Annotated in this window: 105 protein-coding genes and 2 pseudogenes (2 of these 107 cut by a window edge); 53 read left to right on the forward strand and 54 right to left on the reverse strand. The window is 62.5% G+C overall.

From position 1 onward, the window contains the following. Together B0G73_RS02060 and B0G73_RS02065 are read right to left on the reverse strand one after the other, a co-directional pair. Positions 1-774, reverse strand: partial view of an LLM class oxidoreductase gene (locus tag B0G73_RS02060; protein WP_106277405.1) — the 5' portion only. It extends 207 nt beyond the left edge of the window; 774 of the gene's 981 nt are visible here — the first part of the coding sequence; its start codon is at positions 772-774; its stop codon lies beyond the left edge, outside the window. Positions 775-822: 48 nt separating this feature from the next. Then, on the reverse strand, positions 823-3198 hold the full coding sequence (locus B0G73_RS02065) for a DNA polymerase II (RefSeq protein WP_106277407.1): 2376 nt from the start codon (positions 3196-3198) through the stop codon (positions 823-825). Between the two features lie 230 nt (positions 3199-3428). Here B0G73_RS02065 and B0G73_RS02070 point away from each other — a divergent pair, with 230 nt between their 5' ends. Beyond that, positions 3429-3854 carry a PRC-barrel domain-containing protein gene (locus B0G73_RS02070; protein ID WP_012426540.1) on the forward strand — a complete coding sequence of 142 codons (426 nt, stop codon included), beginning with the start codon at positions 3429-3431 and terminating at the stop codon, positions 3852-3854. A gap of 197 nt (positions 3855-4051) precedes the next feature. Here the strand turns inward: B0G73_RS02070 and B0G73_RS02075 are convergent, their stop codons facing one another. The 12 genes from B0G73_RS02075 to B0G73_RS41045 form a co-directional block, all read right to left on the reverse strand. Then, the gene (locus tag B0G73_RS02075) at positions 4052-5062 is read right to left on the reverse strand and encodes a DUF2891 domain-containing protein (protein ID WP_106277408.1); all 1011 of its coding nucleotides are present in this window, start codon (positions 5060-5062) and stop codon (positions 4052-4054) included. Positions 5063-5264: 202 nt separating this feature from the next. Beyond that, entirely contained in the window at positions 5265-6605 is a 1341-nt protein-coding gene (locus B0G73_RS02080) for an FAD-binding oxidoreductase (RefSeq protein WP_106277409.1), read from the reverse strand. After that, a complete protein-coding gene (locus tag B0G73_RS02085; RefSeq protein WP_106277411.1) occupies positions 6605-7897 on the reverse strand; it encodes an FAD-binding oxidoreductase in 1293 nt (430 codons plus the stop codon). The genes B0G73_RS02080 and B0G73_RS02085 overlap by 1 nt, the downstream gene beginning before the upstream one ends. 71 nt (positions 7898-7968) lie before the next feature. Then, entirely contained in the window at positions 7969-9546 is a 1578-nt protein-coding gene (locus B0G73_RS02090; protein ID WP_106277413.1) for a DUF3138 family protein, read from the reverse strand. A 38-nt stretch (positions 9547-9584) separates the two neighbouring features. Further along, positions 9585-10496, reverse strand: coding sequence for an ABC transporter permease subunit (locus B0G73_RS02095; protein WP_106277415.1), 912 nt, complete (start codon positions 10494-10496; stop codon positions 9585-9587). Next, positions 10493-11467: an ABC transporter permease subunit gene (locus tag B0G73_RS02100; protein ID WP_106277417.1), complete on the reverse strand. Its 975-nt coding sequence runs from the start codon at positions 11465-11467 to the stop codon at positions 10493-10495. The genes B0G73_RS02095 and B0G73_RS02100 overlap by 4 nt, the downstream gene beginning before the upstream one ends. Beyond that, positions 11464-12627, reverse strand: a complete 1164-nt coding sequence (locus B0G73_RS02105) for an ABC transporter ATP-binding protein (RefSeq protein WP_106277419.1) — start codon at positions 12625-12627, stop codon at positions 11464-11466. The genes B0G73_RS02100 and B0G73_RS02105 overlap by 4 nt, the downstream gene beginning before the upstream one ends. 212 nt (positions 12628-12839) lie before the next feature. Further along, positions 12840-13961, reverse strand: a complete 1122-nt coding sequence (locus B0G73_RS02110) for a polyamine ABC transporter substrate-binding protein (protein ID WP_106277421.1) — start codon at positions 13959-13961, stop codon at positions 12840-12842. Between the two features lie 73 nt (positions 13962-14034). Then, on the reverse strand, positions 14035-15480 hold the full coding sequence (locus tag B0G73_RS02115) for an aspartate aminotransferase family protein (protein ID WP_106277423.1): 1446 nt from the start codon (positions 15478-15480) through the stop codon (positions 14035-14037). A 26-nt stretch (positions 15481-15506) separates the two neighbouring features. Beyond that, positions 15507-16841: a glutamine synthetase family protein gene (locus tag B0G73_RS02120; protein ID WP_106277425.1), complete on the reverse strand. Its 1335-nt coding sequence runs from the start codon at positions 16839-16841 to the stop codon at positions 15507-15509. A 32-nt stretch (positions 16842-16873) separates the two neighbouring features. Next, positions 16874-17668 carry a gamma-glutamyl-gamma-aminobutyrate hydrolase family protein gene (locus tag B0G73_RS02125; protein ID WP_106277427.1) on the reverse strand — a complete coding sequence of 265 codons (795 nt, stop codon included), beginning with the start codon at positions 17666-17668 and terminating at the stop codon, positions 16874-16876. Positions 17669-17970: 302 nt separating this feature from the next. Beyond that, positions 17971-18192, reverse strand: a complete 222-nt coding sequence (locus tag B0G73_RS41045; protein ID WP_370577238.1) for a hypothetical protein — start codon at positions 18190-18192, stop codon at positions 17971-17973. Between the two features lie 457 nt (positions 18193-18649). On the opposite strand from B0G73_RS41045, the gene B0G73_RS02135 reads away from it, so the two are divergent. The 3 genes and pseudogenes from B0G73_RS02135 to B0G73_RS02145 all read left to right on the forward strand — a co-directional run. Beyond that, positions 18650-19201, forward strand: coding sequence for a cupin domain-containing protein (locus B0G73_RS02135; protein WP_106277429.1), 552 nt, complete (start codon positions 18650-18652; stop codon positions 19199-19201). 102 nt (positions 19202-19303) lie between these two features. After that, entirely contained in the window at positions 19304-20797 is a 1494-nt protein-coding gene (locus tag B0G73_RS02140) for an aldehyde dehydrogenase (protein WP_106277431.1), read from the forward strand. Positions 20798-20807: 10 nt separating this feature from the next. Beyond that, a pseudogene (locus tag B0G73_RS02145) lies at positions 20808-21152 on the forward strand (arginase family protein); the annotation flags it as partial. A gap of 25 nt (positions 21153-21177) precedes the next feature. Here the strand turns inward: B0G73_RS02145 and B0G73_RS02150 are convergent. The 4 genes from B0G73_RS02150 to B0G73_RS02165 form a co-directional block, all read right to left on the reverse strand. After that, complete coding sequence (locus B0G73_RS02150; protein WP_106277433.1) at positions 21178-22374, reverse strand: MFS transporter; 1197 nt, start codon at positions 22372-22374, stop codon at positions 21178-21180. Beyond that, positions 22371-22904, reverse strand: a complete 534-nt coding sequence (locus B0G73_RS02155) for a MarR family winged helix-turn-helix transcriptional regulator (RefSeq protein WP_106277435.1) — start codon at positions 22902-22904, stop codon at positions 22371-22373. The genes B0G73_RS02150 and B0G73_RS02155 overlap by 4 nt, the downstream gene beginning before the upstream one ends. Positions 22905-23017: 113 nt before the next feature. Further along, positions 23018-24037 carry a VTT domain-containing protein gene (locus tag B0G73_RS02160; protein WP_106277437.1) on the reverse strand — a complete coding sequence of 340 codons (1020 nt, stop codon included), beginning with the start codon at positions 24035-24037 and terminating at the stop codon, positions 23018-23020. Between the two features lie 336 nt (positions 24038-24373). After that, on the reverse strand, positions 24374-24790 hold the full coding sequence (locus tag B0G73_RS02165; protein WP_106277439.1) for a cupin domain-containing protein: 417 nt from the start codon (positions 24788-24790) through the stop codon (positions 24374-24376). Positions 24791-24966: 176 nt separating this feature from the next. On the opposite strand from B0G73_RS02165, the gene B0G73_RS02170 reads away from it, so the two are divergent. Then, the gene (locus B0G73_RS02170) at positions 24967-25572 is read left to right on the forward strand and encodes a peroxidase-related enzyme (RefSeq protein WP_106277441.1); all 606 of its coding nucleotides are present in this window, start codon (positions 24967-24969) and stop codon (positions 25570-25572) included. A gap of 157 nt (positions 25573-25729) precedes the next feature. On the opposite strand, the gene B0G73_RS02175 is transcribed toward B0G73_RS02170, so the two are convergent. After that, the gene (locus B0G73_RS02175; protein ID WP_106277442.1) at positions 25730-26980 is read right to left on the reverse strand and encodes an MFS transporter; all 1251 of its coding nucleotides are present in this window, start codon (positions 26978-26980) and stop codon (positions 25730-25732) included. A gap of 108 nt (positions 26981-27088) precedes the next feature. Beyond that, a complete protein-coding gene (locus tag B0G73_RS02180; RefSeq protein ID WP_106277444.1) occupies positions 27089-28027 on the reverse strand; it encodes a LysR substrate-binding domain-containing protein in 939 nt (312 codons plus the stop codon). 235 nt (positions 28028-28262) lie between these two features. Here B0G73_RS02180 and B0G73_RS02185 point away from each other — a divergent pair, with 235 nt between their 5' ends. After that, the gene (locus B0G73_RS02185; protein WP_106277713.1) at positions 28263-28994 is read left to right on the forward strand and encodes a DUF899 family protein; all 732 of its coding nucleotides are present in this window, start codon (positions 28263-28265) and stop codon (positions 28992-28994) included. 117 nt (positions 28995-29111) lie between these two features. Here the strand turns inward: B0G73_RS02185 and B0G73_RS02190 are convergent, their stop codons facing one another. After that, positions 29112-31085, reverse strand: a complete 1974-nt coding sequence (locus B0G73_RS02190) for a bifunctional diguanylate cyclase/phosphodiesterase (RefSeq protein WP_106277446.1) — start codon at positions 31083-31085, stop codon at positions 29112-29114. 187 nt (positions 31086-31272) lie between these two features. After that, the gene (locus B0G73_RS02195) at positions 31273-31656 is read right to left on the reverse strand and encodes a hypothetical protein (protein WP_106277448.1); all 384 of its coding nucleotides are present in this window, start codon (positions 31654-31656) and stop codon (positions 31273-31275) included. A 350-nt stretch (positions 31657-32006) separates the two neighbouring features. Between B0G73_RS02195 and B0G73_RS02200 the strand changes: the two genes are divergently transcribed. After that, the gene (locus tag B0G73_RS02200; RefSeq protein WP_006049832.1) at positions 32007-32285 is read left to right on the forward strand and encodes an HU family DNA-binding protein; all 279 of its coding nucleotides are present in this window, start codon (positions 32007-32009) and stop codon (positions 32283-32285) included. A 203-nt stretch (positions 32286-32488) separates the two neighbouring features. Here the strand turns inward: B0G73_RS02200 and B0G73_RS02205 are convergent, their stop codons facing one another. From B0G73_RS02205 to B0G73_RS02215, 3 genes are all read right to left on the reverse strand, one after another. Then, the gene (locus B0G73_RS02205) at positions 32489-33607 is read right to left on the reverse strand and encodes a 3-deoxy-7-phosphoheptulonate synthase (protein WP_106277450.1); all 1119 of its coding nucleotides are present in this window, start codon (positions 33605-33607) and stop codon (positions 32489-32491) included. 127 nt (positions 33608-33734) lie between these two features. Further along, a complete protein-coding gene (locus tag B0G73_RS02210) occupies positions 33735-34574 on the reverse strand; it encodes a DUF72 domain-containing protein (protein WP_106277452.1) in 840 nt (279 codons plus the stop codon). Between the two features lie 92 nt (positions 34575-34666). After that, on the reverse strand, positions 34667-35416 hold the full coding sequence (locus tag B0G73_RS02215) for a TetR/AcrR family transcriptional regulator (protein ID WP_106277715.1): 750 nt from the start codon (positions 35414-35416) through the stop codon (positions 34667-34669). 298 nt (positions 35417-35714) lie between these two features. Between B0G73_RS02215 and B0G73_RS02220 the strand changes: the two genes are divergently transcribed. The 4 genes from B0G73_RS02220 (at position 35715) to B0G73_RS02235 (ending at position 41516) form a co-directional block, all read left to right on the forward strand. Further along, positions 35715-36896, forward strand: a complete 1182-nt coding sequence (locus B0G73_RS02220; RefSeq protein ID WP_012426567.1) for an isovaleryl-CoA dehydrogenase — start codon at positions 35715-35717, stop codon at positions 36894-36896. Between the two features lie 49 nt (positions 36897-36945). Next, on the forward strand, positions 36946-38553 hold the full coding sequence (locus B0G73_RS02225; RefSeq protein ID WP_106277453.1) for a carboxyl transferase domain-containing protein: 1608 nt from the start codon (positions 36946-36948) through the stop codon (positions 38551-38553). Between the two features lie 41 nt (positions 38554-38594). Next, positions 38595-39380, forward strand: coding sequence for an enoyl-CoA hydratase/isomerase family protein (locus B0G73_RS02230; RefSeq protein ID WP_106277717.1), 786 nt, complete (start codon positions 38595-38597; stop codon positions 39378-39380). An 81-nt stretch (positions 39381-39461) separates the two neighbouring features. Then, positions 39462-41516 carry an acetyl/propionyl/methylcrotonyl-CoA carboxylase subunit alpha gene (locus B0G73_RS02235; RefSeq protein ID WP_106277455.1) on the forward strand — a complete coding sequence of 685 codons (2055 nt, stop codon included), beginning with the start codon at positions 39462-39464 and terminating at the stop codon, positions 41514-41516. Between the two features lie 25 nt (positions 41517-41541). Here the strand turns inward: B0G73_RS02235 and B0G73_RS02240 are convergent, their stop codons facing one another. The 4 genes from B0G73_RS02240 to B0G73_RS02255 all read right to left on the reverse strand — a co-directional run bounded on the left by B0G73_RS02240 (position 41542) and on the right by B0G73_RS02255 (position 44060). Beyond that, positions 41542-42333: a phosphate/phosphite/phosphonate ABC transporter substrate-binding protein gene (locus tag B0G73_RS02240; RefSeq protein ID WP_106277456.1), complete on the reverse strand. Its 792-nt coding sequence runs from the start codon at positions 42331-42333 to the stop codon at positions 41542-41544. Positions 42334-42360: 27 nt separating this feature from the next. After that, entirely contained in the window at positions 42361-42639 is a 279-nt protein-coding gene (locus B0G73_RS02245; protein WP_012426572.1) for a DUF1488 family protein, read from the reverse strand. Positions 42640-42860: 221 nt separating this feature from the next. Then, positions 42861-43472, reverse strand: a complete 612-nt coding sequence (locus B0G73_RS02250; protein WP_106277457.1) for a uracil-DNA glycosylase family protein — start codon at positions 43470-43472, stop codon at positions 42861-42863. A gap of 45 nt (positions 43473-43517) precedes the next feature. Continuing rightward, positions 43518-44060 (reverse strand): DUF488 family protein, encoded by a 543-nt coding sequence (locus B0G73_RS02255; protein ID WP_106277719.1) that lies wholly within the window; start codon positions 44058-44060, stop codon positions 43518-43520. A 145-nt stretch (positions 44061-44205) separates the two neighbouring features. On the opposite strand from B0G73_RS02255, the gene B0G73_RS02260 reads away from it, so the two are divergent. After that, positions 44206-45009, forward strand: a complete 804-nt coding sequence (locus B0G73_RS02260) for a hypothetical protein (RefSeq protein ID WP_106277459.1) — start codon at positions 44206-44208, stop codon at positions 45007-45009. Positions 45010-45047: 38 nt separating this feature from the next. On the opposite strand, the gene B0G73_RS02265 is transcribed toward B0G73_RS02260, so the two are convergent. After that, complete coding sequence (locus B0G73_RS02265) at positions 45048-45626, reverse strand: TetR/AcrR family transcriptional regulator (RefSeq protein ID WP_106277460.1); 579 nt, start codon at positions 45624-45626, stop codon at positions 45048-45050. 121 nt (positions 45627-45747) lie between these two features. On the opposite strand from B0G73_RS02265, the gene B0G73_RS02270 reads away from it, so the two are divergent. Together B0G73_RS02270 and B0G73_RS02275 are read left to right on the forward strand one after the other, a co-directional pair. Beyond that, positions 45748-46725 (forward strand): SDR family NAD(P)-dependent oxidoreductase, encoded by a 978-nt coding sequence (locus B0G73_RS02270; RefSeq protein ID WP_106277462.1) that lies wholly within the window; start codon positions 45748-45750, stop codon positions 46723-46725. A 266-nt stretch (positions 46726-46991) separates the two neighbouring features. After that, positions 46992-47393, forward strand: coding sequence for a hypothetical protein (locus tag B0G73_RS02275; RefSeq protein ID WP_106277721.1), 402 nt, complete (start codon positions 46992-46994; stop codon positions 47391-47393). 184 nt (positions 47394-47577) lie between these two features. On the opposite strand, the gene B0G73_RS02280 is transcribed toward B0G73_RS02275, so the two are convergent. Continuing rightward, positions 47578-48033, reverse strand: coding sequence for a ribonuclease (locus tag B0G73_RS02280; protein WP_106277463.1), 456 nt, complete (start codon positions 48031-48033; stop codon positions 47578-47580). A 424-nt stretch (positions 48034-48457) separates the two neighbouring features. Here B0G73_RS02280 and B0G73_RS02285 point away from each other — a divergent pair, with 424 nt between their 5' ends. The 9 genes from B0G73_RS02285 (at position 48458) to B0G73_RS02325 (ending at position 60046) form a co-directional block, all read left to right on the forward strand. After that, complete coding sequence (locus B0G73_RS02285; protein WP_106277465.1) at positions 48458-50701, forward strand: polysaccharide biosynthesis tyrosine autokinase; 2244 nt, start codon at positions 48458-48460, stop codon at positions 50699-50701. Positions 50702-50793: 92 nt separating this feature from the next. Beyond that, positions 50794-52071 carry a Vi polysaccharide biosynthesis UDP-N-acetylglucosamine C-6 dehydrogenase TviB gene (tviB, locus tag B0G73_RS02290; RefSeq protein ID WP_106277467.1) on the forward strand — a complete coding sequence of 426 codons (1278 nt, stop codon included), beginning with the start codon at positions 50794-50796 and terminating at the stop codon, positions 52069-52071. A 77-nt stretch (positions 52072-52148) separates the two neighbouring features. After that, positions 52149-53180: an SDR family oxidoreductase gene (locus B0G73_RS02295; RefSeq protein ID WP_106277469.1), complete on the forward strand. Its 1032-nt coding sequence runs from the start codon at positions 52149-52151 to the stop codon at positions 53178-53180. A gap of 85 nt (positions 53181-53265) precedes the next feature. After that, positions 53266-54633 (forward strand): murein biosynthesis integral membrane protein MurJ, encoded by a 1368-nt coding sequence (gene murJ / locus B0G73_RS02300; RefSeq protein WP_106277471.1) that lies wholly within the window; start codon positions 53266-53268, stop codon positions 54631-54633. After that, positions 54630-55790, forward strand: coding sequence for a glycosyltransferase family 4 protein (locus B0G73_RS02305; protein ID WP_106277473.1), 1161 nt, complete (start codon positions 54630-54632; stop codon positions 55788-55790). Before murJ ends, B0G73_RS02305 begins: the two co-directional genes overlap by 4 nt. 52 nt (positions 55791-55842) lie before the next feature. Continuing rightward, positions 55843-56967 (forward strand): glycosyltransferase family 4 protein, encoded by a 1125-nt coding sequence (locus B0G73_RS02310; RefSeq protein ID WP_106277475.1) that lies wholly within the window; start codon positions 55843-55845, stop codon positions 56965-56967. Between the two features lie 70 nt (positions 56968-57037). Continuing rightward, positions 57038-58228 (forward strand): glycosyltransferase family 4 protein, encoded by a 1191-nt coding sequence (locus tag B0G73_RS02315; protein ID WP_106277477.1) that lies wholly within the window; start codon positions 57038-57040, stop codon positions 58226-58228. A gap of 38 nt (positions 58229-58266) precedes the next feature. Beyond that, positions 58267-59004, forward strand: a complete 738-nt coding sequence (locus B0G73_RS02320) for a DUF2334 domain-containing protein (protein WP_106277479.1) — start codon at positions 58267-58269, stop codon at positions 59002-59004. Between the two features lie 109 nt (positions 59005-59113). Continuing rightward, positions 59114-60046, forward strand: a complete 933-nt coding sequence (locus tag B0G73_RS02325; RefSeq protein WP_241974777.1) for a hypothetical protein — start codon at positions 59114-59116, stop codon at positions 60044-60046. Positions 60047-60068: 22 nt separating this feature from the next. Here B0G73_RS02325 and B0G73_RS02330 read toward each other — a convergent pair whose 3' ends face one another. Continuing rightward, the gene (locus B0G73_RS02330) at positions 60069-61244 is read right to left on the reverse strand and encodes a glycosyltransferase (RefSeq protein ID WP_106277723.1); all 1176 of its coding nucleotides are present in this window, start codon (positions 61242-61244) and stop codon (positions 60069-60071) included. Positions 61245-61712: 468 nt separating this feature from the next. Between B0G73_RS02330 and B0G73_RS02335 the strand changes: the two genes are divergently transcribed. The 6 genes from B0G73_RS02335 (at position 61713) to B0G73_RS40355 (ending at position 69804) form a co-directional block, all read left to right on the forward strand. Continuing rightward, the gene (locus B0G73_RS02335) at positions 61713-62774 is read left to right on the forward strand and encodes an EpsG family protein (RefSeq protein ID WP_146144146.1); all 1062 of its coding nucleotides are present in this window, start codon (positions 61713-61715) and stop codon (positions 62772-62774) included. A 314-nt stretch (positions 62775-63088) separates the two neighbouring features. Continuing rightward, positions 63089-64225, forward strand: coding sequence for a glycosyltransferase (locus B0G73_RS02340; RefSeq protein ID WP_106277485.1), 1137 nt, complete (start codon positions 63089-63091; stop codon positions 64223-64225). A gap of 181 nt (positions 64226-64406) precedes the next feature. After that, positions 64407-65105 carry a FadR/GntR family transcriptional regulator gene (locus B0G73_RS02345; protein WP_106277487.1) on the forward strand — a complete coding sequence of 233 codons (699 nt, stop codon included), beginning with the start codon at positions 64407-64409 and terminating at the stop codon, positions 65103-65105. A gap of 177 nt (positions 65106-65282) precedes the next feature. Continuing rightward, a complete protein-coding gene (gene glmS / locus B0G73_RS02350) occupies positions 65283-67100 on the forward strand; it encodes a glutamine--fructose-6-phosphate transaminase (isomerizing) (RefSeq protein ID WP_106277489.1) in 1818 nt (605 codons plus the stop codon). A 43-nt stretch (positions 67101-67143) separates the two neighbouring features. Beyond that, a complete protein-coding gene (locus tag B0G73_RS02355) occupies positions 67144-68793 on the forward strand; it encodes a hypothetical protein (RefSeq protein WP_106277491.1) in 1650 nt (549 codons plus the stop codon). Between the two features lie 843 nt (positions 68794-69636). Further along, complete coding sequence (locus tag B0G73_RS40355) at positions 69637-69804, forward strand: hypothetical protein (RefSeq protein ID WP_181196477.1); 168 nt, start codon at positions 69637-69639, stop codon at positions 69802-69804. 40 nt (positions 69805-69844) lie between these two features. On the opposite strand, the gene B0G73_RS02360 is transcribed toward B0G73_RS40355, so the two are convergent. After that, complete coding sequence (locus B0G73_RS02360) at positions 69845-71068, reverse strand: GDSL-type esterase/lipase family protein (protein ID WP_106277493.1); 1224 nt, start codon at positions 71066-71068, stop codon at positions 69845-69847. A 416-nt stretch (positions 71069-71484) separates the two neighbouring features. Between B0G73_RS02360 and B0G73_RS02365 the strand changes: the two genes are divergently transcribed. Beyond that, complete coding sequence (locus B0G73_RS02365; RefSeq protein WP_106277495.1) at positions 71485-74550, forward strand: acetoacetate--CoA ligase; 3066 nt, start codon at positions 71485-71487, stop codon at positions 74548-74550. Between the two features lie 318 nt (positions 74551-74868). Here the strand turns inward: B0G73_RS02365 and B0G73_RS02370 are convergent, their stop codons facing one another. The 7 genes from B0G73_RS02370 to B0G73_RS02400 all read right to left on the reverse strand — a co-directional run bounded on the left by B0G73_RS02370 (position 74869) and on the right by B0G73_RS02400 (position 81299). Further along, positions 74869-75423, reverse strand: a complete 555-nt coding sequence (locus B0G73_RS02370) for a universal stress protein (protein WP_106277498.1) — start codon at positions 75421-75423, stop codon at positions 74869-74871. Between the two features lie 165 nt (positions 75424-75588). Then, positions 75589-76590, reverse strand: a complete 1002-nt coding sequence (locus B0G73_RS02375; protein ID WP_106277500.1) for a fatty acid desaturase — start codon at positions 76588-76590, stop codon at positions 75589-75591. Positions 76591-76741: 151 nt separating this feature from the next. Next, entirely contained in the window at positions 76742-77518 is a 777-nt protein-coding gene (locus B0G73_RS02380) for a CDP-diacylglycerol diphosphatase (RefSeq protein WP_258193149.1), read from the reverse strand. 60 nt (positions 77519-77578) lie between these two features. Continuing rightward, positions 77579-79033: an indoleacetamide hydrolase gene (iaaH, locus tag B0G73_RS02385; protein ID WP_106277504.1), complete on the reverse strand. Its 1455-nt coding sequence runs from the start codon at positions 79031-79033 to the stop codon at positions 77579-77581. Next, positions 79014-79967 carry an aminomethyltransferase gene (locus B0G73_RS02390; protein WP_106277506.1) on the reverse strand — a complete coding sequence of 318 codons (954 nt, stop codon included), beginning with the start codon at positions 79965-79967 and terminating at the stop codon, positions 79014-79016. The genes iaaH and B0G73_RS02390 overlap by 20 nt, the downstream gene beginning before the upstream one ends. Positions 79968-80098: 131 nt before the next feature. After that, positions 80099-80314 (reverse strand): transcriptional regulator, encoded by a 216-nt coding sequence (locus tag B0G73_RS02395; protein ID WP_106277508.1) that lies wholly within the window; start codon positions 80312-80314, stop codon positions 80099-80101. Between the two features lie 322 nt (positions 80315-80636). After that, positions 80637-81299, reverse strand: coding sequence for an NADPH-dependent FMN reductase (locus B0G73_RS02400; RefSeq protein WP_106277510.1), 663 nt, complete (start codon positions 81297-81299; stop codon positions 80637-80639). A 461-nt stretch (positions 81300-81760) separates the two neighbouring features. Between B0G73_RS02400 and B0G73_RS02405 the strand changes: the two genes are divergently transcribed. After that, positions 81761-82438, forward strand: a complete 678-nt coding sequence (locus tag B0G73_RS02405) for a J domain-containing protein (RefSeq protein ID WP_106277512.1) — start codon at positions 81761-81763, stop codon at positions 82436-82438. A gap of 4 nt (positions 82439-82442) precedes the next feature. Here the strand turns inward: B0G73_RS02405 and B0G73_RS40360 are convergent, their stop codons facing one another. Next, positions 82443-82646, reverse strand: a complete 204-nt coding sequence (locus tag B0G73_RS40360) for a hypothetical protein (protein ID WP_181196478.1) — start codon at positions 82644-82646, stop codon at positions 82443-82445. 121 nt (positions 82647-82767) lie between these two features. Between B0G73_RS40360 and B0G73_RS02415 the strand changes: the two genes are divergently transcribed. Together B0G73_RS02415 and B0G73_RS02420 are read left to right on the forward strand one after the other, a co-directional pair. Then, positions 82768-82968 carry a hypothetical protein gene (locus B0G73_RS02415; protein ID WP_106277514.1) on the forward strand — a complete coding sequence of 67 codons (201 nt, stop codon included), beginning with the start codon at positions 82768-82770 and terminating at the stop codon, positions 82966-82968. Positions 82969-83192: 224 nt separating this feature from the next. Continuing rightward, positions 83193-83714 carry a low molecular weight phosphatase family protein gene (locus B0G73_RS02420; RefSeq protein WP_106277516.1) on the forward strand — a complete coding sequence of 174 codons (522 nt, stop codon included), beginning with the start codon at positions 83193-83195 and terminating at the stop codon, positions 83712-83714. Positions 83715-83926: 212 nt separating this feature from the next. Here the strand turns inward: B0G73_RS02420 and B0G73_RS02425 are convergent, their stop codons facing one another. Next, complete coding sequence (locus tag B0G73_RS02425) at positions 83927-84253, reverse strand: H-NS family nucleoid-associated regulatory protein (protein ID WP_106277518.1); 327 nt, start codon at positions 84251-84253, stop codon at positions 83927-83929. A 151-nt stretch (positions 84254-84404) separates the two neighbouring features. Continuing rightward, complete coding sequence (locus tag B0G73_RS39970) at positions 84405-84590, reverse strand: hypothetical protein (protein WP_146144147.1); 186 nt, start codon at positions 84588-84590, stop codon at positions 84405-84407. A 436-nt stretch (positions 84591-85026) separates the two neighbouring features. Between B0G73_RS39970 and B0G73_RS02430 the strand changes: the two genes are divergently transcribed. Beyond that, entirely contained in the window at positions 85027-85344 is a 318-nt protein-coding gene (locus B0G73_RS02430) for a hypothetical protein (protein WP_106277520.1), read from the forward strand. Between the two features lie 60 nt (positions 85345-85404). Here the strand turns inward: B0G73_RS02430 and B0G73_RS02435 are convergent, their stop codons facing one another. Continuing rightward, positions 85405-85677, reverse strand: coding sequence for a hypothetical protein (locus B0G73_RS02435; RefSeq protein WP_106277521.1), 273 nt, complete (start codon positions 85675-85677; stop codon positions 85405-85407). A gap of 381 nt (positions 85678-86058) precedes the next feature. Between B0G73_RS02435 and B0G73_RS02440 the strand changes: the two genes are divergently transcribed. The 5 genes from B0G73_RS02440 (at position 86059) to lhpH (ending at position 90939) form a co-directional block, all read left to right on the forward strand. Continuing rightward, positions 86059-87306, forward strand: a complete 1248-nt coding sequence (locus tag B0G73_RS02440; protein WP_106277523.1) for an MFS transporter — start codon at positions 86059-86061, stop codon at positions 87304-87306. A gap of 123 nt (positions 87307-87429) precedes the next feature. Beyond that, entirely contained in the window at positions 87430-87744 is a 315-nt protein-coding gene (locus tag B0G73_RS02445; protein ID WP_258193150.1) for a lysozyme inhibitor LprI family protein, read from the forward strand. A gap of 191 nt (positions 87745-87935) precedes the next feature. Next, entirely contained in the window at positions 87936-88646 is a 711-nt protein-coding gene (locus tag B0G73_RS02450; protein ID WP_106277527.1) for a 1-acyl-sn-glycerol-3-phosphate acyltransferase, read from the forward strand. Positions 88647-88771: 125 nt separating this feature from the next. After that, on the forward strand, positions 88772-89893 hold the full coding sequence (locus B0G73_RS02455) for a branched-chain amino acid ABC transporter substrate-binding protein (protein WP_106277528.1): 1122 nt from the start codon (positions 88772-88774) through the stop codon (positions 89891-89893). Between the two features lie 38 nt (positions 89894-89931). Next, the gene (lhpH, locus tag B0G73_RS02460) at positions 89932-90939 is read left to right on the forward strand and encodes a trans-3-hydroxy-L-proline dehydratase (protein WP_106277530.1); all 1008 of its coding nucleotides are present in this window, start codon (positions 89932-89934) and stop codon (positions 90937-90939) included. Positions 90940-90958: 19 nt separating this feature from the next. Here the strand turns inward: lhpH and B0G73_RS02465 are convergent, their stop codons facing one another. Both B0G73_RS02465 and B0G73_RS02470 read right to left on the reverse strand, forming a co-directional pair. After that, positions 90959-91657 carry an SDR family NAD(P)-dependent oxidoreductase gene (locus tag B0G73_RS02465; protein WP_106277532.1) on the reverse strand — a complete coding sequence of 233 codons (699 nt, stop codon included), beginning with the start codon at positions 91655-91657 and terminating at the stop codon, positions 90959-90961. A 116-nt stretch (positions 91658-91773) separates the two neighbouring features. Beyond that, complete coding sequence (locus tag B0G73_RS02470; RefSeq protein WP_106277534.1) at positions 91774-91983, reverse strand: hypothetical protein; 210 nt, start codon at positions 91981-91983, stop codon at positions 91774-91776. A gap of 407 nt (positions 91984-92390) precedes the next feature. On the opposite strand from B0G73_RS02470, the gene B0G73_RS02475 reads away from it, so the two are divergent. The 4 genes from B0G73_RS02475 to B0G73_RS02490 all read left to right on the forward strand — a co-directional run bounded on the left by B0G73_RS02475 (position 92391) and on the right by B0G73_RS02490 (position 96612). Continuing rightward, a complete protein-coding gene (locus B0G73_RS02475) occupies positions 92391-93143 on the forward strand; it encodes an SDR family NAD(P)-dependent oxidoreductase (protein ID WP_106277536.1) in 753 nt (250 codons plus the stop codon). A gap of 96 nt (positions 93144-93239) precedes the next feature. After that, a complete protein-coding gene (locus B0G73_RS02480; protein ID WP_106277538.1) occupies positions 93240-94568 on the forward strand; it encodes an MFS transporter in 1329 nt (442 codons plus the stop codon). A gap of 36 nt (positions 94569-94604) precedes the next feature. Beyond that, entirely contained in the window at positions 94605-95783 is a 1179-nt protein-coding gene (gene rhmD, locus B0G73_RS02485; RefSeq protein WP_012427543.1) for an L-rhamnonate dehydratase, read from the forward strand. Between the two features lie 46 nt (positions 95784-95829). After that, complete coding sequence (locus B0G73_RS02490) at positions 95830-96612, forward strand: SDR family NAD(P)-dependent oxidoreductase (protein WP_106277540.1); 783 nt, start codon at positions 95830-95832, stop codon at positions 96610-96612. 16 nt (positions 96613-96628) lie between these two features. Here the strand turns inward: B0G73_RS02490 and B0G73_RS02495 are convergent, their stop codons facing one another. Continuing rightward, a complete protein-coding gene (locus B0G73_RS02495) occupies positions 96629-97630 on the reverse strand; it encodes a LysR family transcriptional regulator (RefSeq protein WP_106277542.1) in 1002 nt (333 codons plus the stop codon). Between the two features lie 138 nt (positions 97631-97768). Between B0G73_RS02495 and rhaM the strand changes: the two genes are divergently transcribed. The 6 genes from rhaM to rhaS all read left to right on the forward strand — a co-directional run bounded on the left by rhaM (position 97769) and on the right by rhaS (position 103750). Beyond that, the gene (gene rhaM / locus B0G73_RS02500; RefSeq protein WP_106277544.1) at positions 97769-98092 is read left to right on the forward strand and encodes an L-rhamnose mutarotase; all 324 of its coding nucleotides are present in this window, start codon (positions 97769-97771) and stop codon (positions 98090-98092) included. A gap of 58 nt (positions 98093-98150) precedes the next feature. Next, positions 98151-99044 (forward strand): amidohydrolase, encoded by an 894-nt coding sequence (locus B0G73_RS02505; protein WP_106277546.1) that lies wholly within the window; start codon positions 98151-98153, stop codon positions 99042-99044. A 15-nt stretch (positions 99045-99059) separates the two neighbouring features. Continuing rightward, the gene (locus tag B0G73_RS02510; protein ID WP_106277548.1) at positions 99060-100589 is read left to right on the forward strand and encodes a sugar ABC transporter ATP-binding protein; all 1530 of its coding nucleotides are present in this window, start codon (positions 99060-99062) and stop codon (positions 100587-100589) included. Beyond that, complete coding sequence (locus tag B0G73_RS02515) at positions 100586-101644, forward strand: ABC transporter permease (protein WP_106277550.1); 1059 nt, start codon at positions 100586-100588, stop codon at positions 101642-101644. The genes B0G73_RS02510 and B0G73_RS02515 overlap by 4 nt, the downstream gene beginning before the upstream one ends. Beyond that, complete coding sequence (locus B0G73_RS02520) at positions 101637-102653, forward strand: ABC transporter permease (protein ID WP_106277552.1); 1017 nt, start codon at positions 101637-101639, stop codon at positions 102651-102653. Before B0G73_RS02515 ends, B0G73_RS02520 begins: the two co-directional genes overlap by 8 nt. 89 nt (positions 102654-102742) lie before the next feature. Continuing rightward, on the forward strand, positions 102743-103750 hold the full coding sequence (gene rhaS / locus B0G73_RS02525) for a rhamnose ABC transporter substrate-binding protein (RefSeq protein ID WP_106277554.1): 1008 nt from the start codon (positions 102743-102745) through the stop codon (positions 103748-103750). A gap of 107 nt (positions 103751-103857) precedes the next feature. Here rhaS and B0G73_RS02530 read toward each other — a convergent pair whose 3' ends face one another. The 4 genes from B0G73_RS02530 to B0G73_RS02545 form a co-directional block, all read right to left on the reverse strand. Further along, a complete protein-coding gene (locus B0G73_RS02530) occupies positions 103858-104937 on the reverse strand; it encodes a porin (RefSeq protein ID WP_106277556.1) in 1080 nt (359 codons plus the stop codon). A 52-nt stretch (positions 104938-104989) separates the two neighbouring features. Beyond that, entirely contained in the window at positions 104990-106057 is a 1068-nt protein-coding gene (locus B0G73_RS02535) for an ABC transporter ATP-binding protein (protein ID WP_106277558.1), read from the reverse strand. Continuing rightward, the gene (locus B0G73_RS02540; protein WP_106277560.1) at positions 106050-107819 is read right to left on the reverse strand and encodes an iron ABC transporter permease; all 1770 of its coding nucleotides are present in this window, start codon (positions 107817-107819) and stop codon (positions 106050-106052) included. Before B0G73_RS02540 ends, B0G73_RS02535 begins: the two co-directional genes overlap by 8 nt. 99 nt (positions 107820-107918) lie before the next feature. Next, positions 107919-109007, reverse strand: coding sequence for an ABC transporter substrate-binding protein (locus B0G73_RS02545; RefSeq protein ID WP_106277725.1), 1089 nt, complete (start codon positions 109005-109007; stop codon positions 107919-107921). Positions 109008-109113: 106 nt separating this feature from the next. Between B0G73_RS02545 and B0G73_RS41050 the strand changes: the two are divergent. Both B0G73_RS41050 and B0G73_RS40365 read left to right on the forward strand, forming a co-directional pair. Further along, a pseudogene (locus tag B0G73_RS41050) lies at positions 109114-109261 on the forward strand (DNA-binding response regulator); the annotation flags it as partial. 153 nt (positions 109262-109414) lie between these two features. After that, entirely contained in the window at positions 109415-109564 is a 150-nt protein-coding gene (locus tag B0G73_RS40365; protein WP_158608182.1) for a hypothetical protein, read from the forward strand. A gap of 67 nt (positions 109565-109631) precedes the next feature. On the opposite strand, the gene B0G73_RS02550 is transcribed toward B0G73_RS40365, so the two are convergent. From B0G73_RS02550 to B0G73_RS02560, 3 genes are all read right to left on the reverse strand, one after another. Beyond that, positions 109632-110783: a CmpA/NrtA family ABC transporter substrate-binding protein gene (locus B0G73_RS02550; protein ID WP_106277562.1), complete on the reverse strand. Its 1152-nt coding sequence runs from the start codon at positions 110781-110783 to the stop codon at positions 109632-109634. A 10-nt stretch (positions 110784-110793) separates the two neighbouring features. Continuing rightward, positions 110794-111369, reverse strand: coding sequence for an ANTAR domain-containing response regulator (locus B0G73_RS02555; RefSeq protein ID WP_106277564.1), 576 nt, complete (start codon positions 111367-111369; stop codon positions 110794-110796). A gap of 177 nt (positions 111370-111546) precedes the next feature. Continuing rightward, on the reverse strand, positions 111547-112791 hold the full coding sequence (locus B0G73_RS02560; protein WP_308706108.1) for a cyanate transporter: 1245 nt from the start codon (positions 112789-112791) through the stop codon (positions 111547-111549). A 391-nt stretch (positions 112792-113182) separates the two neighbouring features. Between B0G73_RS02560 and B0G73_RS02570 the strand changes: the two genes are divergently transcribed. Together B0G73_RS02570 and B0G73_RS02575 are read left to right on the forward strand one after the other, a co-directional pair. Further along, on the forward strand, positions 113183-113545 hold the full coding sequence (locus B0G73_RS02570) for a translation initiation factor Sui1 (protein WP_106277567.1): 363 nt from the start codon (positions 113183-113185) through the stop codon (positions 113543-113545). Positions 113546-113663: 118 nt separating this feature from the next. Further along, a protein-coding gene (locus B0G73_RS02575; RefSeq protein WP_106277727.1) for a GntR family transcriptional regulator crosses the window boundary here: on the forward strand, positions 113664-114377 show its 5' portion. Its footprint extends 30 nt past the window's final position; only the first 714 of its 744 coding nucleotides appear in the window; the start codon lies at positions 113664-113666; its stop codon lies beyond the right edge, outside the window.

The following is a 114377-nucleotide window of genomic DNA, read 5'->3' on the forward strand; positions in this document are numbered from 1 at the left end:
GAGCCGCATCGCGACGCCGAACGCGCGAAACGCTTTGGGCGCCGCGCGTTCGACGGCGGCGCGCCACATGCTGTGGCGGGCGTGCTGCGCGTCCGGCTCGCGATGGTAGGTCATCCATCCCAGCGAATGGCGCGCGATCCAGTCGACGCTCTGACCGCCCGAACCCACGGCAAGCAGCGGCACCGCGCGCGAATGCTCGGGCAAAAGTTGAAAGGTAGGCGCACCTTCGGGCGTGCGATCGGGAATCACGCGCGACGGTGCGTCGAGGGCGGCGGCAACCGTCTCCCAGTGACTGCGATACAGTTCGCGCCGCTCGTCGGCCTCGCGCCCGAATGCGGCATATTCCGGTGGACGGTCGCCTGAACCCAGACCCAGAATAAAGCGTCCGTGACTGAGCGTATCGACGGACAGCGCCGCCTTGGCAATATGCAGCGGATGACGCAGCGTGAGCACGATGGCGCCGCTCACAAGCGCGATACGCCGCGTGTTCGCAGCGAGCGCACCAAGGAATACCCACGGATCGAGATGGCCGACAGGGTCCGGGTAGTCCGCGCTGTTCAGCGGGACGTCGCGTATCCAGAGCGCGCGAAAGCCGCGTTCGTCGGCGAGGCGCGCGAGCGCCAGTTGCTCATCGAAATCGGCCACGATCGTGCCGGCGCGCAGCATCGGCAGCGTGAGTCCGAGACTGAGCGCACCGTCGGAAAACACGCGGTTCGCGGTGGTTTGCGGTTCGGATTTCAGCGTGTCTGCCGCGATCAGGTGCGACTCGTTCATGCGTGGCCTTTGCTGTGCGTCGTCGATACGCCCGATGCTAACACTGCGTCAGAACAACTGCTTCTGCCCTGACATCAAGGTCGTGAAATCGTCGCGCAGGAGCGGCAGGATAGCGTCGGCGACGGGCTGCAATTGACGCGTCAGATAATGTTCGTAATCGATTGCCGAGCGCAGCGTTTCCAGCGGCTCGGGTCCGGCAACCGTCATCACATAGCTGATCCACCCGCCGTTCTGGTATTGCAGCGGGCGCCCTTGCCGCCGGTTGAACTCGTCCGCCACACGCGCCGCGCGCACATGCGGTGGCACGTTGCGCTCGTATTCTTCGAGCGGCCGGCGCAGCCGTTTGCGATACACGAGCTGATCGTCGAGCTTGCCGTCGAGCGTGTCGCGCACATAGTCGCGCACGTAGTCCTGATACGGTTGCCGCGTGAAGATGCGCCGATACAGTTCCTGCTGAAACTGCTGCGCGAGCGGCGTCCAGTCGGTGCGTACCGTTTCGAGTCCCTTATAGACGATGTCTTCGCTGCCGTCCGGCAACACTGTGAGGCCGGCGTAGCGTTTCTTGCTGCCTTCTTCGGCGCCGCGAATCGTCGGCATGAAGAAGCGCCGATAGTGCCGTTCGAATTGCAGTTCGAGCGCGCTGTCGAGCCCGAATCTCTCTTGCAGATTCTGCCGCCACCACGCGTTGATATGTTCGACCAGCGCGCGGCCGATGCGGCTCGCGTCCGCTTCGCTGTGCGCGTGTTTCAGCCACACGAAGGTCGAATCCGTATCGCCGTAGATGACTTCGTAGCCTTCGGCTTGAATCAGTTCGCGCGTGGCATGCATGATTTCGTGGCCGCGCATGGTGATCGACGAGGCGAGACACGGATCGAAGAAGCGGCAACCGGTCGATCCCAATACGCCGTAAAAGGCGTTCATGATGATCTTCAATGCCTGCGAAAGCGGCTTGTTGTTCTCGCGTTTGGCCGTTTCGCGGCCTTGCCACACTTGCCCGACGATCGACGGCAAACAATGGTGCGTGCGTGAAAAGCGCGCGCCGAGAAAGCCCGGAACCGATTGATCGTCGGCGGGATTCAGCATGCCTTCGACAAGACCGACAGGGTCGATCAGAAACGTGCGAATAATCGACGGATACAGACTCTTGTAATCGAGCACCAGCACGGAGTCGTAGAGACCGGGGCGCGAATCCATCACGAAGCCGCCGGGGCTCGCGGCGCCGGCCACGTCGCCGAGATTGGGCGCGACATAGCCTTGCCGATGCATGCGCGGCATATACAGATGCGTGAACGCCGCCACTGATCCGCCGCTGCGATCCGCCGGCAAACCGGTCACGCTCGCGCGTTCCAGCAGGAACGGCAGCAACTCTGTTTTAGCGAAGATGCGCGTGACCAGCTCGCAATCTTTGAGGTTGTAGCGCGCGAGCGCGGGCTTGTCCTCGTCGAAGCGGCGCTTGATTTCGTCCATGCGCTGATACGGATTGTCGATCGCCTTGCCTTCGCCCAGCACGGTGCGCGAGACATGTTCGAGACTGAACGAAGGGAAACTCCAGGTCGCCGAGCGCAGCGCCTCGATGCCGTCGATAATCAACCGTCCCGCGGCGCCGGCGAAGAAGTGGTTCTGCTTGAGCCCGTGCTCGCGCCATTCCATCACCGCACCGCCACGGCCGAGTCGCAGCGGTACGCGATATTGTTCGGCATGCTGCTGCAGCACGCGCAGATCGAACTGCACCAGATTCCAGCCGATGATCGCATCGGGATCGTGCCGTTCGAGCCACGCGTTGAGTTTCTCCAGCAACTGTGCGCGGGTTTCGCAGTATTCGAGCGCGAAGTCGAGCGTGCCCGCGTCGCCGTTCGGCGGCCCCAGCATATACACCTGACGCTGGCCGCATCCTTCCAGCGCGATCGAATACAACTCGGCGTGAGCGCTGGTTTCGATATCGAGCGACACCAGCTTCAAGGGCGGACGATAGCCGGCGGCCGGCTTGAGTTCGCTGTTCACGAGCGGGCTGCTCTTTTCGGCGCTCTGCGCGTCGCCGCTGAACCACACGGGCGCCGTGATGAAGCGCTCCATCATGTAGCGCTCGGGCGGAAAGATATCGGCTTCGTAGACGTCGACGCCGCCTTGCTTCAGACGTTTCTCGAAGCCCGTCAATTGCCGGTACTGCGGGCAGTAAAGCCCCATGACCGGCCGATGCTGAAAGTCGCACAGATCGAGCACTCGCAGATCGAGCGGCGCTTCGCGGCGCAGGATCGTTTCCGCGCGCTCGCGATGTTCGGCGGGAATGAACGCCACCGAAGGCTGAGGGCGTAAGCGCACGTGCCGGGGCCCGCCGTCCGTGGCCAGCCAGAAATCGACTTCGGTGCCGGCGGGCGTGTCCCGCCAATGCCGGGTCAAGATAAAACCCTGTTCAAGCTCAGTCAAACTGCCACCTCAAAAACCGGCGTGATCGCCTTGCGCGATTTTACCGCCATGCGCTTCGGGCCGTGACGTCATCCCCGAGCGTGGCGGCGTCGGCGCGTCGAGGTGTGCGCGTGCGACCTTGCGGCACGCTGGATGCAACCGCGCCGCGCAGTCTGTATGATCGTGGTGCAGCGATTCCATACGGCGCGGGCCATGCGCCGGTCAAGTCTACTAAGAAGGGAGTAAGCGATATGACGTTGGGCAAACTTGTTGTTGTCGTCGCGGTAGCTGCAACCAGCCTTGGTGCACAGGCGCAAGTCGCCGGCACGCAACCGCTGAGCGTCACAGTCGAGCAGTCGAATGCGCTGCTGAGCGGCTGGAGTGTGAAGAAGAGCATTCTCGGCAAGTCGGTCTACAACGACCAGAACGCGAAAATCGGCACGGTCCGCGATCTGGTGATCGCGCCGGACGGCTCGCTGTCCGCAGCCATCGTCTCCGCGGGCGGTTTCCTGGGCGTGGCATCGCACGACGTGGCGGTGCCTATCGCAGCGCTGGATATTCGCGAGGGGAATTTCTATCTGGCGGGCGCCACCAAAGATGCCTTGAAGGCAACGCCCGAGTTCCAGTACAACAAGGTTCAGGCGCCGCCGAAGCCTAAAAAGCTGACGGGCCAGTAAATGCAGCAGGCCGGCGCGTCGTCGCCGGCTGAGCCGCAAGAAGCGGCTCTGCATTGACGCAGCATGCAAAAGCGGCGCTCGCAGCGCGAATCGGTTGGTGTGAGAAACCGTTTTGCGCGTGCGGCGCCGCTTTCGTATTTTTCAGTTGACCATGCCGCCGGTCGAGTTCGATTCGAAGTCTCGAATCAGGCCGTAATTCAAGCTTCCAATGCGAGCGTGGCAAATGTGCCTAGCCAATGCTCGCCCATATAGTCGCCGGCCACGTGCGGCAGTGCGGTTTGCAGATGCCGTTCGGCTGCGTCGAACAGAACGGTTCGGCGAATATCGCCTGAGGGCAATGCGCGGGCGAGCGAACGTTGGCACCACGCGCGGCTGAGATTCAGACCATCCAGGTGCGCGATCTTGCCGTCGGTGCGATCCGTCACGGTGACGGGCTCGAACAGCGTAGCGGGCTTTTTCAAGCCGAGATCCGGCAGAAAGCGGCCGAACCAGTCGACGAATTGCGCGGGCGGCAGTATGCGCCGCATGAGCTCGGCTTCCATGAGCGAAGGCGAGAGGAATTCGTCGCCGGCAGGCTCCCATGCCTGACACGCGACGTCATTCAGAAACCAGCGTTCCGCCGTATTCACGACCAGTGCTTCCAGCGATTCACACGACGTTTGCCGCGCGAAATCCAGCGTCAGCGCCAACGCGAAGGCCATGTTGAAGTGCGTGCCCACCCGCAGCGGGTAGGTGGCTTTCGGCAGAAAGTCCTCGAAGCGCTCGACAAACAGTTTGGTAAGCGGCGCAAAGGTTTTCGACCAGCGCACGGCTTCCGAGAGTTTCAGCGAACTGAGTTGTGCGCTCAACGCGAGCAGCCAGGCCCAGCCATACGGACGCTCGAAACCACGGTTGTGCGGCAGTTCGAGATACGCCACTTCACCGGCCACGTTAGCCGCGGTGAAATGCTCGTCGACCACCGCGACGATGCGCGCCGCTTCAGGCAGATCGGGAAAACGATCGAGTAGATGCAAAATCAACCAGTAGCCGTGCACGCACGAATGCCAGTCGTAGCTGCCGTAAAAAATCGGATGCAGCGCACGCGGGCCTTGCACGTCTTGCGGCCCGGCGAGCGAATGCGTCAGCTTGTTCGGGTATTCGCGCGTGAGATGGGCCAGCGCCAAGTTGGCGAATTTTGACGCGAATTCGCGAGTGAGTTGAGTGGTCATCGGCGCCTCCTCGAAAGCGGCATACGAATAAGTATGACAGTATGCTGTCGAGGGTCACCAATAGTAAAGTAGCCGGCAAGGGCGACCGGATTGCGCCGCGCCTCGTTCCGGTGTCATAGCAGCGCTGCCGACGTGATATGGAGGACGAGTGTCGTCGCGGTTGTCGGCGCAACGTAAGCGCTGCGCCGCGTGCCGGCCGTGCCTAGAACAACTCCAGAATCCGGTGATACATCATCCCCAGTTCCAGCGCCGGGCCGCGCAACGCAGGGCCGCCCGGAAAGCGCGCATGCCGCAATTGCGCAAACAGATCGAAAGCTTTCGTCTCACCGGCCATTGCCTGGGCCACCACGCGCCCGGCAATACCGGTCAACGCGACGCCGTGCCCGGAAAAGCCCTGCACGTAAAAGTAATTTGGATCGATCGATCCAAAATCGGGCGCGCGATTGCGCGTCACGTCGACAAAACCGCCCCACGCATAATCGATTTTCACGTCGCCGAGTTGCGGGAACACACCGATCATGCGCTGGCGAATCTCTTCGCCGAGCTGCGCCGGTGAAGCACCGGTCGAGCTCGCCCGCCCGCCGAACAGCACGCGATGGTCCGCCGACAACCGGAAATAGTCGAGAAAGAAGTTGTTGTCGCAAATCGCCTCGCGCCCTTTGATCAAAGCATCGGCTCGTTCCTTGCCTAGCGGTTCAGTAGCAACGATATACGACGCGATCGGCGCGATACGCGCGGCCACCGGCGCGGGCAGCACGTCGCCGATCGTGGCATTGCCGCACGCCGCGACGAACCGGCAGCGCACTTCGCCACGAGCGGTACGCACGACAGGCCGCGCGCCTCGCACGACCTCGATCACGGGCGAATGCGCGAACAGCTGCGCGCCTTCGCGGCGTGCCGCATCGGCGAGACCGAGACAGTACTTGAGCGGATGCAGATGGCCGGAAAACGGATCGTAGACGCCGGCCAGATAGCGCTTCGAAGCGACGCGCGAACGGACCGCGTCGGTATCTAGCCACGAGAGTTTCGAATAGCCCCAGCGTTGCGAAGCCGACTCCATCCACGAACGCAAATCGGGCACGCGTTTTGGTTTGGTGGCGACGGTCAGATAGCCGGACGTGAAATCGCAGTCGATGCCGTAATGTTCGATACGCTCGCGCACCAGCGCCACGCCTTCCACCGACATCGCCCATGCGGCCCGCGCGCCGTCGAGACCGAGTTGGCGTTCCATGACCTCGTCTTTCGCGAAACCCACCAGCGTCTGCCCACCGTTGCGGCCCGACGCGCCCCAACCCGGACGATGCGCATCGAGCACGACCACCGACAAGCCGCGCGCCCGGCACTCCAGCGCTACCGACAAACCGGAGAAGCCCGCGCCGATCACGCACACGTCGGCTTCGAGCGTGCCGTCGAGCGCGGGGTCGTCGGCGAGCGGACGCGTCGCGCTCGCTTCATAGTAGGAGTTGGCGATCAGCGCATCGGCGCGGCGGTCGAGCGTATTCAGCGTGTGAGGTGTGTTGAAGCCGGGAGTCGGAGCATTCATCAAAGCAGGTCCTTCATTCGATACCAGACCATCGCGAGTACGAGGGCAGGGGTGCGCAGTGTAGCGCCGCCGGGAAAGTCGCGGTGACGAATCTTGCCGAACAGATCGAAGCGCGACGCCTGGCCGTCGATCGCTTCGGCGATCAGTTTGCCCGCGAGACCAGTGGTATTTACACCATGCCCGGAGAAGCCTTGTGCGAAATACACGGTCGGCGAGAGCCGGCCGAAATGCGGCGCCCGGTTCATGGTGATGTCGACGAAACCGCCCCATGCATAGTCGATTTTGACATCGTCGAGTTGCGGGAAGGTCTTCAGCATATCGCGGCGCATCGCTTCGCCGAGGTTGCGCGGCGCGAGCTTCGAGTAACTTACTTTGCCGCCCCACAGCAGGCGGTGATCGGGCGCCGGACGGAAGTAATCCAGTACGAAGCGGCTGTCGCACACGGCGGCTTTCGCGGGCATCAACGCTTCGGCGCGATCGGGGTCGAGCGGTTCGGTGGCAATCACGTAGGTGCCGACCGGCATGATCTTGTTGGCCACGTCCGGGGCGAGCTGACCCAGATAAGTATTGCAGGCGAGTACGACGAAGCGTGCCTGCACTCGTCCGCGTGCCGTTTCAGCCACATGCCGGCCGTTTTCTTCACGCAAGGCCGTGACGCAACTGTCCTCGAAAATTTGCACGCCGGCTTCGCGCGCCGCGCGCGCCAGCCCCAACGTGTAATTCAACGGATGCAGATGGCCGCTGTCCGCGTCGAACAAGCCGCCCAGATAGCGCTGCGATTGAACATAGTTGCCGACGCCGTCGGCATCGACGTAACTGAAGCGGTCGTAGCCGAAGCGCCGCTGCGCTTCGTCACGCCATTTTTGCAGCGCGTCGGTATCGCGCGGCTTATTCGCCGCGGTCAGGTAGCCCATGGTCAGATCGCAATCGATCTGATGCTTCGCAACGCGTTCCTTGACGATATCGAGGGTTTCGATCCCCATGTCCCAAACACGCTTCACGTCGTCGGCGGGCAGATACTTCGCGAACGTATCGATATCGCACGCGAAGCCGCCGATCAACTGGCCGCCGTTGCGGCCACTCGCCGCCCAGCCGACTTTCGATGCTTCGAGCACCGCGACCGAATGGCCGCGTTCGGCAAGATTGAGCGCCGTGGAAATGCCGGTCAGTCCCGCGCCGATCACGCAAACGTCGACGCTGATCGTTTCGTCGAGCGCGGGATGGCGGGTGCTGTCGTTGGCAGTGGCGGCGTAGTACGAGGCGACGTGAGGCTGGTTCGAGAATCGGAGCATAGGCAGAGCATGCGCAAAGAGCCTGTGCGCGTGGCCTTTTCGACCACAAGGCCACGCGCCGGCAGAACAGATTAGAACGAGTAGATGAACTGGGTTGCGAGCAGGTCGTTGGACTTGCCATACGAACCGTCGTTCTTCAGGAACACCTGCTTGTTGGCCCAGTCGTGGCGGTATTCCACCTTGACCGTGATCTGCTGGGTCGGATAGAACAGCAGATCGAGCGAAACATCCTGGCGGGTCGCGCCCTTGCATTCGAAACCAAGGCCGCCGTTCGCCTGCGAATTGGCGAGACAGTCCGCGCCGATACCGAAGCCGTTCGCCGTGTCCATGCCGTTGCCGTTCAGCGCGATGCCACCGCCGCCGCCGCCGTTCTTGCTGTCGACCAGCAGGTCATAACGCACTGTCGCGCCCATGCGGCCCACCACCGGCAGATTGAACTTGCGGTGCGCGAGCAGCGACAGGCCGTACCATTGAGCCTGGCCGCCGTTGTACGCGGCGTTTTGCTGCTGGCCGTAGTCGAGCTCGGCGTTGTACTGCACGTCGGCGAGCGTGTAGGTCAGGTCCGCTTCGGTGAAGAAGAATGTGCCGCCCGAGCTCGGCGCCTGGCCGCCCACGCCGTAGCTGACCGTGCCGTTTGCGTCGACCGAGCTAGGCAGGGTCTGACGGCCGATGTTGATCGACGCGCCGAGATCCAGTGCGCTCGACCACGTGTAGTCGGTGCGGGCCGTGAACGTCGGAATCTTGTTGCTGGTCGTGATCGGATCGCCCAGCGCGTTCGTGCCCGTCTGCGTGACTGCGCCGAACGTGCGGTACTGCTCGTTGCCGAGGAAGAACTTCCACGCCCAGTTGCCGGCCGTGTAGTTCGCGCCGATCCCGATGTAGCTGCCCGGATCCGAGAAGTCGTACAGCAGGTTGTGCGTCAGCGTGAGCATCTGATTCGACTGCTGCACTTCATAGCCGCCGAAGCTCGGAATCAAACCGGCCACGAGTGTCGTGGTCGCCGTCAACGGCACATTCACCACGGCCGTGTTCAGGATGTTGTTGCCGATATCGCCGTGCGAGTTTTGCAGCAGCGTAATGCCGTTGCCGCGGTTCGGCATCAACGTGATTTCCGCCGACGGCGCCATCGGGCCGACACCGAAGGTCTTCGTGATGTCGAGGTACAGATCGCCGAACGTGCTGTTGAAGTAGTTGTAGCTGCTTTCGTGGTTCGCGAACAGGAACGACGAACTGCTCTGTGCACGGTTATACAGGTACGTCGGGTCGATATAACCCGTCACCGACAAACCGGCGATCGGCCCGGTCTGCGCGGCGTCTTCGAGCGAATCGACCTTCAACTGCTGATTGGCGATCTGCTGCTTCATCGCCGTCACGTCGTCGTTGGTCAGCGTCGCCTGAGCCTTGCCGTAAGCAGGCGACGAGACATCCACCGGCGCGGCCACTATCGCCGGGGCGGGGGCCGCTGTCGCGGCCGTCGCCGCGGTGGCTGCCTTCGGCTTGGTGGCGACTTCAGCCCGCAACTGCTTGACCTCTTTTTGCAGTGCATTGAGCTGGGCCTGGAGCGCCTTGATCTGGTCGCTGGTGGCATCCGCCATGGCCACGCCAGGCAGACTCCCCGCCACCAACAGACAGATGAGCTTCTTTCTCATTCAAATTCTCCTTATTGGTCGTATTGCGAATGGACTTCTTATGCGCGCGCCGTATCGAGCGACTTTCGTACGGCGGCTTGTTGTGGTGCGGCGGGCAAGGGGTCGGCGGCTTCAGCGAGGGCGAAAGCCATCTGCATGTCGCGATTGCGCTTGCGTTCGCGCAATTGCATCCAGCGGTTCACGGCAATCACGCCGATCGTCACCGTGGTGATGAAGATCGTGGCGAGCGCGTTCATTTCCGGATTCAGGCCGAGACGTACCCGCGAGAACACCACGAGCGGCAGCGTGGTCGAACCGGGACCGGACAGGAATGCGGAGAGCACGAGGTCGTCGAAAGACAGCGTGAACGACAGCAGCCAGCCCGACATCAGCGCCTGCGAGATCAGCGGCAGGGTGATCAGGAAAAACACCTTGAACGGCGTGGCGCCGAGGTCGAGCGCGGCTTCTTCGAGCGACTTGTTGAGCTCTTTGACACGCGATTGCACGATGATCGCCACGTACGACACGCACAGCATCACGTGGCCGATCCAGATCGTGAAGAGACCGCGGCCCTTCGGCCAGCCGAGCATCTGTTCAAGCGCGACGAACAACAGCAGCAGCGAGATGCCCTGAATCACTTCGGGGATCACGAGCGGCGCGTTGATCATGCCGGCGAACAGCGTGAAGCCGCGAAAGCGCCCAAAGCGCGCGAGCACGAAGCCGGCCCACGTGCCGATCACGACCGAGGCGCACGCGGTCAGCAGACCGATCTTCAGCGAGAGCCACGCCGCGTTCAGCAACTCGCCGTCTTGCAACAGCGCGCCATACCATTTGAGCGAGAATCCGGACCACACCGTGACGAGCTTCGACTCGTTGAACGAATACACAATCAGGCTGATGATCGGAATGTAGAGAAACAGAAATCCGAACGTCAGCACGCTGTTGGAAAGCGTCTTATTAGGCTTGATCATTTCGCGCCCTCCAGTTCCTTGACCTGGTAGTACTGGAACACGGCCATTGGCACGAGCAGCAGTAGCACCATTGCGACGGTGACGGCGGATGCCATCGGCCAGTCCATATCGTTGAAGAATTCATCCCACATCACGCGGCCGATCATCAGCGTGTCGGCGCCGCCGAGCAGTTCCGGAATCACGTATTCGCCGACCGCCGGAATGAACACGAGCAGACTGCCGGCGATGATGCCGTTCTTAGACAGCGGCAACGTAATGCGCGTGAAAGCGGTCCACGGTTTGCAGCCGAGGTCGTAGGCCGCTTCGAGCAGCGTCAGATCCATCTTCACGAGGTGCGCATACAACGGCATCACCATGAAGGGCAGGTACGAATAGACCATGCCGATATAGACGCCAATATCCGTGTGGTAGAGGCGCAACGGCGAATGAATCATGCCGATCGCCATCAGCGTGTGATTGAGCAGACCGTCGTCTTTCAGAATGCCAATCCATGCGTAGACGCGGATCAGGAATGACGTCCAGAACGGCAGCATCACGCCCATCATCAACAGGTTGCGTTTCGTCGGTTCCGAGCGGGCGATGTAGTACGCAATCGGATAGCCGATCAGCAGGCAGAAGAAGGTCGAGACCGCGGCCATCTTCAGCGAGCTGATATATGTGGCGACGTACAGATCGTCCTGCAGCAGAAACGCATAGTGGCTGAGCTGCATGGCGAAATGCACCATGCCGTCCTTGACTGTGACGAGATCCGTGTACGGCGGAATGCCCAGACGCAGATCGGCGAAACTGATCTTCAGCACCAGCACGAACGGCAACGCGAAGAACACCGTGAGCCAGAGAAACGGCACGCCGATCACGGTCGAGCGGCCCGACGGCACGAACATCGACAGGCGTTTTTTCAGCGAGCCGAACAGGCGGCTGCCGGACGGCGCGCCGAGCGCCGCGGGGGAGGAGATAGTGGGATTGCTCATTGCGTCAGCACCACGCCGCTAGCCGGCGACCAGTAGACGAACACGTCGTCGTTATAGGAAGGCGCACCTTCGGCCATCAGATGCGAGCTGGAGAGATTCGACACGACGGTCTTGCCGCTCGGCAGACGCACGTGATAGAGCGAATAGCTGCCCATGTAGGCCACATCGGAGACCACGCCGCGCGCCCAGTTGTGCGGCGTGCCCGGTTTATCGAGGGAGACCTTGATGCGCTCAGGACGCACCGAGATGCCTACCGGCATACCAAGCGGTCCGGTAATACCGTGGCTCACGTAAATGCGTGATTCGAGTTCTTCGCTTTCCACAAAGATATGGTCCGGTTCATCCGCGACCACCGTGCCTTCGAACAGATTGGTCGAGCCGATGAACTCGGCGGAGAAGCGGCTATTCGGAAACTCGTACACCTGGCTCGGCGAACCGATCTGCACGATGCGGCCTTCGCTCATCACGGCGAGGCGTCCGGCCATCGTCATTGCTTCTTCCTGATCGTGTGTAACCATCACGCAGGTCACGTCGACTTTCTCGATGATGTTCACCAGTTCGAGCTGGGTCTTCTGGCGGATCTTTTTATCGAGCGCCGACATCGGCTCGTCGAGCAGCAGCAGCTTGGGGCGCTTCACGAGCGAGCGGGCGAGCGCGACACGCTGCTGCTGGCCGCCCGATAGTTGATGCGGCTTGCGCTGCGCGTATTTGCTCATCTGCACGAGATGGAGCGCATCGGCGACGCGTTCCTTGATCTCGTTCTTCGGCGTGCCTTCCTGCTTCAGGCCGAAAGCGATGTTCGCCTCCACGCTCATGTGCGGAAACAACGCATACGACTGGAACATCATGTTGACCGGCCGCTTGTACGGCGGCATCGCGGCGAGGTCTTCGCCGTCGACGAAAATACGCCCGGAGGTCACCGTCTCGAGCCCCGCGAGCATGCGCAGGAGCGTGGACTTGCCGCAGCCTGAGCTGCCGAGCAGCGCGAACAACTCGTTCTTGGCGATGCTCAGGTTGACGTTGTCGACAGCGGTGCTGTCGCCGAATTTCTTCACGACATTTTCAATGCGAACGAATTCGTCCGATTTCGATTTTGTCGTCACTGCGGGGCGGGCCATCTGGGTGGCGCCGGCTGCGCTTTTTGAGGTCGTCGAGTTCATGATGTAACCATTCCTTGCGGATCGCGGGCGCAAGTGTCTCCATACGAGGCGCGGGAAGCGTCTCGCAACGTGCGCTGCGATCGGAAAACATGGGACTGCGCGCGGGTGGGACTGTTAAAACAAACGCGCAGGCTGACTACCGTTACGGCTATTCATGCGCTCAGGGTTCGAGCGATCCCTGAGCGCGGGATCGATTAATTAATGTGGCCAGGTTAATGACCGGTTTTAAGCTGCGCCCAAAGACGGTTTTCAAGGCGCAGAATGTCGGTCGGCATCGGCTTCATGAGCGTCATTTTGCTCAACACTTCATCGCCCGGATAAACGGTCTTGTCCTGTGCGACCGCCGGCGTCACGAACTGGCGCGCGGCCTTGTTCGCGGTCGGGTAGAACACTTCGTTGGTGATCGCGGCGTTGACCTTCGGGTCCGAGATGTAGTTGATCCATTTCAACGCGGCTTCCGGATGCGGCGCGTCTTTCGGGATCACCATCACGTCGAACCACAAGAGGCCGCCTTCCTTGACGTTCGAGAACTTGATCTGATACGAGCGCTTGGCTTCTTCGGTGCGGCGGCTGGCAATGCCGACGTCGCCCGACCAGCCCAGGACCACGCACACGTCGTTATTGGCGAGGTCGTTGATATAGCCGGACGAATTGAATTGGGTGATATACGGGCGGATCTTTTTCAGCACTTCGAATGCGGCCTGATAGTCGGCGGGGTTCGTGCTGTTCGGGTCCTTGTGCATGTATTGCAGCGTGGCGGCGAAGACGTCGACGGCTTGATCGAGGATGGACACGCCGCAGCTTTTCAGCTTGGAGAGATTGGCCGGATCGAAAATCAGTGCCCAGCTATCCACCGGTGCATTGGCGCCGAGCGCTTTCTGTACGGCCTGCACGTTGTAGCCGATGCCATCCGTGCCGTATGCCCAAGGCACACCGTACTGGTTGCCCGGGTCGGCGTCGGCAATCATCTTCATCAATACGGGGTCGAGATTCGCGAGGTTCGGCAGCTTCGATTTGTCGAGCTTCTGGTATACGCCGGCCTGAATCTGCTTGGCCATGTAGTTCGAAGTCGGCACCACGATGTCGTAACCCGAACTGCCGGCGAGCAGTTTGGCCTGCAAGGTGTCGTCGCTATCGTAGTTGTCGTATTTGACCTTGATGCCGTCCTGCTTCTCGAAGTTCGGAATCGTGTCCTTCGCGATGTAGTCCGACCAGTTATACACATTCAGTTCCGTGTCGGCCGCAAGGGCCGGCGTAACCGACAGCGCCGCAAAACCGGTGAAGGCGAGAAGCGCGGCCCCCGCGACCGCATGACGAAGATGACTAACGCTCATGGTTTTTTCCCTTGATGTGAAGAACCGGCATGAGCGTAAGTTGTGGGTGTGCTCATGCCGGAGCGGACTGCCGTTACGAAATGCCGAGTTGTTGTGCTGTCGCATCGATGGCTTTTTTCGCCTTCGAAACGATTTCGTCGATTTCCAGCTTATTGATCACGAGCGGCGGCGACAGCAGCATGCGGTCACCGGTGGCGCGCATGATGAGGTTGCTGTTGAAGCAGAAGTCGCGGCAGATCGTGCCCACGTCGCCGCCATTGGCGAAACGCTTGCGTGCTTTCGGCTCTTGCGCGAGTTGCAGGCCGGCCACCAGACCCGCACCGGAGATTTCGCCGACGATCGGATGATTGGCGAAGGTCTCGCGCAATTGTTTCTGGAAATACGGACCGGTGTCGTTCTTCACGCGATCGACGATCTTCTCGTCGCGCAGTAACTTGAGGTTGGCGACGGCAACGGCGGCGGCAACCGGGTGGCCCGAATACGTGAGACCGTGATTGAAATCGCCGTTTTCGATGATCGCCTTCGCCACGCGGCTGTGCAGACCGACCGCGCCCATCGGCACGTAGCCGCTCGTCAGACCTTTGGCCAGCGTGATCAGATCTGGCTCGAAACCGAAGTGCTGATGCGCGAACCATTCGCCGGTGCGGCCGAAACCGCCGATCACTTCGTCCGCGACGAGCAAAATGTCGTACTTGCGGCAAATGCGCTGAATTTCCGGCCAATACGTCGAAGCCGGGAAGATCACGCCGCCCGCTCCCTGGAAAGGCTCACCGATGAACGCGGCAACGTTGTCCGCGCCGATTTCGAGAATCTTCGCTTCCAGTTGCTGCGCACGGGCCAGCGCGAATTCTTCCGGCGTCAGGTTGCCTTCCGCTTCGCCGAAGAAATACGGTTGGTCGATATGCACGATGTTCTCGACTTTCGAGGGCATCTGTTCATGCATGTAACCCATGCCGCCGAGCGTGCCGCCCGCGATCGTCGAACCGTGATAGCCGTTCTTGCGCGAGATCACGAACTTCTTCGCATGCTTGCCTTGCGTCGCCCAATATTGATGGACGATACGCAGCACCGTGTCATTGCCTTCCGAACCGCTGTTGCAATAGAAAAAGTGATTGAACGGTTCCGGCGCCAGCTCCGCGAGCAGAGCCGACAGTTCGATCACCGGCGGGTGCGTCGTCTTGAAGAAAGTATTGTAGTAGGGCAGTTCCTGCATCTGCCTGTACGCGGCATCGGCCAGTTCCTTGCGGCCATAACCGACGTTCACGCACCACAGGCCGGCCATGCCGTCGATTACCTTGTTGCCTTCCGAATCCCACAGATACACGCCTTGCGCCTTCACGATCACGCGGCTGCCGCTGCGGTTGAGCGAGCCCATATCCGAAAACGGATGGATGTGGTGAGCGGCGTCCAGTGCGCGATATTCGGCCGTGCTGCGTTGTTGCGCAGCTTGTGCTGCCTGCGCGCTTGCGGCCGGCTGAGCCGGTTGCACGTAAGCGACTTCTTCTGTTCTGTAGCTCATACTGCCTCCAATTTTTTGCGTTTGCCTTACACGTGCAGCAGCAAATGCCGGCGTTCCCACGAACTGATCACGCGGAAGAACGCTTCGTATTCGGTCTCTTTCAAGGCGAGGTAGGCTTTGACGAATTTCTCGCCGAGTACTTCGGCGATCGGCTCGCATGCGCCCATCAACGTCAAACCCTCTTCGAGATTGCGCGGCAACTGGTACGGCAATTCGTAACCGTCGCTGAGCAGCGGCTCGGTGGCTTCGAGCTTCTGCGTCATGCCTAGATAGCCGGCGGCGAGTGTCGCGGCAATCGCGAGATACGGATTGCAGTCCACGCCCGGAATACGGTTTTCGATGCGGCGTGCAGCCGGCCCCGAATGCGGAATCCGGAAGCCCACCGTGCGATTGTCGTAACCCCACGCCACATTGATCGGCGCGGCCATGAAACGCGACAGGCGACGATACGAGTTGATATACGGCGCGAAGATCGGCATTAATGCGGGCGTGTACTTCTGCAAACCGGCGATATAACCCGTAAACAAAGAAGTGGGTTTGCCGTCCGGGCCGGTGAACAGGTTGTGACCGGTTTCTTCGTCCACGAGGCTTTGATGCATGTGCATGGCCGAGCCCGGTTCGCCTTCCATCGGCTTGGCCATGAAGGTCGCGTACATCTTGTGGCGCAGCGCGGCTTCGCGCACCGTGCGCTTGAAGAGAAAGACGCTGTCGGCGAGCTTGAGCGGATCGCCGTGCATGAAGTTGATTTCCATCTGCGCGGCGCCGACTTCGTGAATCAGCGTGTCGACTTCGAGTTCCTGCACCTCGCAGTACTCGTAGATATCTTCGAAGAGCGGATCGAATTCGTTGACCGCTTCGATCGAGTAAGCCTGACGGCCGGTTTCCGGACGGCCCGTACGGCCGATGGGCGGTTGCAGCGGAAGGTCCGGATCCTTGTTCATATCGACCAGATAGAACTCGAGTTCGGGCGCGATAACCGGTTTCCAGCCTTTGGCCTTATAGAGTTCGAGCACGCGGCGCAGCACACGGCGCGGCGAGATCGCGACGGGCGTGCCGTCGAAGTGAACGCAATCGTGGATCACCTGAGCGGTCGGATCGACGGCCCACGGAATCATGCGGATGGTGCTGGCGTCGGGCACGCACACCATGTCCGGATCGGTCACGCCGGTGAGCGTGCCGTCTTCCGGATAGTCTCCTGTGACGGTCTGGATCATCACCGCCTGCGGCAAGCGCATGGACTCGCCGGATTCGAACTTGCTGCGCGGAATGATCTTGCCGCGCGCGATCCCGGCCATATCCGGAATGATCGCTTCGATTTCGGTGACACGGTTCTTCTTCAGAAAATCGTCGATGTCATGCATGTCTATTCTCTCTGTTTTGGTGCGCGACCGGCTCAGGCATGCGTGGCAGCGGCGGATGCCGCGCCATAGCCGGCCTTGGTGCGCATTCGATCGCGGCAGGCGTCGCCGAATGCCCGAAAGATCGCGGTGGACAGTGCGTCGCTGGCATGCTTCCACTCCGGGTGCCACTGCACACCCAGCGCGAAGGCGCGCGCATCGTTCACGCTCACCGCTTCGATCAGACCATCCGGCGCGGTGGCTTCGGCCGTGAGGCCCACGCCCAGCCGCTCGACGCCCTGGCCGTGCAATGAATTCACACGCGCTTCATTCGTGCCGCCCGCGAGGCGCTGCAACAAGCCGCCCTGCGTCAGCGTGATCGAATGCGACGGTGCGTATTGCACGTCGAGGTCGTCTTCCTTGTTCTCGCGATGGTCGTTCAGACCGTCCACCGCGTGAACGCTTTGATGCAACGTCCCACCGAAAACCACGTTCATTTCCTGGAAGCCCCGGCAGACCGCCAGCACCGGCACACCGGCGGCGATTGCCGCGCGCATCAGCGGCAGCGTCGTCGCATCGCGTGCGGCGTCGTGCAGCGTGCCCGGCGTGCTGGGCTGGCCGCCGTAGCGGTGCGGCTCCACGTTCGAGTAGCTGCCTGTAAACAGCAGGCCGTCGACTGTCGCCAGCACGTCTTCAACGGACTGACGCTCGCCGAGCGCGGGCAGCAGCATGGCCAGCGCCTGTGAACCGTCCACGATCGCGGCGATGTATTTCTCGCCGACCACGTGCGACGGGTGGACTCCCATCATCGTTCTGTCAGCGCTGATGCCGACCAGGGGTTTCTTTCGCATAACGAATAGACGTGTGTGTTCCCCGCGGGACGCGGCATGAACAACGTTAAACACAGCGCGGCACAATTCCGCAGCCGTGCGCAAGGCGCAAGGCCACCGGGTAGTGCGGGCGGTCGTCGCCAGGAAAACGCGCCGCGCGTGACAGTCAGATGGGCCGTTCGATTCGATCCGCTGCGGTGCGCAACTGATCCGGCAGGTGTGAAATGCACAGACGGCAGACGGCACCGCACATGCACAAACGCACGGCTCGAAAGAGCGCGCTCACGCAAACGGATGAATCGAACGGCGAAAAGGGGGAGGCGCTATGGCAGCAGCGAGGCGACTTCGTCCGTACGCACGGCAATGAAGGCGCGCGCGGAGATAGAGTTGTGACGTCGAACTGAACGGCGGGACAGGATCGTGAAGACGGACAGAAAGCGGCGGAACGCAAGGCTGCCGCTGCTGCCGTCGGCGATGGCGCCGTCAGCGCGAGGACAACTCGCCTGACTACGATTCCATCTCACCAAAGGGCCTCGGACTCTCACGATTACACTCGACTGGCGACGTTGAAAGTATTGAACGGCCTGCTCGAAACCCGCACGGGGCGTTTAAAGAAACAGGACGCTGGGATGATCGCCTTGCACCGATGCGAACCGAATTCGCTGCGCCGCGAAACACCGTTCGGTGTCTCATGACGTCGGTATGACGATCGCCTGGGAACCAGCATATACGAGCCAATAAAGCCGTCAAACCCTTTTTGAGAAAACATTTATCAGGGCTTTCCCGAGGGTGCGGCTAGAATCGCGGCCGATGGGAACGTTCATTGCGCCATTCATTTGCGCTATTCATATTTCGGAATCCTTTCAGGGTTTTCCCCAAAGGCGCAACGATCAAAGTGATTAGAATATTCAACACTCGCGAGCAGCGCGTTGCCCGAGTCTTGTGTTTCATTCATCTGGTCACTTGGCGCCCCGATTGTCTTCAATGTCAGAGAACCTAACGATGTCCATAGAAGTAGCGACCCGTCTGCAATACATCCGCAAGAAGAACGGCTTGTCCCAGCGTGAACTGGCGAAACGGGCGGGAGTGACGAACGGCACGATCTCGCTGATCGAACAGAATCGCGTGAGCCCCTCGGTCGGCTCGCTGAAGAAGCTGCTCGAATGCATACCCATGAGCCTCGCCGAATTCTTCACCTTCGAAGTGGAAGTAGAACGTTCGGTGGTGTCGCGCCGTGCCGACATGCCAAACCTCGGCAATGAGTCGATCGAGTTCTATCTCGCGGGTTCGAGCGTGAAAGATCGCAACATGGGCATTCTGCGCGAGGTCTATCAGCCGTTGTCGGACACGGGGCCGGAAATGCTGGAGCACGAAGGGCACGAGGGCGGGGTGGTGGTCAGCGGTCAGATCGAACTCACGGTGGACGGCACCACGTGGCTGCTCGACCCCGGTGACAGCTACTACTTCGAAAGCCGTCTTCCGCACCGTTTTCGCAATCCCAGCGCGGAGCATCTCTGCGAGATCGTGTCGGCCAATTCGCCGCCCACTTTCTGAAGACTCCGCGCCAACGCGCCTCGACTCACCTCACTGCCGCAGTTCGGTGCCGCATGAGGTCGGTGCAGGTTTGCGTCGAGCGCATAACATTGAGGCATCCTGATGGACAAGAAATCTCTCGCTTTCTGGCAAGACAAGGCCGCTACGCTATCGATCGAAGGCCGCGCGTTTATCGACGGCGAATACCGTGATGCTGAAGGCGGCCGCACGTTCGACTGCCTGAGCCCGATCGACGGCAAGCTGCTCGCCAAGGTCGCCGACAGCGGCGCGGCCGACGTCGATGCCGCCGTTGCGGCCGCGCGCCGCGCCTTCGACTCCGGCGTATGGTCGGGCCTCAATCCGCGTCGACGCAAGGCGGTGCTGCTGCACTGGGCCGCGTCGATTCGCGAGCACATGGACGAACTCGCGCTGCTCGAAACGCTCGACGCCGGCAAGCCGATCGCCGACACCACCAGCGTCGACGTGCCGGGCGCGGCGTATTGCGTCGAATGGTTCGCTGAAGCCATCGACAAAATCGGCGGCGAAGTCGCGCCGGCCGATCATCATCTGGTCGGCCTCGTTACGCGCGAGCCGATCGGCGTGGTGGCCGCCGTGGTGCCGTGGAATTTCCCGATCCTGATGGCGTCGTGGAAATTCGGCCCGGCGTTGGCGGCGGGCAATAGCGTGGTGCTCAAACCCTCGGAGAAGTCGCCGCTCACCGCGATCCGCCTCGCGCAACTCGCACTCGACGCCGGCATTCCCGCCGGTGTGTTCAACGTCGTGCCGGGCGCGGGCGAGCCGGGCAAGCTGCTGGCGCTGCATCACGACGTGGACTGCCTCGCCTTCACCGGCTCGACCAACGTCGGCAAGCTGATCATGCAGTACGCCGGGCAATCGAACCTGAAACGCGTGTGGCTCGAACTCGGCGGCAAGTCGCCGAACATCGTGATGCCGGATTGCCCGGATATGGACCGCGCGGCGAACGCGGCAGCGGGTGCGATCTTCTACAACATGGGTGAAATGTGTACCGCAGGTTCGCGCCTGCTCGTGCATCGCGACATCAAGGATACATTCCTCGACAAACTGATCGCCGCGGCGCGCAGCTATACGCCAGGCAATCCGCTCGACCCGAACACGTCGATGGGCGCGATTGTCGACAAGGTTCAACTCGAACGCGTGCTTGGCTATATCGAGGCAGGCCGCGCTGAGGCGAAGCTGCTGCTCGGCGGCGCGCGCGTGAGAGAGGACACCGGCGGCTTCTATATCGAGCCGACCATCTTCGAGATTCCGGCTTCCGGCGCGAAAGTCGCGCGGGAGGAAATCTTCGGGCCGGTGTTGTCGGTGATCACGTTCGACACGCTGGATGAGGCGATCAGGATCGCTAACGACAGCGAGTATGGTCTCGCCGCCGCGGTCTGGACCTCGAACCTGACCACCGCGCACGAGGTGTCGCGTCAACTTAGGGCCGGCACGGTATGGGTCAATTGCTACGATGAAGGCGGCGACATGAACTTCCCGTTCGGCGGCTACAAGCAATCGGGCAATGGCCGCGACAAGTCGCTGCATGCTTTGGAAAAATACACCGAGCTAAAGTCCACGCTCGTGCGGCTGCGCTAAAGGATTCGCGAATATTCTCGACGCCGCCTGGGTGCACGAGCATGGCACGCGAGCGGCGGTGGAGCGGATTACGTCGATTGTGGGTGCATGTCCCGCGTATTTGACGTTCGATATCGACTGTCTCGATCCGGCTTTCGCTCCGGGTACTGGGACGCCGGTGGCGGGCGGTTTGTCGTCGGCGCAGGGGCTCGCGATCGTACGCTCGCTCGGTGCGTTGAATCTGGTGGGCGCGGACGTCGTGGAAGTCGCACCGGCTTACGACCAAAGCGAGATCACTGCGATCGCTGCGGCGCATATCGCGTGTGACCTGCTCTGTCTGTGGCGGCAGCGCAAGGTTGCGGGACGCGAGGCTTAGGCGCGCTCGATCGAGGTGAACCGGCTCAGCCCATCGACGACGACTGTTCGGGCTGGCGCCGGCCTTCACGCAGACCCACCGTGTAGATCACCAGCGCGCCGCTCATCAGCGCGAGTTGCCACATCAGCATATCGCTGCCACGTGCATTCATTGCAAAACCCGCGATGAGCGGCCCCACGATCGAACTCGCGGTGAAGGTGAGCGACAACAGCCGCATGTTGCGCGCGAGCGCGGCCTTGTCGCTGCAAGCCGCCGCGTACATGCCGAGTGTAATGAACGAACTGTTCATGCCGCCGAGCAGCAGCGCGCTCGCCGCCGCGAGCCACGACGCGGGGGCGGCCAGCGCGAAGCCGCAGATGGCCAGTGTGCTGAGCGCGGCGCACACGATCACCGTGGCCGCGAGCCCCGCGCGATCGGCCAGCCAGCCAACCGGAAATTGCAATGCCATGCCGCCGACCCCGAACAGCGTCAGCAGCGTGGCGGTTTGCGTGGCGTTGAGGCCGTGCGCGTCGGCGAATAGCGGGAAGAGGCCGTAAAGCGCGCCGTCGCCGATGCCGCCTGCCGCGATGACCACCATGCCGAGGCTCACCAGCGGACCGAGGACCAGGCGTCGTTGAACGCTCTTTCTTCGCGCAAGCGGCGCTGCTTGCAAAGCTGGCGCGTTCTCGTCGGATGCGGTCAGCCAAAGCGGCAGCGCCGCTGCCAACGTGAAGGCCGCGCCGGCCGCGAACGTGATGCGTCCATCGACATCGCACCACACCGCGATTGCAGGCCCGATGACGCCGGCCGTGGCGATCAACGCTTCGTGTACGCCCACCACGCGTCCGCTCGACTCAGCGGGGACCAGACTGTAGAGCCATGTTTCATTGGCGATCCATCGCAAGCCGATGCCGAACCCCGTCAGCAGACCGGGTACGAGCCACAGCGGCCACGACAACGTACCCATGATGACGAAGGCCACCAGCGTGGCCAACAGACCTAGCGACACCGTGCGTTTCGCGCCGATGCGGGCCATCAGCCACGGCGCGATCAGCAAGCCGGCTAGCATGCCGGTCCATTGCGCGGCGGAAAAGAGGCCGGCGCGTGGCGCATCCAGGCCGCGATGGGCGAGCCACACCGGCAGCACCATAAAGCCGATGCCGAACTGGCCGACCTGCGAGAGCGCCGACACCGCGGTCAACGCCGCGATTGCCCGCCAGCGCACCGGTGCGGCGCATTTCATGGGCTGCTCCGCGCGGGCATGGGCAGCCCCTGCTCGCGGCATTCGACCGGACAGCCGGCTTTCAGGCACGGACCGTCGTCACACAGGCGGCACAGTTGCATGGCGTGCGCGGGGTCGCGAGTCTCGTTCCACAAGATCTTGATCAGCAGGCTCTCCAGCACCTCGCGCTCGCTGTCTTCGAGCCGACCGACTATGCGTTGCAGCATCCTGTCGCGCGCCATTTGCAGACGCCTGGCCTCACGTTTCCCGGCTGTGGTCAATGCAAGTGCGACAGCCCGTTTATCGGCGCCCGATTTTTTCTCGACGAGCCCCGCCTCGACCAATCCCGCCACGGCGCGCACGGCGGCCGGATGCGACAGATCGACCGCCTCGCGCAGCACTTCAATGGATGAATCGGGGTATTGGCCGACCGCATTGAGCATGGCGCGGGCGGTGGGGCCGGCGAGCGCGTCCACGGTGGGTTGCGCGTTCATTTCGTCCGTGACCAGCAGGGCGAGCACGCCGAGCAGATTTTCTGTGCGCTGCGTCATGGGGATGCCTCAATGTGTGCAACGTGCATATATGCATGTTGCACACATTGAAGGTGAAGCGCAAGCGGAATTTGGACGGCAATGCGGGCGATAGGTGAGGCGCGCGTGGAGCGTTATTTCGCCAGCCGCGCCCGTACCGTGTATTCGCCTTCTTCGCCCTCGTCCTCGATCATGTGGGCCTTCGCGGTGTGGAAATCGGCCGGCAACGGTTCGACCGGATAACCGCGTTTCTGCCACGCATCGAGGCCGCCCTTGAGCGCGCGGATATGGTGGATATTCTTGCGATGCAACTGTTCGACGATTCGCTTCGCCGTCGCTTCGTTCGGACACACGCAATAGACGACAATTGGCCGCTTCAGCAGCTCGGGGTCGATCGGCTCGGGCGAATCGAGATCCAGCGGCCGTGCGCCGGCAATCCGGTGCGATTCCTTTGCGCGCACGCTGCGTGGCCGCGCGTCGAAGATCAGCGGCGGCTCGTTCGACTTCATCATCTCGTCGAGCTGATCAGGTGAAATACGCGTATGCGCGAGCCAGCGGCGAAACTGCCAGCGGCGCACGCAGCGATACAGCAGCACGGCCGCGAAGATCGCGGCGAACGCGTCGAAAATCGTGCCGCCGTTGTGGCGCACGAGCAGCATCAGTTGCACGATCTGGCCATGCAGCGCGGCGCCGCCGATCACCCATACGCTTGCCCACAGCGTCGTGCCGACAAAATCCCACAGCAGAAACACGCCGAAATTGATGGCTGTCGTGCCAAGCAGCGGCGCGGAGATCAGGCCGAGGCCGGGCAGGAACTTCGCTACGGTGAGAATCGGCGCGCCGTACCGTTCGTACGCATTGCGCGCGATTCGCGTCGTGGTGTCGAGCGAGAGAGAGAAGCGTACGAGATAGTTCAGCAGACGTCGGCCATAGGCCCGTCCGGTGAAAAACCATAGCGAGTCGGCGATCAGCGTGGCGGCGACCGCGGCGCACACGACGCTCGCATACGAGGTTTGCCCCATGGCGGCCATGGTTCCACCGAGAATCAGCATCGGCGCGGCCGGAATCGGCACGCCGAGTTGCGTGATGAGCACGCTCATGAACACGGCCCATACGCCCAGCGAGGGTGGAATAGCAACCGGAAAATGCCACACAACCGCGCTCCTGAGAATGCACTGAAAAGATTTGCAACGTGCGCGCCAGGGCGGCGCATGGCGAACAGGCTGCGCATGTTCCGTTCCCGCACGACCGCGAGCCACGCCGCGTCGGCACGCGGCCGCCCCGTAAAAAAGACATGAAAGGCGGATTTAAGCACAGGTGGCAAAACGGCGCTGCGGAGAAGGCTGAACGCGGGCTTGATTGAAGCAGGATGGCGAGGAGGAGAATGCGCGCGGCAAAGATCAGCGGCGAGCCTGATGCAGTCGGCCGTTATTAAGTGGTCGGCCGGCCGCGCCGCCCCTCACTTACTGGATTTCGTGCCCAAAGCCGATTCACGCTTCAGTGGCGGGATCGTACGGCACGACACGTTCGTCCTCATTCGCATGATTGCGCGCCACGATGGCGCGCGCCGCGTGATTGGCGTCCAGGTTGAACGGCTGATGCGGCACGCCAGGCGGAATAAACAGGAAATCGCCCGGTTCGGTGATGACGGACTCGCGCAAGCCGGGCCCATAGCGCGTCTCGATCTTGCCCTCGAGCTGGTAGATCGCGGTTTCGTAGTCGGCGTGGAAATGCGGCTCGGCATGGCCGCCCGGCGGTACCACGACCATGTACATCGACAAACCCGTGCTGCCCGCCGTGCCGGTGGAGATGCCGACAAAGTAAGGCAACCGCTGGGTCGTCGCCATTTCCCGGTCGGGTCGAACCTTGACGACGGGCGCTCGCGCGTCGTGCGAAACGTCTGACATGGTCTGCTCCTGCAGAAATCCGGCCGGCGCCGGTCGTCGCGGTGCGGCTCATGCTCCCTTGAGTGCAAAGTCTAGACGATATGCGCGCCGATATCGGACCTTGTCGAGCGCATGCTGCGGCCGTGCGGCTTGCTAGAATCGTCGTCATACCCAAACAGATACGACGGAGACACAGCATGGCCAAGCCTCAACCGATCAGCCGCTACCCCGTGCCCAAGCCGGATGCATGGCCGGACGACATTCGCGCGCGGATTCTCGAAGTGCAGGAAAAAGCCGGCTTCGTGCCGAACGTGTTTCTGACGCTGGCGCACCGTCCCGACGAGTTCCGCGCGTTCTTCGCCTATCACGACGCGTTGATGCTGAAAGAGGGCGGCCTCAGCAAAGGCGAGCGCGAGATGATCGTGGTCGCCACCAGCGCGATCAACCAGTGCCTGTATTGCGTGATCGCGCACGGCGCGATTCTGCGCATCTACGAAAAGGCGCCGTTGGTGGCCGATCAGGTCGCAGTCAATCATCGCAAGGCGGATATCACGCCGCGTCAGAAGGCGATGCTCGACTTCGCGGTCAAGGTTTGCAGCGCGTCCGGCACGGTCGGCGACGCCGACTTTCAAACGCTGCGCGAGCACGGCTTTTCCGACGAAGACATCTGGGATATCGCGGCGATCACCGCGTTTTTCGGTTTGTCGAACCGCATGGCCAACGTCATTTCCATGCGTCCGAACGACGAGTTCTATCTGATGGGACGCGTGCCGAAAGCCACGGCGGACACGCCGAAAAAGTAGCCGCGCACAGGGCGTTTCCCGCTGTTTTTTGACTGCGTGCAGGTGGCTGCGTCCGCAGCGGCTACCTGCACGCAGGCTCACGCAGGCTCACGCAGGCTCACGCAGGCTCACGCAGGCTCACGCAGGCTCACGCAGGCTCACGCAGGCTCACGCACGCTCACGCAGCCGCCGGTTCGGCTCGAAACGCGGGCGTGCTCACGGTGGTGTCGTCGATCGGGAAATGCAGCAGCGCGGCCACGAGGCCGGCGACCACCGTCGCTTCCCACAACAGCGAATACGAGCCGGTCAGATCGAATACCAGACCGCCGAGCCACGCGCCGAGAAACGAGCCGATCTGATGGCTCAGAAAGCAGACCCCGAACAGGCTGCCGAGGTGGCGCGTGCCGAACACTTTCGCGACGAGTCCGCTCGTGAGCGGCACGGTGCCGAGCCAGGTCAGGCCCATCACGGCCGCGAAGATCACTACCGACGCCGGGCTTTTCGGCAGTAGAAAGAAAGCGCCGATCGTCACGCTGCGGATCACGTAAAGCCAGCCGAGCACATAGTGCTGCCGGAAGCGGCCGCCCAGCCAGCCGCACGCCCAACTGCCCGCCATGTTGAACAGGCCGATCAGCGCGAGCGCGGTGGCGCCGAGCCCGACCGGCATATGGCACAGCGACAGATATTCGGGCAGATGCGTGGCGATGAAGGCAAGCTGGAAACCGCAGGTGAAGAAACCGAGCGACAGCAGCCGGTAGCCGCGATGCCCGGCCGCTTGACCCAGCACCTTGCGAAGCGGCGCGGCCGGCGCTTCCTGAACGGGCGTGCCGACCCGCGCGCGGCGGTCGAGCACCATGCCGAGCGGGGCGATCAGCAACATCAGGAAAGCGAGTACGAAGAGCGACGTCGCGATGCCGGAACTGAGCCGGATGCCCTGTACGAGCGGGACCATCAGCACCTGGCCCGCGGAGCCGCCCGCGCTGACGAGGCCCATCGCCATGCTGCGTTTTTCCGGCGAAGCGATGCGGCCGACCGCCGGCAGCACCACGCCGAAGGTCGTGCAACTCACGCCAATGCCGACCAGCAGTCCCATGCCGACGATCAACATGGCGCCGCTGGGCGCCACGGCCGCGAGGCCGAGTCCCGCCGCGAACGTCGTCGCCCCGAACGCCACCACCGGCGCCGAGCCGTAGCGATCCGCGGCCGCGCCGGCGAACGGCTGGGCGAATCCCCACACGAGATTGTGCAGCGCGATCGCGAAGGCGATCAGTGTGACCGGCAAGCCGCGGTCGAACGAGAACGGTCCGATGAAGAGGCCAAAGGTCTGCCGGATCCCCATCGCGGCGCTCAGAATGAGTGCGCCGGCGAGGATCACGAGCGTCGTCTGATTGAAGGCGGGGGCGAAGCGTCTGCTGTTGGCGGTGGACATGGTTTCTGATCTCCTTTGACACATGGTCGCAGCGAGCGGCAGAAGCGGCAAAAGATAAGTTTTCGACGACAGGTGAGCGCGGCTCACCTGTGCGAACGGACATGCGGTTTAGTTGGCGGTGCTTTGCAGGGCTTGGTCGGCAGCGTTGGTGCGTGCGTCGACGTGCTCGGCCTCGCTCACCAGCCAGCGCTTGAAATCGACAAGCTCCGGCCGGCGATCCGCGTTTTCCGCGCTCACCAGCCAGTAGGCCGTGGTGGATTCGATCGTCGCCGGGTGAACCTGCACCAGCACGCCGCTGTCGATATCCCGATCCACCAGCGGCCGTCTGCCGAGCGCGACGCCAAGGCCCATCGCGGCGGCTTCGAACGCAAGCTGGATCGTGTCGACGCGCAGGCCCGCCGTGGTGTCGATGCCTTCGGTGCCGGTCGCATCGAGCCATGCCTGCCAGTCCTCGCTGGCGGCGTTCACATGAATGAGCGTCGCGCGACGCAGGTCCGCGTTGCCCTGCTCGTCGCGCAGATTCGCCAGATACGCGGCGCTGCATACGGGCACGAAGCGCTCGCCGAACAGCCGCGTCCACGCGGTGCCGGCAACCGGCGCACGGCTCATGCGGACCGCGAAGTCGAACCCGTCGACGGGAAACCCGACTTGCCGATGCGAGGTGTCGACGCTCACGTTTACGTTCGGCCAGCGCGCGCGAAAGCCGGCAAGGCGCGGCAGCAGCCAGCGCGACGCGAAGGTCGGCGCGCAACTCAGTGCGATCGGGCGATCCGCGCGATGGTTCGGCAGACGCTGCGTGCCGATGGCGATCAGCGAAAACGCTTCGGAGACGTACGACAGATAGTCCGCGCCGCTCGCCGTGAGCGAGATGCCGCGCGGCTCGCGCACGAACAATTCGACGCCGAGCGCCTGTTCCAGGCCGACAATGCCGTGGCTGATCGCGCTCGGCGTGACGTTCAGTTCCGCGGCGGCAAGTTTGAAACTCTGATGCCTGCCGGCCGCTTCGAAGAAACGAAGCGCCGGCAGCGGTGGCAGACGAAGCGGCATGTTACATCCCCATGGACGGCGCGCCCGGCGCGCGTGCTGTTGCGCTCAAGGATACCTTGCCAGGCGCTTTGGGTTGCCGGTGCGGCGGGCGCAGGCAGTGCGGCAAAAAATTTCGCCGATGCTGTCGATTTGCCGCCGCACGGTTCGTCGTGGCTATATGGAGGACGAGAACGCGCCCGCGGTCGCGGCGCGCGGCTTGCGCCCTTTATCCGTGTTCAGTGACAGGAGATGGCTGATGACTGACGTACACGCATCCGCACCAACGCTCAAGCCGGCCCGGCAACTGGCGGCCGGCACACCGAGCCGCTTTCCCGGTGAAAGCGCCGACTATCGCCGCGCGCGCAACGAATTGCTCGCCGAGGAGATCGAGTTGCGCCGCCATATCGAACGGGTCGCCGAACAGCGCCGCGCGCTGCCGCCCGGCGGCGTGGTGCCTGAAGATTACCTGTTCATGGGCGAAGCAGGCCCGGTGACGCTATCGGAAATGTTCGGCGACCATGACACGCTCGTCACCTACAACTGGATGTTCGGCCCGCAGCGCGCCCGGCCGTGTCCGATGTGCACCTCGCTGCTGAGCGCATACGACGGCGAGATGCCCGACATCCTGCAGCGTGTCGCGTTCGCGGTGATCGCGCGCTCGCCGATCGAGAAGCTGGTGGCGTTCAAGCAGGAGCGCGGCTGGCGGCATCTGCGGCTGTATTCGTCGGGCGGCAACACCTTCAATCGCGATTACGCGGCGGAAGATCCGGCGGGCGACGACAATCCCGCGTTCAACGTGTTCACGCGCTCGGGCGGCACGGTGCGGCATTTCTGGGCAGAGGAGATGGGGCCGGCGACTGCGGACCCCGGGCAGGATCCACGCGGCGCGCCCGACGTGATGCCCATCTGGACCGTGCTCGACATGACGCCGGGCGGACGCGGCACGGATTGGTATCCGAAGCTCGAATACGGGAACGCGGCGCGTTAGCGACCACGGTGAAGGCGGCCAGGCGTCGCCTCGCCCGTTCACCGCGGAAGAAAAAAATTCGGCGGCGCGGGCAGCGCGGGGCGAGAGAGAGCAGGGCGACAGGACGCGGGCAGTCGACTACGGCAGCACTTGCACAGCGTAGTCGTGCCCTTGCGCCGTCTGCAGATACGCGGCGATTGCGCTCGCCCGCATCGGGCGGCTGAACAGATAACCCTGCGCCGCGCGTGCGCCAAGCATCTTGACGACCTCGACTTGCGATGCCGTTTCGAGTCCCTCAACCACGCATTCGAGTCCAAGGTTGCGGCACAGGTCGAGTACCGACTTGACGATCTTCTTCGACGCGCTGTTGGTATCCACGTCCGTCATGAAGCTGCGGTCGATCTTGATCGTATCGAAGGGCAGGCGATGCACGTAGCTGAGGCTCGAATAACCGGTGCCGAAGTCGTCGAGCGATACGCGGCAGCCGGCTTTCTTGATCATGGTGAGCGAACTGCGGGCCTGTTCGAAATCGCGCGTCACGGCAGTCTCGGTGATTTCGAACGACACGCGATGCGGCGGCACTCCGCTAGCCAGCACGATATCGATCAACCGGCGCGCGCGCGCGGAAGTGCAGATATCGATCGCCGACAGATTGAACGACAGATAAAGCTCGCACGGCCAGCGCGCGGCTTCGTCAAGTGCTTTGTGCAGCAGGACTTCCGTGATGCGCAAAATCAGTTCGGTACGCTCGGCAATCCGAATGAATTCTTCCGGCCTGACCGCGCCGAGCCGCGCGTTATGCCAGCGCCCAAGCGCTTCCATGCCGAGGGTGCGTTGCGTGACCACGTCGTAAATCGGCTGAAATTCCAGAAACAGTTCCGACTCGAGGTCTGCATGACGGAGCTCCTGGGTCACGAGACTCGAACGGCGGATGCGCGTTTCATGTTCAGTCGAGAAGATGACCGGCGTGCCGCGCCGGCTTTCCTTGCCGACGTACAGCGCCGCGTCGGCGCGTTCGAATACCTGCGCCACCGTCGTGCCGGCCTCGGGAAACGCGGCCCAGCCGATCGTGCCCGACAACTCGGCGACATTGCCGGCGACCCGATACGGCTGACCGAGCGCCTCGCAGATGCGCTCGCCCAGCTCGACGAGCGTCTGGTCCGTCAGTTTGTGCTGCGCCAGCACGCCGAACTCGTCGCCGCCGAGGCGTGCGAAGAAAATGCCGGGCTCGGCAAGCGCGAGCAAACGCGAGCCGACTTCCTGAAGCACGAGGTCGCCGCTGGCGTGGCCGTAGATATCGTTGACCTGTTTGAAACCGTCGAGATCGATCAGTCCGACATTAAAGCCGCCACCGGTGACGATCGCCTGTTCGGACAGCGCGCGCAGCGAGGCGAAAAAACTGCGCCGGTTGGGCAGGTCCGTCAGACTGTCGATGCTCGCGAGCCGGAAGTTGTCGTCGCTCAGGCGCTGCGTCTTTTGCTGGCTCGCCTGCAATTCGCGCTGCGCGTGCACCACGTCGGCGAAGGTCCGGCAATATAGTTGAATGATGAAGGCGAGCGCGACGCCGACGAGGGTCATGTCGACAGCCATCGCGATGAAGACCGGATAGCCGGTGAACACCAGAAAGGTCGAAAAGCTTAGGATGACGATCGACAGCAGCAGCATCGCAGCCGCGCGCAGGTGCATCAGGCAGAACACGCAGCCGACCAGCGTGGTCGCCATGTAGAACGCGACCTGCGTCTGTTCGTACGCGGTGCCGTAGGGGAAAAGGAACAGCGACCAGGCGCTGAATGCGACGGCGAAGAGGCCGGCAAGCCAGGTCAGCTTGCGCAGTTCGGGCTCCGCTTTGTCGAGAGTCAGGACGCGGTGCCGAAGATGCCACCAGCGTATGCACCGGATAATGCACAGCGTGCACAGCGCCGCGGGAAAGTAGATCGACAGCCAGGCCGGCGCGCAGCTCAGGTGCGTGACGGCGACGGCCGCCGTATTGACGAGCAGGATGAAATACAGAAGGGGGACCTGGTGGCTGAATGCTTCGAGCTGCGAACGTATGAGCTCGGGGTCGCGTTTCGCGACCGACAGCGCGTCCCTCAATTTGGCTAGCAGAATCATCCCCCGTCCTCTTTAAACGTTTGCGCAGCACACGCAGCTTTGTATATCGGCAGGACGGGTGGGACCTTGAGGGCGTGTCAGACAGAAATCGATCGCTGTGCGAATAAACGGTAAGTGCGACCGGAAAGCATGCCTCCATGTGTCATTTGTGCCGCGTCGAGACGGGCGGAATGGCGGGTTCGCCGTGTTAAAGCGCTGGACAGGAGAGCACGCGTTGCGGTGCGAGTGTCGTGCCGGGTTGGCCGTTTTGCATCCGCGTGCCTTGCGGCGGCGTCGAAACGAGCCGCACGCTATCCACACCGGCATTCGCGAGCGCGTATTTTTCCTGGCTGTTCTCGGGCTGCCAATAGGCGCGGAACACGCCGCCGTCGCCGAAAACCAGCAGCTTGCCGTGCACCGTTTCGGCGCCGCTGACGAGGTCGACCGGCTCGCCGTCACGTATCTGAAAGCTCTGCGGGGCGGGTGAATTTGCCGTGCCGACGAGGGTGGCGCAGCTTTTGTCGTCGGCTGCGAGGGCGGCGCAGGACGTCGCGGCAAGCAGCGCACATGTTGCAATATGGCGAAATTTCATTTTTTTATTCCTCCCGGATTCTTTATTTAGTGCCGCCGCGCCGGACAAATGCCGAGGGTTGGCGAACCACCATAAGATAGTAAAAATGCCCGCCGGTGGCGGCTTGCGGCGCGCTAAAGCACTGAAATTGCAACGGATTGTGATAACGCGAAAACCCGTATCCAGCCCACGAATCGTCTAAGCGCGCGATTCTTATGGCACTTTGCCCGAAAAAATCGTCAAATTCCCTGTGGGCGGGTGATACAAGCCTTACACCCAAGGTTTGCGCGAACCCGCGCGTATGCGTTAGTGTGTCGGTCCCGGCGCAACAGATGTGGCGCCGGTTCCATGATTACCATACGGGAAGTGCTATGAACAAACAGGAACTGATTGATGCAGTCGCCGCAGCGACGGGCGAAAGCAAAGCGGCCACCGGCCAAACCATCGACGCGATCGTCGAAGCGGTGACCAAAGCCGTGGTGGGTGGCGATACGGTGCAACTGGTCGGTTTCGGTTCTTTCTCGACTGGCGCGCGCGCAGCACGCGTGGGCCGCAATCCGTCGACGGGTGCCGAGATCCAGATCGCGGCTGCCAAGACGGTGAAGTTCACCGCAGGCAAGGCGTTCAAGGAAGCTGTCAACGCGTCGTAATGCAACGCGCTTCGCGCCGGAACATTCATGCGCGCTGAAGTGGCGCGCGGTGAGCGATGTATCGGGCGTGAGGAATCACGCGCTGCCCAACCCCGGTCGGTTTGATCGATCGGCGGGTGGTGCGGCGCGTGTGTTTTTGTGCTCTCCCCCAAGGGCTTTCTCGGGGGCCGTGCTTGACGCGGCGTTGGCGGCCCAGCGCGCGCTCAGCCCGCGCGACGTTTGCGGGTGGCCTCGGCCAGGGTTTCGAGCGCCGGCTCGGTCTGCGCCCAACTCACGCAGGCATCCGTGATCGACACGCCGTGACGCAACGGCACACCCGGCTTCAGATCCTGACGGCCTTCCTCCAGATGACTCTCCAGCATGACGCCGATGATGCGGCGCTCGCGCTGCGACAGTTGCTGCGCTAGATCCTGCACCACCTCCAGCTGACGCAAATGCGACTTGCCCGAGTTCGCATGCGAACAGTCGACCATGACCTGCTCGCGCAAACCCGCTGATTTGAGTGCCATGCAGGTGGCTTCCACCGACGCGCTGTCGTAGTTCGGCCCATTCTTGCCGCCGCGCAGGATCACGTGCGCGTCGTCGTTGCCGCGCGTTTCGAAGATCGCGGCCATGCCCATTTTTGTCATGCCCATGAACGCGTGGCTCGCGCGCGCGGCGACGATCGCGTCCGCGGCGATCTGCACGCCGCCGTCCGTGCCGTTCTTGAAGCCGATCGGGCAACTCAGACCCGACGCCAGCTGACGATGGCTCTGACTCTCCGTCGTGCGCGCGCCGATGGCGCCCCACGCAATCAGATCGGCAATGTACTGCGGGCTCAACAGGTCGAGGAACTCGGTGGCCGTGGACAAGCCAAGACCGTTGATGTCGAGCAGCAGTTGCCGTGCAAGACGCAGACCTTCGTTGATGCGGAAGCTGCCGTCCAAACGCGGGTCGTTGATATAGCCTTTCCAGCCGACCGTGGTGCGCGGCTTCTCGAAGTAGACGCGCATCACGATCAGGAGGTCGTCTTTGTAGGCGTCCGCAGCGACTTTCAGTTTGTGCGCGTATTCGATTGCCTGATCGTGGTCGTGAATCGAACACGGTCCGACGATCATCACGAGCCGGTCGTCGCGGCCATGCAGAATGTCGGCGATTTCCGCGCGGGTTTTCTCGACCAGTGTTTGCACAGAGGGCGGCACCGGCAACTCATCCTGCAGCAGCGCAGGGGAAATCAGTGGACGTACTGCGCCGATCCGAACGTCGTCGATGCGCGTGGTGTCCTGGGTGGCGTCGGCCGAGCCGACTTCCTGATCGTGCAAAGGATTGTCGATGGCGCTCAAAATATTCTCCCGGACCTTAATGATGAAGCGGCCTTGCCGCCTGACTGCGTGTGTGTGGATGCGTCGATCGTGCTTGTCTTCGCTGCCGGGATTATGACACTCGCGCGATGCGGCCGGGAGCCGCGTGTCAGAGCCGTTTGATCAGCGCCATGGCGGCCGCCGGATTGCGTTCCTTGAAGCCGCTGATCACGTAGAGGTAGACGTCGCGTGCGACCGTTTTCGCCGGCGCATCCGCGGCGGTTTCCAGGTCGTCCGGGGTGATGCCTGCCGCCAATTGCCGCGCGCGTTCGGCCCATGTGTCGAGCGCTTTGGTCGAGTAGCCTTTGGCCTGTTTGTCCGTGGTGCCCATGATGCGGGCATACACGAAGGGCGCCGTGAGGTCGGCGATCTGCGGGTAGTCGCTGTCGCCGGCGAGCACGACGGCAACTTTGTATTTACGGGCCAGCGCGATGAAGTCCGGCGTCTTGAAGGTGTCGTTGCGGACTTCGATCGCATGCCTGAGCTTCTGGCCTTCTATGCTGGCCGGCAGCAACTTCAGAAAGGCTTCGAAATCTTCCTTGTCGAATATCTTGGTGGGAGCGAATTGCCAGTTGACCGCGCCGAGCTTCTGTTTGAGCAGCAGCACGTCACTGTCGAAGAAACGTTCGATGGTTTCGCCCGCTTCGGCGAGCACTTTTCTGTTGGTCGCGTAACGCGGCGCCTTCAGCGAAAAGACGAAATCGTCCGGGGTTTCCTGATACCACTTTTCGTAGCTCGCCGGTTTTTGCAAACCGTAAAAGGTGCCGTTGATTTCAATCGATGTGAGGTTCTGGCTCGCGTATTCGAGTTCGCGGCTCTGCGTGAGGTCGGACGGATAGAAGGTGCCGCGCCATGGCGCGTAGGTCCAGCCGCCTATGCCGATGCGGATGTTCGATGTTTTTGAGGTCTTCGAGGTCTTCGTTGTCTTTGCGGCGGGTTCTTTCGGCACTTGGCTTCTCCATCTGACTTCGCGCGGGGAAGCAGTAGATTAGCCGTTTTTTTGCCGTAGAACTGAAGTGCACAGCTACGAAATCGCGGCCGCTATTCGCTGCCATCAATAGGCGTATCCGCTGGCCCGCGTGTGGCGTCCTCGAACCGCCGGTTCGCCTCCGCCACTTCCACCCTGAACTGCTGCAACGCGCTCACCGCAAGATCCGGCGGCGTCAGCGCGGCCCACAATACGTCGATCAACTGATCCGCCGTCGCATCGATATCGATGTGCCGGTTGGCGAGCGTGGCATCCCACAGCACATGCTCCATCGGGCCAAACACCATCGAGCGCAACAGGCGCAACGGCATGTCGCCACGAATCTGCCCGCTTTCCTGGCCCTGCGCCAGCACGCGCATCAGCGGCGCGGTATAGCGGCGCTGCAACTCCGTGAGCGCCTCGCTCAGTTCATGATGCCGCGCCCGTCCTTCGGACAACACCAGCGCGCAGAGATCCGTGCCGTTCACCAGCATCAACCGCAAATGCGTGCGCACGATGAACGCAAACTGCTGGCGCACATTGCCGTCGCGCGGCAAGCCGGACTCGATGGCTTCGATGATCTCGTCGTACCAGTCGCCGATCACCCGCGCGCACAACTCGCGCTTGCCGCGGAAATAGCTGAACACGGTCGCCTCGGAAATGCCGAGGCGCTGCGCGATTTCGGCGGTGGTCGCGCGTTCGTAGCCTTTTTCGGAGAACACGTCGCGCCCCGCCTGAAGAATCTCCTTCACGCGTTGCTGCGACTTGCGCCCGGCCGGCTGGCGGCGCGAGGCGGGCAACTCGGCCTTCGTGGCAACCGTCATATGAGTCCAGTTCAGATTTGTGAGGCCAATCGCGCCCGCAAAGGTGCGAAACAAGCCGGATAAGTGCGATGCTAGCACGCCTTAGTGATGTTGTAGGCGGTCGCTTCAGTTTCTGAGTAACACTCAAAAATACCTATTGACGCTTACGTAAATCTAGCGTGAAATGCGCCTTGAACGTTTCGCGCCTCGTGCGTGACGACAGGAGCGGCCCACAAGGCCGCCGCCGTCCGCCGAGCCGCAACCGGACCAGCCGGCGCCCACCCAGGGCCGGCCGCCAACGAACTCTGGAGACACTGCAATGAGCAACCTGCCCGGTTTGCAATTCCCGCTCGGCGAAGAAATCGAAATGCTGCGCGACAGCATTGCGGGCTTCGCCGCCAAAGAAATCGCCCCGCGTGCCGCGGAGATTGATCGTACGGATCAGTTTCCCATGGACCTGTGGCGCAAGTTCGGCGATCTGGGCGTGCTCGGCATGACGGTCTCGGAAGAATACGGCGGCGCGAACATGGGCTACACGGCACATATGATCGCCATGGAAGAAATCTCGCGCGCGTCGGCCTCGGTCGGCCTTTCGTACGGCGCGCATTCGAATCTGTGCGTCAACCAGATTCATCGTAACGGCACGGAAGCGCAAAAACAGAAGTATCTGCCCAAGCTCGTGTCGGGCGAACACGTCGGCGCACTCGCCATGAGCGAGCCGAACGCGGGCTCGGACGTGGTCAGCATGAAGCTGCGCGCTGAGAAGAAGGGCGACCACTACGTGCTCAACGGCACCAAGATGTGGATCACCAACGGGCCGGATTGCGACACGCTGGTGGTCTACGCCAAGACCGATCCCGAAGCGAATTCGCGCGGCATTACCGCGTTTATCGTCGAGAAGGGCATGAAGGGTTTCTCCGTTGCGCAGAAGCTCGACAAACTCGGCATGCGCGGCTCGCATACCGGTGAACTCGTGTTCCAGGACGTGGAAGTGCCGGAAGAAAACATTCTCGGCCAGTTGAACGGCGGCGCGAAAGTGCTGATGAGCGGTCTTGACTACGAACGCGCCGTGCTCGCGGGCGGCCCGACCGGCATCATGGTCGCCGTCATGGACGCGGTCGTGCCGTATATCCACGACCGCAAGCAGTTCGGCCAGTCGATCGGCGAATTCCAGCTCATTCAAGGCAAGGTGGCCGATCTCTACACCACGTTGCAGGCGTGCCGCGCGTATCTCTACGCGGTGGGCCGTCAACTCGACACGCTCGGCAAGGAACACGTGCGCCAGGTGCGCAAAGACTGCGCGGGCGTGATTCTCTACACGGCGGAAAAAGCCACGTGGATGGCGGGCGAGGCGATCCAGATTCTCGGCGGCAATGGCTACATCAACGAGTATCCGGTCGGCCGTTTGTGGCGCGATGCGAAGCTCTATGAAATCGGCGCCGGCACGAGCGAAATCCGCCGCATGCTGATCGGCCGCGAGTTGTTCGCCGAAACGGCATGAGCGCGAAGGCCCGAAGCGAATAAGAAGCGGCGAACAGGAGAGCCACGTAATGCCGATCATCGAATCAAAGCTGAATCCGCGCTCGGACGACTTCCGCGCCAACGCGGCGGCGCTCGAAGCGCTGGTCGCCGACCTTCGCGCGAAAGTCGAGAAGCTCGCGCTGGGCGGCGGTCAGGCGGCGCGCGACAAACACACCGGACGCGGCAAACTGCTGCCGCGCGAGCGGATCGAGAAGCTGCTCGATCCGGGCACGCCGTTTCTGGAGTTCTCGCAACTCGCGGCCTACGGCATGTACAACGACGACGCGCCAGGTGCGGGCGTCATCACCGGCATTGGCCGGATCGCCGGGCAGGAGTGCGTGATCGTCTGCAACGATGCAACGGTCAAGGGTGGCACTTACTATCCCGTCACCGTGAAAAAGCACGTGCGGGCGCAGGAAATCGCGGCTGAAAATCACTTGCCGTGCGTGTATCTGGTCGACTCGGGCGGCGCGAATCTGCCGAATCAGGACGACGTGTTCCCGGACCGCGATCACTTCGGCCGCATCTTCTTTAACCAGGCGAACCTCTCGGCGGCAGGCATTCCGCAAATCGCCGTCGTGATGGGTTCGTGCACCGCGGGCGGCGCGTATGTGCCGGCCATGAGCGACGAGTCGATCATCGTCAAGAATCAGGGGACGATTTTTCTCGGCGGCCCGCCGTTGGTGAAAGCCGCGACCGGCGAAGTGGTGAGCGCGGAAGACCTTGGCGGCGGCGACGTGCATACGCGTCTGTCCGGCGTGGTCGATCATCTTGCGCAGAACGATGCGCATGCGTTGGGGATTGCGCGCAGCATCGTCGGCAATCTGAATCGCACGAAGCAGGTGCCGGTCGCGTTGCAGGAGCCGGAGCCGCCGCGTTACGACGTGAAGAGCATGTACGGCGTGATTCCCGTGGATACTCGCAAGCCGTTCGATATCCGCGAGGTGATCGCGCGTATCGTCGACGACTCGGCCTTCGACGAATTCAAGGCGCGCTACGGCACCACCCTCGTCACCGGTTTCGCGCATATCTGGGGCCATCCGGTCGGCATCATCGCGAACAACGGCATCCTGTTTTCGGAGTCGGCGCTCAAGGGTGCACACTTCATCGAGTTGTGCTGCCAGCGCAAGATTCCGCTCGTGTTCCTGCAGAACATCACCGGCTTCATGGTGGGCCGCAAGTACGAAAACGAAGGCATCGCGCGCAACGGCGCGAAGATGGTGACGGCGGTGGCCACAGCCAAGGTGCCGAAGTTCACGGTGATCATCGGCGGCTCGTTCGGCGCGGGCAATTACGGCATGTGCGGCCGCGCGTATTCGCCGCGCTTCCTGTGGATGTGGCCGAACGCGCGCATCTCGGTGATGGGCGGCGAGCAGGCGGCGTCGGTGCTGGCCACGGTCAAGCGCGACGGCATCGAAGGCAAGGGCGGTGCGTGGAGCGCCGAGGAAGAAGAGGCGTTCAAGCAGCCGATCCGCGAGCAGTACGAACATCAGGGCCACCCGTACTACGCGAGCGCGCGTCTGTGGGACGACGGCGTGATCGACCCGGCGCAAACGCGCGACGTGCTCGGTCTCGGCTTGTCGGCCACGATGAACGCGCCGATCGAAGACACGCGGTTCGGCGTGTTCAGAATGTGACGATGCGCCAGGCAACGCAACCACGCGCGGGAGCAACGACGATGCAATACGAAACACTGAATGTCGAATTCGCCGGACCGATCGCGACGGTCACGCTGAATCGTCCGGACGTGCGCAACGCGTTCAACGAAACGATGATCGCTGAAGTGACCTCGGCCTTCACGGCGCTTAACGACCGCGACGACATTCGCGCGGTGGTGCTCGCCGCGAACGGCAAGGCGTTCTGCGCGGGCGCGGATCTGAACTGGATGAAGAAGATGTCCGGCTACTCGGACGACGAGAACCGCGCGGACGCCATGCTGCTGGCGAACATGCTGTCGTCGATCTATCGGTGCGGCAAGCCGGTGATCGCGCGCGTGAACGGCGACGCGTACGCGGGCGGCATGGGTTTGATCTCGGCGTGCGACATCGTGGTGGCGGTCGACAGCGCGCGCTTCTGCCTCTCGGAGGCGCGCCTCGGACTGATTCCGGCCACCATCGCGCCGTACGTGATTCGGGCGCTGGGCGAGCAGGCGTCGCGCCGCTATTTCACGACCGCCGAGCAGTTCGATTGCGCGACGGCATTGCGTCTGGGGCTCGTCAGCGATGCGGTGAGCATGGAGCAACTCGACGCCACCGTGCGGCAGATTGCTGAAACGCTGTGCGCGAACGGTCCGCAAGCGGTGCGCGCATGCAAGCAACTGGTGCAGGACATTGCGGGTCGCGAGTTGAACGACGCAATGATCGAGGACACGGCGGCGCGCATCGCGCGTACGCGCGCCGGCGCGGAAGGCCGCGAAGGCGTCGCGTCGTTCCTCGAAAAACGCACGCCGGCCTGGCGCAACTGAAGCACGCATTCCAGGGCGCCCAGCGCGCCTTGATCAGAACAACAGCCCCGAAAAAAACGGCTCACTTCATCGAGACACTTCATGTTCAACAAGATCCTGATTGCCAACCGGGGCGAGATTGCGTGCCGCGTCGCCGCGACCTGCAAGCGGCTCGGCATCGCGAGCGTGGCCGTCTATTCCGATGCGGACGCCAACGCGAAACACGTGGCCGCGTGCGATGAGGCCGTGCACATCGGCGGCTCGACGGCGGCGGAAAGCTATCTGCGCGTCGAACGGATTATCGAAGCCGCTCGCGCCACCGGCGCGCAGGCGGTGCATCCGGGCTACGGCTTCCTGTCGGAAAACGAGGACTTCGCGCATGCGTGCGAAGCGGCCGGCATCGTCTTCATCGGACCGCCGGTCGAAGCCATTGCCGCGATGGGTTCCAAGGCTGCCGCGAAGGCGCTGATGCATGCAGCCGCCGTGCCGCTCGTGCCGGGTTATCACGGCGACGATCAGGACCCGCAACTGTTGCATCGTGAGGCGGATGCGATCGGTTATCCGGTGCTGCTCAAAGCCAGCGCCGGTGGCGGCGGCAAGGGCATGCGCGTGGTCGAGCGCAGCGAGGACTTCGCGGCGGCACTGGCGTCGTGCAAGCGTGAAGCGGCGAGCAGCTTCGGCAACGATCGCGTGCTGATCGAAAAGTATCTGACGCGTCCGCGTCATGTGGAAGTGCAGGTGTTCGCGGATCGTCACGGCGGCGCGGTCTATCTGTTCGATCGCGATTGCTCCGTGCAGCGGCGTCATCAGAAAGTGCTGGAAGAAGCGCCCGCGCCCGGATTGTCCGCTGAAATCAAGCGCGAAATGGGCGAGGCGGCGGTAGCGGCCGCGCGCGCGGTGAATTACGTCGGCGCGGGCACGGTCGAGTTCATCATGACCGGCACGGGCGACTTCTACTTCATGGAAATGAACACGCGCCTGCAGGTCGAACACCCGGTCACGGAGATGGTGACCGGCCAGGATCTGGTGGAATGGCAACTGCGCGTAGCCGCCGACGAACCGCTGCCGCTCACGCAGGCACAGTTGAAGATCGACGGTCACGCGATCGAAGCGCGTATCTATGCCGAACATCCGGCGCGCGGCTTCCTGCCGTCGACGGGCACGCTCAAGCATCTGCGCATGCCGGAGGGCGTGGAGTTCAGCATCGACGCGGCTGGTCTCGGCGAATCGGGGCGCAAGGCGCCGGTGCGGATCGACAGCGGCGTGCGTGAAGGCGACACCATCACGCCGTTCTACGACCCGATGATTGCCAAGCTGATCGTGCACGGCGCGACGCGTGAGGAAGCGTTGGCGCGTCTGAGCCGCGCGTTGCATGCGTGCGAGGTGGTCGGCCCGCATACCAACGTCGAGTTCCTGCAAAGCATCGTGACGAGCGAGCCGTTTGCAACGGGCGACCTCGACACCGGTTTGATCGAACGTCATCACGACGCCCTGTTCGCGCCGCGCAAGAAGCCGTTCAAGGAAGCGCTCGCGTTGGCTTGCGCGGCGTTGCTCAAGCGCGAAGGCGGCACGGCGCATGGCGCGTCGCCGTGGGATGCGCTGTCGCACTGGCGCCTGAACGGCGGCTATACGCAGACGCTCGGCTGGCGTGATCTGGAGAACGGCAACGCGGGTAACGACAACGAACGCACCTTCACCGTCACGTTCGCGCGCGACGGCGGCACGCAAACGCTCGAACACGACGGCGTGCGTGAGGACTTCAGCTGGTCGGACGGCAGCGGTCCGCACGAATTCCGCGCGACGATCGGCGACGCACGCGCAACGGGCCGCGTGTTCGTCGACGGCGATACGTTCCATGTGTTCTGTCTCGGCGAAGCGCTGTCGTTCGAGTGGCAGAACCTGCTTGCGCACGCCGCGGATGCAGAAGGCGGCGAAGGCCGCCTGACCGCGCCGATGCCGGGCAAGGTGATCGCGGTGCTGGTCGAGCCGGGCACCGTGGTGGAGAAGGGCACGCCGCTGATCGTGATGGAAGCGATGAAGATGGAGCACACCATTGGTGCGCCGGCGGCCGGTACGGTGTCGGACGTGCTGTACTCGGTCGGCGATCAGGTCGCCGACGGCGCGCAGCTTCTGGTGCTGGACGTGCAGCAGAAGTAAATCCGCGGGGGCTCAGGGCTCAGTCTCAAGCGAGGCGCGTATAGCCGACGGCGCGCGCCTCGTTTTCGAGTTGCTCGATGCGTTCGTAGTCCGAGGGCGGCAACACGGAAAAGCCCTGCAAACGCAGGCGTTTCGCGCGTTCTGGCTGGATCACAAGGGCTTCATTCAGCGCTTCGCGCAGTGCCTCGATCGTCGCCGGGGGCACCGTGTCGGAAGCGATTAAAGGCAGGCCCGGCGACGGCGCCGTCGTGCCGATCCGGCGAACCTGGCGGGCCAGTTCCGGCATTTCGTCGCACACGAAAGCGAAGGTCACGCAATCGATCGCGGCGACGTCCGCGCGATTTTCCGCCACCGCGCGCAACGAGCCAAGATGCGAGCCGGTTCGCAACACCGAGCTGAAGAACATGCCGGCGCGCGAGAAGGGCGCCACGGCGTGACGAAACACATTCATGCCGCTATTCGAATCGTCCTGGTTGTAGGCGGCGCGCGCGCCGTGGCAGGCCGCGAGCGTATCGAAGTGGGCGTCCGCGCGCGTGACCAGCACGCTCGAATAATGCGCGCCTTCGCAGCCGGGTGCGTCGAAGCGCGGCGTCGCGACCAGTTGAACCTGTTCCTGCAGACCATGCATGAACGGATAACCGCAGGTCTGCGAGATCAGCAGATTGGGGCGCCGCCAGAAGCCATGCAATTCCTCATCCGGTTCGACGATGCGGCACGCAGGCTTGACCATGCGCAGCACGTCGGCGAGCCACTCGCGCCACGCGAGGTCGAGCGCGGGCGTGACGTTATACATTGGCAGGGCGGCGATCCAGGTCATGACGCGAATTCTGGCATACCCGTTGTTTCAATGTCTGACCATTCGGAATTCGTCGAGGCCGAGACGCACCGGCTCTGTCGGTCTGAATGCCCATTTCTGCGCCGCGACCGAGAGAATCTCGAACTGCGCATCCTCGAATGCGACGAGCAGGTCTTCCTTGCGTTTGCTCGCCGCGCCGCAGAAAGTCACGAGTGCGTCGGCGCTGACCTCGAAAATCTGCGCGCGATCGTCACAACACACCCGGAACGCGACTGTCGCGCATTCCGTCACACAGGGCCTGAACCCTTCATCGACATAGACCGACATAGCCATCTCCCGCCAAAACACACGCCTGAGCCATCAGGATGACAAGTCGTAATCTGTCGGTATGTGGGAAAACCGGCATTTGCGGCGAAATGGCCACGACTTCATGGGCTGCGCCGTGCAGAAACTGAATACTTCTGCGTAAGCGTTTGTATTCGACAGCCTCGGGGCGATGAAGGCGAAGGTCCGGCAGCTTGTCGTACCGCGTCGATCACCGCGGATTTTTACGCGTCGGGCGTCGCCAATGCCGCCGCGACGCGCTCGCGCAAGGTCGGCAGAACGCTCGCATCGAACCACGGATTGCGTTTGAACCAGGCAATGTTGCGCGGCGACGGATGCGGCAGCGGCACGACCTGTGGGCCGAATTCGCGCCACCGGACGAGCGTGTCCGTCAAGGTCGGCCCGAATGCCTTGCCCAGCGCGAATCGCTGCGCGTATTGTCCGACCAGCAGCGTGAGCCGGACCGACGACATGTGCGCGAGCAACTCCTTGTGCCAGCGGGCGGCGCACTCGGGCCGTGGCGGCAGATCTCCGCTCGGTCCGCGGCCCGGGAAACAGAAGCCGATCGGCACGACGGCGAATTTCGACGTGTCGTAGAACGTGGCGTCGTCGACGTCGAGCCATGCGCGCAGCCGCGCACCGCTCGCGTCGCTCCATGGAACGCCGGACGCATGCACTCGCGCGCCAGGCGCCTGGCCGATGATCAGAATGCGCGCCGTTCCGGACGCGGCCAGCACCGGCCGGGGCGCGTGCGGCAGCACCGGCGCGCAGAGTGTGCAGGCGCGAATCTCGCGAAGAAGGATATCGAGCGACGTGGCTTGTGTGGTGACGGTCATGCAATCGTGCAATACGGCGGACGGGCGGTCGCTTCGCGTGCCGGTTCAGGCCGTGGTTTGAGCCGGATAGATCAGCGTGCCGTCGGGTTGAGGTTGCGCGCCGGGTGTCATCGTTGCAACGGTTGTGTGACGCGCGTCCATGATGTGCAGCACGGTTTCGCCGTGCAGCAGCAGGTAATCCGTGATGATACGCCTGTGACAGCGCCACCAGACCGCCTCCGCGCACATGATCGCGCAGCGGTGTCGGTGGCCGAGCGCGAGAAGCTGCGTGAGGCCGGCGCGGAAAGCGTCGCTCATCGCATAGTCCGCGTAATTGCGAAACGCCGGATGAGTCCAGTACTGATTCGGCGACGGTGCATCGTCTTTGCGCCGGCTGCGGCGCCCACCCAGTTCGGCAAGATGCGCGTAGTCGATGTGTTCCGGCACGAGCGCATCGGGCAGCGTGTCCCGATTGAACTGCGGATTGGTGCGTGAGCGCGGAATACTGCGCACATCGATCAGCGTCGCGACCTCCGCTTCTTTCAGCAGACTCGTGAATTCGGGCAACGGACGGTTGGAATGACCAATCGTGAAAAAGGGGCGGCTCATCGTGCCTTCCTGAAACGCGTGCGTCCATTCCATGTTGTGTACAGCGTGGGTTGCGAAAGGTCAACGTGCCGACGCTGACGATCGCCCTGTCGCTCCACGGAGCGATCCGCGACTTGGAACTATACTGGGGCACCTGGAGGTTTCGATGGCTGAACAAGACAGACTGCATCCACTACGTCCGCTCCTGAAAAACTGGATTTGGGAGCATGGTCGGGTCGGCACCCGCTATCTGGATTGCGCCGATGGCGCGATCAAATTCGACGAAGGCAAGAAATCGCATTTCGCCGCCGAGAAATATACCTACGTGCCCCTTGGCAAGGACGCTGAAGACAATGCATCCGAGGAAGGGCCCGCGATCCAGGAAGCAGCACTTGCGCGCTTTTTGCGGGCCGCGCAGCTGGGCAAGCCAGAGGAAGCCGGGTCCCTGGCGGAGGTTCAGCGCGCGGTGCAGGACTGCGTTGCACTCGGCCTGTTTAGCGCGTATCAACGCGAGGCTCGTGAGGCATTGGCCCGCTACGCGCAGGAACCCATGTTCGACGATGAAATCCGCGCGGCTGTGGTCGACGACATCCGCCGTATTTACGCCGGCATGCCGGAACAACTGGCGCTTTACGATTTCAGTGTGCTTTACGGCTTGCCCACACCGCTGCTGATCAGCGAGACGCCTTTTATCGACTGGCGCGTGAGCGCGAGTCCGGCGCTTCCGTTTGTATCGCTTCCGCTCGGACCTTATTGCCTGCTTGTCGGCGCGCCGTCGGGCAGGCAAAGCCGGGTCGCCCCGGTGGTCTGGAAGGCCGCTGCCGCGCTAGGCCCTTTGAAGGACCACAACCGCCGGATCGCGGAGCGGGCACGTCTGTGGCTGGTGGCGACGACGGATGACCAGCTCGTTGCCGCACAGAGCCGGATTGTTGCGGCGATGGGGGCGAGGCCGGAGGATGGGAAGCGCTGATATCGTTCGACTGGCCGCTCCGCGTCCAGTCGCCAAACCTACTCCGTCGGCTTCGACCCAAGCAAAAGTATATCGACCAGCCTCTTCGCGCTTTGCTGCCAGTCCGGCGCCGACGCGACATTCGAAACGCCGACGAGCGCGCGAAGCAGATCCAGTGGCTCGATATCCGCGCGGATGTCGCCACTCGCCACGGCGTTCGTGACGAGCAAGTGAATCGCGTCCATGATCTGCGCACCGGACGATTCGAATAGCTTCGTCGGCCCTCCGACGATCGAATTCAATGCCGGCGCGATGATCTTCTTCGTCGCGATGTAATCCACGAAGAGCAGCATCCACGATCGCAACGCATCGGGAGGGGGCAGCGAGTCGGACAGTCTGCGCTGCTCCTCGGCAAGCTTCGCCACCTCCGCACGGTAGACGCTCTCCAGCAGCGCATCGCGCGTGGGGAAGTGCCGGTACAGCGTGCCTGCGCCGACCCCAGCCTGGCGCGCGACATCCTCGAGGCTGATTTCGCCGCCGGCGCGCGTGAACGCAGTTTTCGCCTCTTCAAGGATGCGCTCGCGGTTACGCAGCGCGTCCGCTCTGGGTTTTCGTTCTTTGGGCGTCGAGTCGGTCATTGACAGTTGGGCTCTTGCAAGCGGAGGGTGTCTCCGTTTAATATCAAAAAAACGGAGGTAAGCTCCGTTTTTATCCCGGGCGGGGAATGACGTCAATCTTCATTGTGCTGGAGCGGCGGAAATGACTGAGAAATTTGGGGCGACTTCGACGACTGACGACGTGCTCGCAGGCGTCGATCTTCATGGCAAGCGAATTCTGGTGACCGGCGTGTCGGCGGGTTTGGGCGTAGAGACGGCGCGGGCACTGGCGGCGCGCGGGGCCAACGTGATCGGCGCGGCCAGAGATCTGGAAAAAGCCACGCGGGCGATTGCCGATGCGCGGCGGGAGGCCGACGCGGCGGGCGGCAGCATCGAGCTGATCGCGCTCGACCTGGCGAGCCTCGCGAGCGTCAGGGACTGTGCCGACAAGTTGCGGGAGCAAGGCAAACCGATCGACGTCATCATCGCGAACGCGGGCGTGATGGCGACGCCCTTTGGCAAGACCGCGGATGGCTTCGAGACGCAGTTCGGCACGAACCATCTGGGGCATTTCGTGCTGGTAAACCGGCTGGCGCCGCTGATCCCATCGGGTGGCCGAGTCGTGATGCTCGCGTCGTCGGGCCACCGTTTCGCTGACGTGAATCTCGACGACCCGGGCTTCGAGCGAACGCCTTACGACCCGTTCGTTGCCTATGGGCGCGCCAAGACGGCGAATATTCTCTTTGCGGTGGCATTCGATCAGCGGCATCGAGCGCGCGGCGTTCGCGCCGCCGCGGTTCATCCGGGCGGAATCCACACGGAACTCGCTCGTCACATGGACGAAGGCCAGATGACTGCGTTGCTCGAAGGTATCAACAAGCAGCTCGAGTCGGAGGGGAAGGCGCCATTTCAGTTCAAGACCGTGCCACAGGGGGCCGCGACTTCCGTGTGGGCTGCGGTGGTGGCGGCAGCTGACGCCGTCGGCGGCAGATACTGCGAGAACTGCCATGTCAGCCAAACCGTTGCCGACGATGTTGTCATTACACCCGTCAGCGAAGGCGTCCGACACTACGCGCTCGACGCCGCGAACGCTGACGCGCTCTGGCGCAAGAGTGAAGCAATGGTGGGCGAATCATTCTGACGCGACGCTGCGGATGCTACCGAGGTGGTCGTCCGCTGCGCTGTATCGATCCCGTTACAGACCTTCCCATCGCTAGCGGCCGTTACCCAACGCGAAACGGCGGCGCTCCAATCGCGGTGTAGTATCCCACCATGTCCACGCTATTGCGCGGCCTCGACGGCACTGATGCGGCGCATCTTGACGAGCCGGTCAAAAGGCCCGCAAAGCGGTCCGACGGCACCTATGCCGGCGTTGGCCGTAACAGTGGCATTGGTGGGATAAACATCATGTCAATCGAGTGGAAGCGCCGCTTCAAGCTGTTTGTCCAGCGTTTCTGGCAGCCCACCAGCGCATGCATGACCTGCATGCCTGGGAGCTGGGGCAACATCATGAGTCTTGCCCATTGGACGATCGCATTCCATACCGGTCTGCTCACCGGACTCCTTGCCGTGCTTTTGACCTTCACGCCCGTTGCGAAACTGTATGGGAATCGATATGGCAATGCGGTGATCGTCGGCTTGCTGACAGCGGTAGGCGACGCCTACGCGCACGCAAGTCACTACCGCATTCCCTATGTCGAGCACATCGTGACGGGTGTTGTTTCAGGTCTCTTGACGCTGGCTGCTTCATATCTGTTTGAAGACCGCGCGCGACGCCTTCGGGTGGCATGGACCAAGGTTTTCGGATGACGCTAACGACATCTCATGGATGTCTGTAGAGAGCGACATTTCGGCTCTGATAATCGACTTGAGTCATAGTCGCGGTACACCGTACGTTGTACTCAGAATGCTCGACGTGAAAGTGTCCAGCGCGTCGAGCGCTACGAAGTCGGCCTTTATCGTTCGCGCGATACATATCGCGGTCAATTCGCCTTCACTCTGCAATGCGCTTGAAACTGACGTAGTAATCGTCGGTGTAATAGCAGTCGCCTGTCTGCTTGCGCGGTCCACCGCATATGATCCGGCGCTGCCCGCGATCCGTCGTCCCAGGCGTGCGAACGGTGTATGTGTGGTAATAGCCGCGTGGATGCTGCGGCAGCAATCCCGCGCTGTTACGGAACACGACGCCGTCCTCCGAAAAGGGGAAAGGGCCGCCCGCTTTGATCAGCCGCAATGTTTCGGCTGCTTCGCCCGGCAACTGTGTTTTGGTGACGGTGCCGAGTGCGCCTGATGCGACGGTTGTACCGCTCGCGCCCTGCGCCGGCTGAGCCGGCGCCGCGCTCGCGGATGCGCCCGACGCCTCGGTGGCGGTTTGCGATCCCCCCTTGCCGCATCCGCCGAGGATCGCGCTCAAGGCGACGATGCAGGAGAAAGCCCACGCTCTTTTCACGAAACGGGTCTCCTCTCGTTGACCGCAATTCGACGACCGGAATAGACGTAAAGGTATCGCTAATGGCGGAGCAAATCAACGCGGATCATGATCCGCAATGAGGCCACCATCCGCGCCCGCAGCCGATCGCGCAATCCGGCGTGGCGATCCTTCTGCGCCTTGCGTGAAAACACGAACCCGTCTGGTCGGACATTTTGTGGTTTTCCCTTATTTAAAAAAATCCTTTTCCCGCTTCCCGCGGCCCTTTGCAAGTCGCTTATAGCGAATAAAGTCCGGGATTTTTTGTGTGCACTACCGCGCATACTTGGTGCAGCCTGTGCCGTACTGTTGCGTCAGGGAAAGGACCAATACCGTTAATCGCACATTTCCCTCGTTCGAATCCGCTTCCTGGCGGTCAAATAAAACCACGTGACGAGACGTGCCCATGAAACTCAAATATCAAGCGTCAGAGGGATTATCCGAACGTAACGACGAATTCGATCCTGGATCGATCATCGATACGTTGATTAATCACCGAAAAATGATTGTCGCTATAACAATGGCATTCATTCTGGTGGGCGCGCTGTACGCGTTTTGTGCGACGCCCATCTATCGAGCCAGTATTTCGATCAGGGTGGAGGACAATTCGCCAACCGCACTGCCGGATTCCAAGGACCTGGTGCGCAATGCGTCGTCGCTGTTCCAGGAGAAGTCCTCGGCGGAAAGCGAAATGCAGATCCTGAGGTCGAAAGCCATCGCCATGCAGACGGTGGATTACCTCAAGCTCTACATCGACGCCGAGCCGAAGCGCCTGCCGGTGCTCGGCGGCCTGATCGCGCGGCACACCGACACACGCATGACGCCTGGAATCTTCGGCTGGGGCGGCTTCGTCTGGGGTGACGAATCGATCAGCGTGACGACGTTCGAAGTGCCGAGGAAGCAGGAAGGCAACCCGTACACCGTCACCGCATTGACCGGCGGCCAGTACCAGTTGCGCGGGCCGGGCCTGGAGCAGCCGGTCACCGGACACGTGGGCGTCGACGAGCAATTCGAAACCAGCCACGGGCCGGTCAATCTGCTCGTGAGCAAGATCGACGGCGAGAGCGGGGCGGAGTTCAAGCTCACGCGACACTCGCGTCAGCAAGCCCTGGAACAACTGCAAAAGGGCCTGCAGATCGACGAGCAAGGCAACAAGTCGAATGTGCTGGGCGTCATGCTGGAAGGCCGCGACCCGGTTCTCGTGACCAACATCCTCAACGATATCGGCGCGGTGTATGTGCGTCAGAACGTGAATCAGAAGGGTGCCAACGCCGAGAAGTCGCTGAACTACCTCGAGCAGCAGCTGCCCGGTGCGAAGCGCCAGATGGAGCAGGCGGAAGAAGCCTACAACACCTATCGCAACAGTCACGGCCTGCTGGATGCCGACGAGGAAAGCCGGCTCATCCTGCGCCAGGCTACTGAAGCGGACTCGCGCCTCTATGACCTGAAGCGTCAGCGCCAGGACCTCACGGCTCACCTGACCGCCGAGCACCCGAGCGTGGTGGCGATCGATCAGCAGATCGCCAGCACCAACAAGTACGTCGAGAGTCTCGCGGCACGCGTCAAGTCCATGCCGTCGGCGGAGCAAGGCGCGCTGCGCCTGATGCGCGACATGCGCATGACTTCGGACATGTACGCGGCGTTGCGCAGCAACATCGACACCCTGCGGCTGGTCAAAGCCGGTCAATCCGCTTCGGTGCAGTTGCTGGATACCGCGGACGTCCCCGAGCGGCCGGTCAAACCGGCAAAAACCCTCGTGCTGCTGATCGCCGCGGTGCTGGGGCTGTTCGTCGCTATCGGGCTGGCCTTCCTGCGTGACTACCTGTTCAAGGGCGAAGCCGATCCGGAAGAGCTGGAATCGCGCACCGGCCTGACTGTGTACGCGACGATTCCGGTCAGTGCCCAGCAGGAGCAACTGACGCAGAAAATGGCGATCCGCGGCCCCGAGAAACTGGCTCTGGCTTTCCGCTACCCGATGGACCCGGCTGTCGAAGCTCTGCGCACGATGCGGGCAGCACTGCAATTCGCGCTGAACGGCGAGCGCAACAACGTGGTGATGCTCGCGGGGCCGCTGCCGGGTATCGGCAAGTCGTTCCTGTCGGCCAATCTCGGCACCTTGCTCGCCTCGGGCGGCAAGCGTGTGCTGCTGGTGGACGGCGACTTGCGTCGCGGCCATCTGAACCAGTACTTCGGCTTGCAACGCGGCGCGGGGCTGGCCGATCTGATCACGGGCGAACGTTCGCTCGAAGATACCGTGCACAAGGACGTTCTGCCGAATCTCGACGTCCTGCAGTGCGGCGAGTATCCGCACGACCCGGCCGAACTGCTGTTGAGCGCCAATTTCAGGGCAACCATTCGCGCCGCTTCGGAACAGTACGACATTGTGCTGCTCGACGCGCCCGCCATTCTCGCCGTGTCCGACACGGTGACCATGGCGCCGGTCGCCGATTCGATCTTCATGGTCGCGCGTTTCGCCGATACGCGTGCTGGAGAGATCTCGGAATCGGTCAAGCGTCTGGCGCAAACCGGTTCGAAAGTCGAAGGCATTCTGCTGAACGGATTCAAGGTGAGCCGCGGCAACTACGCCCAGTCGCGCCGGTACGGCGCCTACGCATACGACGCCTACTACTCCGATTCGGTCGCGAAATAACGCGCGTAGCCCCGGGCAAAGATTCAGTCCTGCTGAGTCGTGCCCGGGGTTCGGACAAAGACGCGAATCCATAATAAAGGGGAGCAAGAATCATGCATTCGATAAACGAGCTGAAACTCGCCGTGATCGGTCTGGGCTATGTCGGCTTGCCGCTTGCGGTGGAGTTCAGCAAGCATCGCCCGGTAGTGGGTTTCGACATCAACGGCGCCCGCATCTCGGCGCTGCGTGAAGGACGGGACGTCACACTCGAAGTCTGCAATGAAGAACTGGCCGCTGCCACGGGCATGACGTTCACGTCCGACGTGCAGGAGTTGAAAGCCTGCAACGTGTTCATCGCAACCGTTCCGACGCCGATCGACGACTACAAGCGGCCCGATCTCAGGCCCTTGATCGGCGCCAGCGAAACCATCGGCAGCGTGCTGAAAAAGAACGACGTGGTCATCTACGAATCGACCGTCTATCCGGGTGCGACGGAAGAAGAGTGCGTGCCGGTTCTCGAGCGGGTCTCGGGGCTGAAATTCAACGTGGATTTCTTTGTCGGCTACAGTCCGGAGCGCATCAATCCGGGCGACAAGGCGCACCGCGTGACGGATATCCGCAAAGTCACTTCGGGATCGACACCGGAAACCGCCGAACTCGTCGATCAGCTGTATCGCGAGATTATCGTCGCGGGAACGCACAAGGCGAGCAGCATTCGCGTCGCCGAGGCGGCCAAGGTCATCGAGAACACGCAGCGCGACGTCAACATCGCGCTGATCAACGAACTGTCGATCATCTTCAACAAGATGGGAATCGACACGGAGTCGGTCTTGCTGGCAGCCGGAACCAAATGGAACTTCCTGCCATTCAGGCCGGGTCTGGTGGGCGGGCATTGCATCGGCGTCGATCCGTATTACCTGACGCACAAGGCGCAGGCGATCGGCTATCACCCGGAGATCATCCTCGCCGGCCGGCGTCTGAACGACAGCATGGGCGGGTATGTCGCGTCGCAACTCGTGAAGGCGTTGACCAAGCGGCAGATCGGCGTCTCCGGGGCCCGCGTGCTGATCATGGGGCTGACCTTCAAGGAAAATTGTCCGGACCTGCGCAACACCAAGGTCGTCGACATTGTTGCCGAGTTGCGCGAGTACGGCGTTGAAGTCGATGTCTACGATCCATGGGTCTCGAAGGAAGACGCCCGTCGCGAACACAACCTGGACCCGATCGAGCATCCCGCCAAAGGTGTCTACGACGCGACGATCCTGGCCGTCGCGCACAGCCGGTTCCTGGAATTGGGCGTGGAAGCCATTCGCGTCTTCGGTAAGCCTGAGCATGTGCTGTACGACCTGAAATACCTGCTGCCTCCCGAGGCCAGCGATCTGCGTCTCTAACCCATGCCAGATGCCGCGCACATCGCACGCAACGCCATCACGACGTGATGGCTTCCTCATCTGATCCGGAGGCACTGATGCCAGATCGCTACGACACAATACGGCAACAACTCGCCGGGCGCCCGCAGCAGTGGCTGATTACCGGCGTGGCCGGTTTCATCGGCTCGAATCTGCTGGAGGCGCTGCTCAAGCTCGATCAGTCCGTGGTCGGACTCGACAACTTTTCCACCGGCTACCAGCGCAATCTCGACGAAGTACGCTCCGTCGTTTCGCCGGAGCAATGGAAGCGCTTCAGGTTCATTGAAGGCGATATCCGCCGGCTGGAAGACTGCGTGAGCGCCGTTCATGGCGTCGATCACGTGCTGCACGAGGCGGCGCTGGGTTCGGTTCCGCGTTCGGTGGCCGACCCGATCGCGACCCACGAGGTGAACATCAGCGGCTTCCTCAATATGCTGGTGGCCGCGCGCGATGCGCAGGTGTCGAGCTTCACGTATGCCGCGTCGAGCTCGACGTATGGCGACCATCCAGGCTTGCCGAAAGTCGAAGACCAGATCGGCCAGCCGCTTTCGCCGTACGCCGTCACCAAGTACGCTAATGAACTGTACGCGTCGGTGTTTGCTCGTGCGTACGGCTTCAAGACGATCGGCCTGCGCTACTTCAATGCATTCGGAAAGCGCCAGGATCCGGACGGGGCGTATGCCGCGGTCATTCCCAAATGGACGGCGGCGCTGATTGCCGGCGACGACGTCCTGATCAATGGCGACGGCGAAACCAGCCGGGACTTCTGCTTCGTCGACAACGTGGTGCAGGCGAACATCCTCGCGGCGATGTCGGACGAGCCGGCCAGGAACGAGGTGTACAACGTTGCCGTCGGCGATCGCACGACCTTGATCCAGCTCTACGACGGCTTGCGGGTCGTGCTTTCCGACAACGGCGTGCGCTGCGACAGGCGTCCGGTGTTCGGCCCGTTTCGCGCCGGCGATGTCAGGCATTCACAGGCCAATGTCGAGAAGGCCGAACGGCTTCTGGGCTATGAAAACAGAATCCCCTTCGTCGAAGGCTTGTCCAGAGCGATGCCCTGGTACATCGAATTCGTATCGAAACGGTAATGCCTTCAGTCGCCCAAGTTCACCGGCCCACTCGGCATGACAGGCTCATGCGCGGCGCGCCGATTCTTTTAAGGCGGTAACGTCAATGTCTCAGATCGCAGGTTGGCGAAACCGTCTTGCGCAGATTCACCCTGACCATAGCCGGATCGCACGCAGTGCGGTCTGGGTTTCCATGTTCGCGCTCATCGGCAAATCGGCGGGCGCGCTCAAGGAAATGGCGATCGCGTATCGCTATGGCATCAGCAATGTCGTCGATGCCTATCAGCTCACGCTCACGCTGATCACCTGGCTGCCGGCCACGTTCGTCGCGGTGCTGAGCGTCGTGCTCGTGCCGGCGCTGGTCGAGCTGCGTTCGAGGCCCAAACAGGAGCAGGCGAAGTTTCTCGGCGAACTCGACGTGATGGCGATAGCCGTCGGCGTGGCGTTCGCGGTCCTTCTCTACTTCTCCTGGCCGTATGCGCTGGACCTGATGGCGCGCAACCTGTCGGAAGAAACCCGCGTGATGTCGCGCAGGATGATGCTCGGCATGGCGCCGGTCGGCATCGTCATGCTGACGATCTGCGTCTATGCGGCCCGCCTGCAGGCGCGCGAAAAGCACGTCAACACGCTGCTGGAGTGCGTGCCGGCACTCGTGCTGCTGGGCTTCGTGCTCGTCTGGCACGATGCAAGCTCGCCGGCGCCGTTGATCTGGGGCAGCACGCTCGGCTTCATCCTCCAGGCAGTGCTATTGGGCGTGCTCTCCGGGCGCGCCGATCAGATCCGCGCGCGGCTCAGCTTCTCTCTCAGCTCACCGCAGTGGCCGCACATGTACCGCGCGGTCGGTGTGTTCATGATCGGCCAGCTCGTCATGAGTCTGGCCACGCCGCTGGATCAGTATTTCGTGGCCGGTCTCGGCGACGGCAACATCGCGACGCTCGGTTATGCGAGCCGCGTGCTCGGCCTGCTGGTCAGCATGGGTGCGGTGGCGATCAGCCGGGCGACCTTGCCGGTTTTATCCGAGCTGTTGAGTGCAGGAGATAACGTTCGTGCCCGAAGCATCGCGCTAAAGTGGTCGCTGTTCATGCTGGCGATCAGCGGCGTGGTGGTGGTGGCGGCGTGGCTTCTCGCGCCGTTCGTCGTGAAGCTGCTATTTCAGCGCGGCGCCTTTAGCGCAGCCGATACGCTGGCGGTGTCCAGCCTGTTTCGCTGGGGATTGATTCAGATTCCTTTCTATTTCTCGGTGCTGGTGCTGGTGCAGCTTTTCGCGAGCCAAGGTCGCTTCAAGGCAATGGCTTTGATCGCGGTCGTGAACTTTGCAGTAAAGGCAGTCGCGAATTTTTTCCTGATTCGTTGGCTCGGCATTACGGGGGTTGTCCTTGCAACCGGTGTCATGGGCGCCAGTTCGTTCGTTTGCTATCTGTCTCTCACGCTGTCACACGGATCATTAGAGAATAAAAAGGCAGGTCCGCTATGAAGATTCTGCTGTTCATCCATTCACTGCATTACGGCGGCGCGGAACGCGTGGCCATGAACCTGTCGACCGAATGGGCGGCACAAGGTCAGGAAGTCTGTGTCGTGACGCTGACCTCTACCGCGAGCGACTTTTATTCGCTGCGCGACTCGGTCAAGCGCATAACGCTCGATCTCGCGGGCGCCACTAACGGCCCGGCCAGCGCGGTCTTCGCGAATGCGCGGCGGATGCTGGCATTGCGGCGCGTGCTCAAAAAGGTGCGCCCGGACGTGGTGCTCGGCATCGAGACGAGGCCGTCGATTCTGGCGATCCTGGCCGGCCTCGGCTTGCCGTGCAAGGTGATCGCAACCGAGCATATTCATCCGCCGATGCTGTTCGAAGGCAGGTTCTGGGAATGCCTGCGCCGCTGGACTTACCCGTTCGCGGACAAGGTGGTCGCGTTGACGGAGAAAAGCAGGCTATGGCTGCAGGAGCACTGCCATTGCAAAAGGGTCACCGTCATTCCAAATTCGATCTCGCTGCCGATTCCCGTTGTGGAACCGCTCGTATCGCCGCAGGCAGTCGTGGGCGCACAGCGTCGCGTATTGCTCGCGGCGGGACGGATGGCCGAACAGAAGGGCTTCGATATCCTGATCGATTCCTTCGGCCGGATCGCGAGCGATTTCCCCGCGTGGGATCTCGTCATTCTCGGCGACGGCGATGACCGGCGCGCACTCACTGCACGAATAGCGGCGGCGGGCTTGGGCGATCGCGTGCTGCTGCCGGGTCAGGTCGGCAATATGCCCGACTGGTACGAGCGTGCGGACCTTTACGTGCTGAGCTCGCGCTTCGAAGGCTTCTCGATGACGATCGTCGAGGCGATGGCAAGCGGCTGCGCGGTGGTGAGCTTCGACTGCGACGCCGGCCCTGGCGACATCATCACGCACGGCCACGACGGCCTGCTGGTTCGTCAGGTCGGCGATCCACAGGCACTCGCCGATGCCTTGTCGATCCTGATGAAAGACGACGAGACCCGCGCGCTGATGGCGTCGCGCGCGCGTGCTGTCGTCGATCGCTTCTCGGTAGCGAGGGTGTTCTCCATGTGGCGCGACGTGTTCACGCAAACCGGCGCGAAACCTTCGGGCCTCGTCGAGCGTCCTTCCGTACGGGTGACGGAATGAGTACCGGGCGCTTTGCATTCCATCAATCACATGGGCCGAATCCGGACCGTTCATGAATATCGTCTTGTTCATTAGCGCGATGCAGGATGGCGGTGCCGAGAGCGTCGCCGCGACGCTTGTCAACGCATGGGTCGAGCGCGGCGACTCGGTCACGCTCGTCGCCACGTATTCCGGCCGCGGCGCCTGCAACTACCCCGTTTCACCGGCCGTGAAGTTCGTGTACCTGGCTGACCTGGTGAAGCGGCGCGGCCGCGGACCGCTCAACTTTATCCAGCGCATGGCGGCCTTGCGTGCCCTCATGCGCGAAAGCAGGGCGGACGTGATCGTGTCGTTCCTGACGAACGTGAATGTCGCGACGATTCTCGCGTCGCGCGGGCTCGGCATTCCCATCATCGTGAGCGAGCATACGAATCCTCTTGCCGATAACCGTTCGTTGTTATGGCGACTGCTGTGCCGGTTTGTCTATCCGAAGGCCGATCTGCTGACTCTGCTGACGGACGACGTGGTCGCGCCGTTCAGGAAAGTCGTGCCGGGCATGAAGGACATCGCGGTGATGCCCAATCCGCTGCCCGATGGACTGTTCCTCCAGCAACGGCAACCGGCCACGCCACGCAAACGCGTCATTTCGCTGGGACGGCTCAACAGCACGAAGCAGTTCGATTTGCTGATCCGCGCCTTTGCACTGCTCGCCCACGAGTGGCCTGATTGGGACTTGTGGATCTGGGGCGAAGGACCGGAGCGCGCGGCGCTGGAGGCTCAGATTGAGCAACTGTGCATGGGCGAGCGGATTTTCCTGCCGGGACGCACGCTGACCCCGTGGAGCGAGCTGGCCAAGGGACAGGTCTTTGCGATGTCGTCGAGCCACGAAGGTTTGCCCATGGCGCTGATGGAAGGCATGGCGCTTGGACTGCCCGTCGTGTCGTTCGACTGCCCTAGCGGACCGCGGCAATTGACGCGCAACGGCGAGGACGGCCTGCTCATTCCGCCAGGCGACGCGAACTCCATGGCTGCCGCGTTACGCCGGCTGATTTCGGACGACCCGTTGCGCGCCGAACTGGGCAGAAAGGCCGCCGTCTCGGTACGGGAACGCTATTCGTTGAAGGCGGTATTGCAAATCTGGGACCAGTTGTTCGAACGGGTTGGGGCGCGTGCCAAGGCTGCTGAGTCGACGCACTGAATAACCCAACGGCATGGTTGCGGTCGCGATCTGCCGTATTTACACACAGCTCAGAGATTCAGGAGCGGACATGAACGGACGTAAAGTAGTTCTCTTTGCCAATACCGACTGGTATCTGTACAACTTCCGGCTCTCGCTGGCGCAGAGACTGCGGCAAGACGGATATGAAGTGGTCCTGCTGTCGCCGCCGGGAGAATTCGGACCGAAGCTGCAGGCACTCGGTTTCAGTTGGCACGCCGTGCCGATGAATCGCCGCAGTCTCAATCCGTTGCGCGAAGTCGGTGTGCTCGCATGGATTGTCCGGTTTCTCCGCCGCGAAAAGCCCGACCTCGTCCACGGATTCACGATCAAGAGCGCCGTGTACGGCTCGCTCGCGAGCAAGCTTGCCGGCGTGCCCGCGCGGATCAACGCCGTGGCGGGCATGGGCTACGTCTTCACGAGCCGCGATTTGAAAGCCCGCGTGCTGCGGCCTATCGTGCGCCAACTAATGCGCTCCGCGCTTAACGGCCGGCGCAATGCGCTGATTCTGCAGAATCCCGACGACGTCGCGATTTTCAAACGGGCGAGAATTGTCGACGACCGCTCCATACAGCTGATCAAGGGCTCGGGCGTGAACTGTTCGCGTTTCTCAGCCCGGCCGCAGACCGATGAGGACACGCAGGCTCCGTTGCGGGTCGTGCTGGCTGCTCGCCTGTTGTGGGACAAAGGGATTGCCGAATACGTGGAGGCGGCCCGGGCGCTGAGAGATGAAAACCGCTCGGTGCGGTTTCTTCTCGCCGGCTCCCCCGACGATGGCAATCCCGCCTCCGTTCCCCGCGAACTCGTCGAAGGCTGGGCTAACGACGGGCTTCTCACGTGGTTGGGCCATGTCAGCGATATGCCGAAGCTGCTCTCCGAAGTGGACGTCGTGGTGCTGCCGAGTTATCGGGAGGGCTTGCCCAAGACGCTGATCGAAGCGGCCGCGTGCGCGTTGCCGCTGATCACCACCGATGTCCCCGGCTGCCGTGAAGTCGTCAGCGCGACGGGAGAAGACGGCTTGCTCATTCCGGTGCGCGATGCCGCGGCGCTGGCCGACGCAATTCGCCTGCTCGACGACGATCGCAAGCTTTGCCGGAAACTCGGCCTGGCGGCTCAAGCCAAGGCGCTGAGTGAATTCGACGAGTCGATTGTGATCAGCAAGACGTTGCGCGTGTATAGCGAATTGCTCGACCCGGCGCCTCGCGAAGTCGTCGTGGCGAGTCAGCGCGAGCGGCAGATTTGACGGTGTCAGCGAAACATCCTGAAGGAGATTGAGTGGCCATGGTCGTTCCGAAATTCATATTGCGCTTCGATGACATCACTCCGGAAATGGCGTGGTCGCGATTCGATCCCTTCGATGAGCTTTCCATGGACCAGGACCTGCCGCTGCTCGTCGGCGTCGTGCCGAACTGTCTTGATCAAACGCTCGTCGTCGAGCCGGCGCGAGACGCGTTCTGGGACACGGTCCGCGGTTGGGTCGATCGGGGCTGGAGCATCGCGCAGCACGGCTACACCCACCAGTACGTCACCGAGCACCCTGGGCTGTTGCGTCTCGGCAGTAAATCGGAGCTGGCCGGTCTCTCCTACGAGGAGCAATTCGCCAAGTTGCAGGCGGGAAAGACGATCCTTCAGCAACAGGGTGTTTGGCAGCCGGTATTCATGGCGCCTTCCCATTCGTTCGATGAAGCGACGCTCCGCGCGCTGGCCGATCTCGACTTCAAATATTTGACGGACGGCAGCGGCGTCTATCCGTACAAATTCGGCGCCCTGACTGCGGTGCCGCAGTTGTTCGCAACGCCGCTGCATTTTGGTTTCGGCGTGTATTCCATCTGCCTGCATGTCAATACGCTCAGCGAAGCCGAGATCGACAGGATTGTCGGATTCGTGAAGAAGAACCGCTCGCGGTTCATTTCCTTTGAAGAGGCTGCGAGCGTCAGAACACCTGTCCCGGGCGTCGCGATGGCGATGCGCTTTTTAACCTCTACCCCGTTGCGCGCCATGCGCCGTCTGAGGGGCTGAACTCTTGATGAGGTGCACAGTGCGCAACAGCCGGAGAGCGGTCAATGCTTTTCTTCTCAGCAGCATGGTGGGTGCGATCACGCGACCTCTCGCTGCGGTGGCCGACGTCGTGACCAACAAGCATGTCGCGCCCGACGAGGTCATCGACCGATCGTTCGGCGTCAAGGCGGACGGCACCACAAACGACCGCGCCGCGCTTCAGAAGGCGGTCGATAATTCCGTCGGCAAGACGCTCGTCATTACGGGCCCATGCAGGATCGACGCCGAAGGACTGCATATGCGCACCAACAGCCGCGTGCGTTTCGCGCCCGGCGCCTCGATCAAACTGCTTCCGCACGACACGCAAAACTACGAGGTCATCCGTGTCTGGGACGTGCGGCACGTGGTGCTGGAAAATCCTCGCCTCGACGGCAGCAAAGAGTTGAATACGGTGAAGGGTGGAGAGTGGGGCATGGGCATTTCCATTGCCGGAAGTACGGATGTGACGATACTGTCGCCCAGCACGATCAACTGCTGGGGAGACGGCATCTATATTGCCAACAGCTTCGGCAACGGGTTGCCCTATTCGAGCGACGTCCGGGTCATGAATCACTACGCGTCCGGTTGCCGTCGGCAAGGTGTGTCGATTATCAGCGGCAAGAATATTCTGTTCGACAGTCCGGTGTGGGAAAACATAGCCGGCACGCTTCCTTCCGCCGGACTGGATATCGAGCCGAACGCAAACACGGACATCGTGGAAAACATCCGGATTGTGAATCCGACCACGCGGCACTGCCAGTTCGGCATTCTGGTCTATCTGGAGGCACTGCCGGGCAGCCGGGAAAAGAACGTCAGCGTCGTGATCAGCGGACACAAGGACGAAGACAGCAGGGAAGCGGCCTTCAGCGTATCCGGATTGAAGATGAAAGGCAGCGTGGTCACCGGCTATATCACGAGCAATTCGCCGACGTGGATTCGTCCGAGGCGAGACGCCTTTGTCAGCGCCGACTACGACCGTGCCGGGCCGAAGATCGATATCACGAATCCCACCATCGTCCGCTAGCCGCTTGCGAGAGGTGCGACGCTCAACGCGTCACACCTTTGGCGCGTAGCAATGTCGTGTACATGTCCCGGTACTGTTGCCAGCACACCGTAATCGAAAAGGACTCGACGATCCGCTCGCGCGCCAGCCGTCCCAGTATCTTGCGTTGCTCCAGGCTCAATGTCGCCATCTGCTCGAGCGCGTCCGACAAACTGACGGGATCGCGCGGCGGAACAACCAGACCGGTGTCGCCGACCAGTTGACCGGTATCGCCCACGTCCGTGACCACGCATGGAACGCTGCATGCCATCGCTTCGCCCACAACCGTGGGCAAGCCTTCCGTTCGGGATGAGAGGCATAGCATGTCGAACGCCGGCATGATTCGATGCAGGTCATTCCGGGCGCCCAGCAAGTGACAGACGCCGCCCAGGCCAAGCTCGTTCATCGTGCGTGCGAGCGCCTTGTTGCTGGCGTCGACGTCCTTGCCGACCATGACGAAATGACATTCCGGCACACGCTGATGAAGCATCGCGGCCGCGCGCAGAAAGTTATCGTAATCCTTGGCGGGATTGGAGCGTCCCACGATTCCGATCAATATGGAAGCCGGCGGCAGGCCGAGCTCATTGAGCAGCGCAGTCCTTGCGGTGGCGTCCGGCACGAACTTGCGGACATCGAAGCCGTTATGAATCACCCGCATCTTCGTGCGCTCGTAGCCGTATTCGACGTGAGTTCTGAACGACGCGTTGGCGCAGCAAATGACCGAATCCGGCAAACGGTTCGAGGTCGCCGCGCCCATTCGCGCAAGCGTATTCAGAACGCGCCCGACTTTGGGCGTGGGCACTTCGGTCCGGTGAATGCCCCACACGAGCACGAAGCGATGGCGCTGCCTGCTGAGGCGGAACATCAGCCGCGCCAGCAACACCGCCACGCCGCCGAAAATATCCGCGTGATACATCCAGGTCTGGACGACATCGGGGCGCGCTTCGACGATCCACCTTGCCAGTCGAATCAGGAGTAGCGGATTCGGAACGCCAGACCGCATTCCCAGAAACTTGACTTCAGCACCCGCCGCGCGCAGACGGTCGGCCATCTTGTCGATGGCGGACAGGGAGATGACGACGTGCGTCTCTCCGGCGGTGCGGGACTCCGAAACTAGGTTCAGAAGCAACGTTTCGGCACCACCTACCCCCAATCCCGAAATAATATGGACAATTTTCATTTTGTTTGCACGGTACGGCATTCGGTGACGTAGAACCGCTGCTATTTCAATCCGGTCCGCCTGTGTCGTGTGTCTTTCACGGATCGATATCCGTCATCACGAAAGGATAATGGAAGGCTAAGTGATCGAGCCGTCGCCATACCGTTCGCCATCCAACACAGCCCAGGACAATTGTCGCTCGCCATTCCCGGATGCGATTTATTGTGCATACGAGTCTATGGACTCGTCCTCAGGAATCGATGCGAATCTTATGTGCCGTTCCGCTCGTAAGGTCCAACCGAAAGCTGATAGCGTGCAGGGGCATAAGGCAAAGTCAGTTTCAAGAGCATTCAATGGCCAGATAGCAATACCGGTCACTGAGCGCGCTCCGCTGAACGGCGCTTGCCGAAAGCATGAGTGAGCGGCATAAAAAATCAACGCACCTCCTCCGGTTTGCGCGGCATTGGCAAGCTGACGGGCAAGAGAGGGATGAAAGTGGCAGAACAACTCAACTCGAAGTTCCAGATCCATCCAATCGGCTACCGGTGGCTGCGGCCTTCCATGCTTGGATTCCTGGCGTTGTCGGCGTTCATTCTCCTGAAGATCGCCCTCGGCGATCGGAGCACGCTGCTCGATCAGGATAATTACGTTGCGTACTTCAGGGATGCCGATCCGCTCTGGATCGTTCATCTGTGGTCCAGCAGCCAGTCGGTGGTGTTTTTCATCGTGAAGACGATCACGGATGAACTCGGCTGGCGGCTGTGGGTGTTAGGCCTCGATTCACTGGGCCTCTCACCGGACACCGCGGTGCGCGTGACGGTCGTCGTGCTGAATGTGCTGATGGCGCTTGCTCTTAGCCGGACGCGCCGGCCGCTTCTCGGCCTGCTTTTGTGGGCGCTGATCCCCACCGGCCTCGCGACGGTCGGTCTATTCCAGATCCGTCAGGGTTTCGCCCTGTCGATCGCCATGTACTTCGCGATGTGCCGGCAGCAACCCGTTCGAGGCGCGCTGCTCGCCAGTATCGTTCACACCACTTTTGCGTATCCGGCCTTGTTCCTGATTCTCGCGCACTTTCTCATGAAGCGAAGCAAGGCGCTGGCGATCGTGGGCGTGGTCGGCGCGGCGCTCGCGATGTCGCTGGCGTCGGCGTGGCTTTTCGCCAGGTTCGGCGGCCGCCGGCTCGAGGAATACACGCAGCAGGAAGAATTCACAGTGAACTTCCTGATCTCACTCGCTCTGTATCTGATCGTACCAATGCTCGTGATCGTGCTGCGTCGAAAGCATATTGAGCATATCGCGCGCGAAATGGTCGTCCATGAGATCGCGATCATGCATATCGGGCTGATCATGTTCCTGATCATTTCCTTCTTCGTCTATCCATTCGGAACCCAGCGCATTGTCTACTATGGACCGCTGCTGTTGGCCTTCATGCTGCCGGAGATCCGTATCAAGAATTCGCTGGTCCTGTGGATGGTCGCATTTATCCTGGCTATTTTGACTTACGACATTCACAAGAATTATCTGCTGGGCACTTATAAGTACTTTCTCTGAGCGCTTGTCCGCTAGCCGCAAGGCAATGCTTGCCGGTACGAAGCGCGCTTCCTTTCCGAAGCGCGTGCAAGCGCGGGCAATCATCATTTCATAGACATATTCCGCTGCGTCGATAAGTTGATTCGACGTATGCCGTGGCACGTCGTATTTACGCTTATTTGTCGGCTCATAAAATGATCGTGTCCGGGTTGTGTTGGGAATGCCACAGAGGAAAGACTCAAAGTGAGAGACGGTGTGCATCACTAACCTTGTCCTAAACGTGCATTAAAAGCGACAAGAAAATAAAAATTCCTCCGTTTATGTTGGAGACAGAGATGTTAAATCTGGCGTTTGGCTTTGTTGTCTCATTCCTGGTTATCTTTTTTATCGTGCGAAGTTCGGGCTTGCACGGGTCGCTTACGATGGACCACGACTTGCGGGGCATTCAGAAGAACCACGCCTATGCGGTGCCGCGAATCGGCGGAGTCGGCATTGCCTGCGCCGCCACGGTCGTGGCGCTTATCCAGCCGCTGTGGGCGACCGCCCCGGGGACCGGTCAACTGCTGCTCCTGTTGTGCGCTGTGCCCGCCTTCGCAGGCGGCGTGGTGGAAGACATGACCAAGCGCGTGAGCCCGCGCGTGCGGCTGCTGTGCGCGCTCGCTTCGGCGCTCGCGGCCTGCCTGCTGATGCACGCCACGCTCACGCGGGTGGACTTGCCGCTTATCGATCAGTGGCTGCGCATTCTGCCGATCGGGATCGGCTTCACCATGCTCGGCGTCGCCGGGCTGACGAATGCGGTCAATATCATCGACGGCTTCAACGGACTCGCCTCGGTCGTCACCATGCTGATCTTCGCCTCGATCGGTTATGTGGCCCATAGCGTCAACGACTGGCTTGTCATGAGCATGGCGTTGACCATGATCGGCGCGATCGGCGGCTTCGTGCTCTGGAACTTTCCGGTGCCTTCCGTTTTCCTCGGTGATGGCGGGGCTTATTTCATCGGTTTCGTCATGGCGGAGCTGCTGGTCCTGCTGATCGTGCGCAACCCGGGCGTGTCGGCGTGGTACGCGATGGCCGTCGCCATCTATCCGACGTTCGAGACGCTCTTTTCCATTTATCGCCGCAGGATCGTGCGCGGCAGGCCGGCGGGCGCTCCGGACGGACTTCATCTGCATACGCTCGTGTATCGGCGTGTGGTGCGAAAGGGTATCGACGGCGGCAATCTGCGCCGGCGTGCGATGCGCAATTCCTGCACCTCGGTTTATCTGTGGGTGCTGAGCCTCGTCAGCATCGTGCCGGCCACGTTCTTCTGGGACACGCCTATCGCGCTCGCCGGGGCGACTATCGCCTTCGTCACGATCTACGTTCACGTCTATGTGTCGATCGTGCGCATCAGGACGCCGCGCTGGCTGGTGATCACGGGACACGCGCCGGTCGTCGCGCCGCGTGGGGCCGAGGAGCCGCGCCACTGACCCGGCGCTGCGATTTCCATTCATTTACACGGGCAGTGTGTGAGGACGTACGTTGCGGGAGCGGAACCCGATGCACCATATGAACATACAAAGGCACGGGGACAAGCCTTGAAAACCGCGGCCGGGGTCCGGGAAAAGACGGACCTTGCAGGTAACGCCCATAGGACCACGAGAAGACAAAATGAACCACGGATACGAAACATCGCTAGTCAAGCGAGTGGTCAACCAGGTGGTGACCGGTATCATCAACGGGGATTACGACGGCGACATGCTGCCTCCGCAGGTCATCCTGTCGAAGAAGCTCGGCGTGAGCCGCTCGATCATGCGCGAAGCGATCAGCATCCTGATTTCACGCCAGATTCTCGACGTCCGGCCGAAAACGGGTACACGCGTCAAGCCGACGAAAGACTGGCTCATCATCGATCATGAAGTCGCCGAGTGGCGGCTTCGCGCCACGCCCGATCCGGAGTATCTGCACGGGCTGATCGAATTCCGCAAACTCGTCGATCCGCGTGCGGCTGCGTTCGCGGCGACCCGGGCGAGCCGGCATCAGCGCATTGCTATCGCCGCCATGTATCAGAATCTCCAGCAGGCGAGCGGGGATCCCGTCGCGCGCAAGGCCGCCGAAGACGCGCTGCAACTGGCGATCATCGACGCCAGCGGCGACAGCTTGCTCAGCCAGATGGGCAGCATCGTCCGGATGGGGCTGAAGTCCGTGCAGCCGGTCTCCCGCATGCAAGCACTGGCGTACGAGGCGCGGGTCGCCGATTACGGCAAAGTCGTGCGCGCGATCGAACTCGGCGACGCGGACGGCGCGAAGGCGGCGATGATGCAACTCATCAGCCATAGCGCGGACCAGCTGCTCGCGGAAACGGTTTGAGCTGGATGCAGGCCGATACCGGGGTCTGGAGGCGGACGATTTAATTCGGATGCCTATTTAGAATAAGGATGCGCGAAGCAACGGGCCGCTGTAGCGCAAGAGAAGACGCTTTATGAAGTCCACGCGATATTCCAACACGGTTGAGTCGCGCAACGGACTAAACCATCGGAGGGGAATATGTGTGGAATCGTGGCTGGGATCGCAGAACGCAACGTCGTTCCGGTATTGCTCGAAGGCTTGCGGCGGCTGGAATACCGCGGCTACGACTCCTGCGGCGTGGCGGTGCTGCGAGACGGCGCGCCACACCGCGTGCGCAGTCTGACGCGCGTTCGTTCTCTGGATCGCGAGGTCCGCGAGATGGGGCTCGAAGGCTGGACGGGCATCGCTCACACCCGCTGGGCGACGCACGGCGCGCCGGCGACCCAGAACGCGCATCCCATCTTCTCGCAGAACGAGATCGCGATCGTTCACAACGGCATCATCGAAAACTTCGAGGCGCTGAAACTCACACTGAGCGGCGCGGGCTATGAATTCGCGAGCCAGACGGACACGGAAGTGATCGCCCATCTGATCCACAGTCACTACCAGGGCGATCTGGCGGAAGCGGTGCGTCGCGCCGTGAGCGAACTGCGCGGCGCGTATGCGATCGCCGTCTTCTGCAAGGCCGAGCCGGAGCGCGTGGTGGGGGCGCGCTATGGCTCGCCGCTCGTGATCGGGATAAACGGCAAGGAATCGTTTCTTGCGTCGGATCCGCTGGCGCTTTCCGACGTAACCGACCGGTTTATCTTCCTGCAGGACGGCGACATCGCCGATCTGTCCCACAACGGCACCCGGATCATGAACCGCGACGGCCAGCCGGTCGAGCGCGAGGCGCGCACGTTGCTCCATCCGCCCACCGAGGCGGCGCTCGGGCCGTATCGTCATTTCATGCAGAAGGAAATTTTCGAACAGCCGCTGGCTGTGTCCAAAACATTCCCCCGCAACAGCGCGTTCGACGCCACGCTTTTCGGGGCCACGGACCCGCAGGCGTTCGCGCAGATCGACCGCATCCTGCTGCTCGGCTGCGGCACGAGCCACTATTCCGCGTTGACCGCCAAGGCGTGGTTCGAGTCGATCGCGAAGATCCCGACGCAGGTCGAGATTTCCAGCGAATACCGCTACCGCGAAACGATCCCGGGCAAGAACACGCTGGTGGTGCCGATTTCGCAATCGGGCGAGACCGCCGACACGCTCGGCGCCCTGATGCATGCGCAATCGCTCGGTCAGGACCACACGCTTGCAATCTGCAACGTGGCGACGAGCGCGATCGTGCGGCAGTCGCGCTGGTCGTTCATCACGCAAGCCGGTCCCGAAATCGGTGTCGCATCGACCAAGGCGTTTACCACGCAACTCGTGGCGCTGTTCGTTCTCGCGGTGACGCTCGGCCGCTCACGCGGGTATGTCGATGCGCAGCAGGAAGCGAACTACCGCTCGCAGCTCTCGGGCCTCTCCACGGCGCTGCAGGGCGTGCTGGCGCGCGAACCGCAAATCATCGCGTGGGCGCACGAGATCGCGCGCACGGACAGCGCGATCTTCCTCGGCCGTGGTGCGCACTTTCCGATCGCACTGGAAGGCGCGTTGAAGCTCAAGGAGATTTCGTACATTCACGCCGAAGGCTATCCCGCCGGCGAACTGAAGCACGGACCGCTAGCGCTCGTGACCGATGCGATGCCGGTCGTCGTGACCGCGCCGAACGACGGCTTGCTTGAAAAGCTGAAGTCGAACATCCAGGAAGTCCGCGCCCGCAGGGGCCAGGTGTACGTGTTCGCCGATGCCGATGCGAATCTGTCGAACGAGGAAGGTCTGCGCGTCATTCAGATGCCCGAGTACTACGGGCCGCTGTCGCCGATCCTGCACGTGCTGCCTTTGCAACTGCTCGCGTATCACACGGCGTGCACGCGAGGAACCGACGTCGACAAGCCGCGCAACCTCGCGAAATCGGTGACGGTGGAATGAGGCGCGGGGCACGTTGCATATCGATCCATCAAGACAATCAGCGATGAACACGATCAAGGTTGGGGTTCTCGTCGACGACATGGTGTTGCCGGCCTGGGTGAATCACATGCTAGGGCTGATTGCCGCCGAGCAGGGAATGGAGATCGCCCTTGTCGTCAAATATGCGTACCAACGGCGCCCGGGGAGGAAAACTGCTTCGCAGGCCGGTCCGTGGCCCTTGTCGCTGTGGATGGCGCTCGACAAACGGCTCGTCAAGGTTGGGCACGACGCGTTCAGGACCGAGTCGCTGGCCTCGGCGCTGGCGGAAGTGCCCACCTTGAATGTCGAGGTGGAGAGCAAGGAGTGCGGGGATCATTTCGATCCTCGCGACCTGGCGAAAATCGCCGCACATGGCATCACCGTTTTCCTGCGGCTGGGCCCGTTGCGGCCGTGCGGCGAAATCTTCGATACAGCTTCTTGCGGGATATGGTCATACCGGCATGGCGATGAAATAGTCGAACGTGACGGACCCGTCGGCGTGTGGGACATTCTTCTGGACCGGACAACGACGGCGTCCGTCTTGCAGTTTCAGACCCGGGCAGGCGAACGCCCGCACACGTTGCAAAAATCATGGTCGATGACCTATCCGGTGTCGATTCACCGGAATCGCAGCCACTGCTACTGGAAGACGCTTTCGTTTGCGCCGCGAAAGTTGCGCGAGCTTAGGGACATCGGCGAAGACAACTTCAGGCGGAAATACACGCAGGCTGATGCACCACCCGCGTTTTATTCCGGCGAGAAAATCGCCGAGCCGACCAGCGGCGCTTACGGCAAGTTCATTGGCCAGTTGATGGCGAGAACCGTCGCCAGGAAGGCAAGCGGGCTGCGCAAGTTCGAACAGTGGATGTTGCTGTATCACTTCGGCGAGAATGCTCAGATCCCTGAGCGTCTTTTCGAGTTCAAGCAACTGCTGCCGCCCAAGGACCGCTTCTGGGCAGACCCGTTTGTGGTGGAAAGAAATGGCGAGTATGCGGTCTTTATCGAAGAACTCGAATACTCGAAGAACAGGGGGCATCTCTCGGTTATCCGTTTCGATGCAAACGACCAGCCGATCCTGCCTCCCGTGAAGATTCTGGAGCGGCCTTATCACCTGTCCTATCCGTTCATGCTGGAGGAGGGCGGCGATCTCTACATGATCCCGGAGACTAACGAGAGCAAGGCCATCGAGCTTTATCGGTGCACGAGGTTCCCGGATCAGTGGGAGCACGTCATGAACCTGATGGACGACGTCATGGCCGTGGACACGACGATCTGGCGTCACGACGGTAAATACTGGCTCTTCGCCTGCATGCGGGAAAACGAGCATGCACCGCTATCCGACGAGTTGTTTCTGTTCTGGTCGGATACGCTGTTGAGCAAGGACTGGCATCCTCATCCCTGCAACCCGATCGTGTCGGATATCAGAACTGCTCGCCCCGCAGGGAGCATTTTCGAACATCACGGGCAGTGGTACCGGCCCGCGCAGGACTGCAGTGGCAAATACGGGCGCGCGTTGTCGTTTCAACGTATCGACGCTATCGACGAAACCACCTATAAGGAAACGTCGGCAAGCCGGATCGAAGCCAACTGGGACGCAAGCATAGATCGCGTGCACACGTTCAACCGGGCGGGGCGATTGACGCTCATCGACGGGATGAAGAAGCGCGCTAAATAGTCAGTGACTCACCGCGGGATCCGGCGCGTGGCGCCGGATCTTCCGTTGATCGTATGGCGCGCAGCCCCGCATTATGCCGGGGCTGTTTCAATTCGCGTCTATCCAGATCACGGTGTTCTTTTTCTTCCGGACGGCCCATGAAACTCGGGTGAGTCTGCGTGGCCGTTAGCGGCGTCTCCATAGCGCCGTTCGGACGCGGCTCTCGCCTTCCGCCCATTTGCGGGCGGACTTTCGTATTCTGCGCGCTCTCGTAGAGCACCGTGGCGAACCAGCAGCCAAAGCAGGACTACGACGGTAACCCATACGCAAACGATAAGAATAATTGTGGTTGATGTGAACATGGCGAGCCTGCTTATTGGAATTGATTTATGGGCGTGAACGGCGGTAAAGCGTTCAATCCAGGCGACTCAACCTGGTGCCTCAAATTTACTGATTGCCACCTTGTCCCCCCGCGTTTTGATGTATTTGCTGCCGATGTTGAGGCGAAAGACGGGCCCTTTCTGCGGCGCGGCGCACACAGAAATCAATCTACCCTGGGATGCGCGGACGATAAACAACCCGGCTTATGGGCGTCGATCCGGAGTTTTGAATGCCGCTGTGGGTATACTCTGATGAATGGAATTCACGCGGCGGCCCGGCGGATGCCGGCATCCGATAGACGGCGCAGGAACGCCAGGCCGGACCCGCGTGTCTTGCTAACAAATTAATGGAGCGTTATAGGAGAGTGCAGGGTCGAGCCGGCTGATCGGTTGTGGCGGAGCGTGTAGCGTTGCAATTCGCGGCCACGCCCGTCGGAATGATAAAGTGCGCGTCGATCGGCTTTCCCTCACTCACGGAGGACATATGGCACTTTTGAGCATCATCGGGACGGCTGTTTTCGTCGCGATTGTCGTGCTCTCGCTATTGGCGGTGATGGATGTCCTGTTCTTTACGTCCGGTAGAAAGAAAATGATGAAGAGCGGCGCCGGCGCGCGAAAACTGGGCGGACATCGAAGATGTTTGCGTAAATGAGTCGTTTCGCCTGCGCAGCAGTCGATCGTCCGACGCGCCATCAGGGCGCCTGCACGGGCGCCCCGGCCGTGAGCGCATCCAGATCCATCGCGTCGGCAATGGCTTGCAAGCCTGCCTCGTTCGGATGGAGGTTATCGCCGCTGTTATAAGCCGGCAGCAAAACAGCGGGATTGGCGGGGTCGCTGACGGCCTTCGCCTGGTCGAGTACCGCATCGCAACCGCTTGTCGGACTCAGGATGAAGGCGTTAATGTCCTGCCGCGCGGCTTCGACGGATCCCGTTGCGGCAAACGGCGTGAGCGTGGAGCATATCGCCTTGATGTTGGCACGATGCGCGCGCTCGATGAGTTGTCGCAATGCACCGATCAACCGGCGAGCCGTGGGCGGTGTGTCGGTGTTCAGGTCGTTGATTGCGTCGTCCGAGATGACGACCCATTCCACGCCCGGTTGCTGGAGCACGTCGCGATCAAAGCGCTTGAGACCAGCCTGTCCGGCGTTATTGGTGAAGAAGGTATTGCCGCTGATGCCTTGGTTGAGCACGCCCACGGCCATGCCGGCCTGCTGCAGCCGGATCGCGAGGCGATTGGGCCAGCGCCGGTTGGCATTGACACTCGACTCGATACCGTCCGTTATGGACGCGCCGAATGTGACCACCGCCCCGGTCGCGGCGGGGTTCAACACGTCGAGACTCGTCAGAAAATAGTAGGACTGGCCGCCGGGTGAGAACGTGTTTCCGCCGGTAAAGACCGGGTCGGCGGCGACGTCTCCGGCGGCGACATAGATGTCTTGCAGGCCGTCGACGTGGCCGGTCGAACGCGGCGCCGTCTGCACGGGTAGATAGAGGCTGATGGCGACATCGGCGAGCGGCGGAACCTCGAACGCGACCGGGTCGCTCGAGACCGAAGCGCCCACGGGAATCGTCACGTTCGGCTGACCGCCGAACGTGACCGCGCGGTCGCTGCCGACCACCGTTTCCTGACCTCCAGCGCCCCGCGCGATTCGCGCTTCGCCAATCACCAGCGGCTCTGAACCGAACAGGTTCGACAATTGGATTCGCGCCGATCCTCCACCGATGCTGGTGTGCACTATCTGCCGCAACGTCTGGTTATTGAAGCCGGCATCGTCGGTGATGGAGGGCGAAGCGGACCACGTGCCTATCCAGGGCGCGGACGTCTCGACGCCTTGCACGCCCTTGCTGACTATATCGGGCAGCACAATACAAAGTACCAGGGCCGCTTTAAGAAGCGCCGGAATCCATCGGTTCACGTCCTTTTCCTTGTGGAAGACAGAGCTTCCGCGAGTGCAACGACTGTGGCAGACGCATTGCACAGCGCGAGCCCGATCCTCTTTTTGCGGTTTGATCGCTGTCTGCCGATTTAATCGTTCTTTTGTGTATGCGTTCGGTGCGGTAGATAACACAGCGCCGGGCGGCAAGCGAATTCAATTGCCTGCGCGCAACGAGCGGGCGGTCAAAAGTTCATGCCGCGAGACGTTGCTCGGCGAGGCGTGTAATTTTGTGTGAGGTCGCACATAGCGTCGTTGTCTCGCGCAGTAATCTGTTTGCGAGGGCAGAGTGCTCAAGGCCAGATAAGAGGCACTGTCGGAATGCGACTGCCTGCCGGCGCCCGCCGGCAACAGGCAGATAACTACATATAACGCTTTATTCCACTACTGGTGGCGGGATGAATCACGAGAATTTCGTCGGGGCCAGCATGCGCATGTATGCGCGCGAACCCGTATTTCAGAACTTGCCGGAACGCGTTGCCGAATCACGAATATCACGCTTTACCGCGGCGCTGGAAACTTTCACAGGCGAGCGTTTCGCGGACTATCCGGAACTGCACGCTTATTCGACGCGCGAATTCCGCCGGTTCTGGCAGTGCTTTCTGCAATGGACCGACGGAATGGCATGGGGCGGCGCGGCCGAGCCGGTCTGCGTGGGCGACGAATGCGAGACCGCGCGTTTCTTTCCGAACGTCGAGCTGAATTACGCCCAAAGCGTTCTCGGGCGAAAGATCGCGCCGGACGACTCGCCGGCACTCACCGCGCGTTATGCCGATGGCCGCCGCGAAACGATGACCCGCGGCGAGTTGCGCGAGCGTGTCGCGCGCCTTGCCTGTTCGCTCAACGAGCTCGGGTTGCGCCCGGGCGACCGTGTGGTCGCGATGATGCGCAACGACGCGCACGCAATCGTCACCGCGCTCGCGGTGACGGCGCTGGGCGCGACGCTCTCCACCGCGGCGCCTGAAACCGGCGTGCAGGCGATCCTCGACCGCTTCGAGCCGCTCGAACCGCGCATGCTGTTCGCGCACACGACGCAGCGCTCATTCGATACGGCCGGCTCGCTCGCTTCGCACGTCGCGGCAGTGGCCGCGGCATTGCCGACGCTCACGAACGTTGTCTGCCTGGACGAAACCCCGCTGCCGAGCACGGTGAGCCAGCCTCAGCATTCGCTGCGCGATCTCATCGTTCAAGGCGACGCCGCACGGTTCGAATGGCGGCGCTTTCCGTTCAATCATCCGCTTTTCATCATGTTCTCCTCGGGCACGACAGGAAAGCCCAAGTGCATCGTGCACGGCGCCGGCGGCACCTTGCTCGAACATCTGAAAGAGCATCAGTTGCACAGCGACCTGGGTCCGGGCGACAAGCTCTACTTCCACACGAGTTGCTCGTGGATGATGTGGAACTGGCAGTTGTCGGTGTTGGCGTCGGGCGTCGAGATCGTCACGTACGACGGACCGGTTGCGGAAGTGGACACGCTTTGGCGGCTGGTCGCCGATGAGCGCGTGACCGTGTTCGGCACGAGTCCCGCCTATCTGAAGATGTGCGAGGACGCGGGCCTGAAACCCGGCGAGCAGTTCGGGCTGGACGCGCTGCGCGCGATGATGTCGACCGGTGCCGTTCTCTACGACTCGCAGTTCGAATGGGTGCGCGCCTATGTCAAGCCGCTGCAGCTCCAGTCGATTTCCGGCGGCACGGATATCATCGGTTGCTTCGTGCTCGGCAATCCGAATCTGCCGGTCTACGCGGGCGAAGCGCAGTGCAAGAGTCTCGGCCTCGATGTTCAGGCGTGGAACGAAGGCAAGCCCACCTCCATGACCGGCGAGCTGGTTTGCGTCAATCCGTTTCCGTCACGCCCGCTCGGCTTCTTCGGCGACGCGGACGGCTCGCGCTTTCACGCCGCCTATTTCAAGGCGAATCCGGGCGTGTGGACGCACGGCGACATCATTGAGTTTTCGGCGCAGGGGTCGGCACGCCTGCATGGACGCAGCGACGGCGTGCTGAATGTGCGCGGCATCAACGTGAGCCCCGGCGAGATCTACCGCATTGTCAGCAGTATTGGCGAGATCAATCAGTCGATGGTCGTCGCGCAGACTACCCATGACGCGAACGGATCGGGCCAGCGCGTCGTGCTGCTGCTTGTCTTGCGCCGGGGCGCGAAGATGAGCGCCGCACTCGCTTCGCGCGTGCGGCGTGAACTGATGCTGCAGGGTTCGGCGGCGCTCGTGCCCGACGTGATCGCCGAAGTCGAAGCGCTGCCCGTCACGCACAATGGCAAGCCATCGGAGGCGGCCGCGCGCGATGCCGTAAATGGTTTGCCGGTGCGCAACCTGTCGTCGCTGGCGAACCCCGGATGCGTCGAGAAGATCAGCGCGCATCCCGCGCTCACCCGCACACGTCGCGAGTTGCCGGAGCCCGGTGAATCGGCCGAGCAGGTCGAAGTCTATCTATGCGCGCTCTGGGAGCAGCTTTTCAGTTTCGCGCCGGTCAGTCTGGACGACAACTTCTTCGAACTCGGCGGCCATTCGCTGCTCGCCGCGCAGATGCTCGCCGAAATACGGCTGGCAACGGGCCGAACGCTCCCGCTCGCGACGCTTATCATCGCGCCGACCATTGCGCGGCTCGCCGCCGTTATCACAGGCGAGCGCGCGCAGGATACGCATCCCAACATCGTGCCGATGCGTGCGGGCCGCGGAAGGCCTGTGTTCATGCTTCATAGCATCACGGGTTCAGTGATGGAGTGCCTGACGCTCGCCGGCGCGCTGGAAAACGAGCGGCCCGTGTACGGTCTGCAGGCGCGCGGACTCGATGGCGACGAGGAGCCGCAGCGAAGCGTCGAGGAGATGGCGACGGTGTATATCCAGCAGATGCGCGCGGTGCAGCCGAGCGGCCCGTATGCGCTGGTCGGTTATTCGTTTGGCGGCCTGGTCGCGTTCGAGATAGCGCAGCAACTTGTCGCGGCGGGCGAGAAGATCGAGTTGCTGTGTCTGCTGGATACCTACGTGGACGAACGCTATTTGCCGTGGCACGAGTGGTTGTCCTTCCAGTGCGAAGTCATGGCGGAGCGCGCGCGAGCGTTTCGCACCCTTTCCACACGAAGTCGCGTCGCCTATATGAAGGAGCGGGTGTTCGGAGCCGCCGACCGGATTCGCATGCGGCTCGGCAAGATGGCCGCGAGGCCGGCCGCCGATACGCAGGGGCTGCCACCGGCACTGCGGCAGGTACGCGAGTCGATGCGCGTTGCGATGGCGACGTACCGCCCGCGCCGCTATCTCGGCAGCCCGATCGTCTACGTGCGCGCTTCCGCCAGAGAAGGCGGGCAGGGCGATCCGCTGCCGGCCTGGCAGCGCGTGGCAAGCAGTGGGCTGCTGGTGAAGACCATCGACGGCGCCCATACCGATCTCGTTGTCGAACCGCACCTGGCCACCGTGGCCGATACGCTCGCGCGCAGGCTGGCCGGCGCGTAGCGAGTCGAAGGGCCGCCGGCGGCGTCGCTCACGGCAACAGGTTGCGCAAACTCGGCAGCCGGTTGCCAAGCGACGCGTTGAGCGCGGCGATATCGTCCAGACGCATGGCGGCGTTGAACGCGCCGACGAAACGCAGCACCACGGCGACGGTGACTTATTCAGGCTTGCCGGTAAGCGGCGCTGCGTTTGCGGAACAGGTCGAGAAGCCGAAGTTCACGTGATCGATCCCGAATGAGCAAACGCGGACAGCTCGTATGCGCCGTATGTGGATATCAATCAGGCTCTCTTCGATTTCACTCGCGAGAGCCCGACGCCTGATCACTTGTTGACGGAAGCCAGGAACGGTATCGACCTTTGCGACTTGTCGAGCGAGGCGGTATAGCGTTCGGCGCGCGGCCGTGCCGCGATCTGGACTAGCCTGCCGGAACAGCGCGCGACCTCCGCCGCCACGTCTTCGTTCAACCAGTTCCACCAGGACGTATTCCGTTCACCGAGAAGAATCAGGTCAGCCGCCGTCTCTTCGGCAACAGAAGCGATCGCGCGCCCGATCGTCATTCTGGTTAGTGGCAACGTCATCATGCGGACTTCGACTGAACGCGCCTGACCGTCCAGCACGTCCCTGGCACGTGTGATCACCTGGCGGCCATGCTCCTCCATTGACTCGACGATCAGGTCGACGTAACAGTCGGCGGCGTCAATCAAACAGGGCGTCAGGTCGACTACGTGGAGCGCGACGATTTGGGCGTCGTACTTTCGTGCGGCTTCAATGGCGGACGCGAGGATAGTATCCGCGGGACTTGCACTGATTGCGACGAGTATCTTCTTGAACATTCTGGGCACCTCTTGACTGGTCAGATAAGCTATCTTGACCATGCAGAATGAGCGCTGAATGAGCAGAGGTAGATTCGAAAAAGACAGCGACCCGCTTCGGTCCGGAGGCCGCGCATCGGTTCGCGCAGACGCTGGGGCGATTGCCCATGATCGACATGGGTCGGTTTTGCGTCGCGGAGGCGGGCACGCTTGGGAGACCGGGGCAATTCAGAATGTGAGGGGACTTCCCCGTTCCGTTGCGACGCTGAAGGCGTCGACATCGAAATCGGGCACCTTGCCGTGCGCCGGATGCGCAACCGCAGCGAATGCGTAAAGTCTCAACCACTCGCTGTAGCCTTGTACGAGAAAGCCTCCTGAGCGTTCTATATATTGCTGGCGGGACATCTCATAGACCTCCCGAAGCGCAAACCACGGCACATGCGGCAAATCGTGATGCACCAGATGATAGTTATTGTTCAGAAACAGCAGACGCCAGAACCACGCCGCTTCGTTAATAACGCTGCGATGCTCATGCGCTTGCGCCTCGCGATGTTCCTGAAACGAACGGATCGAACTCAACGACAGCGCTCCATAGCCCGCGCCAACAAAAAAGACCCACGCCGGGATTCCGCACGCATGTTGCAGCCACGCTGCGAGCGCACCAACGGCGGCGAAGTGCGCGAGCCACAGTGGAATATCGCGCCAATCGCGGCTTTTGATCTTGCGCAGCGCGTCCACGCCGGTCGCCGCGATGGAGAACGCCGGCCCGACCAGCAGACGGCCGACAAACGTATTGCGGAAAGTCAGCAACGCGCGAATGGACCAACCGGTGTGTCGCCAAACGAGCGCGCTGACGAAATAGCTTTCAGGGTCGCGCTCGGAATGCGTCAGATGCGGATCGTCGTGATGCCGAAGATGTGAATCGCGATAGATGCCATACGGAAACCACACGGCAAGCGGCGCGAAACCGAGCAGGGCATTGACGAACGGCGAACGCGTAGGGTGCCCATGCAGCAGTTCGTGTTGCAACGACATGTACCACGTGCCGAGCACGGTGAGCAGAAGCGTCGTGAGCGGCAGTCCGAGCACGCGCGCATGGGTCGCCACGCCGAACCATCCCCCATAGATCGTGACGATCAGTGCCCAGGTCGGCCATTGCGTGCGCCATGTCCAACTTGTCGCCAGACGGGCGACGGTGTTGCGTTGCGTGTCGTCGAGATAAATCGCCATGAACAGGATCGGTCGGAATGCAGGTTCAGACCGATCCTACGGACCCTCGCGCGTTGCCAGAACCAATTTGTTCAGCAATGCATCTGTGAAAACGTGAAAAGGCGGCCGGCCCTAAGCGCCGGCGCGCCTTCCGGGCTTGCCGGTCATACGCTCAGCGCGCGTCCGCCACGCGGCAGGCGTGATCCTGGAGGCCTTCGGCCGAGCCGCTGCCGTTGTCCACGTCGATCCCGCTGTTGAGGATCAGCCAGCCGTCCTTGTCAGCGGACGGTCCCGCACCGGTCACGAGAATGGTTTGCCCGGCCATCGCCGCATCGCCCTGGTTGTCTCTCGCGACGATGCGAAACGGGTTGTCGGCTCCTTCAAGCGAGGTCACGCGCATGATGCGGTAGCGATCGCCGTCGAGCGTTTCCCAGCGCCATTGACCCGGTGAATCTTTGGCGTGACGGGCGAGCGCTTCGCTGATATCGGCGCGCATACAATCGATATGAATATGCAACTGGTTCTGCGTGCGGCGATATTGCGAATTGATTTCGAGGCTGAGCTCATTGTCGGGCAGCGAGCGCATGACCGATTTCTCGACGTAGGTCCGCGCGTCCCACGCGTCGGCCCAGTAATCCTGCGCATGCGGTGCAAGCACAAGCGGGCTTTCGATACCGGTAATGCGGTCGGTCGGAATCAACAGGTGCTGCGAGCGTCCGACGATATCCTTCAGGATAGCGTAGCGTTTGTTCAGATCGACAAACGTGCATTGACCGGGCGTGCCGGTTGCCTGCTGGGACGGCACGCAGCGCAGATCGACGATTTTCCACAGCGCATTCGAGTCGACCGCGGCGAGGCGCGCGCATGCGCTGGCGGCCAACGCGAGGGTCAACGCCGCGGCGATTCGCGCGCCGTGGCGCAAGAGGGCCCGCCGCGGGAGAGCGGGCATTTGAGTTTTCATCGGCGGAGTAGTTGAGTTTTTTGGAGGCGTTGTGAAGGTGATTCGGTATCAGAGCACAGGCGCCGGCAATGCGCCAAGCAACCGTTCGAACGCAATACCAATCGCAAGAAGACGCCGGTCCTCGCCGAGCGGGCCGTCCAGTTCGAGTCCGACCGGCAGGCCGCTCGCGGTCATGCCCGCAGGCAGCGAAAGTCCCGGTATGCCCGAGGTGCTGGCCGGATCGGTGTTGCGCAGGAAAGCGTCCATGGTGTCGATGGCCGCCGAGCCGTCGATCGATACGACCGACGAACCGTTCACTTCGTCGATCGGCACGGCGGCGAGACGCGTGGTCGGGAACAGCAGCGCGTCGAGGCGCTCGTCGGCGAAGGTCGCGGCCATGTACTGCTGCAAGCGCGGCCGCCAATGATTCAGCGCGTCCTCGTAGCGCTCGCCGAGCACATCGCCGAGCACGGCGTCGTAGATCGCGCGCACGTCCGGGCTGGCAATACGGGCCGCCAGTTCGACGACGGTTTTGACGGGCGCGTCGTTGGCGACGAGCCAGGCGAGCACGTCGTCACGCGGCTCATGGATCGCAATCGGGCCGCCCACCATGGCGTTCAGATCGTCCAGTTCGCTCATGGCCACCGGCACGAACACCACGCCCGCCGCTTCGAGCTGCTGCAACGCGGCCCGTGCGACGTCCTCCACCTGCCGTTCGAGTCCTTGCCAGAGCGGCGCGGGCAAGCCAATGCGCAAGCCGTTCAACGCGACATCCGGCAACGCGCCGGCGCCGGTGATCACGCCGTCGAGCAGCGCAATATCGGCGACGCTGCGCGCCATCGGTCCGACGGTGTCGCGCGTATGACTGATCGGCACCACGGCGTGCGGATCGTGATAGCGCCGTTCGGCGCCGCCGTTGCCGACCGATGGACGAAACCCCGCCGTGCCCGTCAACGCGGCGGGAATGCGCGTCGAGCCGCCGGTGTCGGTGCCGAGACCCGCAGGTACGATGCGCGCGGCGATCGCCGCCGCCGTGCCGCCCGACGAACCGCCCGGAATCAGCGAGGGATCGTAGGGATTGCGCACCGGGCCCGCATGCGTGGCGAGGTTCGTGCTCGTGATGCCGAACGCCAGTTCATGCATATTCGCCTTGCCGAGCAGGATCGCGCCGGCGTCGACGAGGCGCTGCACCGAGGGCGCGTTGGTCTTCGGTATGAAGCCCTCGAGCGCCGGCGTGCCCGCCGAGGTCTGCATGCCCGCCGTGTTGATGTTGTCCTTCACGACCACGGGCAAACCCGCGAGCGGCAAGCGGGCCTTCTCGGCCGCGGGCAAGGCGTCGATGCGCCGCGCGGCGGCGAGCGCGCCGTCGAGGTCGAGCGTGGTGAGCGCATTGAGGCTCGAAAGCGCCGCCGCGCGCGCGAGCAAGGTGGCCACGTAATCGGCGGCCTTCAGGCGGCCGGACTGGATCGCGGCAACCGCTTCGGTGGCGGTCAACGCGAGTTGTTCATCGACGGTCCATGTCATGGCCGGCGTCTCCTTGTCCTGATGAGGTGTCCCGGCGCGCGGGCTTCATGAAGCGCAGGGCGAAGCGGGCCAGCGTGGGCACCAGCCTGGGCCGCAGCAGTCTCGCATCGTAACCGCTCATGCGCCGGTCGTTTTCCGCGAGGCAGAGCGCGAACAGGTCGGGCGCATTCATGGCCTCGCCGATCACACCGCTGCTCGCGGGCAGAAAATTCGAATCGTGCGCCATGCCTTTCGCGTCGATGCCTCGCGCGATCGCGAGGCGCTGCCAGATGAGCACCACCCAGATCGCGGCCACGCGCAGCGAATGCCACGGTCTGCGCCACAGCGGCATGGTGCTCCGATACCACGCGACCCAGTTGATGAAAAATAGAATGTGGCGCGCTTCCTCCTGAATGACCGGTTCGAAAGTCTCGACCAGCGCCGCGGGGAAAAAGCCGGACTCCTGCGCTGAGCGGAATAGCCCGAACGCAAAGAAACTGTCGATGCACTCGCTATAGCCCGTGCGCATCCATTCCCATTCGGCGTCGCGCGGCGGCGGATAGTCGGGCTCGGGCGCGATCTCGATGCCGTAGGCGGCGATCAGCCTGGACAGCACGTGCTTGTGACGCGCTTCTTCGTCGCCGTCCATGGTGATGGCTTCGCGCAGCAGGGGATCGCGCAATTGCGCGGCGTAGGTATGGACGGCGATCGACGCGCGGCCTTCGGTCTGCACCGCGATGTCCCAGATAGGCAGCGAACAGAGCCGCTCGAGCGCATCGGGCGGCAAGGGCGGCCAATCGAGCACGGCCGGTTTATAAGGGTTGTGGGTTTCAAGCAGCATGCGGCAAAACATCTGCTTGTGCGCCTCGGAACCGATCTTCACGCGGGCGGGGTCGCGGAATGTCCAGTGGCGCAGGGTACGGTCTTCGGCAACATCTGTCAGTGTGTCGGACATGGCAGGCGTACAGAGGGCGAACTCGATGTGTCGCCCATTCTGGCACAACCGTTCAAAATCCGATGCCTGGCGGCGCAGGCTGGCTGGCGCCGCCCCCAACGTACATGAAACCGGAGACGCGATCGGTGACGTTACTGATGGTTATCGATCCACATGCGTCCCCAGCGAAATGCGTAAGCCAGTGCGTGCTCTTCGTCGAAGAAATAATCGAGCGCGTCGAATGAATAATGCTGCTCGTGATTGGCGGAAGTTTTCTCGATGGTCAGATTGGCGGCGAACAGGCCGTTCGGTAATTGTTGTGCGGCCGGTGCAACTTCATAACCCTTGTAGCGAATATGTGCGTTCATGATTTTTTGCAGTCGTTATGCCCCGCTTGCGTCGAAAAGGCCGGCACTTCGGACGCAACCCCTAGGGTCACGCGGCCGGTAAATCAGCGGGCAGGATCAAGCCTAGGCCGCGCTGCGCAGCGGGTGAACCAATCTTTTGTCGTAAGCAAATCTGAAGGGAAGTGTGCAGAAGCCCCGATCGGATCATATTCGCTGTGTTCGAACACACTATCCGGCGTAGCGGGATACGGGTCTGTTATGTGCCGCACGTTCGCGCGAACGACCGCGCCGTGGGCCGCCCAGGCGGGTCCACGGCGTTGCGAGTCCGTTAGTGGAGGGGGAGTTAAACCGCGTGCAGCAGGCGCGCGGGTTGTGTTTCCTTGAGGGCGTTGCCGGCCGGCGGCGCGGCGGCCGCCGTGCCGTGCGCATTGAACGCCAGCGCGAATTGCGCGGCCTGCTGGCCGACGGTGGCGAGCTGATCGACCACCTTCGCGTCGGAGCAGGTGTCGACGGTATCGAAGCGCGTTTCCAGCGTATTGATGCCGGCGCCGAACGGCGTGGGCCAGCCGCGCAACGCGTGGACGATCGAGCGCAACGACGTCAGCACCGAGCCCGCGGCCTGCCAGCCATAAGCCGTGACGATACAGCCCACCGCGCGGCCATCCAGATACGGGCGCTCGTCGGCGCGCAGCTCCTCCAGCGTGTCGAGCGCGTTCTTGACCAGACCGGACACGCCGCCGTGATAGCCGGGCGTGGCGATGACGAGCGCGTCCGCATGGCGCACGGCCTCGATCAGTTCGAGTTGTTCGTCCGTGCGGTGAGCCTGTTCCGGCGCGTAGTGGGGCAGGCTATGCAGGAAGGTGCCGCCGAACAGGCGGGTGTTCGCGCCGGCTTCCTGCGCGCCGCGCAACGCGAAGCCGAGCGCGCGCTCGGTCGACGAAGCGGCGCGTGTCGTGCCGCCAATGCCGATAACGAGCGGCCGGCGATGATGATCGAAACTGGTCAACGAAATGCTCCTTCGGTAGCGGCTCACGGTGCGCCGGCACGGGGCTGCGCGCGGCGGACCGGGGCGAACCGGACTTTGAAGCGTTATCTTAATCAGCGCCGGGTCCCGCACGAAGTGACTTTATGTTCTAACGATATAACCGCGCGGCGTTTGCCGCAGCGGCGGCGCGCCCGCCTTCGGCGTGGCGGAGCCTATGCCGCATGCGCCGCAATGCACTTGAAGCCGCGCCGGATAAGCATATGCCGAAGCATTGTTTGGGGGCGCGATGACTCCCGGCTATGATCGAATCGTCTCCTCCATGACACCTCCTTGACATGGGACTCGGCCCCGCCACGCAAATGGCGGGGCCTTTTTTTATCCGCGCTCCGGGAGTTTTGCGGCCTGGCCACTTCACGATAAAGCCGTTTTCTGCATGTTACGATCGTCCGCAAAGCCAAAAACACGGCGAGGTCGAGCAAGCAATGGCAACTCTTTATGACACCCTCGGCGTGCCCACGCACGCCACCGACGAAGAAATCAAGCGGGCTTACCGCAAGGCCGCGATGAAGTGGCATCCCGACCGCAACAGCGGCGCCGAAGACGTTGCGCGCGCCACTTTCCAGGAAATCAAGGACGCGTACGCGATCCTCTCCGACGCCGCGCAGCGCAAGGTGTACGACGCGGTCTACGCCGAGCAGATGCGCGGCTGGGAGGCGCAGCACGCGCGCCAGCGGAAGGCGCAAGCCGAGCGCGAAGCGGCGTCGCGCGCCGCCGATGAAGCCGCGTACGCGGAGATGGTCTCGCTCGCCATGCGTTTCGCCGACGAAGGCCACAACCGCGATGTGCTGTTCGGCGTGCTGCTCGGGCGTCGATGCGAGGCGCGGCGTGCCGCGCAGATCGCGGACAGCGTGTCGGCGTTGCAGGCCGCGCGGCGCGAACCGGCGAAGGCCGAAGCCGAGCCGGTCGCGGCGGATGCGTCCGGGAGTGCCGATAGTTCGGTCGCGACCGAGGCCACTGCGGCGAAAGATGACGCCGCCGCACAGGCTTCGCCAGGTCACCGCGCGCATCAGGACAAGCGCGAGGAACCCGTCGGCGATACGCATCCAGCCGGTGCCCTGAGCGGGCTCTGGTTCCAGTTTCTCAACGGCTTGCGGCTCTGACGTATCACGCCGGTTGTCCGGCGATCCGTGCGAGTTCGGCGAACTCGTCGATATAGGCATCGTTCAGCCCGCAGTCCGCGGATACTTCGGCGCACAACCGCAGCCGTGTGACGAATGGCGCCCTGGCCGGAAGACCATAGAGGTAGACCGAATTGATATAGAGAGCAGGCTTTAGCGTTCGAATCAGCACTTCTAAAATCAAAGACAACGTCCGCAGCCTGGGTCGCCGGCGTCGCCCGAACGCCGCCTCGAGAGCGACGCCTGCTCATTGCCACGCGGTCCTGCTTCGTTTGACTTCCACTCAGTCAATTCCGGGAGGCACGACAGCCATGTTCACTTTCATCGTAGTCGTTGCGGTGGCGGCGTTTATTCCCTACGTCGCGGCACCCAGCATCGCCAATGGCGTCAAGGCGATCAGCACACCGCCCGCGGCCATGAGGTTCGATACTTCGCCCGCCGCGGCATCTGACGGAAGCGACGCGGCCAACCGCATCGTGTCCGGCCGACACGAGAGCGACGCTTCGGTGTGACTGCCCGATCCCGGTTTGCTCCTGCCGAAGGCTGAATGAAAGCTTGACGCTTGCGCTGGTACACTTCGGCGCACGCGCGATGCGCGGTGCCCGTAAGTCGGCAAGTCCTGGTACAAATTCTCGTGGCGCAACAAATTTGAACATCGTAGTGTCACGAGGGCGCAAGACTGAGCCGGCAGAATTGCACGCAGAATCAAACAAAAAGACACGGGTACGGGGTAAGCGTGATCAGAAAATATAGGGTGCTGTTTCTCTGTCGCGAGAATTCAGCACGCAGCATCATTGCCGAAGCTTTGTTGCGGGAACTGGCGGGACACCGGTTCGACGCGTTCAGCGCGGGTCCGGAACCGGCCGCGCGGGTACATCCGTGCGCGGTCGCGCAATTGCGGCCGGGCATCTCGGACCTCGGTATTCTCAGTCCGAAAAGCTGGCTGGAATTCACCGGTGAATGGGCGCCGCGCATGGACCTCGTCGTCGCGCTGGACGAATCCGTAGACGCACACCACGCGCCCGCGTTTCCCGGCGAGCCTGCCACCTGCACCTGGACCTTGGCCGATCCGCTCGCCGACGGCATCGCCGAATCCGAGCGTGCACGGCTGTTCGAGAAGGTGTTCTGGCAAATCGTGCGGCAGATGAGCGCGTTTATCGAACTGCCGCAATACGCGGCGCCGGCCGGCGCTGTTGCGACGGCGACCATTCCCGCGTTGAGCGCATCGACGCAGCGCGTCACGACATGCGACGCGTGAACCGGGGCGCAGGCGCTGCCTCAGTCTGACTCAGCACGCGGCAAAAAGCCGGCAAAAGTCATTGCGCGGTTTTCGTGGGACTTACGCGACAACGCATCACATGTGTGCATGGCACAGGTACATGCGCGCTTGCGAACGCGCCGAACCGGCGGTTTCCCACGGAGGAATTGCGGGGCGATTTCTTTACGCTAGCGGCTGAATGATACGGTGGTCTATCGATTGTTCGAACGCGCGAGCGGGCTTCCGGCGAACGGGTCGTTCTGCCAGTCCACGCGTTTTTTCGGCTGCGGGGCAGGCGCCGGCGCGGCCGACAATTCAAAGTGGTCGATGGATTGACCCGCGCTGATTGCCTGTTTGAGCCATTGAGGCATTTCGCCCTGGCCGTCCCAGCTATCTCCAGTTGCGCTACGGTAGCGTCCGGGCTTTTGCGCGGCCGGCTCGGATGCCAGCACTGCAGCCAGGTCTTCTGGTTTGATGCCAAACTCTTCCATGCGATGGCGGAGATACGCAATCATGCTATCTCGCTTCCTTTCGTCCATAAGATATTCGTCCTTCTAAAACGTCCGGCGTTCTGTCAATTACAGATTGCAAGGCAAATCCGCGAATGCATCGATCCATATAAATGGGGACGGCCCGCGGTGTGGTTAACGATTGAAGGAAATCCTAAAGGCAGCGTTTAGAAAACGCCGCTCAAAAATAGCGCGGTGCAGCATCTGGCTGACCTGGCCGCCAATCAAATTCAAGGGTATCGATCAGTGAATATTCAAGCGCTTCGCCGTGCGGCAAGGAAGGCAGCGTATGACTCACGCCAGGCCTCATGCTCACAAGGGAAAAAACGGTATTGACGATGCACTGATTGCGGCAGGCCGGTTTCATCTCCACGCTCCGTCTCTCGCCGGTACTTCACGCGGGGCCGATTATTGTCGTTATGTCAGCATCATAACGCACTGCGCGACCAAAGCACGTACCGGTTTGGGTGATTTTGTGCAAATCTCTTCTTTCCAACTACTTCGGCTGCGGCAAACGGGCCGGGTGTTCCGCGATTGAATTCCTGAGTGGCCGAGCTATAAAGAAATGAGCGGAGCCAAAATCCGTGCTTCCAGCCTGCGGCGACCGATTCCGGCTAGCCGCGAGAACGCGTCCGACATCGGTTGCAGGTCTGGCAACTCATTACTCGTTTAGTTCGATGACTCGCCGCAGCAGTAGGCATCGGCATCGACTCGTCCGTCAGCCCATTGGGCAGCCTGACTTTTTTCGCGGATCAATTCTTTGGAGGACGAGAACTGCTGCGCCGGATTCAAGGAGTCTGGACATGAAACTACGACTATGGATGGCGCTCGCCAGCGCCGTATTCCTGCTGGTGCCGAAAACAGCGGGCGCGCTGGGCATCGAAGGCCAGCAGGGCGCCGGCGTGTCGGGCCGCGCGCTGATGCAACAGAACGCGAACGAATCGGCGCAAGCGACAACCGACATGTCGTTCAGCGACTCGGGGCAGGGCATGCCCGGCGCCCAGCCGGTACAGAACGTCTCGTACGGCGGCGTAGCCGGGGGGCAATCGCAGGCGGGAGGCCCGCAAAATCAGCCCTGCATGTCTTCCGCGCCGCAATGCAGAATCTATTTTGGTCAATGACCGGTCGGTCTTTGGGAATGCGGTGCGTATTGACGAGCACCGTATTCCCGTCAGCTGCGGTTATGCGAGCGCCATCGTGTTTAGCGGATGACCGGCGCGCTCGCTGAAGCGGCCCATCATCGTGTTGAAACTTTGTCCTTGCACCGCGGCGTCCTCGGAGAATCCGCGCAATTCGTCCAGCAGTGCGCGCCACGACGCATGCCAGCGCGTTTCCTTGATGCACGCCCCCAACGAGTCCGCGATACGCAGCACGCCGTTGTCCGGATAGAAGGTCACGGAGAGCGGCATGCCGTCGATCACGCAAGTGGCGGTGCAAGGGCGGGTGGTAAGCATGGGCGTTGTCCTCTTTATGTGAGATGAGCGAGTGTTAAAAACGCTGACGTGCGCTTCAGCAAACGCTGTGCCCAAATGACGCTCGCGCTTCGCAGCGCCTGCCGCGTGATTGTCGCGCAGGGAGTCGAGCGCGAAATCCGCGCGAATAACCCCACACCCAACCGCGATTTTTTGGAGCGGTCAGCGAGCGAGTTAATACGATGTTATGGTGTGGTCTATTCGGGTTTTCACTCGCTGATTCTCCAGACTGCAATCGCGTTACTTCCGGCAAGCAGGCCCATATGGCCTGCTTTTTTAATCGTGCCGGGCGCTTTGCGAATGGATTAGCGCGGTGCGGCCGCTCCAATCTCACCCGTTGTTAATACACTCGCGAACAATACTATGTTGATCGAAGACAATCTGCCGGCGAGCACGGCCTCGCTGGACGATGGCGCATCGTCGTCCCTGCGTTCATGGCTGGCTGTCATGGCTGTCGCCATCGGCGCTTTCGCTTTCGTGACGACGGAGTTCCTGCCCGTCGGACTGCTGCCGCGCGTCGCCGCGGATCTGGGCGTGTTGCCCGGCACCGCCGGCCTGATGGTCACCGTCCCCGGCGTCATCGCGGCCATTTCAGCGCCGGGTCTGATGCTGGTGGCGGGGCGCATGGATCGCCGGCGAGTGTTTCTTTTACTGACGGCTCTGCTGCTGGCGTCGAATCTGATCTCCGCTTTTGCGCCGAATTTTCTCTGCATGCTGCTCGGGCGCGCGTTGCTCGGCGCCGCGCTGGGCGGATTCTGGACGCTGGCCACGGCAGCCTCTGGGCGTCTCGTGAAGCCGAAGGATTCGGCGCGCGCCATGGCCACGATTCTCACCGGCGTGACATGCGCAACGGTGATCGGCGTGCCGCTCGGCACGTTCATCGCGAGCTTCGCATCATGGCGCGTGTCGTTCATGGCGACCGGCGTGTTAGTGGCGGTGGCGCTGGTCGCGCAGTTTTTCTTCGTGCCGTCCCTGCCATCGAACGCCGCGCTGCGTCTGCGCGATCTGGTGGCGCTGCTGCGCCGGCCGCATCCACGCCGCAGCATGCTGATGGTGGCGCTCGCTTTCGGCGCGCATTTTTCCTCGTACACGTACATCACGCCTTTCCTGCTGCATAACGCGAATCTGGACATGTCGACCATCACGTGGCTGCTGCTTGGCTTCGGCATTATCGGCTTCTTCTCGAACTTCGCGGTTTCGTCGACGGTGACGCGCAATCTGAAAGTGTCGGTCGGCGCGATGGTTTCGCTGTTGATGTTCGCCCTGGTGCTGCTGCCGCTACTCCAGCATTCGACGATCGGCGTCGTCGCACTGGTGCTTGCGTGGGGCGTTTCCTTCGGCGCGTTGCCGCTGTGTTTCAGCATCTGGATTCAACGCGCCACACCGGATTCGCCCGAAGCGGGCTCCGCGTTGTTCGTGAGCATCATTCAGGTGGCGATTGCGCTGGGGTCGCTGGTGGGCGGCGTGGTGGTCGACCATGTGGGGATTTCCGCCGACTTTCTGCTCGGTAGCGGCCTCGCGTTGCTGGGGCTTGCCGCGCTGGCGAGCTTCGGCCGCGGCGAACAGAAGGTCGCCGATAAAGCGGTGGCTTGCCCGGCGTGTACGGAATAACTGTCGGGTATCGGTTTAGTTGTTCAGACCGTGCTCACGGCAGTTCAACCACAACGCAGAAGCGTGATGAATCGACAACGCAACCAAGTAATCAAACGTCACTTGCGGTGGGCGCTGTTCGCAATGGCCACACTCGGTTCCGCTTCCGCATTCGCGGCCAGCTTCGACTGCGGCCGGGCGCGATTGCCGGATGAAAAGGCCATCTGCGCGTCACGGCAACTGAGTGAGATGGACGTCGAAATGGCCGTGCGTTACCAGATGCTGACGGGCCTGGTTGCGATGGGCGCGCGGGGCGACATGCAGGACGAGCAGCAGGCGTGGCTGAAGGCCAGAAAAGCATGCGGCGCTAGTCAGTCGTGTTTGCTCAACGCGTACCGCCGGCGCATCGGAACGCTCAAGGACGAGTACGCCAACCTCGCGAGTCGCGGACCGTTCTGAGTGCGCTGCGTGTGTTCCAGAAACGGATGCGGGATAAAGAGCCGCGAAGGCAAGCCGAATTCGATCGGTCAGTGGGCAGCGGAAGCGCCAGACGCGCCTCTTCCGCGCGCGACCGAACGTATCGCTCACGTCACCGTCTCAACGCGTTACCATGAAAATCTTCCGCTGCTTATCCCCCGATTCAGGTCCCGATGCGCTCAACTTTCACCAAATGGCTTTTTATCGTCTACCTCCTCGGTAGCGGCACGCTGTATTCGATCATCATCCTGCTGCTGTTTCCCTTCGTCGGACGCGCCGGCCGGTACTGGCTGGCCAGGCAATGGTGTCGTGCACTGGTCTTCGTCATGCGTTGGCTACCCGGCGTTTCATGTTCGATAGAGGGGCTCGACAACCTGCCCGACGGTCCGGCGATCATCCTCTCCCGTCATGAATCGACGTGGGAAACGCTCGCGTTTCTCGCGATCTTTCCGCGCCGCGTCAGTTTCGTGTTCAAGGAAGAGCTTCTGCGCATTCCCTTCTTCGGCTGGGTGTTGCGTGGCCTCGACATGGTCAGCCTGAACCGGGGCTCCGCTCGACAGGCTCACCAGGCTGTCACGAAGGAAAGCGCGGAGCGGCTGGCCAAGGGCGATGTCGTCGTCATTTTCCCAGAAGGCACCCGGGTCGCGCACGATGCGCCGTTGCGGATGACGTCCGGCGGCGTTCGGCTGGCGTGCGCGACCGGCGTGCCGGCCGTTCCCGTGGTCCTGAACGCGGGCAAGGTCTGGCCGACAAAAGGCTGGCCGGAGGGCCGCGGGCATATCCGCGTGGTGGTCGGGCCGCCGCTGTCTCCGCAGGACATGACACAGCAGGAATTGAGTCACGCGGTCCACGAGTGGATGAAAAACGAACTGCTGCGGCTTTGACGATGGTCGAGCCCGCATGCGGCGCGGCGGATCGTTTGCCGTGCCCTAGCCTGGCGTACCGCTCGATTGAACTGGAACCCATTTGAGCATATGGTGATTGCTCCCTAGTCCAATCGGAGTCCGGTATGCGATGTCTTGCAATGACTGCGGCCGCATTGATGGCCGCTGGTTTCACCCTGTCCGCGAGTGCCCAGGTGGTCGTCACCATCGGTCATTCGGCGCCGCTCACCGGTCCGCAGGCGCCGAACGGCAAGGACAACGAGAACGGCGCACGGCTCGCCATCGACGAACTGAACAAGTCGGGCGTCACCGTCGCGGGTCAGAAGGTCACCTTTAAACTGGACTCGCAAGACGACCAGGCGGACCCGAAAATCGGCGTGCAAGTCGCGCAGAAACTGGTCGACAGCGGCGTGCTCGCCGTGGTCGGACCGTATAACTCGGGCGTGGCGATCCCGGCATCGCGCGTCTACAACACGGGCAATGTGCCGATGCTGCCGGTCGCGTCGAACCCGGCGCTGACGAAGCAGGGCTTCAAGAACATTTTCCGGATCGGCGCGAGCGATGAGCAACTGGGCGGCACGATGGGGCAGTTCGCCGCCAAGACGCTGAAGGCCAAAACGGCCGCTGTCATCGACGACCGTACGGCGTACGGTCAGGGCGTCGCCGAGCAGTTCGTGAAGGTTGCCAAAGCGAACGGCATCCAGATTATCCAGCAGGAGTTCACCAACTCGTCGGCAACGGATTTCCTCGGCATTCTGACGACCATCAAGGCCAAAAATCCCGACGTGATTTTCTTCGGCGGCTACGCGGCGCAGGGCGCGCCGATGGCTAAACAGATGCGCCAGCGCGGACTCCGGGCGAAGCTGCTCGGCGGCGACGGCATCTGCTCGGCCGACATGGGCAAGGTGGCGGGCGACGCGGCCTCGATCGTCTATTGCGCACAGGGCGGCATTGCGCTGGAGAAAACCGCGGCCGGCCGCGAGTTCCTGCAGAAGTACAAGGCGGCCTACAACATCGATACGCAGGTCTACGCCGTGAGCTACTACGATGGCGTCAAGTTGCTGGCCGATGCGATGGTGAAGGCGGGCACGACCACGGACAAGGCCAAGCTGACCGCGCAGCTCGCGAAGGAAAACTATAAGGGCGTAGCAGGCACCTATTCGTTCGACGAGTTCGGCGACCTGAAGGGCGCGCCGACCACCGTGTACGTCATCAAGAACGGCTTGCCGACGCCTTACGGTCAGTAACGGCAGACGGCTTGGTCCATCCACTTCACGACGCAGACATGAAAATTTCACGCACTATCCAGACCGTTGAAGTTCACACGGGAGGCGAGGCATTTCGCATTGTCACCAGCGGTCTGCCGCGTTTGCCTGGCAACACGATCGTCAAGCGGCGCGCATGGCTGAAGGAAAACGCCGACGATATCCGCCGGGCCTTGATGTTCGAACCGCGTGGGCATGCCGATATGTACGGCGGGTATCTGACGGAACCGGTCAGCCCCAATGCCGACTTCGGCATCATCTTCCTTCACAACGAAGGGTATAGCGACCATTGCGGTCACGGTGTCATCGCGCTTTCGACGGCGGCGGTCGAACTGGGTTGGGTTCAGCGTGAAGTACCCGAAACGCGCATCGGCATCGACGCGCCGTGCGGGTTCATCGAAGCATTCGTGAAGTGGGATGGCGAGCACGCCGGCAACGTTCGCTTCGTCAATGTGCCGTCGTTTATCTGGAAGCGGGACGTAACCGTCGAGACGCCGTCGTTCGGCTCGGTGACGGGCGATATCGCGTTCGGCGGCGCGTTCTACTTTTACACCGACGGCGAGCCGCATGGTCTCGCGGTGCGGGAGTCGTCGGTGGAAGAACTCATCCGCTTCGGCGCTGAAGTCAAGCAGGCGGCCAATATGGCGTTTCCTGTCGAGCATCCCTACATTCCCGAGATCAACCACATCTACGGCACCATCATCGCGAATGCGCCGCGGCATGAAGGGTCGACGCAAGCCAACTGCTGCGTCTTCGCTGATCGTGAGGTGGACCGTTCGCCGACCGGCTCCGGAACGGGAGGCCGCGTCGCGCAGCTTTATTTGCGTGGGAAACTGGGCAAGGACGACACCTTGGTGAACGAGTCCATTATCGGCACCGTGTTCAAAGGGCGCGTCTTGAGCGAAACGACGGTGGGTGATTTCAAGGCCGTCATTCCGGAAGTCGAAGGCAATGCGTTTGTCTGCGGCTTTGCGACCTGGATAATCGACGAGCGGGATCCGCTCACCTACGGGTTTCTCGTTCGGTAGGCCGGACGAGCCACGGCGCCTAGAACCGCTCGACCCACGGGCGGAGTTCGACTTCCCCCGTCCACGCGCTGCGGTGCTGACGATGAATGTGAAGATATTCCCTGGCAATCGCGTCGGGGTCCAGCCATTTGTCGTCGGCGTCGCCGTCTTCCGAACTTCTTGCAGCGCTGGCAATGCCGCCGTCGATCACGAAATGCGCGACGTGAATATTCTTCGGCGCAAGCTCGCGCGCCATGCATTGGGCCATGCCTCGTAGCGCGAATTTGCCCATGGCGAACGGTGTCGAGCCGGGCAGTCCTTTCACGCTGGCCGTTGCGCCGGTTAGCAGGACGGTGCCGTGGCCGCGCGCCAACATGCGCACCGCCGCGGCCTGGGCGACGAGAAAGCCGCCGAGGGCGGTGATCTTGAAGGCGTCTTCGAGCTTCTGTGGCTCGATGGTTTCGAGTGGCGCGCGATAGCGGCCGCTCGCGTTATAGACCACGAGATCGGGAGCGCCGAATGCTTTCTCCACGCGCTCGAAGAGGGCAGTGACCTGGTCCGGCTGACTGGCGTCGCAAGCCACGGGCAGGGCGCCCGTCTCGTCGACCAGCTCCGTCAGCTTGCCGGTGTCGCGGGCGGCGAGCGCGACCTGCATGCCCTCCGCCGCGAACAGGCGCGCGAGCGAGGCGCTCAAGCCCTTGCCCGCGCCGACAATCAATGCAGTCTCAGTTCGACTCATGGTTCCTCCGGAATCAACAGGGAAGCGTCACGGCGTGGGTGTGCCGCGCCATGCCTTGCTGATTGTAGGCGCTCGCCGTGAATTGCACTGACGTTGAGGATGGCCGAGCCGATGGCTCAATGAGCCGTTTCGATGACGCTCCAGATCCGTTCGTGGGAGTCGCCCGTGAATTGTCTGGCGATCACGGCCCGGCATTTGTCGCAGCGATAGTGCTCCAGCACGAGCGTGCCATTGCACTCCGCGACACCGATTAGCGTGAGGTTTTCCTGCCGTTGCACATCGACTGGCAGGCCGTCGATATCGGAGCATCCATCGCAGACTTCCATGGCGCCTCCTGACGTTCACATCCATCGTTCAGATGAGGAGCCCGCATGGGGCGGGCGATGACTGATGCACCCGCAGCAGAGAAGCCGGGTTAAACCAGTATCGAACGCGATCGAGCGGTTGTGCAAGCGCAAAAAAAATAAAGTAAAAGGGGTTGAATGGGGCGTCTTTGAAGCGTTTGAGCGCAAATGCGCTGCACCAGCGTGGCATTGCAGACAACACATTCGCGGTCTCTTTCGATCCACATTTGTTATCACCCTCTCCAATACTCGAATTGTTAGCGCATCGCACCGCTCGTATATTGGCTGAACCGTCAGCGCAAGCGCACCAGCGGCACTGACACACCACAACCAGCCGGCACACAACAACACAATGGCGAGCCGCTCAGGCCAGCCACAGGAGCACAGCGATGAATCGAATCGATCTGGAGGGGCGCGTAGTCGCCATTACCGGCGGCGCGCGTGGCATCGGCTACGCGGTGGCGCAACGGGCGCTGAACTCGGGCGCGTCGGTCGCGCTATGGGACGTGGACGCCGAACGCCTCGCACGCAGCCAGCGTGAGCTGAGCGAACTGGGCAAAGTCACGGCGGTCTCCGTCGATCTCACTCAGGAAGCCGCCGTCGCGCAGGCCGTGGCGCAAACCGTCGCCGATCATGGCGCGATCGACGTGCTGATCAATTGCGCCGGCATCACCGGCGGCAACGGCACCACGTGGGAGCTGGAACCCGACGTCTGGCGCCGCGTGATCGACGTCAACCTGATCGGCCCGTACCTCACCTGCCGTGCGGTCGTGCCGCAAATGCTCAAGCAGGGCTATGGCCGGATCGTCAATATCGCGTCGGTGGCCGGCAAGGAAGGCAACCCGAACGCCTCGCATTACAGCGCCTCCAAGGCAGGCCTTATCGGCCTGACCAAATCCCTCGGCAAAGAACTCGCGACGAAAAACATTCTCGTCAATGCCGTCACGCCGGCCGCGGCCAAAACCGAAATCTTCGACTCGATGTCGCAGCAGCACATCGACTACATGCTCTCGAAGATTCCGATGAACCGCTTTCTGATGCCCGAAGAAGCGGCGTCGCTGATCCTGTGGCTCTCGTCAGAGGACTGTGCGTTCAGCACCGGTTCGGTATTCGATCTGTCCGGCGGGCGCGCAACGTACTGAGGCGCCGAGGCGTGACGCACGCCTGAACTCGGCAACGGTACACACGATAAGAAAACGCAGCGCCGCGGATCGCGCGCGCTCTGCGAAGGAGACGACATGAAGACGCATGCACCCGTTTCACTCGAAGCGATCAACAGCAAGGTCATGCGACGGCTGCTGCCCTTTCTGCTGCTGATGTACGTGCTGGCGTTTCTCGATCGTGCCAATATCGGTTTCGCGCAAAAGGCCTTGCAGCACGATACGGGTCTGTCGAATGCGGCGTTTGCGTTCGGTGCGGGCGTGTTTTTCGTCGGCTATGCATTGTTCGAAGTCCCGAGCAATCTGCTGTTGCATCGGGTGGGCGCGCGTGCGTGGATGTGCCGGATCATGGTGACATGGGGGCTCGTATCGGCAGCCATGTGCCTCGCGCATACGCCCACGGCGTTCTATACGCTGCGGTTTCTGCTCGGCGTCGCCGAGGCCGGTTTCTTTCCCGGCGTGATCTATTACCTCACGCACTGGTTTCCGCAATCGGCCCGGGGGCGCGCGGTGGGCGTGTTTTATTTCGGTGCGCCGCTGGCGTTTATTTTCGGCAGCCCATTGTCGGGTTCGCTGCTCGAATTGCACGGCGCACTTGGCCTGACCGGCTGGCAATGGCTCTTTCTGGTGGAAGGCGTGCTGGCTTCGGTGGTGGGCGTGTGGGCCTTCTGGTATCTCGACAATCGCCCCGAAGACGCGCGCTGGCTCGATCCGCAAGAGCGCGCAAGCTTGCGCGCGGCGCTCGACGACGATGCGCTGCTCGCGTCCGCGCACGGTCCACACCCCATTCTCGCCGCGCTGGTGGATCGTCGCGTGTTGCTGCTGTCGGCGATCTATCTGCTGATCCAGATGAGCGTGTACGGCGTGATTTTCTATCTGCCGCAACAGGTGGCGGCGTTCCTCGGCACCACGGTCGGTTTGCGGGTGGGACTCGTCGCCGCGTTGCCGTGGCTATGCGCGCTGGCCGTGACCTGGTATGTGCCGCGGCGCGCGGATTGCACGGGTGAGCATCGGCGTTGGGCGGTGCTGTTGCTGATCGTCGCCGGGCTCGGCATCGGCGTGTCGGGACTGGTGCATAGCCCGCTGTTCGGCCTGCTCGCGCTGTGTTGCGCGGCGAGCGGTTTCATCGCGGCGCAGCCGCTCTTCTGGACCTTTCCCACGCGTTACCTCACAGGCGCGGCCGCAGCGGGCGGCATCGCCTTGATCAATTCGCTCGGTGGACTCGGTGGCTTCATCGCGCCGAGCTTGCGCACCGCGGCGGAACGCGCGTTTTCGTCGACGTCGGCGGGACTGGTCGTGCTGGGCGTGTCCAGTCTGCTCGCCGCGCTGCTGATCGGCACGCTGTTGCGCCGCGATCCGGCGCAGCCGCACACCACTTTCGAAACCTTACTGCATCGCGCCCGCTAGGCGCGCGCTCGACGCACTCATAACGGAGCCCCATTCATGGCCATGCCTACCATTCGGCACGTGCGTGCCTTCATTGTCCGCGGCGGCGGCGCGGATTATCACGACCAACCCGGCGGACACTGGATCGACGATCACATTTCCACGCCGATGGCGCGTTATCCGGAGTATCGCCAGAGCCGCCAGTCGTTCGGTATCAACGTGCTGGGCACGCTCGTGGTGGAGATCGAAGCGAGCGACGGCACCGTCGGTTTCGCGGTGACCACGGGCGGCGAGATCGGCGCGTTCATCGTCGAGAAACATCTCGCGCGTTTTCTTGAAGGCCAACTCGTGACCGACATCGAGAAGATGTGGGATCAGATGTACTTCTCCACGTTGTACTACGGCCGTAAAGGCGTGGTGCTGAATACGATCTCGGGCGTCGATCTCGCGTTGTGGGATCTGCTCGCGAAGGTGCGCAAGGAGCCGGTGTATCAGCTATTGGGAGGGCCGGTGCGCGACGAGCTCGTGTTCTATGCCACCGGCGCGCGGCCCGATCTCGCGAAGGAGATGGGTTTCATTGGCGGCAAGCTGCCCTTGCAGCATGGTCCGGCCGAAGGTGAAGCGGGCCTCAAGCAGAACCTGGAGAAACTCGCGGACATGCGCAGCCGCGTCGGCGACGACTTCTGGCTGATGTACGACTGCTGGATGAGCCTCGACGTGCCGTATGCCACACGGCTCGCGCAGGCTGCGCACGAATACGGCCTGAAATGGATCGAAGAATGCCTGCCGCCCGACGACTACTGGGGTTACGCCGAACTGCGCCGCAACGTGCCACGCGGCATGATGGTGTCGACCGGCGAACACGAAGCGACACGCTGGGGCTTTCGCATGCTGCTGGAAATGCAATGCTGCGATCTGATTCAGCCGGATGTCGGCTGGTGCGGCGGCATTACCGAATTGATCAAGATCTCCGCGCTCGCCGACGCGCACAATGTGATGGTGGTGCCGCACGGTTCGTCGGTGTATAGCTATCACTTCGTGGTCACGCGGCATAACTCCCCGTTCGCCGAATTTCTGATGATGGCGCCCAAGGCCGACGAGGTCGTGCCGATGTTCACTCCGCTGCTGCTCGACGAACCGGTGCCGGTGAATGGGCGCATGAAGGTGCCGGACACACCGGGATTCGGCGTGCGGCTGAATCCGGAATGCGCGTTGGTGCGGCCTTATCCGCGGTGATTGCGCGTAACCCGTCGCAAGGTGCGAAGCATAAAAGGAGAATGACGTGCTGCTCAAGGACAAGGCCGTGATCGTCACCGGCGGCTCGCGTGGCATCGGCCGCGCAATTGCGGTTGCATGCGCACGCGAAGGCGCGGACGTGGCGATCAACTACTGGGGCGATAACGACGCATCGTATGGACGCCGTTCCGCCGTCGCGGAAGTGGTCGGTGAAATCGAGGCGCTGGGGCGGCGCGTGATTGCGATCGAGGGCAACGTCGCCGCGCGCGAAACCGGTCAGCAGTTGGTGCGCCACACGGTCGAAGCCTTCGGCAAGATCGACGTACTGGCCAGCAACGCCGGCATCTGTCCGTTCCACGCGTTTCTCGACATGCCGCCGGAAGTGCTGGAGTCCACGGTGGCAGTCAATCTGAACGGCGCGTTCTACGTCACGCAAGCCGCCGCGCAGCAGATGAAGCTGCAGGGCACCGGCGGCGCGATCGTGGCGACGAGTTCGATCAGCGCGCTGGTGGGTGGCGGCATGCAAACGCATTACACGCCGACCAAGGCCGGCGTGCATTCGCTGATGCAATCCTGCGCGGTGGCTTTGGGACCGTTCGGCATTCGCTGCAACTCGGTGATGCCGGGCACCATCGCAACCGACCTGAATGCGCAAGACCTCGCCGACGAAGCCAAAAAAGCCTACTTCGAAAAGCGCATTCCACTCGGCAGACTGGGCCGCCCGGAAGATGTCGCCGATTGCGTGACGTTCCTCGCTTCCGACCGCGCACGCTATGTGACGGGCGCGGCGTTGCTGGTGGACGGCGGTCTCTTCGTCAACCTGCAGTAACGCGCCGATGCCGATCTCAGTTCACGGGAGCCGAAGACACGATCACGGAGTCGGCAGCGGCCGCCGTGGTGTCATCGGGCTTGAGCTTGCGCGAGAAACCGCGCAACAGGTCGATGAAGCGCAACGCCGGTTCAGCGAGCGGTTCTTCCTTGCGTGTGAGAATGCCGAAACCGGAGAGCGATTTGCCGATTTCGAGCGGCAATGCGACGAGCAATTTGCCGCGCAAATGATCGCGCACCACCGACTCGGGCAGCATCGCCACCGCATCGTAATTCTCAAGCAATTGCAGCGTGGCGAAAATCGACGCGCATTCGGTCAGGTTCACCGGCGTGGCGAGTCCCGCACGCGCAAGTTCCTCTTCGAACAGCACGCGCGCCGGACTGGTGACGGGCTGCGCCACCCACGGCCAGTCGATCAGTTCACGCAAGCCGAGGCGCGCGCGCTGCGCGAGCGGATGCACCGCGCGCACGACCAGCAACAAGGTCTCGCGCGCGAGCGGTTCGAAACTGAAATCGTTGTGTTGCAGGGGACTTGTCAGCCGCCCAAGCGCCAGATCGACTTCGCGGCGATGCAGCAATTGCACGACCTGGTCGCTGGTTTCGCCGAGAATGCGCACGTTCAGCAGCGGACTTTCCGTTTTCAGCGCGGCGACCGCCATGGCCAGCAGATCGGGCGCGGCGCCCATGATCGCGCCGACCGTCAGTTGCCCATGACCGCCGCGGCGCTTCACGTCGAGGTCTTCGGCGAAACGGGTCAGCTCGGCCAGCGCCCGCCGCGCGTAAGCAAGCGTGACGACGCCGAGCGGCGTGGGCGTCATGCCGCGCGCATTGCGTTCGAACAGCAGAAAGCCGAACGCTTCCTCAATATCGCCGAGCATGCGGCTTGCGCTCGGCTGGGCCACGTTGACGGCCTCGGCGGCCTGATGGAGATTGCGCGCGTCGTCAAGCGCGACGAGCAGCGCGAGGTGCTTGTACTTGAGCCGATTGACGAGTGCGACGGTTGCTGAGGGTTGGCTCATGGGGCGGTGCGATTCGGTTTGTGGATCGCCCAATCCCAACTTCGGATTGAGATGCTATCGACGCAGGAATTATAGTCGTATCAGACGCTTCCACGTTTCGCTGGAAAAGCGCCCGGATACGACGGGAGACAGGCCGCAATGGAGACAATCGCTTTCCGGATGGTGCTCAACCCCGGCATGCGCGAGGAATACGAACGACGTCATGCGCAAATCTGGCCTGAACTGGTTGACGCATTGCACGACGCCGGCGTGCGCGACTATCGGATTTTCTTCGATCCGGACTCGAATCACCTGTTCGCCATTCTGACGCGAAACAGTCATCACACCATGGACGAACTGCCGCAGCTCGACGTGATGCGCAAATGGTGGGATTACATGGCCGACATCATGCACACGGCCCCGGATCGCACACCGCTGCAGCAGCCGCTCGAACCGGTCTTCCATTTGAACTCGCTGAGCTGATCCGAGCCGACCGGATCTCAAACCTCGAAAACGATTTTGACCGGACGGAGGATGTCGCATGCAGGTGGTCGATTCGCATATTCATTTGTGGGATCTGAAAACGCATCGCTATCCGTGGCTGGAAAACCCGGGCGTGTCGTTCGTGGGCGACGCGCGCGATCTGAAGCACGACTACCTGCTCGACGACCTATTAGGCGATGCGGGCGACATCGACGTGCTGAAGCTCGTGCACGTCGAAGCGAATCACGATCCCGCCGATCCGGTTGAAGAGACACGCTGGTTGCAGTCCATTGCCGATCGCAAGGCATCGCGCGGCATGCCGAACGCGATCGTCGCTGCGGTGGATCTGTCCGCGCCGAATGCGCCGGCCGTGCTCGAAGCGCATGCGTCGTTCGCCAACACGCGTGGCATCCGCCAGATTCTGAACGTGCACGAGAACAAGCTGTTCGATTACGTCGGCCGCCATTTCATGCGCGAGCCGCAATGGCGCGAGCACTTCGCGCTGCTGCGTCGCTACGGCCTGTCGTTCGATCTGCAACTGTATCCGTCGCAGATGGAAGAGGCGGCAGCGCTGGCGCGCGCGCATGGCGACACGCAGTTCGTCATCAATCACGCGGGCATGTTCGTCGACCGCAGCAGCGTGGCCGGTTATCGCGCCTGGCGCGAAGGCATGCGCTTGCTCGCGGACTGCCCGAATGTCGCCGTGAAGATCAGCGGACTCGCCATGTTCGATCACCAGTGGACGATTGAAAGCCTGCGGCCGTATGTACTCGAAACGATCGACACGTTCGGTGTCGGGCGCGCGATGTTCGCCTCGAACTTTCCAGTCGACCGGCTGTTCGGCTCTTACGCGGATCTGTGGCGTGCGTATGCATCGATCGTGGAGGGCGCGAGTGGCGCCGAAAAAGAAGCATTGTTTTGCCGCAACGCGGAACGTTGCTACCGCATTTAAAGAAGGAGACACGCAGTGCAGCAACCCACATCCGCTGTGCCGAGGCTCGAATTGCGGCATGCGAGTAAATCATTCGGGCGGGTTCGCGCGCTATCCGACGGCGATCTCGCGCTCTGGCCGGGCGAGGTGCATGCCTTGCTCGGCGAGAACGGCGCGGGCAAGTCGACGGTCGTGAAGATTCTGGCGGGCGTGCATCAGCCGGACACCGGCGAACTGCTGGTGGACGGCGAAGCGCGCCGCTTCGCGACGCCAGCCGAGGCACGCGACGCCGGGCTCGCGGTCATCTATCAGGAACCGACGCTGTTCTTCGACCTGTCGATTGCGGAGAACATTTTCATGGGACGGCAGCCGGTCGATCGCATTGGCCGGATTCGTTACGACGCGATGCGCGGCGAAGTGGACGGCTTGCTGGCTTCGCTCGGTGTCGATCTGCGCGCCGATCAACTGGTGCGCGGTTTGTCGATTGCCGATCAGCAGGTGATCGAAATCGCCAAGGCGTTGTCGCTGAACGCCAACGTGCTGATCATGGACGAACCGACCGCCGCGCTGTCGCTGCCGGAAGTAGAGCGGCTCTTCACCATCGTGCGCAAGCTGCGCGAGCGTGACGTGGCGATCCTTTTCATTACTCACCGTCTCGACGAAGTATTCGCGCTGACACAACGCGTCACGATCATGCGCGACGGCGCCAAAGTTTTCGACGGTTTGACTGCCGATCTCGACACGGAAGCGATCGTGGCCAAAATGGTTGGGCGCGATCTGGAGACGTTCTATCCCAAGGCCGACCGGCCACCCGGCGAGATAAGGCTGTCGGTGCGCGGCCTCACGCGCATCGGTGTGTTCAAAGACATTTCCTTCGACGTCCGCGCAGGCGAAATCGTCGCGCTAGCCGGACTGGTCGGCGCGGGGCGCAGCGAAGTCGCGCGGGCGATCTTCGGCATTGATCCGCTCGACTCGGGCGAAATCCGGATCGCCGGCGAGCGTCTCACCGCGGGACGGCCAGCGGCCGCCGTGCGCGCCGGACTCGCACTCGTGCCGGAGGATCGCCGCCAGCAAGGGCTCGCGCTGGAATTGAGCATCGCGCGCAATGCGTCGATGACGGTGCTCGGCCGGCTCGTCAAACACGGGCTCATCTCCACGCGCAGCGAGACGCAGCTCGCCGATCAATGGGGCACGCGCCTGCGTCTGAAGGCGGGCGATCCCAACGCGCCGGTCGGCACGTTGTCGGGCGGCAATCAGCAGAAGGTCGTGCTCGGCAAATGGCTGGCCACCGGACCCAAAGTGCTGATCATCGACGAACCCACGCGCGGCATCGACGTCGGCGCCAAGGCCGAGGTGTACAGCGCGCTCGCTGAACTGGTGCGCGACGGCATGGCGGTGCTGATGATCTCGAGCGAATTGCCGGAAGTGCTCGGCATGGCCGACCGCGTGCTGGTGATGCACGAGGGGCGTATCAGCGCGGATATAGCGCGCGCCGACGCCGACGAGGAACGGATCATGGGCGCGGCACTCGGTCAACCCATTCCACCGCTGGGGCACGCCGCATGATGCGCCATTCTTCCACTCATCCCGCGCCGGTACAGGCGCCGGTGCCGAAGCGCGCCGCGAGTTCGCCGGGCGGTTTTGCGGCGAGCATCGCGAAGAGCCGCGAGACGACGCTCTTCGTCGTGCTGGTTTTGCTGATCGTCGGCACGGGGCTCGCGAAGCCGCAGTTCCTGAATCTGCAGAATCTGCGCGACGTGCTGCTGAATGTGTCGATTATCAGCTTGCTGACGGCCGGCATGACTGTCGTGATCCTGATGCGCCACATCGATCTCTCCGTCGGCTCGACAGTGGGCGTCAGCGCGTATGCGGTCGGCAGTCTGTATGTCGCGTTTCCGCACATGCCGGTGATTGTCGCGTTGGCGGCGGGGCTCGCAATCGGTCTCGTGGCGGGCACCATCAACGCGCTGCTCGTCGCGGTGGGGCGCGTGCCATCGCTCGTCGCAACGCTGTCCACGCTGTACATTTTTCGCGGCGCGGACTACGCGTGGGTGCACGGCGGACAGATCAACGCAACCAGTTTGCCCGACGCGTTTTCCCGTCTTGCCACCGGCACCTTGCTCGGCATCCCGACGCTTGCGCTGATCGCGGTCGTCGTGCTGATCGGCCTCGCCATCTATCTGAAGCAGTTTCGCGGCGGCCGCGAACATTACGCGATCGGCTCGAATCCGGAGGCGGCGCGTCTCGCCGGCGTGAACGTCGAACGGCGCGTGATGGCGGGCTTCCTGCTGTCCGGTGCGATTGCCGGTTTCGCCGGCGCGTTGTGGCTGGCGCGCTTCGGCACCGTGGATGCGAGCACCGCGAAGGGCATCGAGTTGCAGGTGGTGGCCGCCGCCGTGGTGGGCAGCGTGGCGATCACCGGCGGCGTCGGCACGATACTCGGCGCCACGCTCGGCGCGCTCGTGCTCGGCGTGATCAGCATCGCGCTGGTGGTGCTGCACGTGTCGCCGTTCTGGGAGCAGGCCATCGAAGGCGCGCTGATCGTCGCCGCGATTACCGCCGATACCTTGCTGGCCCGCTCCGTCGCCAAACGCATGATGAGGAAACGCGATCATGGCTAAACCCGACTCCGCGCTGCTCACGCGCAAACGCGAAACGCCGCTGCAATGGGACGTGCTGCTGGTGATCGTGCTGATTCTCTCGCTCGTGCTGGGACGCATGCTCTCGCCGGTGTTCCTGACCGGCGCGAATCTGAGCAACGTGCTGGCTGATCTGACCGAGATCGCGTTGATGGCGCTGCCGATGACGCTGATCATCGTCGCCGCCGAAATCGATCTGTCGGTGGCATCGGTGCTGGGCGCATCGAGCGCGTTGATGGGCGTGCTGTGGCATATGGGCTTGCCGATGCCGCTCGTGATCGTGCTGGTGCTGGTTGCCGGCGCGTTGGCCGGCTTGCTGAACGGCCTCGTGATCGTCAAGCTCAATCTGCCTTCGCTCGCGGTCACGATCGGCACGCTGGCGCTGTTTCGCGGCCTCGCCTACGTGTTGCTCGGCGATCAGGCGGTGGCGGATTTTCCGGCGGCTTATACGGCGTTCGGCATGGACACGCTGGGCGGGAGTTTCATTCCGTTGCCGTTTGTCATCGTGATCGTCGGCGCGAGTGTGTTCACGGTGCTGCTGCAGTCCACCGCGTTCGGCCGCAGTCTTTACGCGATCGGCGCGAACCCAACCGCGGCGGCGTTCTCCGGCATCGAAGTGGCCAGGATCCGCTTGCGTCTGTTCGTGCTGTCCGGCGCGATGAGCGCGCTGGCCGGCATCGTCTATACGCTGCGCTTTACCAGCGCGCGCGGCGACAACGGCGAAGGGTTCGAGTTGTCGGTGATCGCGGCGGTGCTGTTCGGCGGCGTGAGTATTTTCGGCGGACGCGGTTCGATGATCGGCGTGCTGTTGTCGCTGCTGATCATTGGCGTGCTGAAAAATGCGCTCACGCTCGACGACGTATCCAGCGAAACGCTCACCATCGTCACCGGCGTGCTGCTGCTGGCTTCGGTACTGATACCGAATCTGGTGGCCCGCTGGCGAGCGGCGCGCGACCGGCGTTTCATCGCCAGGTCCGCTTCTTCCCTGTAACGCCCTTAGCAATGCCTGTGTCTGAAAAGAGAAAGTCCAACAACCGATAACCCGGACAACACCACGTCCAACAAGGCAGGAGACACTTCATGTTCAAACCTCTACGTCACACCGGCAGCGCGGCGCTGTGCGTCGCGTTGCTCGCGATCAGTTGCGCCGCGTCCGCCGCGGACCTGAAAAGCGGGCTGAAAATCGCATTCGTGCCCAAGCAGATCAACAACCCCTACGAGGTGATCGCCGACGATGGCGGCATGGCCGCGATCAAGGAGTTCAAGGGCGTGGGCAAGGCGGTGGGGCCGTCGGACGCGGGCGCTTCGTCGCAGGTGCAATACATCAACACGCTGATTACGCAGCGGCAGGACGCGATCGTGATCGCCGCCAACGACGCCAACGCGGTCGTGCCGTATCTGAAGAAGGCGATGTCGCAAGGCATCAAGGTGGTGACCTTCGACTCGGATACGGCGCCCGAGGGCCGTCAACTGTTCGTCAATCAGGCGAACGCGGAAGGCATCGGCCGTGGCCAGGTTCAACTGGTCGCGAAACTGATGGGCGGCGAAGGCGAGTTCGCGGTGTTGTCGGCCACGCCCAACGCAACCAATCAGAACACCTGGATCAAGTGGATGCAGGAGGAGCTGAAAAAGCCCGAGTATTCGAAGATCAAACTGGTAAAAATCGCCTACGGTAACGACGACGATCAGAAGTCGTTCACGGAAACGCAGGGCCTGTTGCAGGCGTATCCGAATCTGAAGGCGATCGTCGCGCCGACCACGGTGGGGATTGCGGCTGCCGCGCGTTATATTTCGACTTCGTCGAGTAAAGGCAAGGTGGCGGTGACCGGTCTCGGCACGCCGAACCAGATGCGCGCGTTCGTGAAAAACGGCACCGTGAAGGCGTTCCAGTTGTGGGATCCGGGTCAACTCGGCTACCTGGCTGCGTATGCCGCGGCAGCGCTGGCGTCGGGCACGATCAGCGGCAAGGAAGGCGAGTCGTTCGAGGCCGGCAAGCTCGGCAAACGCACCATCGGGCCGCAAGGCGAAATCATTCTCGGACCGCCGACCACGTTCGATTCGAGCAATATCGATAACTTCAATTTCTGAGCGGCCACACCTCAGCCGCGTGACGTTGCGCAGCTGAGGTGCTCTGCAAATAGCAGAATTCAGAGACTGTGAGCGCTTCGTCGCCGCGCGCCCGGCAAGCTAAAGCATCAGAAACGCTGCTGAATACCCGCGGTGACACCTGCCTGCGTATCCGCCGTGCCGGTCAGATCGCGCGACACACTCACTGGGTTGCCGTGCTTCGCCATCGCATAGCCGCCCGCCAGATACAGCGACGTGCGTTTCGACAGGGCGTACTGTGCGCGCAGCGAAAACAGCGTCGGATCGGCATCGCTCGCGTCCTTGATGTTCTGGTGATAGATCGCGGCGGTCAGCGTGAGCATCGGCGTTGCCTCGTACTGGCCGCCGATCCAGTACATGTCGCTCCGTAGCGCCGGCGCGGCGGTATGGAACGCACGCCGGTAGCTTCGATAGCCGGCCATCGCCTTGACCTGGCCGAAGTCATAGCTGACACCTGCGTGCATGCCTTGAATGTAGTCAGTGGTGTCCGCCGGCGTGACGCTGCCGCTTGCGCCGTTCTGCCGGTCGAAAGTGACGACTGCGGCGAACGGCCCGTTTTCGTAGCCGAGGCCGAAATCATATTTGGCACTCGTCTTCATGCTGCCGGGCACATTGCCGAACCCATACATTGCACCGAACTTGAAGCCGGAAAAGGTGCCGTCGTAACGCACCGCGTTGGACGAACGCACGAATATGAGGTCTCGCCGGCCACCCGTCGCGGTCGACGAGATAACCCACGAATAGTTTGGCGCGTAGCCCATCGGGTCGAACGGCAGGACGTAGTCGAACGTGGTGGTGAAATTGCGGCCGAGCGTGACTTGCCCGAAACGGTTTTTCAGACCGATGAACGCGCGGCGGGCGAAGATCGCACCGGGGCCATCATCGAACTGACCGTTCATGGTGTTGATGCCGCTCTCCAGCTGAAACAGCGCTTTCAATCCGCCGCCGAGTTCCTCGACGCCGCGCAAACCCCAGCGCGAAGTGTTCCTCGCGCCCGGCACGAGACGCACGGCGTCGCCGCCGGGGCTGGCATGGTTCACGTATTCGATGCCCGCGTCGACGATACCGTAAATGGTCACGCTCGACTGCGCCTGTGCGCCCCCGGCGGCAAAACCGGCGAATCCGGCGCAGGTCACGCTGAAAGTCGCTTTCTTCATGTTCAAGTTCATCACCCGTCTCCTTCGGTTGGTTTTTTTGCTTCGGTCCGGTTGCGGCGCGCGCTCAACTCGCCTGTGCGAACGCCCAGCAGTCGTTGGCGGGGAATTCGATCCAGTGCCGGCCGGCCGCGCGCGGCACGTGGCCAAAGGCGCGCAGCCGCAAGCCGCCGCAATGGAACAGGTATTCCCAGCGGTCGCCGAGATACATCGACGTGACGAGTTCGGCTTCGAGCCGGTTCGCACCGGGACCGTCGGCGACCTGCACGCGTTCGAGGCGAATCACGGCATGCGCATGCTGTCCGGCGGTCAGCGCTTCGCGCGCTTGCGCCTGCAGTTCCCAGCCGTCGCCGGCAAGCGTCACGCGGTCGCCGTCAACCGCGGCCACGCATGCCTCGATGCGGTTGTTGCTGCCCATGAATTCGGCGGTGTAGAGCGAGCGGGGCGCGCCGTACAGTTCGGCGGGCGAGCCTTCCTGTTCGATGCGGCCGTTGCGCAGCAGAAGGATGCGATCGGACATCGCCATCGCTTCGGTCTGGTCGTGCGTCACGCACAACGCAGAAAGACCCAATGACACGATCAGTTCACGCAACCACGCGCGCGCTTCTTCGCGCAGCTTGGCGTCGAGATTGGAGAGCGGTTCGTCGAGCAGAATCACCGGCGGGTTGTAGACGAGCGCCCGCGCAACCGCCACGCGCTGTTGCTGACCGCCTGAGAGCTGATACGGATAACGCGCGGCAAGGTGGCCAAGGCCGAGCTGGTCGAGTGCCGCTTGCACGCGCCTTTTCTGTTCGGCGCCGACGACGCGCCGCAGTTTCAATCCATAGCCGACGTTCTCGGCCACCGTGCGATGCGGCCACAGCGCATACGACTGGAACACGAGTCCGAGCGAGCGCTGCTCGACCGGCAGATCGACACGCGTGGCGTCGTCGAAAAACGCCTTGCCGTCCAGTTCGATGCGACCCGCCGACGGTTGTTCGAGTCCGGCCACCGCGCGCAGCAGCGTGGTCTTGCCGCTGCCCGATGCACCCAGCAGGCAGACCACCTCGCCGGGGTTCAGTTCGAACGACACGCCGTTGAGAATCGGGTTGTCGCCGTAGCTGAGAAAGAGATTGTCGACCTTGAGCTTATCCATGCAATTTCACTCCGAAACGCAGCGCGACGCCGAGCCCGGCGCCGACCATCGCGATGTTGATGACAGAAAGCGCCGCGACCTGATCGACCGCACCGGTCGCCCACAGCGACACCAGCAGCGCGCCGATCACTTCGGTGCCGGGAGAAAGCAGATAGACCGCGGTCGAATACTCGCGCTCGAAGATCATGAAGATCAGCAGCCACGCCGCGAGCAAACCGAAGCGCACGAGCGGCAGCGTCACATCGAGACTCACGCGTGCACGCGTGCCGCCGGCGCTGCGTCCCGCTTCTTCGAGCTCGGGGCCGACCTGCAACAGGGCGCTCTGAATCAGACGCATGCCGTACGCGAGCCACACGACCGTGTACGCGATCCAGATGCTCCACATGGAGTTCTTCAGTTCCTTCAGGCCGGGCACGAAGAGAAAGATCCACAGGAAGGCGAGACCGGCGAGCAGCCCCGGCACCGCGCGCGGCAACAGCACGAGGTAATCGAGCAGACGCGTGGCCCAGTCGTTGCGGCGATGGCCGGCAAATGCCACCAGCGAATAGAAGCCCACCGCCAGCGCACCGCCTATCACGCCGATGCCGAGCGTGTTCAGAATCGCGCGCACCAGGGTGTCCTGCTCGAACAGTTCGGCGAAGTTGGCGAGCGTGAGAACGTCGCCGAGATGCACGCCTTGTCCCCAATTGGTGACGAACGCGCGCAACGTGATGCCGGAGATCGGCACGAACACCGTCAGCAGCAGCCACAGCGCGACGATCGCGAGTGCGATCCAGCGCCATGCGCCGAGCGGCAGTACAGTCTGACGTCCCGCTTTGCCCTTGACCGTGACGAATCGATTCGCACTCTTCAGCAGCCGGCGTTGCAGCAGCACGAGCGGGAATGTGATCGCGACGATGCACATCGCGACCGCGGCCATCAGGTGATACGAGGGAATGCCGAGTTTGTTGGTGAGCTTGTAGAGATACGTGGCCAGCACGAGGTGCCCTTCGGGATCGCCGAGCACGAGCGGCAGGCCGAACACTTCGAAGCCGAGGAAGAACACCAGCACGCCGGCGAACAGCAGCGCGGGCAGCGTCATCGGCAGGCTGACGTCGAGCGCGACGCGAAACGGCCGCGCGCCGGCGACACGCGCCGCTTCCTCGACGTCCGAGCCGAGATTACGCAGCGCCGCCGACGAATACAGATACACGTGCGGCACATGCGTGAGGCCGACGATCACCGTGATGGCGAATACCGAGTACACGGTCCACGGCGCTTCCGCGGTGCCGAACAGCTCCATCCACCAGACCGAATAAAAGCCGACCGGGCCGGCCGCGACCACATAGCCGAACGCGAGCACCATCGGCGAGACGAACACCGGCGTGAGCAGCAGCGGTTCGAGCCAGCGACGGCCGGGCAGGTCGGTGCGCACCATCAGGAACGCGAGAATGCCGCCGAGCGGAATCGAGATGAACAGCATTCCGGCTGCGATGACAAATGAGTTTTTCAGTGCCGACCAGAAGTCCGGGTCGCTGAAAATGAATTCGAAACCGCTGAGGCCGAAGGCGCGCTTCGCGTCGAAGAACGGTGCGTTCAGCACGCTCTGCAGCAGGATGAAGCCGAGCGGCAGCGCCACCGCCACGGTTAGAACCGCGATGACGAGCCAGCGCAGCAGCCCCAAGAACGGCTGAAGTGCGCCGGGCGGTATCGCGCCGTTGGAGCGGCCGTTTGCCGCGTGCGGTAGCGCGGCGCGGTGTCCGGTTGCGCTGGTGAAAGGCATGAGGGTCCCCCTGCGGCACGCTGGCCGCACATCGACAGGTCTGGAAAGAAGGGCCGCCGCGCGTGTCAGCGCGGCCGCTTGGGCGTCAAACGCGAACGGCTAGCGCCTGATGGACTGTTGCCACTGCTTGAGGAATTCGAGGCGCTTCGACTGATCGAGATAGACCAGCAGTTCCGCGCCGATAGGGACTGGTTTAAGCGAGTTGCCGAGTTGCTTCGTGAGGGCCGCCATCGACGTTTCGCCTTCCACGTCGGCGCGAATCGAGAACAGACCCGCCTGATTCGCCAACAGCGTCTGGCCGCGTCGCGAGAGCAGATAGTCGACCCACAGCTTCGCGGCGTTCGGGCTTTGCGCTTTCTTCGAAATGGTCACGAGCCGGCTCGCCACCAGCGTGTAGTCTTTCGGGTAGACATAACCGATAGATGGATCTTTCTTCGCCTTGATGACCGCGTACGAGCCGAGAATGTTGTAGCCGATCAGGTTCTCACCGGAGGAGATGCGCTCCATCATCGCGCCCGTGCTCGATTGCAGCTTCGGGCCGGTGGCGCCCATGGCCTTGACCAGATCCCACGTGACCTGCGGGTTGACGCGTACGTCCTGGGTCAGATAGTTGAAGCCGACGCCGGACTTTTCGATGTCGTAAGTGGTGACGCGGCCTTTGAACCTGTCGGATTTGTCTTGCAGCAGTTTGATCAGATCAGCGCGCGTTTGCGGCACCTCGCCGGCCGGCATGAGGCGTTTGTTGTAGACGATCGCGAGCGGCTCGTACGTGGTGCCGTACGCCTGCTTCTGGTACTGCGCCCACTGCGGCAACTGCTTCGCTTCGGGGGATTCGTAAGCGGTCATCAGGCCGTCGTTGACGAGCTTGATCTGCAGGTCCATGGCCGAGCTCCACAGCACATCGGCGCTCACGCCGCTGGCCGCGTTTTCGCTGATGTAGCGGTTGTACAGCTCGGTGGTGTTCATGTCGTTGTATTCGACTTTGACGCCATAGAGGCTTTCAAAATCCTTGATGAGTGGACGCACCAGCGCGGTGTCCGTGACCGAATAGACGATCAGCTTGCCTTCCTTTTTCGCACCGTCGACCGTGGCCTGGTAGTCAGTGGGATAACCGGGTGGAATGGCCGCCCACGCTGAATTCGTTGCGAATGCGACAGCGACAGCCAGGGCCTTGAAGTTGATTTGCACGTCGTCCTCCAGATATCTCGATGTTGGTTTTGTGTAGGCGAATGAATACAGTCCGATCCTGTCCCGCCTGGTCACCGACGCGCTGACCAGCGACATTGACAGTCGACTACCCGTGCTGATACTGAGCGCGCACGGCTCGGCGGGAGAGCGCGCGCATGGTCTCGATCTGAGCGCCGACGACTGTTTTCGCCACACCATTCTCTCTCACGGAAATGGATGCGCGCGCACGTGTGCTACTACGTCGCAGCCGTGGCGATATCGATGTCGAGAAGGATAGGGTGCCTAACGATCGTAGGCGAAGGGGCATTGAAGGCAGCTGAATCGCGCTGTGCAGCAGGCGGGGCGCATCGCGGCCGTTGCTCTTGCAGTCGCGGCTCGATGCGGACAACGGCTATTGACTCAAGCGTGTGGCGCTGCTGCTGCATAAGGTCGCACGCGGCGTGACGCTCCACCGCTTGCGGGTGATGCGCTCGCCTGGTATCAATCCCGGTTTCGAGCTGGACGTGCGGGGCGACGTGACAGGCCGGATCGATCTGCTGGCGGAACGGAGCGGCTAGCTGAGCGATTACGCCATACGGCGTCATTCAGCCGCTTGACTACTCGATCACTCAACCGGTCAACCACTCAGCGGCGAATCGGAAAGCGCTGTGCATAAGCAGTGGGTGACGTATCTTCGCGCCACGTTTCGCCGTCGATCAAGACCTGAGAGGCGCCTTTTTCCGGCACGGCCACGTTCACAGTGACGGCCGCCTCGCGATACAACTGCGTCTGGTTGATCCGCGCGGCAACGTCCGCATATTCCGCACGCGCGTCGATCATGCCCCATCGTTCGAATTGCGTGAGAAACCACGCACCTTCGAACGCATGCGGGTAGTTGACCGCGCCATTGTCGAAGAAGCGTATGGGCAAACCGCCCGGCGATGAAGCGGCAATCTGGTCGCCCAAACGTGCCGCGATCAACGCTTCATCAATGCCGACATATTCGGGCCGCGCAAGCCAGCGTGCGATTTCCTCGCGGTGTCCCGCGCCGTCGAGCCAGCGGCATGCTTCGAGCATGGTCTGCACGAGAGCGCGCGCGGCATTCGGATTCGCGCTGACAAAATCGCGGCGGCACGCCAGCACTTTGTCGGGATGATCCGGCCACACGTCGCTCGTATAAGCGATCGTTCTGCCGACGCCTTGCGCTTCTGCCTGCGCGTTCCAGGGCTCGCCGACACAGAGGCCGTCGAGTTTGTCGTCGGCGAGCGCCGCGACCATTTGCGGCGGCGGAATCGCCACGCTCTCGATCCCCCGCAACGGATCCACGCCTTGCGACGCGAGCCAGTAGTACAGCCACATCGCGTGCGTGCCGGTTGGGAAGGTTTGCGCGAAGACGGGTTTGCGGCCGAGCGTGGCGAGCGCCCTGGGTAGCGTGCCGTGTTCGGCGAGCGCATCGGCGAGACGGTTCGACAGTGTGATGGCCTGGCCATTGCGGTTGAGCACCATCAGCACCGCCATCTCGGTTTGCGGTCCACCGAGGCCCAGCTGCACGCCGTAGACGAGTCCGTAGAGCGCATGGGCCGCATCCAGATCGCCCGACAACAGTTTGTCGCGCACGGCGGCCCATGAAGGCTGGCGCGACAACTCCAGCGTCAGGCCGTGCGCATGGCCGAATTCGAGCAGCTTGGCGGCGACGAGCGGTGCGGCGTCCGAAAGCGCCACGAAACCGAGCCGCAAATGAGTCTTCTCGAGCTGTCCCGATGCGGACGTGGTGGCGAGTGAAGTAGGAGAGTTCATGGACGGCGCTTCATTTGAGCGAGTCAGCCGCCGCGACAATGGCGCGCGCGATCTCGGCGAGTTTGACGCCCTGGTTCATCGCGCGTTTGCGCAGGCTGGCGTAGGCGGCGTGTTCGGTGATTTTCTGCTGATCCATCAGGATGCGTTTGGCCCGATCGATCAGCTTGCGCTCGGCGAGTTCGTTCTCGACTTGCGCGAGACGTTCGCGCAACTGCGATTCCTGCGCAAAACGCGCGAGCGCGACTTCGAGGATCGGCGCGAGACGCTCGGTCGCGAGACCTTCGACGAGATAGGCCGTGACGCCCGCGCCGACGGCGTCGCGAATCAATTGCTGGTTGGCGTCGTGGCTGAACATCAGCACCGGACGCGGCGCGGTGGCGTTCATCACGGCAAGTTGTTCGAGCGTGTCGCGCGACGGCGATTCGGTATCGATGATGATGACGTCCGGCCGCTCGCTCTGCACCACGCGATGCAGCGCTTGCGGCGTCGCGGTGCCCGCCAGCATCTCGTAGCCGAGGCGGGCAAGGGCGTCGCGAAGGTCGCCGATGGGCTTATCGGTGTCGGTTACGAGGAGAACGCGCAGCATGGAGTGGGGTTTTATCGACGGCTAGCGTTGTATAAAGCAACGGCTATGCCACCGATACGCGCGAAGGTGAAACGAAAGCAGGCACGGACTTAGCGGCGGCTTAGACCGCTGCGGCTGCACCTGCGTGGGGCGCGTCCGGCCGACGCACCGAAGCGGCGCATGGCGGCGCCGCTCATTTCACTGGCGCCACGCGCTGTAACTGCGGGGCGAGAACAGAAAACCGACGGCGATCATTGCGACGACGCAGCCGGCCAGCATGATCCACGCGCCGCCGAAGCTCCCGCTCCAACCTCGCACGAGGCCGGCCACGACCGGCGCGATAGCCGCCACGATGAAGCCGACGCCCTGCGTGAACGCGATCAGCTTGCCGGCCACACGATGGTCGGCCGAATGATCCATGGCGGTCACGAGCGTCAGCGAAAAAGTCCCGCCGAGTCCCGCGCCTGCCACGCCGACCCACAGCAAGGGTGCGGCGTCGGGCCAGACGATCAAGCCAAGCAGACCGGCCAGTTGCGCGGTTAGGCCGAGCATGAGCCACGGCCGGCGATCGCGGAACGACGCCGCGGCGAGCGGCAGCAACAGGGCCGCGGCGGCCTGGAACACCGTCATGCCTGCCAGCAGCGACCCGCTTGCCGCGACGCTCACGCCGCGTTGCTGGTAAAACGCCGGCAGCCACGCGACCAGACTCGTATAGCCGCCGTTGACGATGCCGAAGTAGAGGCCGAGCGTCCACGCGCGCCGCGTGCGCCATAGCGAAAGCGGGACGGCATGCGCGGACGCAGCGTGGGCGGCGGCGCCGTTCGACGGGGACTGCCGGTTCAATGCCCACCAGCACAGCAGCGCGACGCAAGCCGGAAGTGCCCACACCGCGAGCCCCGCATGCCATGACTGCGCCGCGCGACTCACCCACGGACTCAAACTCGCGCCCAGGCCGCCGCCGCCCATGATCGACGCGGAGAACACGCCCATCGCGAGCGGCACGCGCGCATGAAAGCGCTGCTTCATCACGGCGGGCAGGAGCGCCTGAATCGCCGCGACGCCCACGCCGGCGAGCAACGCCGTGGCGAGCAGCGCCGCGCCGGTCGACGCGCTCCACCGCGCCGCGCAAGCCAGCGCGATGGCCAGCAAGCCGAGCGCGACACCGCGTGTTTCGCCGACCGTGCGGGTCAACGCGCCCGCACCGAATGCACCGATGCCCATCGCGACGACCGGCAGGCTGGTCAGCAACGACGCGCCGTAGAAGCTGAGGCCGGTTGCGGCGCGGATCGTCGTCATCAAAGGACTGATGGAGGTGAGCAGCGGACGCAGATTGATGCCGATCACGACGATCGCCCCCAGCCAGACGACGTCCTGCCACCTTAGTGCCGCGGTGGCGTGGTGAGCGGGAGCGTGGGTCGGATTGGCGCTGGAGGGCGGAGTCACTTTGGTCCTGGTGGGGAGGGATGGGCGGCGTGAAAAACCGTGCAAGGCGCTTTTGTGGTCAACCATAATATCAAAAAATGGTTAACCATTTTCGTGATGGCCGGTATAACGCGAGACGCTTTTGCGGACGCTCGCCGCTCTCCCTTCCATCCGGATAGCACTGCAGATACCGCGTGATCAGCTGGGTGGCCTCGCCCACGAGCGCTGCAAACGCTTCGTCCGGCAGACGTTCGGCATGGTGTACGACACGCTGAGTGCGTCAGCGCCTCGATGGACGTTACGCACACGAAGGCCGCAAGCACGAGGCCGACCAAAGCATTCGTGTTGCCTTGGCTGGCGACTTTCCATGGTCAGGATATGCTGTCGGTTGTCAGCAAAATCACGATGCACGATGAAAACCAGTTCGAAAGGCGGCCTTGTCTATTCCACCGAAAACGGCCGCATGTGTCCCGAATGCAGCCGGGCGCTCGCGCAATGTGTCTGCAAGACGATCGCCAGGACACGAGCGGCAGGTGACGGCGTGGCGCGAGTGTCTCGCGAGACCAAGGGCCGAGGCGGGAAAAGCGTGACGCTCGTGAAGGGCCTCGTGCTCGATCCTGTTGCCTTGGCCTCGCTAGGCAAGCAGTTACGCACGGCCTGCGGTTCTGGCGGTACGGTCAAGGATGGCGTGATCGAAGTGCAGGGCGATCATTGCGAACGGGTGATCGAGGCGCTAAAGAAGGCCGACCATCAGGCGAAGCGGGCTGGGGGTTAAGCTCAACGCTCGAACGTCTCCCTGCAAAGTGGCTTTCTCAATGGGAGCGCAACTGACGGCCGGAGCCGCTGCCGCTAGAATGCCTGCCGACATCGCTCCGTTCCCGACTATTGAATTCATGGCTCCCCGTCCCCGCCCTGCGTCGCCTGCCGACACCGAAACGCCCATTCAAGCCGCAAGCGACGACGATGCGATCAGCGTCGAAGAGCGCATTTATGCGTCCATCACCGCGGCGTTGTTGCAAGGACGCCTGCGGCCGGGCGCGCAACTCGTCGAACGCGATCTCGCCGCCGCGTTCGGCTGCACGCGCGGCGCGCTGCGCAAGGTGCTGGCACGGCTCGGCTTCGAGGGCAAGCTCGTGCTGGAGGCGAATCGCGGGGCGTTCGTGCCGTCGCCGTCGGAAGAAGACATTCGCCAGGTGTATCGCGCGCGGCAGATCGTCGAGGCGGGCATCGTCGCGGCTTTGTGCGGGACGTTGAGCGCGCCGCACAAGCGGCGCCTGCGCGCGCACGTGCGCAGCGAGGAGAAGGCAATGAGAGCGGGCGCTGTCGAAGAATCCGTGCGTCTTGCCGGCCAGTTTCATGTGCTGCTGACGGAGCTGGCCGGCGGCACGGAATTGCTCGGGCTGGTCGGGCAACTGGTCGCCAAGACCGAGCTGTACAAAGCGCTCTTCGACCCGTCAAAGGGCTCGACCTGCTCCGCGGATGAACACACGCAAATCATCGACGCACTCGACGCGGGCGACCTCGGCGTTGCCCTGTCGGCGATGCGCGAACATCTGGCGGAACTGGAAGAGCGGGTGATCGAGCAGGTGCGCAAAAGCGCCGCCGGA

The sequence above is a fragment of the Paraburkholderia sp. BL25I1N1 genome (genome assembly GCF_003002025.1).
Classification (GTDB): Bacteria; Pseudomonadota; Gammaproteobacteria; order Burkholderiales; family Burkholderiaceae; genus Paraburkholderia.

What these genes read in the sequence shown, in the direction of transcription:
- B0G73_RS02070 (WP_012426540.1), top strand. Translation starts at nt 3,429, where the DNA reads ATGACGTTGGGCAAACTTGTTGTTGTCGTCGCGGTAGCTGCAACCAGC.
- B0G73_RS02075 (WP_106277408.1), bottom strand. Translation starts at nt 5,062, where the DNA reads ATGACCACTCAACTCACTCGCGAATTCGCGTCAAAATTCGCCAACTTG.
- B0G73_RS02080 (WP_106277409.1), bottom strand. Translation starts at nt 6,605, where the DNA reads ATGAATGCTCCGACTCCCGGCTTCAACACACCTCACACGCTGAATACG.
- B0G73_RS02085 (WP_106277411.1), bottom strand. Translation starts at nt 7,897, where the DNA reads ATGCTCCGATTCTCGAACCAGCCTCACGTCGCCTCGTACTACGCCGCC.
- B0G73_RS02090 (WP_106277413.1), bottom strand. Translation starts at nt 9,546, where the DNA reads ATGAGAAAGAAGCTCATCTGTCTGTTGGTGGCGGGGAGTCTGCCTGGC.
- B0G73_RS02095 (WP_106277415.1), bottom strand. Translation starts at nt 10,496, where the DNA reads ATGATCAAGCCTAATAAGACGCTTTCCAACAGCGTGCTGACGTTCGGA.
- B0G73_RS02100 (WP_106277417.1), bottom strand. Translation starts at nt 11,467, where the DNA reads ATGAGCAATCCCACTATCTCCTCCCCCGCGGCGCTCGGCGCGCCGTCC.
- B0G73_RS02105 (WP_106277419.1), bottom strand. Translation starts at nt 12,627, where the DNA reads ATGAACTCGACGACCTCAAAAAGCGCAGCCGGCGCCACCCAGATGGCC.
- B0G73_RS02110 (WP_106277421.1), bottom strand. Translation starts at nt 13,961, where the DNA reads ATGAGCGTTAGTCATCTTCGTCATGCGGTCGCGGGGGCCGCGCTTCTC.
- B0G73_RS02115 (WP_106277423.1), bottom strand. Translation starts at nt 15,480, where the DNA reads ATGAGCTACAGAACAGAAGAAGTCGCTTACGTGCAACCGGCTCAGCCG.
- B0G73_RS02120 (WP_106277425.1), bottom strand. Translation starts at nt 16,841, where the DNA reads ATGCATGACATCGACGATTTTCTGAAGAAGAACCGTGTCACCGAAATC.
- B0G73_RS02125 (WP_106277427.1), bottom strand. Translation starts at nt 17,668, where the DNA reads ATGCGAAAGAAACCCCTGGTCGGCATCAGCGCTGACAGAACGATGATG.
- B0G73_RS02135 (WP_106277429.1), top strand. Translation starts at nt 18,650, where the DNA reads ATGTCCATAGAAGTAGCGACCCGTCTGCAATACATCCGCAAGAAGAAC.
- B0G73_RS02140 (WP_106277431.1), top strand. Translation starts at nt 19,304, where the DNA reads ATGGACAAGAAATCTCTCGCTTTCTGGCAAGACAAGGCCGCTACGCTA.
- B0G73_RS02150 (WP_106277433.1), bottom strand. Translation starts at nt 22,374, where the DNA reads ATGAAATGCGCCGCACCGGTGCGCTGGCGGGCAATCGCGGCGTTGACC.
- B0G73_RS02155 (WP_106277435.1), bottom strand. Translation starts at nt 22,904, where the DNA reads ATGACGCAGCGCACAGAAAATCTGCTCGGCGTGCTCGCCCTGCTGGTC.
- B0G73_RS02165 (WP_106277439.1), bottom strand. Translation starts at nt 24,790, where the DNA reads ATGTCAGACGTTTCGCACGACGCGCGAGCGCCCGTCGTCAAGGTTCGA.
- B0G73_RS02170 (WP_106277441.1), top strand. Translation starts at nt 24,967, where the DNA reads ATGGCCAAGCCTCAACCGATCAGCCGCTACCCCGTGCCCAAGCCGGAT.
- B0G73_RS02175 (WP_106277442.1), bottom strand. Translation starts at nt 26,980, where the DNA reads ATGTCCACCGCCAACAGCAGACGCTTCGCCCCCGCCTTCAATCAGACG.
- B0G73_RS02180 (WP_106277444.1), bottom strand. Translation starts at nt 28,027, where the DNA reads ATGCCGCTTCGTCTGCCACCGCTGCCGGCGCTTCGTTTCTTCGAAGCG.
- B0G73_RS02185 (WP_106277713.1), top strand. Translation starts at nt 28,263, where the DNA reads ATGACTGACGTACACGCATCCGCACCAACGCTCAAGCCGGCCCGGCAA.
- B0G73_RS02190 (WP_106277446.1), bottom strand. Translation starts at nt 31,085, where the DNA reads ATGATTCTGCTAGCCAAATTGAGGGACGCGCTGTCGGTCGCGAAACGC.
- B0G73_RS02195 (WP_106277448.1), bottom strand. Translation starts at nt 31,656, where the DNA reads ATGAAATTTCGCCATATTGCAACATGTGCGCTGCTTGCCGCGACGTCC.
- B0G73_RS02200 (WP_006049832.1), top strand. Translation starts at nt 32,007, where the DNA reads ATGAACAAACAGGAACTGATTGATGCAGTCGCCGCAGCGACGGGCGAA.
- B0G73_RS02215 (WP_106277715.1), bottom strand. Translation starts at nt 35,416, where the DNA reads ATGACGGTTGCCACGAAGGCCGAGTTGCCCGCCTCGCGCCGCCAGCCG.
- B0G73_RS02220 (WP_012426567.1), top strand. Translation starts at nt 35,715, where the DNA reads ATGAGCAACCTGCCCGGTTTGCAATTCCCGCTCGGCGAAGAAATCGAA.
- B0G73_RS02225 (WP_106277453.1), top strand. Translation starts at nt 36,946, where the DNA reads ATGCCGATCATCGAATCAAAGCTGAATCCGCGCTCGGACGACTTCCGC.
- B0G73_RS02230 (WP_106277717.1), top strand. Translation starts at nt 38,595, where the DNA reads ATGCAATACGAAACACTGAATGTCGAATTCGCCGGACCGATCGCGACG.
- B0G73_RS02235 (WP_106277455.1), top strand. Translation starts at nt 39,462, where the DNA reads ATGTTCAACAAGATCCTGATTGCCAACCGGGGCGAGATTGCGTGCCGC.
- B0G73_RS02240 (WP_106277456.1), bottom strand. Translation starts at nt 42,333, where the DNA reads ATGACCTGGATCGCCGCCCTGCCAATGTATAACGTCACGCCCGCGCTC.
- B0G73_RS02245 (WP_012426572.1), bottom strand. Translation starts at nt 42,639, where the DNA reads ATGTCGGTCTATGTCGATGAAGGGTTCAGGCCCTGTGTGACGGAATGC.
- B0G73_RS02250 (WP_106277457.1), bottom strand. Translation starts at nt 43,472, where the DNA reads ATGACCGTCACCACACAAGCCACGTCGCTCGATATCCTTCTTCGCGAG.
- B0G73_RS02255 (WP_106277719.1), bottom strand. Translation starts at nt 44,060, where the DNA reads ATGAGCCGCCCCTTTTTCACGATTGGTCATTCCAACCGTCCGTTGCCC.
- B0G73_RS02260 (WP_106277459.1), top strand. Translation starts at nt 44,206, where the DNA reads ATGGCTGAACAAGACAGACTGCATCCACTACGTCCGCTCCTGAAAAAC.
- B0G73_RS02265 (WP_106277460.1), bottom strand. Translation starts at nt 45,626, where the DNA reads ATGACCGACTCGACGCCCAAAGAACGAAAACCCAGAGCGGACGCGCTG.
- B0G73_RS02270 (WP_106277462.1), top strand. Translation starts at nt 45,748, where the DNA reads ATGACTGAGAAATTTGGGGCGACTTCGACGACTGACGACGTGCTCGCA.
- B0G73_RS02275 (WP_106277721.1), top strand. Translation starts at nt 46,992, where the DNA reads ATGTCAATCGAGTGGAAGCGCCGCTTCAAGCTGTTTGTCCAGCGTTTC.
- B0G73_RS02285 (WP_106277465.1), top strand. Translation starts at nt 48,458, where the DNA reads ATGAAACTCAAATATCAAGCGTCAGAGGGATTATCCGAACGTAACGAC.
- tviB (WP_106277467.1), top strand. Translation starts at nt 50,794, where the DNA reads ATGCATTCGATAAACGAGCTGAAACTCGCCGTGATCGGTCTGGGCTAT.
- B0G73_RS02295 (WP_106277469.1), top strand. Translation starts at nt 52,149, where the DNA reads ATGCCAGATCGCTACGACACAATACGGCAACAACTCGCCGGGCGCCCG.
- murJ (WP_106277471.1), top strand. Translation starts at nt 53,266, where the DNA reads ATGTCTCAGATCGCAGGTTGGCGAAACCGTCTTGCGCAGATTCACCCT.
- B0G73_RS02305 (WP_106277473.1), top strand. Translation starts at nt 54,630, where the DNA reads ATGAAGATTCTGCTGTTCATCCATTCACTGCATTACGGCGGCGCGGAA.
- B0G73_RS02310 (WP_106277475.1), top strand. Translation starts at nt 55,843, where the DNA reads ATGAATATCGTCTTGTTCATTAGCGCGATGCAGGATGGCGGTGCCGAG.
- B0G73_RS02315 (WP_106277477.1), top strand. Translation starts at nt 57,038, where the DNA reads ATGAACGGACGTAAAGTAGTTCTCTTTGCCAATACCGACTGGTATCTG.
- B0G73_RS02320 (WP_106277479.1), top strand. Translation starts at nt 58,267, where the DNA reads ATGGTCGTTCCGAAATTCATATTGCGCTTCGATGACATCACTCCGGAA.
- B0G73_RS02330 (WP_106277723.1), bottom strand. Translation starts at nt 61,244, where the DNA reads ATGAAAATTGTCCATATTATTTCGGGATTGGGGGTAGGTGGTGCCGAA.
- B0G73_RS02335 (WP_146144146.1), top strand. Translation starts at nt 61,713, where the DNA reads ATGAAAGTGGCAGAACAACTCAACTCGAAGTTCCAGATCCATCCAATC.
- B0G73_RS02340 (WP_106277485.1), top strand. Translation starts at nt 63,089, where the DNA reads ATGTTAAATCTGGCGTTTGGCTTTGTTGTCTCATTCCTGGTTATCTTT.
- B0G73_RS02345 (WP_106277487.1), top strand. Translation starts at nt 64,407, where the DNA reads ATGAACCACGGATACGAAACATCGCTAGTCAAGCGAGTGGTCAACCAG.
- glmS (WP_106277489.1), top strand. Translation starts at nt 65,283, where the DNA reads ATGTGTGGAATCGTGGCTGGGATCGCAGAACGCAACGTCGTTCCGGTA.
- B0G73_RS02355 (WP_106277491.1), top strand. Translation starts at nt 67,144, where the DNA reads ATGAACACGATCAAGGTTGGGGTTCTCGTCGACGACATGGTGTTGCCG.
- B0G73_RS40355 (WP_181196477.1), top strand. Translation starts at nt 69,637, where the DNA reads ATGGCACTTTTGAGCATCATCGGGACGGCTGTTTTCGTCGCGATTGTC.
- B0G73_RS02365 (WP_106277495.1), top strand. Translation starts at nt 71,485, where the DNA reads ATGAATCACGAGAATTTCGTCGGGGCCAGCATGCGCATGTATGCGCGC.
- B0G73_RS02370 (WP_106277498.1), bottom strand. Translation starts at nt 75,423, where the DNA reads ATGGTCAAGATAGCTTATCTGACCAGTCAAGAGGTGCCCAGAATGTTC.
- B0G73_RS02375 (WP_106277500.1), bottom strand. Translation starts at nt 76,590, where the DNA reads ATGGCGATTTATCTCGACGACACGCAACGCAACACCGTCGCCCGTCTG.
- B0G73_RS02380 (WP_258193149.1), bottom strand. Translation starts at nt 77,518, where the DNA reads ATGCCCGCTCTCCCGCGGCGGGCCCTCTTGCGCCACGGCGCGCGAATC.
- iaaH (WP_106277504.1), bottom strand. Translation starts at nt 79,033, where the DNA reads ATGACATGGACCGTCGATGAACAACTCGCGTTGACCGCCACCGAAGCG.
- B0G73_RS02390 (WP_106277506.1), bottom strand. Translation starts at nt 79,967, where the DNA reads ATGTCCGACACACTGACAGATGTTGCCGAAGACCGTACCCTGCGCCAC.
- B0G73_RS02395 (WP_106277508.1), bottom strand. Translation starts at nt 80,314, where the DNA reads ATGAACGCACATATTCGCTACAAGGGTTATGAAGTTGCACCGGCCGCA.
- B0G73_RS02405 (WP_106277512.1), top strand. Translation starts at nt 81,761, where the DNA reads ATGGCAACTCTTTATGACACCCTCGGCGTGCCCACGCACGCCACCGAC.
- B0G73_RS02415 (WP_106277514.1), top strand. Translation starts at nt 82,768, where the DNA reads ATGTTCACTTTCATCGTAGTCGTTGCGGTGGCGGCGTTTATTCCCTAC.
- B0G73_RS02425 (WP_106277518.1), bottom strand. Translation starts at nt 84,253, where the DNA reads ATGGACGAAAGGAAGCGAGATAGCATGATTGCGTATCTCCGCCATCGC.
- B0G73_RS39970 (WP_146144147.1), bottom strand. Translation starts at nt 84,590, where the DNA reads ATGAAACCGGCCTGCCGCAATCAGTGCATCGTCAATACCGTTTTTTCC.
- B0G73_RS02430 (WP_106277520.1), top strand. Translation starts at nt 85,027, where the DNA reads ATGAAACTACGACTATGGATGGCGCTCGCCAGCGCCGTATTCCTGCTG.
- B0G73_RS02435 (WP_106277521.1), bottom strand. Translation starts at nt 85,677, where the DNA reads ATGCTTACCACCCGCCCTTGCACCGCCACTTGCGTGATCGACGGCATG.
- B0G73_RS02440 (WP_106277523.1), top strand. Translation starts at nt 86,059, where the DNA reads ATGTTGATCGAAGACAATCTGCCGGCGAGCACGGCCTCGCTGGACGAT.
- B0G73_RS02445 (WP_258193150.1), top strand. Translation starts at nt 87,430, where the DNA reads ATGGCCACACTCGGTTCCGCTTCCGCATTCGCGGCCAGCTTCGACTGC.
- B0G73_RS02450 (WP_106277527.1), top strand. Translation starts at nt 87,936, where the DNA reads ATGCGCTCAACTTTCACCAAATGGCTTTTTATCGTCTACCTCCTCGGT.
- B0G73_RS02455 (WP_106277528.1), top strand. Translation starts at nt 88,772, where the DNA reads ATGCGATGTCTTGCAATGACTGCGGCCGCATTGATGGCCGCTGGTTTC.
- lhpH (WP_106277530.1), top strand. Translation starts at nt 89,932, where the DNA reads ATGAAAATTTCACGCACTATCCAGACCGTTGAAGTTCACACGGGAGGC.
- B0G73_RS02465 (WP_106277532.1), bottom strand. Translation starts at nt 91,657, where the DNA reads ATGAGTCGAACTGAGACTGCATTGATTGTCGGCGCGGGCAAGGGCTTG.
- B0G73_RS02470 (WP_106277534.1), bottom strand. Translation starts at nt 91,983, where the DNA reads ATGGAAGTCTGCGATGGATGCTCCGATATCGACGGCCTGCCAGTCGAT.
- B0G73_RS02475 (WP_106277536.1), top strand. Translation starts at nt 92,391, where the DNA reads ATGAATCGAATCGATCTGGAGGGGCGCGTAGTCGCCATTACCGGCGGC.
- B0G73_RS02480 (WP_106277538.1), top strand. Translation starts at nt 93,240, where the DNA reads ATGAAGACGCATGCACCCGTTTCACTCGAAGCGATCAACAGCAAGGTC.
- rhmD (WP_012427543.1), top strand. Translation starts at nt 94,605, where the DNA reads ATGGCCATGCCTACCATTCGGCACGTGCGTGCCTTCATTGTCCGCGGC.
- B0G73_RS02495 (WP_106277542.1), bottom strand. Translation starts at nt 97,630, where the DNA reads ATGAGCCAACCCTCAGCAACCGTCGCACTCGTCAATCGGCTCAAGTAC.
- rhaM (WP_106277544.1), top strand. Translation starts at nt 97,769, where the DNA reads ATGGAGACAATCGCTTTCCGGATGGTGCTCAACCCCGGCATGCGCGAG.
- B0G73_RS02505 (WP_106277546.1), top strand. Translation starts at nt 98,151, where the DNA reads ATGCAGGTGGTCGATTCGCATATTCATTTGTGGGATCTGAAAACGCAT.
- B0G73_RS02515 (WP_106277550.1), top strand. Translation starts at nt 100,586, where the DNA reads ATGATGCGCCATTCTTCCACTCATCCCGCGCCGGTACAGGCGCCGGTG.
- B0G73_RS02520 (WP_106277552.1), top strand. Translation starts at nt 101,637, where the DNA reads ATGGCTAAACCCGACTCCGCGCTGCTCACGCGCAAACGCGAAACGCCG.
- rhaS (WP_106277554.1), top strand. Translation starts at nt 102,743, where the DNA reads ATGTTCAAACCTCTACGTCACACCGGCAGCGCGGCGCTGTGCGTCGCG.
- B0G73_RS02530 (WP_106277556.1), bottom strand. Translation starts at nt 104,937, where the DNA reads ATGAACTTGAACATGAAGAAAGCGACTTTCAGCGTGACCTGCGCCGGA.
- B0G73_RS02535 (WP_106277558.1), bottom strand. Translation starts at nt 106,057, where the DNA reads ATGGATAAGCTCAAGGTCGACAATCTCTTTCTCAGCTACGGCGACAAC.
- B0G73_RS02540 (WP_106277560.1), bottom strand. Translation starts at nt 107,819, where the DNA reads ATGCCTTTCACCAGCGCAACCGGACACCGCGCCGCGCTACCGCACGCG.
- B0G73_RS02550 (WP_106277562.1), bottom strand. Translation starts at nt 110,783, where the DNA reads ATGAACTCTCCTACTTCACTCGCCACCACGTCCGCATCGGGACAGCTC.
- B0G73_RS02555 (WP_106277564.1), bottom strand. Translation starts at nt 111,369, where the DNA reads ATGCTGCGCGTTCTCCTCGTAACCGACACCGATAAGCCCATCGGCGAC.
- B0G73_RS02570 (WP_106277567.1), top strand. Translation starts at nt 113,183, where the DNA reads ATGAAAACCAGTTCGAAAGGCGGCCTTGTCTATTCCACCGAAAACGGC.